Annotated in this window: 103 protein-coding genes and 1 other RNA gene (2 of these 104 cut by a window edge); 44 read left to right on the forward strand and 60 right to left on the reverse strand. The window is 55.5% G+C overall.

The features are described 5' to 3' along the window. From fliD to SIB88_RS00325, 4 genes are all read right to left on the reverse strand, one after another. Nucleotides 1-1,311: the 5' portion of a flagellar filament capping protein FliD gene (gene fliD, locus SIB88_RS00310; protein ID WP_412559044.1), read on the reverse strand. The gene continues 378 nt to the left of window position 1, outside the view; only the first 1,311 of its 1,689 coding nucleotides appear in the window; its start codon is at nt 1,309-1,311; its stop codon lies beyond the left edge, outside the window. A gap of 78 nt (nt 1,312-1,389) precedes the next feature. After that, nucleotides 1,390-2,208, reverse strand: coding sequence for a flagellin (locus SIB88_RS00315; RefSeq protein WP_101246952.1), 819 nt, complete (start codon nt 2,206-2,208; stop codon nt 1,390-1,392). 269 nt (nt 2,209-2,477) lie between these two features. After that, nucleotides 2,478-3,344 carry a flagellin gene (locus SIB88_RS00320; protein ID WP_068517826.1) on the reverse strand — a complete coding sequence of 289 codons (867 nt, stop codon included), beginning with the start codon at nt 3,342-3,344 and terminating at the stop codon, nt 2,478-2,480. Between the two features lie 293 nt (nt 3,345-3,637). Then, nucleotides 3,638-5,251: an EAL domain-containing protein gene (locus SIB88_RS00325; RefSeq protein WP_412565924.1), complete on the reverse strand. Its 1,614-nt coding sequence runs from the start codon at nt 5,249-5,251 to the stop codon at nt 3,638-3,640. Nucleotides 5,252-5,677: 426 nt separating this feature from the next. On the opposite strand from SIB88_RS00325, the gene SIB88_RS00330 reads away from it, so the two are divergent. The 3 genes from SIB88_RS00330 to dapE all read left to right on the forward strand — a co-directional run bounded on the left by SIB88_RS00330 (nt 5,678) and on the right by dapE (nt 8,753). Beyond that, nucleotides 5,678-6,373, forward strand: a complete 696-nt coding sequence (locus tag SIB88_RS00330; protein ID WP_101246950.1) for a pyrimidine 5'-nucleotidase — start codon at nt 5,678-5,680, stop codon at nt 6,371-6,373. Between the two features lie 273 nt (nt 6,374-6,646). Then, nucleotides 6,647-7,492 carry a 2,3,4,5-tetrahydropyridine-2,6-dicarboxylate N-succinyltransferase gene (dapD, locus tag SIB88_RS00335; protein WP_101246949.1) on the forward strand — a complete coding sequence of 282 codons (846 nt, stop codon included), beginning with the start codon at nt 6,647-6,649 and terminating at the stop codon, nt 7,490-7,492. Between the two features lie 121 nt (nt 7,493-7,613). Beyond that, the gene (gene dapE, locus SIB88_RS00340) at nt 7,614-8,753 is read left to right on the forward strand and encodes a succinyl-diaminopimelate desuccinylase (protein ID WP_412559046.1); all 1,140 of its coding nucleotides are present in this window, start codon (nt 7,614-7,616) and stop codon (nt 8,751-8,753) included. Here the strand turns inward: dapE and SIB88_RS00345 are convergent, their stop codons facing one another. Continuing rightward, nucleotides 8,754-9,428: a TetR/AcrR family transcriptional regulator gene (locus tag SIB88_RS00345; RefSeq protein WP_206926314.1), complete on the reverse strand. Its 675-nt coding sequence runs from the start codon at nt 9,426-9,428 to the stop codon at nt 8,754-8,756. Nucleotides 9,429-9,596: 168 nt separating this feature from the next. Here SIB88_RS00345 and SIB88_RS00350 point away from each other — a divergent pair, with 168 nt between their 5' ends. Then, nucleotides 9,597-10,265 (forward strand): glutathione S-transferase family protein, encoded by a 669-nt coding sequence (locus SIB88_RS00350; protein WP_412559047.1) that lies wholly within the window; start codon nt 9,597-9,599, stop codon nt 10,263-10,265. Nucleotides 10,266-10,402: 137 nt separating this feature from the next. On the opposite strand, the gene SIB88_RS00355 is transcribed toward SIB88_RS00350, so the two are convergent. Continuing rightward, on the reverse strand, nt 10,403-11,011 hold the full coding sequence (locus tag SIB88_RS00355; protein ID WP_412559048.1) for a glutathione S-transferase family protein: 609 nt from the start codon (nt 11,009-11,011) through the stop codon (nt 10,403-10,405). Between the two features lie 158 nt (nt 11,012-11,169). Between SIB88_RS00355 and SIB88_RS00360 the strand changes: the two genes are divergently transcribed. Together SIB88_RS00360 and SIB88_RS00365 are read left to right on the forward strand one after the other, a co-directional pair. Further along, a complete protein-coding gene (locus SIB88_RS00360) occupies nt 11,170-12,069 on the forward strand; it encodes a LysR family transcriptional regulator (RefSeq protein ID WP_068517835.1) in 900 nt (299 codons plus the stop codon). Nucleotides 12,070-12,126: 57 nt separating this feature from the next. Further along, on the forward strand, nt 12,127-12,495 hold the full coding sequence (locus tag SIB88_RS00365; RefSeq protein WP_412559049.1) for a DUF1636 family protein: 369 nt from the start codon (nt 12,127-12,129) through the stop codon (nt 12,493-12,495). A gap of 27 nt (nt 12,496-12,522) precedes the next feature. Here the strand turns inward: SIB88_RS00365 and SIB88_RS00370 are convergent, their stop codons facing one another. Together SIB88_RS00370 and nudC are read right to left on the reverse strand one after the other, a co-directional pair. Further along, the gene (locus SIB88_RS00370; protein ID WP_412559050.1) at nt 12,523-13,323 is read right to left on the reverse strand and encodes a hypothetical protein; all 801 of its coding nucleotides are present in this window, start codon (nt 13,321-13,323) and stop codon (nt 12,523-12,525) included. A 105-nt stretch (nt 13,324-13,428) separates the two neighbouring features. After that, a complete protein-coding gene (nudC, locus tag SIB88_RS00375; protein ID WP_412559051.1) occupies nt 13,429-14,355 on the reverse strand; it encodes an NAD(+) diphosphatase in 927 nt (308 codons plus the stop codon). Nucleotides 14,356-14,546: 191 nt separating this feature from the next. Between nudC and ffs the strand changes: the two genes are divergently transcribed. The 4 genes from ffs to recR all read left to right on the forward strand — a co-directional run bounded on the left by ffs (nt 14,547) and on the right by recR (nt 17,738). Beyond that, nucleotides 14,547-14,641: signal recognition particle sRNA small type (gene ffs, locus SIB88_RS00380), an RNA gene on the forward strand. Nucleotides 14,642-14,796: 155 nt separating this feature from the next. Further along, on the forward strand, nt 14,797-16,692 hold the full coding sequence (locus tag SIB88_RS00385) for a DNA polymerase III subunit gamma/tau (RefSeq protein WP_412559052.1): 1,896 nt from the start codon (nt 14,797-14,799) through the stop codon (nt 16,690-16,692). After that, nucleotides 16,689-17,012, forward strand: coding sequence for a YbaB/EbfC family nucleoid-associated protein (locus SIB88_RS00390; RefSeq protein ID WP_101246944.1), 324 nt, complete (start codon nt 16,689-16,691; stop codon nt 17,010-17,012). The genes SIB88_RS00385 and SIB88_RS00390 overlap by 4 nt, the downstream gene beginning before the upstream one ends. 132 nt (nt 17,013-17,144) lie before the next feature. Continuing rightward, on the forward strand, nt 17,145-17,738 hold the full coding sequence (recR, locus tag SIB88_RS00395) for a recombination mediator RecR (protein ID WP_412559053.1): 594 nt from the start codon (nt 17,145-17,147) through the stop codon (nt 17,736-17,738). 159 nt (nt 17,739-17,897) lie between these two features. Here the strand turns inward: recR and aroQ are convergent, their stop codons facing one another. From aroQ to SIB88_RS00430, 7 genes are all read right to left on the reverse strand, one after another. Continuing rightward, a complete protein-coding gene (aroQ, locus tag SIB88_RS00400) occupies nt 17,898-18,344 on the reverse strand; it encodes a type II 3-dehydroquinate dehydratase (protein ID WP_412559054.1) in 447 nt (148 codons plus the stop codon). A gap of 55 nt (nt 18,345-18,399) precedes the next feature. Then, nucleotides 18,400-20,277, reverse strand: coding sequence for a bifunctional sugar phosphate isomerase/epimerase/4-hydroxyphenylpyruvate dioxygenase family protein (locus SIB88_RS00405; RefSeq protein WP_101246941.1), 1,878 nt, complete (start codon nt 20,275-20,277; stop codon nt 18,400-18,402). A gap of 119 nt (nt 20,278-20,396) precedes the next feature. Beyond that, a complete protein-coding gene (locus tag SIB88_RS00410) occupies nt 20,397-21,050 on the reverse strand; it encodes a GntR family transcriptional regulator (protein WP_101246940.1) in 654 nt (217 codons plus the stop codon). 10 nt (nt 21,051-21,060) lie between these two features. Beyond that, complete coding sequence (locus SIB88_RS00415) at nt 21,061-21,909, reverse strand: shikimate dehydrogenase family protein (RefSeq protein WP_287464750.1); 849 nt, start codon at nt 21,907-21,909, stop codon at nt 21,061-21,063. An 11-nt stretch (nt 21,910-21,920) separates the two neighbouring features. After that, nucleotides 21,921-23,189, reverse strand: coding sequence for a TRAP transporter large permease (locus SIB88_RS00420; protein WP_228195055.1), 1,269 nt, complete (start codon nt 23,187-23,189; stop codon nt 21,921-21,923). Continuing rightward, the gene (locus tag SIB88_RS00425; RefSeq protein ID WP_206926321.1) at nt 23,186-23,668 is read right to left on the reverse strand and encodes a TRAP transporter small permease; all 483 of its coding nucleotides are present in this window, start codon (nt 23,666-23,668) and stop codon (nt 23,186-23,188) included. The genes SIB88_RS00420 and SIB88_RS00425 overlap by 4 nt, the downstream gene beginning before the upstream one ends. A gap of 105 nt (nt 23,669-23,773) precedes the next feature. Beyond that, on the reverse strand, nt 23,774-24,799 hold the full coding sequence (locus tag SIB88_RS00430; RefSeq protein WP_101246936.1) for a DctP family TRAP transporter solute-binding subunit: 1,026 nt from the start codon (nt 24,797-24,799) through the stop codon (nt 23,774-23,776). 447 nt (nt 24,800-25,246) lie between these two features. On the opposite strand from SIB88_RS00430, the gene SIB88_RS00435 reads away from it, so the two are divergent. From SIB88_RS00435 to SIB88_RS00450, 4 genes are all read left to right on the forward strand, one after another. Then, complete coding sequence (locus SIB88_RS00435) at nt 25,247-25,981, forward strand: Crp/Fnr family transcriptional regulator (RefSeq protein ID WP_101246934.1); 735 nt, start codon at nt 25,247-25,249, stop codon at nt 25,979-25,981. Next, complete coding sequence (locus tag SIB88_RS00440) at nt 25,965-27,338, forward strand: adenylate/guanylate cyclase domain-containing protein (RefSeq protein ID WP_412559055.1); 1,374 nt, start codon at nt 25,965-25,967, stop codon at nt 27,336-27,338. Before SIB88_RS00435 ends, SIB88_RS00440 begins: the two co-directional genes overlap by 17 nt. Nucleotides 27,339-27,447: 109 nt before the next feature. Beyond that, nucleotides 27,448-27,933: a flagellar assembly protein FliW gene (gene fliW / locus SIB88_RS00445; protein WP_114112292.1), complete on the forward strand. Its 486-nt coding sequence runs from the start codon at nt 27,448-27,450 to the stop codon at nt 27,931-27,933. 234 nt (nt 27,934-28,167) lie between these two features. Continuing rightward, nucleotides 28,168-29,655: a DUF4139 domain-containing protein gene (locus SIB88_RS00450; RefSeq protein ID WP_412559056.1), complete on the forward strand. Its 1,488-nt coding sequence runs from the start codon at nt 28,168-28,170 to the stop codon at nt 29,653-29,655. A gap of 74 nt (nt 29,656-29,729) precedes the next feature. On the opposite strand, the gene SIB88_RS00455 is transcribed toward SIB88_RS00450, so the two are convergent. Further along, nucleotides 29,730-30,344: a hypothetical protein gene (locus tag SIB88_RS00455; protein WP_412559057.1), complete on the reverse strand. Its 615-nt coding sequence runs from the start codon at nt 30,342-30,344 to the stop codon at nt 29,730-29,732. Nucleotides 30,345-30,548: 204 nt separating this feature from the next. Between SIB88_RS00455 and SIB88_RS00460 the strand changes: the two genes are divergently transcribed. Both SIB88_RS00460 and SIB88_RS00465 read left to right on the forward strand, forming a co-directional pair. Next, nucleotides 30,549-31,124 (forward strand): hypothetical protein, encoded by a 576-nt coding sequence (locus SIB88_RS00460; protein WP_412559058.1) that lies wholly within the window; start codon nt 30,549-30,551, stop codon nt 31,122-31,124. 47 nt (nt 31,125-31,171) lie between these two features. Further along, nucleotides 31,172-32,128 (forward strand): 2-hydroxyacid dehydrogenase, encoded by a 957-nt coding sequence (locus SIB88_RS00465; protein ID WP_412559059.1) that lies wholly within the window; start codon nt 31,172-31,174, stop codon nt 32,126-32,128. Nucleotides 32,129-32,222: 94 nt separating this feature from the next. Here SIB88_RS00465 and SIB88_RS00470 read toward each other — a convergent pair whose 3' ends face one another. Then, entirely contained in the window at nt 32,223-34,760 is a 2,538-nt protein-coding gene (locus tag SIB88_RS00470; RefSeq protein ID WP_412559060.1) for a PAS-domain containing protein, read from the reverse strand. A gap of 263 nt (nt 34,761-35,023) precedes the next feature. On the opposite strand from SIB88_RS00470, the gene SIB88_RS00475 reads away from it, so the two are divergent. Further along, nucleotides 35,024-36,280 (forward strand): HD domain-containing protein, encoded by a 1,257-nt coding sequence (locus SIB88_RS00475; RefSeq protein WP_101246926.1) that lies wholly within the window; start codon nt 35,024-35,026, stop codon nt 36,278-36,280. Between the two features lie 10 nt (nt 36,281-36,290). Here the strand turns inward: SIB88_RS00475 and SIB88_RS00480 are convergent, their stop codons facing one another. Further along, nucleotides 36,291-36,620, reverse strand: coding sequence for a DHCW motif cupin fold protein (locus SIB88_RS00480; RefSeq protein ID WP_101247057.1), 330 nt, complete (start codon nt 36,618-36,620; stop codon nt 36,291-36,293). A 195-nt stretch (nt 36,621-36,815) separates the two neighbouring features. On the opposite strand from SIB88_RS00480, the gene SIB88_RS00485 reads away from it, so the two are divergent. After that, a complete protein-coding gene (locus SIB88_RS00485; protein ID WP_286887847.1) occupies nt 36,816-37,751 on the forward strand; it encodes a DUF294 nucleotidyltransferase-like domain-containing protein in 936 nt (311 codons plus the stop codon). Here SIB88_RS00485 and SIB88_RS00490 read toward each other — a convergent pair whose 3' ends face one another. From SIB88_RS00490 to SIB88_RS00530, 9 genes are all read right to left on the reverse strand, one after another. Next, nucleotides 37,752-38,135 (reverse strand): 5-carboxymethyl-2-hydroxymuconate Delta-isomerase, encoded by a 384-nt coding sequence (locus tag SIB88_RS00490; RefSeq protein ID WP_412559061.1) that lies wholly within the window; start codon nt 38,133-38,135, stop codon nt 37,752-37,754. A 233-nt stretch (nt 38,136-38,368) separates the two neighbouring features. Then, nucleotides 38,369-39,664 (reverse strand): adenosylhomocysteinase, encoded by a 1,296-nt coding sequence (ahcY, locus tag SIB88_RS00495; protein WP_101247055.1) that lies wholly within the window; start codon nt 39,662-39,664, stop codon nt 38,369-38,371. A 277-nt stretch (nt 39,665-39,941) separates the two neighbouring features. Then, nucleotides 39,942-41,738 carry a phosphoenolpyruvate--protein phosphotransferase gene (gene ptsP / locus SIB88_RS00500; RefSeq protein WP_242512661.1) on the reverse strand — a complete coding sequence of 599 codons (1,797 nt, stop codon included), beginning with the start codon at nt 41,736-41,738 and terminating at the stop codon, nt 39,942-39,944. An 82-nt stretch (nt 41,739-41,820) separates the two neighbouring features. Beyond that, nucleotides 41,821-42,096 carry an HPr family phosphocarrier protein gene (locus SIB88_RS00505; RefSeq protein WP_101246920.1) on the reverse strand — a complete coding sequence of 92 codons (276 nt, stop codon included), beginning with the start codon at nt 42,094-42,096 and terminating at the stop codon, nt 41,821-41,823. A gap of 64 nt (nt 42,097-42,160) precedes the next feature. Beyond that, nucleotides 42,161-42,565 (reverse strand): PTS sugar transporter subunit IIA, encoded by a 405-nt coding sequence (locus SIB88_RS00510; protein WP_101246919.1) that lies wholly within the window; start codon nt 42,563-42,565, stop codon nt 42,161-42,163. Nucleotides 42,566-42,584: 19 nt separating this feature from the next. After that, entirely contained in the window at nt 42,585-43,517 is a 933-nt protein-coding gene (gene rapZ, locus SIB88_RS00515) for an RNase adapter RapZ (protein ID WP_101246918.1), read from the reverse strand. A gap of 10 nt (nt 43,518-43,527) precedes the next feature. After that, nucleotides 43,528-43,968, reverse strand: coding sequence for an HPr kinase/phosphorylase (locus SIB88_RS00520; RefSeq protein ID WP_412559062.1), 441 nt, complete (start codon nt 43,966-43,968; stop codon nt 43,528-43,530). 110 nt (nt 43,969-44,078) lie between these two features. Further along, nucleotides 44,079-45,728 carry a stimulus-sensing domain-containing protein gene (locus SIB88_RS00525; protein WP_228195039.1) on the reverse strand — a complete coding sequence of 550 codons (1,650 nt, stop codon included), beginning with the start codon at nt 45,726-45,728 and terminating at the stop codon, nt 44,079-44,081. Between the two features lie 89 nt (nt 45,729-45,817). Then, on the reverse strand, nt 45,818-46,534 hold the full coding sequence (locus SIB88_RS00530; protein ID WP_114112282.1) for a response regulator transcription factor: 717 nt from the start codon (nt 46,532-46,534) through the stop codon (nt 45,818-45,820). 256 nt (nt 46,535-46,790) lie between these two features. On the opposite strand from SIB88_RS00530, the gene SIB88_RS00535 reads away from it, so the two are divergent. From SIB88_RS00535 to SIB88_RS00560, 6 genes are all read left to right on the forward strand, one after another. After that, the gene (locus SIB88_RS00535) at nt 46,791-48,578 is read left to right on the forward strand and encodes a sensor histidine kinase (RefSeq protein ID WP_228195038.1); all 1,788 of its coding nucleotides are present in this window, start codon (nt 46,791-46,793) and stop codon (nt 48,576-48,578) included. Then, nucleotides 48,575-49,972 (forward strand): sigma-54-dependent transcriptional regulator, encoded by a 1,398-nt coding sequence (locus tag SIB88_RS00540; RefSeq protein ID WP_114112281.1) that lies wholly within the window; start codon nt 48,575-48,577, stop codon nt 49,970-49,972. The genes SIB88_RS00535 and SIB88_RS00540 overlap by 4 nt, the downstream gene beginning before the upstream one ends. A gap of 463 nt (nt 49,973-50,435) precedes the next feature. Beyond that, a complete protein-coding gene (locus SIB88_RS00545) occupies nt 50,436-51,401 on the forward strand; it encodes a TAXI family TRAP transporter solute-binding subunit (RefSeq protein ID WP_101246915.1) in 966 nt (321 codons plus the stop codon). Continuing rightward, complete coding sequence (locus tag SIB88_RS00550; RefSeq protein ID WP_101246914.1) at nt 51,398-51,907, forward strand: DUF1850 domain-containing protein; 510 nt, start codon at nt 51,398-51,400, stop codon at nt 51,905-51,907. Before SIB88_RS00545 ends, SIB88_RS00550 begins: the two co-directional genes overlap by 4 nt. Nucleotides 51,908-51,912: 5 nt before the next feature. Next, complete coding sequence (locus SIB88_RS00555; protein ID WP_101246913.1) at nt 51,913-53,928, forward strand: TRAP transporter permease; 2,016 nt, start codon at nt 51,913-51,915, stop codon at nt 53,926-53,928. Between the two features lie 178 nt (nt 53,929-54,106). Beyond that, a complete protein-coding gene (locus SIB88_RS00560) occupies nt 54,107-55,411 on the forward strand; it encodes an MFS transporter (protein WP_412559063.1) in 1,305 nt (434 codons plus the stop codon). Between the two features lie 723 nt (nt 55,412-56,134). On the opposite strand, the gene SIB88_RS00565 is transcribed toward SIB88_RS00560, so the two are convergent. Next, nucleotides 56,135-56,317, reverse strand: coding sequence for a hypothetical protein (locus tag SIB88_RS00565; RefSeq protein WP_101246910.1), 183 nt, complete (start codon nt 56,315-56,317; stop codon nt 56,135-56,137). A gap of 140 nt (nt 56,318-56,457) precedes the next feature. Here SIB88_RS00565 and SIB88_RS00570 point away from each other — a divergent pair, with 140 nt between their 5' ends. Then, on the forward strand, nt 56,458-57,447 hold the full coding sequence (locus SIB88_RS00570) for a LysR family transcriptional regulator (protein ID WP_114112277.1): 990 nt from the start codon (nt 56,458-56,460) through the stop codon (nt 57,445-57,447). A gap of 28 nt (nt 57,448-57,475) precedes the next feature. Here SIB88_RS00570 and SIB88_RS00575 read toward each other — a convergent pair whose 3' ends face one another. Further along, on the reverse strand, nt 57,476-57,985 hold the full coding sequence (locus SIB88_RS00575; RefSeq protein WP_412559064.1) for an N-acetyltransferase family protein: 510 nt from the start codon (nt 57,983-57,985) through the stop codon (nt 57,476-57,478). Between the two features lie 50 nt (nt 57,986-58,035). Further along, a complete protein-coding gene (gene fmt, locus SIB88_RS00580; protein WP_412559390.1) occupies nt 58,036-58,962 on the reverse strand; it encodes a methionyl-tRNA formyltransferase in 927 nt (308 codons plus the stop codon). Nucleotides 58,963-59,048: 86 nt separating this feature from the next. On the opposite strand from fmt, the gene SIB88_RS00585 reads away from it, so the two are divergent. Then, on the forward strand, nt 59,049-60,035 hold the full coding sequence (locus tag SIB88_RS00585) for a methyltransferase type 12 (protein WP_412559065.1): 987 nt from the start codon (nt 59,049-59,051) through the stop codon (nt 60,033-60,035). A 59-nt stretch (nt 60,036-60,094) separates the two neighbouring features. Here SIB88_RS00585 and def read toward each other — a convergent pair whose 3' ends face one another. Both def and rmuC read right to left on the reverse strand, forming a co-directional pair. Then, a complete protein-coding gene (def, locus tag SIB88_RS00590) occupies nt 60,095-60,613 on the reverse strand; it encodes a peptide deformylase (RefSeq protein ID WP_101246905.1) in 519 nt (172 codons plus the stop codon). Between the two features lie 154 nt (nt 60,614-60,767). Continuing rightward, entirely contained in the window at nt 60,768-62,285 is a 1,518-nt protein-coding gene (rmuC, locus tag SIB88_RS00595; protein ID WP_114112272.1) for a DNA recombination protein RmuC, read from the reverse strand. A gap of 498 nt (nt 62,286-62,783) precedes the next feature. Here rmuC and acs point away from each other — a divergent pair, with 498 nt between their 5' ends. The 4 genes from acs (at nt 62,784) to SIB88_RS00615 (ending at nt 68,623) form a co-directional block, all read left to right on the forward strand. Next, nucleotides 62,784-64,727 (forward strand): acetate--CoA ligase, encoded by a 1,944-nt coding sequence (gene acs / locus SIB88_RS00600; protein WP_101246903.1) that lies wholly within the window; start codon nt 62,784-62,786, stop codon nt 64,725-64,727. Nucleotides 64,728-65,027: 300 nt separating this feature from the next. Continuing rightward, nucleotides 65,028-66,518 (forward strand): SulP family inorganic anion transporter, encoded by a 1,491-nt coding sequence (locus SIB88_RS00605; protein WP_170310196.1) that lies wholly within the window; start codon nt 65,028-65,030, stop codon nt 66,516-66,518. 31 nt (nt 66,519-66,549) lie between these two features. Continuing rightward, nucleotides 66,550-67,404: a universal stress protein gene (locus SIB88_RS00610; RefSeq protein WP_412559066.1), complete on the forward strand. Its 855-nt coding sequence runs from the start codon at nt 66,550-66,552 to the stop codon at nt 67,402-67,404. 169 nt (nt 67,405-67,573) lie between these two features. Next, nucleotides 67,574-68,623, forward strand: coding sequence for an alpha/beta hydrolase family protein (locus tag SIB88_RS00615; protein ID WP_412559067.1), 1,050 nt, complete (start codon nt 67,574-67,576; stop codon nt 68,621-68,623). A 114-nt stretch (nt 68,624-68,737) separates the two neighbouring features. Here the strand turns inward: SIB88_RS00615 and SIB88_RS00620 are convergent, their stop codons facing one another. From SIB88_RS00620 to SIB88_RS00640, 5 genes are all read right to left on the reverse strand, one after another. Beyond that, nucleotides 68,738-69,334 (reverse strand): hypothetical protein, encoded by a 597-nt coding sequence (locus SIB88_RS00620; RefSeq protein WP_101246900.1) that lies wholly within the window; start codon nt 69,332-69,334, stop codon nt 68,738-68,740. Nucleotides 69,335-69,512: 178 nt separating this feature from the next. After that, entirely contained in the window at nt 69,513-70,514 is a 1,002-nt protein-coding gene (locus SIB88_RS00625) for an Hsp33 family molecular chaperone HslO (protein WP_412559068.1), read from the reverse strand. Between the two features lie 160 nt (nt 70,515-70,674). Further along, a complete protein-coding gene (gene argF, locus SIB88_RS00630; protein ID WP_101246898.1) occupies nt 70,675-71,592 on the reverse strand; it encodes an ornithine carbamoyltransferase in 918 nt (305 codons plus the stop codon). A gap of 23 nt (nt 71,593-71,615) precedes the next feature. Then, entirely contained in the window at nt 71,616-72,773 is a 1,158-nt protein-coding gene (locus SIB88_RS00635) for an aspartate aminotransferase family protein (protein WP_101246897.1), read from the reverse strand. A 268-nt stretch (nt 72,774-73,041) separates the two neighbouring features. After that, complete coding sequence (locus SIB88_RS00640) at nt 73,042-73,836, reverse strand: ABC transporter permease (RefSeq protein ID WP_101246896.1); 795 nt, start codon at nt 73,834-73,836, stop codon at nt 73,042-73,044. A 94-nt stretch (nt 73,837-73,930) separates the two neighbouring features. Here SIB88_RS00640 and SIB88_RS00645 point away from each other — a divergent pair, with 94 nt between their 5' ends. The 5 genes from SIB88_RS00645 to SIB88_RS00665 all read left to right on the forward strand — a co-directional run bounded on the left by SIB88_RS00645 (nt 73,931) and on the right by SIB88_RS00665 (nt 77,224). Continuing rightward, nucleotides 73,931-74,638, forward strand: a complete 708-nt coding sequence (locus SIB88_RS00645; RefSeq protein ID WP_412559069.1) for a regulatory protein RecX — start codon at nt 73,931-73,933, stop codon at nt 74,636-74,638. A gap of 70 nt (nt 74,639-74,708) precedes the next feature. Further along, nucleotides 74,709-75,044, forward strand: coding sequence for an arsenate reductase (glutaredoxin) (arsC, locus tag SIB88_RS00650; RefSeq protein ID WP_412559070.1), 336 nt, complete (start codon nt 74,709-74,711; stop codon nt 75,042-75,044). Nucleotides 75,045-75,194: 150 nt separating this feature from the next. After that, nucleotides 75,195-75,563: a CidA/LrgA family protein gene (locus SIB88_RS00655; RefSeq protein WP_412559071.1), complete on the forward strand. Its 369-nt coding sequence runs from the start codon at nt 75,195-75,197 to the stop codon at nt 75,561-75,563. Then, on the forward strand, nt 75,560-76,285 hold the full coding sequence (locus tag SIB88_RS00660; RefSeq protein ID WP_101246893.1) for an LrgB family protein: 726 nt from the start codon (nt 75,560-75,562) through the stop codon (nt 76,283-76,285). Before SIB88_RS00655 ends, SIB88_RS00660 begins: the two co-directional genes overlap by 4 nt. Nucleotides 76,286-76,462: 177 nt before the next feature. Beyond that, nucleotides 76,463-77,224, forward strand: coding sequence for a hypothetical protein (locus SIB88_RS00665; protein ID WP_412559072.1), 762 nt, complete (start codon nt 76,463-76,465; stop codon nt 77,222-77,224). Between the two features lie 96 nt (nt 77,225-77,320). Here the strand turns inward: SIB88_RS00665 and SIB88_RS00670 are convergent, their stop codons facing one another. The 3 genes from SIB88_RS00670 to SIB88_RS00680 form a co-directional block, all read right to left on the reverse strand. After that, a complete protein-coding gene (locus SIB88_RS00670) occupies nt 77,321-79,024 on the reverse strand; it encodes a methyl-accepting chemotaxis protein (protein WP_101246891.1) in 1,704 nt (567 codons plus the stop codon). A gap of 455 nt (nt 79,025-79,479) precedes the next feature. Continuing rightward, entirely contained in the window at nt 79,480-80,226 is a 747-nt protein-coding gene (gene truA, locus SIB88_RS00675) for a tRNA pseudouridine(38-40) synthase TruA (RefSeq protein WP_412559073.1), read from the reverse strand. Nucleotides 80,227-80,341: 115 nt separating this feature from the next. Next, a complete protein-coding gene (locus SIB88_RS00680; RefSeq protein WP_101246889.1) occupies nt 80,342-81,562 on the reverse strand; it encodes an argininosuccinate synthase in 1,221 nt (406 codons plus the stop codon). Nucleotides 81,563-81,849: 287 nt separating this feature from the next. Here SIB88_RS00680 and SIB88_RS00685 point away from each other — a divergent pair, with 287 nt between their 5' ends. Further along, nucleotides 81,850-82,566 (forward strand): M48 family metallopeptidase, encoded by a 717-nt coding sequence (locus tag SIB88_RS00685; protein ID WP_412559074.1) that lies wholly within the window; start codon nt 81,850-81,852, stop codon nt 82,564-82,566. Between the two features lie 210 nt (nt 82,567-82,776). Continuing rightward, nucleotides 82,777-83,406, forward strand: coding sequence for a LysE family translocator (locus tag SIB88_RS00690; protein WP_228195024.1), 630 nt, complete (start codon nt 82,777-82,779; stop codon nt 83,404-83,406). 151 nt (nt 83,407-83,557) lie between these two features. Here the strand turns inward: SIB88_RS00690 and SIB88_RS00695 are convergent, their stop codons facing one another. Beyond that, nucleotides 83,558-84,463 (reverse strand): LysR family transcriptional regulator, encoded by a 906-nt coding sequence (locus SIB88_RS00695; protein WP_101246886.1) that lies wholly within the window; start codon nt 84,461-84,463, stop codon nt 83,558-83,560. 348 nt (nt 84,464-84,811) lie between these two features. Between SIB88_RS00695 and SIB88_RS00700 the strand changes: the two genes are divergently transcribed. The 4 genes from SIB88_RS00700 to argE are packed head-to-tail and all read left to right on the forward strand — an operon-like array spanning nt 84,812 to nt 89,092. Then, the gene (locus tag SIB88_RS00700; protein ID WP_101247048.1) at nt 84,812-85,801 is read left to right on the forward strand and encodes a Bug family tripartite tricarboxylate transporter substrate binding protein; all 990 of its coding nucleotides are present in this window, start codon (nt 84,812-84,814) and stop codon (nt 85,799-85,801) included. Nucleotides 85,802-85,850: 49 nt separating this feature from the next. After that, nucleotides 85,851-86,351: a tripartite tricarboxylate transporter TctB family protein gene (locus SIB88_RS00705; RefSeq protein WP_412559075.1), complete on the forward strand. Its 501-nt coding sequence runs from the start codon at nt 85,851-85,853 to the stop codon at nt 86,349-86,351. A 37-nt stretch (nt 86,352-86,388) separates the two neighbouring features. Next, a complete protein-coding gene (locus SIB88_RS00710) occupies nt 86,389-87,891 on the forward strand; it encodes a tripartite tricarboxylate transporter permease (protein WP_412559076.1) in 1,503 nt (500 codons plus the stop codon). Nucleotides 87,892-87,913: 22 nt separating this feature from the next. Further along, nucleotides 87,914-89,092: an acetylornithine deacetylase gene (gene argE, locus SIB88_RS00715; protein ID WP_101246882.1), complete on the forward strand. Its 1,179-nt coding sequence runs from the start codon at nt 87,914-87,916 to the stop codon at nt 89,090-89,092. Between the two features lie 274 nt (nt 89,093-89,366). Here argE and SIB88_RS00720 read toward each other — a convergent pair whose 3' ends face one another. The 13 genes from SIB88_RS00720 to SIB88_RS00780 form a co-directional block, all read right to left on the reverse strand. After that, a complete protein-coding gene (locus SIB88_RS00720) occupies nt 89,367-91,370 on the reverse strand; it encodes a transglycosylase domain-containing protein (protein ID WP_101246881.1) in 2,004 nt (667 codons plus the stop codon). A gap of 260 nt (nt 91,371-91,630) precedes the next feature. Then, nucleotides 91,631-93,556: a transglycosylase domain-containing protein gene (locus SIB88_RS00725; protein WP_412559077.1), complete on the reverse strand. Its 1,926-nt coding sequence runs from the start codon at nt 93,554-93,556 to the stop codon at nt 91,631-91,633. Between the two features lie 190 nt (nt 93,557-93,746). Further along, nucleotides 93,747-94,490, reverse strand: coding sequence for a FadR/GntR family transcriptional regulator (locus tag SIB88_RS00730; protein WP_101246879.1), 744 nt, complete (start codon nt 94,488-94,490; stop codon nt 93,747-93,749). Nucleotides 94,491-94,527: 37 nt separating this feature from the next. Then, complete coding sequence (locus SIB88_RS00735; protein ID WP_412559078.1) at nt 94,528-95,379, reverse strand: amidohydrolase family protein; 852 nt, start codon at nt 95,377-95,379, stop codon at nt 94,528-94,530. Further along, a complete protein-coding gene (locus SIB88_RS00740) occupies nt 95,376-96,401 on the reverse strand; it encodes an NAD(P)-dependent oxidoreductase (RefSeq protein WP_412559079.1) in 1,026 nt (341 codons plus the stop codon). Before SIB88_RS00740 ends, SIB88_RS00735 begins: the two co-directional genes overlap by 4 nt. 30 nt (nt 96,402-96,431) lie before the next feature. Further along, on the reverse strand, nt 96,432-97,727 hold the full coding sequence (locus SIB88_RS00745) for a TRAP transporter large permease (RefSeq protein WP_101246877.1): 1,296 nt from the start codon (nt 97,725-97,727) through the stop codon (nt 96,432-96,434). A 3-nt stretch (nt 97,728-97,730) separates the two neighbouring features. Continuing rightward, nucleotides 97,731-98,222 carry a TRAP transporter small permease gene (locus SIB88_RS00750; protein ID WP_101246876.1) on the reverse strand — a complete coding sequence of 164 codons (492 nt, stop codon included), beginning with the start codon at nt 98,220-98,222 and terminating at the stop codon, nt 97,731-97,733. A 78-nt stretch (nt 98,223-98,300) separates the two neighbouring features. Then, the gene (locus SIB88_RS00755) at nt 98,301-99,302 is read right to left on the reverse strand and encodes a TRAP transporter substrate-binding protein (protein ID WP_181848881.1); all 1,002 of its coding nucleotides are present in this window, start codon (nt 99,300-99,302) and stop codon (nt 98,301-98,303) included. A 581-nt stretch (nt 99,303-99,883) separates the two neighbouring features. Further along, the gene (locus SIB88_RS00760; RefSeq protein ID WP_412559080.1) at nt 99,884-100,927 is read right to left on the reverse strand and encodes an L-idonate 5-dehydrogenase; all 1,044 of its coding nucleotides are present in this window, start codon (nt 100,925-100,927) and stop codon (nt 99,884-99,886) included. A gap of 6 nt (nt 100,928-100,933) precedes the next feature. Next, nucleotides 100,934-102,208, reverse strand: coding sequence for a TRAP transporter large permease (locus SIB88_RS00765; protein WP_412559081.1), 1,275 nt, complete (start codon nt 102,206-102,208; stop codon nt 100,934-100,936). After that, nucleotides 102,205-102,714, reverse strand: a complete 510-nt coding sequence (locus SIB88_RS00770) for a TRAP transporter small permease (RefSeq protein WP_101246872.1) — start codon at nt 102,712-102,714, stop codon at nt 102,205-102,207. The genes SIB88_RS00765 and SIB88_RS00770 overlap by 4 nt, the downstream gene beginning before the upstream one ends. A 57-nt stretch (nt 102,715-102,771) precedes the next feature. Next, complete coding sequence (locus SIB88_RS00775) at nt 102,772-103,746, reverse strand: TRAP transporter substrate-binding protein (RefSeq protein WP_412559082.1); 975 nt, start codon at nt 103,744-103,746, stop codon at nt 102,772-102,774. 26 nt (nt 103,747-103,772) lie between these two features. Further along, on the reverse strand, nt 103,773-104,483 hold the full coding sequence (locus SIB88_RS00780) for a GntR family transcriptional regulator (RefSeq protein ID WP_101246870.1): 711 nt from the start codon (nt 104,481-104,483) through the stop codon (nt 103,773-103,775). Between the two features lie 127 nt (nt 104,484-104,610). Between SIB88_RS00780 and uxuA the strand changes: the two genes are divergently transcribed. From uxuA to SIB88_RS00795, 3 genes are read left to right on the forward strand one after another with little or no spacing between them, the layout of a single operon-like run. Further along, the gene (gene uxuA / locus SIB88_RS00785) at nt 104,611-105,828 is read left to right on the forward strand and encodes a mannonate dehydratase (protein WP_412559083.1); all 1,218 of its coding nucleotides are present in this window, start codon (nt 104,611-104,613) and stop codon (nt 105,826-105,828) included. Between the two features lie 27 nt (nt 105,829-105,855). After that, entirely contained in the window at nt 105,856-107,286 is a 1,431-nt protein-coding gene (locus tag SIB88_RS00790) for a mannitol dehydrogenase family protein (RefSeq protein WP_412559084.1), read from the forward strand. After that, entirely contained in the window at nt 107,283-108,188 is a 906-nt protein-coding gene (locus SIB88_RS00795) for a sugar kinase (RefSeq protein WP_412559085.1), read from the forward strand. The genes SIB88_RS00790 and SIB88_RS00795 overlap by 4 nt, the downstream gene beginning before the upstream one ends. 360 nt (nt 108,189-108,548) lie before the next feature. Here the strand turns inward: SIB88_RS00795 and rfbC are convergent, their stop codons facing one another. The 6 genes from rfbC to SIB88_RS00825 form a co-directional block, all read right to left on the reverse strand. After that, nucleotides 108,549-109,190 (reverse strand): dTDP-4-dehydrorhamnose 3,5-epimerase, encoded by a 642-nt coding sequence (rfbC, locus tag SIB88_RS00800; protein WP_206926355.1) that lies wholly within the window; start codon nt 109,188-109,190, stop codon nt 108,549-108,551. A 6-nt stretch (nt 109,191-109,196) separates the two neighbouring features. Next, nucleotides 109,197-110,390 (reverse strand): hypothetical protein, encoded by a 1,194-nt coding sequence (locus SIB88_RS00805; RefSeq protein WP_412559086.1) that lies wholly within the window; start codon nt 110,388-110,390, stop codon nt 109,197-109,199. 86 nt (nt 110,391-110,476) lie between these two features. Further along, complete coding sequence (locus SIB88_RS00810) at nt 110,477-111,682, reverse strand: polysaccharide pyruvyl transferase family protein (protein WP_250280896.1); 1,206 nt, start codon at nt 111,680-111,682, stop codon at nt 110,477-110,479. Nucleotides 111,683-111,771: 89 nt separating this feature from the next. After that, nucleotides 111,772-112,767: a UDP-glucose 4-epimerase GalE gene (galE, locus tag SIB88_RS00815; protein WP_101246865.1), complete on the reverse strand. Its 996-nt coding sequence runs from the start codon at nt 112,765-112,767 to the stop codon at nt 111,772-111,774. Nucleotides 112,768-112,876: 109 nt separating this feature from the next. Further along, nucleotides 112,877-114,067 carry a polysaccharide pyruvyl transferase family protein gene (locus SIB88_RS00820; protein ID WP_101246864.1) on the reverse strand — a complete coding sequence of 397 codons (1,191 nt, stop codon included), beginning with the start codon at nt 114,065-114,067 and terminating at the stop codon, nt 112,877-112,879. A 38-nt stretch (nt 114,068-114,105) separates the two neighbouring features. After that, on the reverse strand, nt 114,106-115,343 hold the 3' portion of the coding sequence (locus SIB88_RS00825) for a glycosyltransferase family 4 protein (RefSeq protein WP_412559087.1). 85 nt of this gene lie beyond the right edge of the window; only the last 1,238 of its 1,323 coding nucleotides appear in the window; its start codon lies off the right edge, out of view — the gene reads right to left on this strand; the stop codon is at nt 114,106-114,108.

Below are 115,343 nucleotides of genomic sequence, written 5' to 3' on the forward strand. Positions count from 1 at the left end.
CACACTGGCGGACGTGATATTGCCATCGGCGTCGGTAACAATATCGACCGTAAAGGTCCCGGTGTATGATCCGTCAGCTTCCGACACCAGAAGGTCGTCAGAATCCGTTGACCCGGAATAGGAAAACAGATCGGCCACCGCGTCAAAGTCCGACACCAGCGCTTCTTCAAGCACTTCTGAATCAATGACCAGATAGTTGCTGTCATCAAGCGTGATGCCGATTGACGCCAATGACGCATATGTATCGCTGTCACTGGTAAAGGACAGGGCATCATAAACGGTCGAGGAAACCGAACTCAGAAGACTGTCACCAAACAGAACCGCATCCTCGTCTGCACCTTCGCCGGCCTCATAGGCCTGGTTGGTAATGACAAAGCTGCGCAGCTCGTTATAGGCATCGACAAAGGCCTCGATGGCGCTATAGGCAGAGCTGGCGTCTTCTTCGATTTCAAGCGTGATTTCCGTGCCTTCTTCCTCGGCATAGAGATAAAGCGTCACACCATCAATCACATCATCAACCGTGTTGCTGCTGCGTGTGACTTCAACGCCATCAATCGAAAAGATCGCCTGATCGGCTTCCACCAGTTCGTTGGCATAGGACCCGTCCGCCACCAAAAGCCCAAGTGACTGCGCGATGGTTGTATCGGCACCATCGCTGTCAAATGTGATTTCCTGTCCGGTATCAACTGCTGACAGAACCAGCATGAATTCATCATCAGAAATCTGCAAAACGCTTGCACTGACACCGGTTGTCGATTTCTGGTCATTGATGGCATCGGCAATATCATCAAGCGACATATCGGCAGTAATTTCGATATCGACCGCCTCGTAATCGTCACCGGCGACAAGACTGATTGTCCCGGTAAGCGACATCGCCGTCGTACTGTCGGTTGTCGTATCCCCGCCCAGTTTGTGCGCGGTGGCAAGTTGTGTGATTTCAAGTGTATAGGTGCCGGTTTCAGCCGTATCGTCAACCAGTACACCGACAACATCGGATGCATCGGTATTGGCATCCGACGATGAAAGATAGGCCGACTTTCCGACCCAGACATCATCACGCGAACTGTCAAGTTCGGTTGCCGCTGTCAGATCCTCGGCAGCATCTTCAAGCGCCTCAAGCAAGGTCTGAAGGTCTTCAAAGGCGGCAATCTCAAGTTCGACTTCATCGATTTCGGCCTCGACATTGTCGGCGACCTCCATCTTGGCGTCATAGGCATCCTGAACCAGCTCGGCAGTATCAAGATCGGTCAGGCCTGAAACATAGGATGAAGAGGCATAACTCGACGACGATGCAGAATTGATGGTCGACATGTGCTCCTCCCTTTCTCATCCGTTAAAAAATTCAGGGCCATCCGGGGGCTCTCAAACACCGGATGGCCCTGTCACGAGTTAGCTCAGCAGTCGCGAGAGCTTCTCGAGATTCTCATTGGAAACTGACAAGGCCTGAATGGCAGAATCCATCTTCACGCCCAGTTCGGTCTGATCCGCACTGAGCTGCGCGATATCGGCGTCCATATAGACGCTCATTGCTGATTCAAGGTTGGTTTTCGCGGTTTCGATGTTGCCTGCGGCATAATCGAAACGCGACATCATCGCACCGACGGATGCACGGCCTGCCGAAACGGTTTCAATTGCCGTCTCGATCAGGGTCAAAGCAGCAGCAGCAGTGGTCGAAGTCGTGACATCAGCCGCGGCAATACCAAGACCGGTTGAGTCATAATCGGTGCCGATCGTGACCGAAATGGCCGTTGCTGACGCGTCTGCGGAAACCGTGAAGTTTTCGTCATACGTCCCGTCAAGCAGCGAGGTATCAAAATAGGTCGTTGATTCAACAATGGAATCAACCTGGCTGATCAGTTCCTGGAATTCATCATCCAGATATGCACGTTCGGTATCGGTCACCGAACCGGACGATGCCTGGGATGCCAGTTCATACATACGTTCAAGGATGTCGGCGATTTCAGAAAGGCCGCCATCTGCAGTTTCAAGAATGGCTGTTGCAACCTCGGCATTGTCACCGGCCTGTTCCCAGGCCGCATAATCAACCGACATTGCGGTATACACAGCAAGACCTGCTGCATCATCAGATGCCGAGTTGATTGCCTTGCCGCTCGACATTGCTGTCAGAACAGAAGTCATCTCGTCGGTGGTCTTGTTCAGGTTCGACACCGCAAGGGTGGCCGACATGTTCGTGTTAATACTCGCCATTGCGCTTCTCCTATTTGGATGTGTTTTGGCCTACCTGCCAACGCGACCCACTTCGGGCCGATATAGGTGTCCACGCAGCGGCGCGAAAAAACTGGCGCGCCAAATGACGATTTTTTCGATTTATTTTTCAAACATCCGCCAAGCCGCCAGAACCCTGGGGAAATCGCGCACAAAAAAGAAAAAGGCAGCCATGAAAAGCTGCCTTCAGAGAGTGTCGGGGGTGTTGTTAATCCTGACCCGTCCCAATCAAAATGGAACAGGCCCGTGCCTTAGCTCAGAAGCTTGGAAAGCTTTTCAAGGTTTTCGTTGGAAACAGACAGCGCCTGAATGGCTGAGTCCATTTTCACACCAAGTTCGGTCTGATCCGCACTTAGTTGCGCAATGTCGGCATCCATATAGACACTCATTGCGGATTCAAGGTTGGTCTGGGCGGTTTCGATATTGCCTGCGGCATAGTCGAACCGCGACATCATCGCACCAACCGATGCACGACCGGCCGAAACGGTTTCGATCTGTGCTTCAATCATCGCCAGCGCCGTGGTTGCGTTTGCCGCCGACGATATAGAAGACGTATTGAACGCCGCAGTCGCAGTGGTGGCAGTCGTACCACTGCCAACAACATAAACAACGTCTTCAGTGGTGGCATAGTTGGTATCAAGCGTCACCGAAATCGGTGTTGCACCTGCATCCGCGGACACGGTGAAGCTTTCATCGTAGTTGCCATCAAGAAGCGACGTATCGAAATAGGTCGTTGATTCAACGATGGAATCAATCTGTTCCATCAATTCACTATATTCGTCATCCAGATAGGCACGTTCGGTATCGGTCACCGAACCGGACGATGCCTGGGATGCAAGTTCGTACATCCGTTCCAGAATATCGGCAATTTCCGACAAACCACCATCAGCGGTTTCAAGAATTGCTGTTGCGACCTCGGCATTGTCACCGGCCTGTTCCCAGGCGGCATAGTCAACCGACATCGCAGTGTAAACCGCAAGACCCGCCGCATCATCGGATGCCGAGTTGATCGCCTTGCCGCTCGACATCGCGGTCAGAACCGATGTCATCTCGTCAGTGGTCTTGTTGAGGTTCGACACCGCAAGGGTGGCCGACATGTTTGTATTGATGCTTGCCATTTCTAACTCTCCTATATGGATGTGTCGTTTGGCCTACCTGCCAAAAGGCCCGCATAAGGGCCGATACAGGTGCACACGCATCACCACAGGGAAAACTGGCGCAGATTTTTGGTCTTTTTTCCAACGGCCGCCAAATGATCCGGTCACATCACTGGATGTCCATCGGGTTCGGGCATGCATACCAACACCCAAAAATGCAACAGGGCCGCCCGAAAGCAGCCCTGCTCAATATCAATTTTATGATCCCTTGGGCATCCCGTCTCGGTGTGGCTCGACCGGACCGCCTTTGGTGATTACGAACGCCGTTCTGCCCGATCACGCCAGTAAAGACTGATATCGGCCTCGGGTTTGCCAAACAGATAGCCTTGGGCAAAATCAAAACCGGCCTTGGTAATCAGATCGCGCATCTGATCGGTTTCAATCATTTCGCCGACCACCTCGACATCAATATCGTGGCACAGCTCGACAAGCGAGCGCATGAAAGCCTGCCCTTTGATGGTCTTCATTGATTGCCGAATTGATTCCCCGTCGACCTTTACATAATCGACATCCATCGCACTCAGATACCGGAAGTTCGACGCCCCGGTCCCGAAATCATCCAGACAGATTTCAATGCCGAATTCCCGGAACCGGGCAATCCATCTGGCAGCATTGTCGATATCGCGGATTTCCGAGGTTTCCGTGATCTCGATCATCAATTGCTGCAATGTTTCGTGATTTCGTTCGAACAACGCGACCGCTGACCGGCAAAAATCCGGATTACTTAGTGAATGACCGGAAATATTCACGGCAACCCGAACAGTTATTCCGGTTTCAAGTTGCGATTTGATCCATTTCAGGCTTCGGCGCAACATCGCAAGATCAAGCCGATGGATCATGTTGACCTGTTCGGCAAAGGCGATCAGTTCCTGTGTCGGGATCAGTTTTCCATCATCGTCATGGAACCTGACCAAGGCTTCGAAATGGTGAATTTCCCCGTTCGGAAGCCGCACGATCGGTTGATACACAACATCAAATTTCAGTCGATCGACCCGCTTGCCGAAATCCTGCATCGCCGAAAAGGTACTGTTGACCAGATTACCTGTCTGCCCCATCAGGCGTGAAAAGGTAAATCCATGCTCCTGATGGTCACAGAAACGACGGATCGAATATAAAACCCCGCGCGCCAGATCCCCTGGCGGAATGACGTCGGTGGTAAAATCGGTGACGGTCGAACTGACTTCAACGCCAATCCCCTTGGGATCGGCATCGCGCACACATTCCTCGATCCGCTTTTCCAGATCGCCAATCGGCACATCCGGGCGGTGCAACATGCCAAATTGTTCGGCCCCAAGACGCCCGGCCGTGTCACCGGCAACTGAATGCGCCCGTAAAAATGCCCCGACACTTGCCATCAATTCGTTGCGTTCGATCTGCTCCATGCGCTTGCACAACGGATCAAAGGCATTCAGCGTCATCAGGGTGAATTTATGTTCCGTTCCGGTTTCGCGCTGGGCGACCAGCCGTTCAGTCACAACCTTGGACAGGCTTTCTTCATCAAGAAGCCCGGTTGAATTATCGCGCTTAATGGATCCGACCACCTCGGGCGGCAGGGCATTGATCGCCACACGCAACGCGACAAAGAAATGATCCCCAAGATCAGGCAGGAAATATCCGCTCATGGAAACAGGGGGGCTCAACAATTCATTGCGCTGGGCAAACCGGACCTGAATATTGTCCATGCGGCCGCGTCTGCGGGCCACATGCAGCATTTCTGTAACCAGCGGCCTGAACTGTTTGGCCAGCAAACCCGTAAAGAGTTTACCTGCAAGATCCTGTGGACGGCGCCCCAAAATGCCGTCCGACGCGCCGGAGGCAAATACAATCCGAAAATCGCCATCCAGTTCCAGAAGGAGATCGCCCCACACAAAGGCCAAAGCCGCAAAACGGTTGCGTTCCTTCCGTAATTCGGTTGTTCGAGCTTTTATAAGTTTGTCCAATGCGCCCTCTCACGCTGCTCGTCACTCCCGATGTTTTTCACTTCCCCCGAACTCGAAAAACATCTCCTTTGCCATTCCGGCTTTCCGCCATGATCAACCGCCTATGCTTAACAAGGGTTTTACAACCACAACTTTTGCTATTGTGGTAAATACGCACATACGCAGTCCGGGCTGGCCGGATTGCCCGCCCGAGTTGACGAGTATGATTGACCACCTGTCTTGTTATGCATGCGATTGAAATTACGATCAAATGCGCAGAAACCATACCCGGCGACTTGAAATCCGCCGGAAACCCCATACAACAAGGGCATCTTTACTGAACATGCCCCATTCACGCATCAAGGCCGCCTGACAATGACCAATTCAGCATCCCGCACCGCCAGTTTGCCGCGTTTGACTTCTGACTCTGTCCTGATTTTTGATCTCGACAACACGCTTTATCCGGCCGCGTGCGATCTGTTTTCACAGGTCTCCGATCTGATCGGGCAGTATGTGCGTGACACCCTTAAGCTCGAACCGGATGCCGCCTATCGGGTGCAAAAGGACTATTTCCATCGCTATGGCACCACGCTGCGCGGCCTGATGACCGAACATGATATTGACCCGGCCGACTATCTTGCCAAGGTTCATGACATTGATCTGTCGGTTGTCGATCCGGCACCCGATCTTGCACAGGCACTTGATGATCTGCCCGGTCGCAAACTGATTTTCACCAATGCGTCACGCGGGCACGCCGAACGGGTGATGGGCCGTTTGGGGATTGCCGACCGGTTCGAAACAATTTTCGACATCGTCGATGCCGACTATATCCCCAAGCCACAGCAGCAACCCTATGACCGTTTGCTGGCACGCGATGGTGTTGACCCGACACGTGCGATCTATTTCGAAGACATGGCCAAAAACCTTTTGCCAGCCAAGGATATGGGCATGACCACGGTCTGGGTAAATACCGACATCGAATGGGCCCAGAACGGCAGCGACGATCCGCGCATTGATCATCACACCACGGATATCGTTGATTTCTTGCGCAACCTTGCCACCACTTCCTGATCTCGATCGGATCACGCGCGCCTGTTGCCGCCCTGCTTATCACCCACCTGTTCATCCACATGTGCCCGGTTTTGTCGCCGGGCGGCCGATTTGTCATGGTTCTAAGATTGAGCTTCGCGGCGTGATCCGCTATGTCTATCGACCAAAGGGATCAGGAACGGAGAATTGCCCGAAAAAGGGCGTTTCTACGCAAACTGGCGGAGTTGACTTCATGGGCTGCATTGACCATTCTCCGCCCGACAGATTTAGGCTGACCGCAAGGACCTTCGTAAAATGAACAGAACTGAACTTGAAGGCGTGATCAACGTCGCTTGGGAAAACCGCGACGAGATCAGCTCCGCCACCCAGGGTGAAATCCGCAAAGCTGTTGAGCAGGCACTTCATGCCATGGATCGCGGCGAACTGCGCGTTGCCGAAAAAACCAATGGCAAGTGGGTTGTCAATCAGTGGGCCAAAAAGGCGGTTCTGCTGTCTTTCCGTCTTAATGACATGGCCACGATTGCAGGTGGCCCGGGCGAAAACACCAACTGGTGGGACAAGGTTCCGTCCAAGTTCGAAGGCTGGGGCGAAGCAGAATTCAAAGAAGCCGGTTTCCGTGCCGTTCCGGGCAGTATCGTGCGCCGTTCGGCTTATGTCGCACCGGGCACCGTCCTGATGCCGAGCTTCGTGAACCTGGGTGCCTATGTTGATACCGGCGTTATGGTTGATACCTGGGCGACTGTCGGTTCCTGTGCACAGATCGGTAAAAACGTTCACCTTTCGGGTGGTGCGGGCATCGGTGGCGTTCTTGAACCGCTTCAGGCCGGTCCGGTCATCATCGAAGACAACGCATTCATCGGTGCACGTTCGGAAATCGTCGAAGGCGTGATTGTCGAAGAAGGTGCCGTGATTTCCATGGGTGTCTTCATCGGTGCATCGACCAAGATCATTGACCGCACCACCGGCGAAACCTTTGTCGGTCGCGTTCCGGCATATTCCGTTGTCGTTCCGGGCAGCATTCCGGGCAAGCCGCTTGCCGATGGCACCCCGGGGCCGAGCCTGTATTGCGCGGTCATCATCAAACGTGTTGATGAAAAAACCCGTTCGAAAACCTCAATCAACGAATTGCTGCGCGACTGATTTCTGTCCCGCGCAGAATGGATGATTTATAAGGGGCAAAACGGCCAATCCGTTTTGCCCTTTCTCACACATGCATGCCGGCAACCAAACCACCGGCATCACACCAACAAGAGATTGCCCGATGTCTGCCGCCCTTGAACTTGCCCAGTCCCTGATCCGTTGCCCATCCGTTACGCCGGCTGATGCCGGAGCACTTGATGTCCTGCAAAAGGCGCTTGAGGCGCGCGGATTTGATTGCACACGCAAGGTCTTTGACGGCGATGACAGCGATGCGATCGATAATCTTTATGCCCGGTTGGGCACCAAGGGCCGCAATTTCTGCTTTGCCGGGCACACCGATGTCGTGCCGGCAGGCGACACCAGCGCCTGGACCGTTGACCCGTTTGGCGGCGAAGTCATCGACGGACGTTTATTCGGGCGGGGCGCTGTTGATATGAAAACCGGTATTGCCTGCTTTGTTGGTGCTGTTGATGCCTTTCTGGCGGCCCGTCCGGATTTTGATGAATCGATTTCGTTCCTGATCACCGGCGACGAAGAGGCCGATGCCATCAACGGCACCGTCAAACTGATTGAATGGTGCGATGGCCAGGGCGAAAAATTCGATTGCTGTCTGGTGGGTGAACCGACCAACCCGAAATATCTGGGCGAAATGATGAAAGTCGGTCGCCGCGGCTCTGTGACCGGTTGGCTGACCGTATTTGGCGCACAAGGTCACGTCGCCTATCCGCATCTGGCCGATAACCCGGTGCCGCGCATGATCAGAACACTGGATGCCCTTAATTCCCGGGAACTTGATCAGGGCACGGACCATTTCCAGCCCAGCAATCTTGAAATCACCACCGTCGATGCGGGAAATGCCGCAACCAACGTGGTTCCGGCCAAGGTCAGTGCGGCATTTAACATCCGCTTTAATGATCAGCATACCGGTGCCGATCTTAAAAAATGGATTGAAGATACCTGTGCCGAACATGCCGGCGCGCACGAACTTAAGGTCAAAATATCGGGCGAGGCATTCCTGTCCAATCCCGGCAAGCTCGCCACCCTGATTGCCGATGCTTCGGAAAAAGTCACCGGCAAACGCCCGGAAATGAGCACCACGGGCGGCACATCCGATGCCCGCTTCATTCAGAAATACACCGAAGTCGCGGAATTCGGTCTGGTCGGCCAATCCATGCACAAGGTCGATGAACATGCCATGGTCGATGACATCGAAAACCTTGTCACGATCTATGCCGAAGTTCTCAGCGGCTTTTTCGACTGATTATCCGGCCTGTTTGGTTTCCCCGGCCGGGATTTTGCCGCGCGATGTCAGAATGCTGTCGCGCGTGTCGGCCAGAATACGATCGGCTGTCTGATCATCAACCGCGCGGCTTAAAACCACCGCACCCACCATCATCGCCAGCATGGTGGTCGATTCCTGCTGATATTCGGGCGGCAGGTTACGGACCTGTTTGTCGGAATCGATATTGATGTGCTGGTCGATGCCCGGCACGTCGTCTTCTTTTGCCAGCTTCCAGGCCAGTTTCTCTGTCGCCTGATTGATCAGTTTTGAAAATGCGGCGCGTGCCTTGTCACCAGATCGCGAAACTTCGGTCGACAAGGTCGGCAAGGCACATCCCATATCGGGGTTTTCAATATGAAGCCGCGACAGATAAAGTTCGGCAAATGCGGTTACCCAGTCATGCCCCCTCATTTCCGCCTTGCGCAATTTGGCCAGTACCGGCGATGACAAAAGTGACATGCCGTTTTCCACACAGGCCACAAACAGGTCTTCCTTGTTTTTGAAATGGGCGTAAAACCCGCCCCGCGTCAGTCCGGCTGCTGCCATGACCTGATCAATCGTCACATTTTCAAACCCGTGCTTTTTGAACTGGGCTGTTGCCGCATTCAAAATGCGAATACGGGTCTTTGGCTTGTGCGCAGCGCTATAGGGCATGGCGACCTCCGTCTTGCGATCCTGATTTTCATCCAGTCGCACGATGACACATAACAATAATATGTTCTTGAACATATTATGTGGAAGGCAATCCTGCCTGCAAGGCACCGCATCACCGATCCCCGATCGGTTGGCAAAACCGCACGTCATGCAGTAAAGGAACCTGCCATGTCAGAACTCATTATCGTCGGAATGCCGCGCAGCAACCTGACGCGCAGTGTTCGCATTGCTTGCCTTGAAAAGGAAATCAGCTTTGATTTCACCAGCCGCGATGTTCAGACACCCGGCCGCCCGCCCACCAATGCCTTATTGGAACGCAATCCGTTTGGCACGGTCCCGGTTCTGATTCACGGCACCTTCACGCTTTATGAGACTGCGGCAATTTGCCGCTATATCGATGATAATTTTTCCGGTCCGCTATTGCGCCCGGTCCGTGCCGACAAAGTGGCGCGCATGAATCAGTGGATCAGTGTTGCCATGACACGGCTTGATCAAAACATCATCCGCAACTTTGTCATCCCGATGGTCTTTGCTGATCATAAAAAGCGCCACGATCCGGGCTTTGCCATTCACATGAACCAGCTTGCCGACGTGATCCGTCGCGATCTGGCCGTTCTTGATGATGCCTATGGCGACGGCTGGTTGTTCGAAGATCGCTTCACGCTTCCCGACATGATGATCATGCCAATGCTGCATTACCTTAATGCAATGCCCGGCGGTCCGGAAATGCTGGCAGATGCCCCCAATGTCAGGGCCGCTTACGACCGGTTCAAGGCCCGCGGTTCTGCGGCCCAAACCGACCCGCTTCTGCCTGAACAAATTTTGAAATCGGCCTGATAACAGCGTTTGCCCGGCCCCGATGGTTCCCTTAATCCTGTCGGGGTCTTTGGCCACCACAGACGGGGGCGTCTTCCTCCCCCTTCCCCCGGAATGGCGGGTTTCCTGTCTGTGGTGGTCTCTTTTTTGTAAAGCCGTCAGGGCGTCCAGGTGATCGGGACATAGCCGCGAAGCATTTCAATCCGTTCCAGCCAGGCACGCACCCCCGGATAGGGCGCAAGACTGATTTTCCCAAGCTCGGCCCGGTGCGTATAGGCATAAAGCGAAATATCGGCAATCGTTACCGTTTCACCCACCAGCCACTCATGCGCAGACAGACGCTTTTCCATCAGATCAAGCGCACGCTTGGCACCGGCCTGCTTCATCGGTTCAAGGATGTCGGCATTGGCCGGAAGCCCCTTGATCTCGTACCAGGAAATCAGAACCGCCACGTTCGGTTCATGATCATACTGTTCAAAGAACAGCCAGCCCATCATCTCAGCCCGTTCAAAGCGGTCTTTGGGGATAAAGTCGGTACCCTCTGCCAGATAGCCGAGAATGGCGTTGCTTTCTGCCAGAACCCGACCGTCATCAAGAACAAGGGCCGGAATTTTGCCGTTCGGATTGATCTTTTCAAGATATTCCGGTGTGCGGGTTTCCCCCTTCATGATGTCGCGTTCGACATACTCAAAGGATTGCCCCAACATGGACAGAAGCAAACGGACTTTATAGCCGTTACCCGACATCAGATAGTCGTTTAATATCATTGTGAAATTCCCTGTGGCACATGCGTTAAAAGCATTCGCGTCAAAGCATTGGCCGGCCAGCTCCGATATTTGCCGCTGGATGATTTTCACACAATCGAATAGTTTTGACCCAATTGTTCAAATTAATTGATCATAAATTCTGATCAAAAGGATGGGCCATGGATTCCGACCTGTTGCGCAGTTTCGTCGCCTTTGCCGAATGTGGCAGTTTCAACCGCGCAGCCGACAGGATCGGGCGCACGCCATCGGCCTTTTCCATGCAGATGAAACGACTTGAGGAACTGGTCGATAACAAGCTGTTTGAACGGGACGGCCGCAATGTTCTTTTGACCAATGATGGCATCACCTTTGTCGGCTATGCCCGGCGCATCCTGTCCCTTCAGGACGAAGCCATGGGCAAGTTGCGCAATCAGGATGCCGCACGCCCGATCCGGATCGGCTGCCCCGATGACTATGCCCAGAAAATTCTGCCCGTCGTCCTGCGAGCGATCCGCAGCATCCTTCCCGATGTGACATTCTTCATTTCGATCAATCCGACTATTCTTTTGCAACGCATGCTTGATCAGGGGGAACTTGATATCTCGCTGGTCAGCCGTTCGGCCATGGGTGAAGAAGGATATTTTTTACGTCACGAACCGGGTGTCTGGGTAACATCCCCGATCCATCGCCAACATGAAATTGATCCGCTTCCGCTGGTTCTTCCGGCCGAAGACTGCAAATTCCATGCTTGGGCAATCGATGCCATTTCGAAATCCGGCCGCCCCTTTAATCTGTTTGCCACCACAAGACAGGCCGCATCGCTTTTGCATCTGGTGCGCGACGGGTTGGGCGTTGCCGCCCTTGCTGCGGCTAGTGTCACCGATGAATTCCAGATCCTGGACAGTCGCGATGGTTTCCCGCCGCTGCCTGCTGTCGGGGTTGCCATCATGCTGGCAGAAGATTCCCACCCGCTGGTCAGCCGCAAACTGGCTGGTGTGATTCAGGATTATGTCAGTCAGAACCTTGATGACACCCCGGCTGATCGTCAAGAAAGCTTGACCATGGCCGGTGCAAACTGATTGGATGCGCGCCCGCGACAAACGACCTGACCAAAAACGCCAACCAAAGTTGATCCGATGACGTCCAAACCACGCCTGAATATTTGCATTACCTGCACCGCATCGAATGCCGATGCCCCGTCCGATCCGCGTGACGGTAAGCAATTGTTTGATCGCATGGCCACACTTTGTGCCGACCACGACCTGCCATTTGACCTGCATCCGGCGGAATGCCTGACCAATTGCAAATCGGGCTGCTCTGTTGCACTGAATGGCGCGGGCAAGTGGGGATATGTTTATGGCAATGTCGATCCCGACACCATGCTTGATGATCTGCGGGATCTTGCCACCCGATATGCCGACAGTGAAAATGGGATTGTTGCCTGGCGCGAACGTCCGGAAACATTGCGGCGCAATGTGATTGCGCGCATTCCGCCACTCGATTAACGGGATAATTTGACCGATATCCGGGCGTCAGCCAGATACACCGGCATGCAATTGACGCCATAATTCTTCAACGTCGCCACCGGCCAGCAACCTGGCCACCAGTGCGTTGAACTCATCAAGCGGAATGGCGGATTCCCTGGTCAGTACCGACACCAGATCATAGGTCGCATCGGGTTTGTCCCCGATGATCAGGCGTTCATGCAATCTGGGGTCACTTGCAAAACGACGGGCTAAAAATCCGGCCGACACGATGCCGATCGGCGCTTCTCCGGCCAGAAGCCCGTTCAGAACTTCGCTTTCGTTATAGCGAAGCTCCACATTGAAGTTTTCGCGTAAATAATCCGGATCGGCATTGAAATCGGCAAAACCGTAATGAAAGCCCAGAACACAAAGCATGGGATGGGCCGAAACATCGGCAAACAGGCTTTTGGCGTCGCTCTGGCTTGCCAAAGTCAGATAGATGTCCTTTTCCCGGACAATCGGATCGGAATAAAGCACGTCAAACGCCGGCCAGTCCCATTTCGCACTTTCAAGCAAAATCAGATCAAGCTCGCCATTCATCAATGCCTGATATCGTCGTCTTGATGACGTTTCGGCCAGTTCGAACCGATAGGTGTCCTGCAACCCGTTCAGCCGATCAATCAGCATCGGGACGATGCCGCGCGGTGATCCGTCCTCAAAATAATATACCACGCCATATTCATACGCCCCGACCTTGACGGGAACAGGGTCGCCGGCCTTGGCCGGAACTGCCCAGACCCACAACAAAAACGCACCCAGCGCCAAAACGGCCCGGACCGCGTGATGATGTGAATGATGCTTTCGCACGATCTCTTTCCCGAACTTTTTTGCCACCGATAAAAAAACGCTGTCGCTGCCAAACCAAAAAGTATCAAAACCGGTCGCGGCATGTTTTGCCGTCGACGACACCTTTTATATGAGTCGGGCGCACCAGTTTTCCAGAAGGTAGCGTGCAATAGAAATCGGACGCGGAAGATTTATGCCCTTTTCCGGCAGTCCCGGGACGTCATCGCGATGAACCCACATGGCAAATTCGATTTCTTCCTGATCGGGGAAAAGTTCGGTGGTTTCTGCTTCGGCAACGAAACCCAGCATCAATGAGCCGGGAAACGGCCATGGCTGGGACGCCACATATTGCGGGCGTTTGATCCGCACGCCGACTTCTTCATAAACCTCGCGGGCCACCGCCTGTTCAAGCGTTTCGCCCGGCTCCACAAACCCCGCCAGAACCGACACCATCCCGGGCAGAAATTGCGGCGATCTTGCCAGCAAAACATGATCCTGATGATGGATCAGCATGATCACAGCCGGGTCTGTTCTTGGAAAATGGGCCTTGCCGCAATCGGGATTGGTACATTGCAACCGGTAACCGGCTTCCTCTATCCGGTTGGGATGCCCGCAATTGCCGCAAAAACGATGACCCCGATGCCAATTGAAAATGGCACGCGCCTGGGCGGCCAATGCCGCCTCGTCACTTGAAAGTGCCGCCATGCGGGTGCGCATATCACCAAATCCGCCCCCCAATGCCCGTACCGCTTCATCCCGGTCGGCAACCACCGGGGCAATATCCACGGCAATGACCGGCCCGTTTTGATCCCGACCGATATAAATCCAGTGCCCGCCATTCAAATCCACATCCAGATGCGGGATCGCCGGACCACCAAGCACCACCAGTTCATGAGCATCCATGTCCTCGGGCCAGGCAAATAGCGGATCACCGGCATGACAAATCAGAATCCGCAACGACTCCTCGGCCAGAAGAATCTGCTGCCAGTCCGCGGTTTTGCGCAATACGGCATCGCGATCAAGATCAATTGATTCATAGAACTGCCTGTTCATGGTGGTGCGTTTCCTTGAATGCTTCTTGCGGGATCACGGGCAGTCAACTTCTTGAGGTTCCCGGTTTTTCCGTGGGGATTGGCAACGACATTAACGCGGACATTCCCGCGCCAAAAGCCACGATTGCGTCATTTCAAAAAAATCCAAGCCAACCCTTGCGTTTTGGCAGCTGTTGGGCGATATAGGGGGCGAGAGGCTGGCAGTGGACGGACCGCTCGCCAACCCGGTCAGGACCGGAAGGTAGCAGCCGTAACGAGTTTTTCCGGGTCGCTGTTCAGTCTCTCACCCTTATCATTCCCCAAACATCCCCTTGTTTTTTGTCATGTGCCTTACATCTTCGGGCATGTGGTTTTTTGTATGGGAAATTTCCCACTTGGCCTTTCCCATCCCCGATGGAAGCTGCTAAAACCAAACTGACTTTCAACATGCCGGACCGGATGAATGAGCGATCAGATCGAGACCGCCAGCCAAGATATGCCCGAAAGTGACGCACCTGCGCCCGAACAAGCCGTTGCCCCCCAATCAAGCAGCGCTGCACCGGCCGCCGCAGACAGCAACACCGCACCCAAAAGCGAATATCAGGTTCTTGCGCGAAAATACCGTCCGAAAACCTTCGAAGAGCTGATTGGTCATGGCCCGATGGTCAAGACCCTGTCAAACGCTCTTGAAAGCGGGCGTCTGGCCCATGCCTTTGTTCTGACCGGGGTGCGCGGTATTGGTAAAACCACAACGGCCCGTATCATTGCACGTGCGCTGAACTGCATCGGTGCGGATGGCAAAGGCGGGGCGACCATTGAACCGTGTGGCGTCTGCGAACATTGCCGGGCAATTGCCGAAGACCGCCATGTCGATGTTCTGGAAATGGATGCCGCGTCCCGTACCGGTGTGGATGACATTCGCGAACTGATCGAAGGCGTGCGTTATCGCCCGACCTCGGCCCGCTACAAGATCTACATCATCGACGAAGTGCACATGCTTTCCAAAAGTGCGTTCAACGCGCTTCTCAAAACGCTTGAAGAGCCGCCGGAACATGTGAAATTCATCTTCGCGACCACCGAAATCCGCAAAATTCCGATCACGGTTCTGTCGCGTTGTCAGCGCTTTGATCTTCGCCGCGTTCAGACCGAAGAACTGGCTGCCCATTACACCCGCATCGCCGGGCTGGAAAATGCCGAAATCGAAGAAGAAGCCGTCACCCTGATCGCCCGTGCCGCCGACGGATCTGTCCGTGACGGCATGAGTTTGCTCGATCAGGCGATTTCCCATGGTGCGGGCAAGGTCACCACCCAGCAAGTCCGTGACATGCTGGGTCTTTCGGACCGGTCTCGCATTTTCGATCTGTTTGATTTCACCATGAAGGGCGAAATCAACGAGGCGCTTGAACTGTTGTCTGCGCAATATGCACTGGGTGGCGATCCCGCCGTGATGTTGCAGGATATGCTGGACCTGACCCATTGGCTGACCCGTGTGAAATTATCACCCGATGCCGCCAATGACCCCGGCGTGTCACAGATCGAACGTGAACGTGGCAAGGAAATTGCCGCCAAGCTGGCGATGCCACAGCTTACCCGTGCCTGGCAGATGCTGCTTAAGGGGCTTGAAGAAACGCGCATTGCGCCATCCCCCATTCAGGCTGCTGAAATGATCCTGATCCGTCTGGCCTATGCCGCAGAAATGCCGTCGCCCGGCGATCTGATCAAAAAACTGCGCCAGGACATGGCCAACGCGGCCAGCGGTCCCGGACCACAAGGTGGCGGCGGCGGTAATGGCGGCCCCGGACCGCGGATGCAGGTGGTCAATGGCGGCGGTGGTGCCGCTGCCGTGGCACAGCGCCGCCCCGACCCGCTCGGCGAACCCGAACAGGTCGAACAGGTCGCCTATGCCAAAATGCCCGAAAGCTTTGCCGAGGTCGCCGAACTTCTGGGCAAGGAACGCGAAACCACCGGTATCGCGATGCAGGTCAAAAACTATATGCATCTGGTGAAATATGAACCGGGGCGGATCGAATTTCGCCCGGCACGCGGTGCACGTTCGGACCTGTCGACCCAACTGATCAAGGCGCTTAACAATCTGACAGGCCATCGCTGGCTGGTCAGCGTGTCAGAGCGCGAAGAAGGGGCACCGACCCTCAAAGAACAGGAACTCGAAGCACTGGAACAGCGCAAGGCTGACGCTTCGCAGGATCCGGTGGTCAAAGCCATCCTTGATGGTTTGCCAAACGCAAAAATCGTGGCCGTTCATCTGCCACCCGGACAGGAACTGTCCGAAGGTGAAGAGGACGAAAGCGGTTCCGTATATGACGACGCATTTTATCTCGAAGGAGACGACGAGCTATGAAGAACCTTGCAGGGATGCTGAAACAGGCCCAGCAAATGCAGACCAAAATGCAGGAAATGCAGGAAAGTCTGGTGGAACTCCAAATCGAAGGCCAGTCCGGTGCCGGCATGGTCAAGGTGATGCTCAATGGCAAAGGCGAAATGCGTGGTCTTTCGCTTGATAAAAGCATCGTTGACCCGAACGACACCGAAGTCCTCGAAGACCTGATCGTTGCCGCCTATAACGACGCCAAGGTCAAAGTCGAGGCCGCCGTTCAGGAAAAGATGAAAGACGTCACCGGTGGCATGAACCTGCCCGAAGGTTTCAAACTGCCGTTCTGATCCGGACCAGATGACAATTTGATTTGCACTTTCGAAGTGCCAGACAAAGGGTGGCATTGCGCCGCCCTTTGTTTTTGATACAAGCTAGGGGTCTGACCCTGACCATCAGGAAACACCACAAACGGGATCACCATGACCGGACGGGAAATCGAAAATCTGATCAAATTGCTGTCGCGCCTGCCCGGCCTTGGTCCGCGTTCTGCACGGCGCGCAGTGTTGCAGATGCTCAAGAAACCCGAAACCCTGATGATCCCGCTGGCCGATGCGCTGCATGAAACGGCCGAGGCCATGACCACCTGCACCAATTGTGGCAATATCGATGTTACCGATCCCTGCCATATCTGTGCTGACACCAATCGTGGTACGGACATGATCTGTGTGGTCGAAGAAGTCCAGGATCTTTGGGCGCTTGAACGGGGTGCAGCGTTTAAGGGGCAGTATCATGTTCTGGGCGGCACGCTGTCACCACTTGATGGTGTTGGTCCCGACGATCTTAAAATCGATCAGCTGGTCAACCGGGTGCGCAACGGCAATGTCAGCGAAGTCATCCTTGCCACCAATGCCACCGTCGATGGCCAGACCACCGCACATTACATCACCGAACGGCTGATCGAAACCGGGGTCAAGGTCACCCGCCTCGCCCACGGCGTCCCGGTCGGCGGCGAACTTGATTATCTTGATGACGGAACCCTGGCCGCTGCCCTGCGATCACGCAGTTCCGTCTGACATCAGAATTTCCGTCTGCCCATCAAATAACAGCTATCAAACATTCAAAAGGGCAGCCAAAGCTGCCCTGTGAACGTTGGCATGTCGCAATTTTTCAAATTGTTTTGAATTGAAATACTGCGTAAAAAGTCAAATGTGACTGACTTATTTTATCGCGATTTATGCCGACTTGATTTTTTCGGCGGCCAAACGCGTTGCCAGTTCATAACCATATGCACCCGCCCCGGCCATCACGGCATCGGCCACCGGACTGATCCAGCTTTTATGGCGGAATTCCTCGCGGGCATGCGGGTTGGAAATGTGCAACTCGATGATATAGCCATCAAAAGTCTTCAGCGCGTCATAGATCGCAATCGAGGTATGGGTATAAGCCCCAGCATTGATAATGATGGCCGCCGATTTCTCGCGGGCCTCGTGAATCAGATCAATGATCGCGCCTTCATGGTTGGACTGGCCGAACCGAACAGCAACACCCAACTCACCCGCCAGTTCAGTACATTTTGCCTCGATCGATTGCAGCGTGTCATAGCCATAGATTTCCGGCTGACGCTGCCCCAGCAGGTTCAGGTTCGGTCCATTAATGACAAGAATTTCCTGCACGCTCATTTCAATATTCCCACCTTTATGCCCCGTATTCTGGCGGAATTCCCACGGGGCCTGTTTATTTCGCTGCTTCGCTGCGACGGTTCATGCGCGTCTGTGATGCCAGACGGATCGGTGCATTGGCTGCGCCAAACCCACGATACGCGCGTCGCTCCACCAGTTCAAAGAAGAAACGATTGGCAAAGGTCCGCGTATAGGCCTGATAATATTCACCTTCGTCGTCACGATCATAGAGAATATTACGCGCACGCAAACGATCAAGCAGTTCCGGCTCCAATCCGAACCGCGCTTCGATATCATCGTAATAGTTTTCCGGGATCGGCAGAATCTCTACCCCGTGCTGCTTGCAATAATCGACAGATGCAAAAATATCGTCGCTCGAAAATGCCAGATGCTGCACGCCGCTTCCGAAAAACTCGTTCAGGAACTGGGAATGCTGGGTATGGGGGCTTTGCGACCCATTGAGGATCAACCGCACCGCATCACTTTGCACCACCTGACTTTGCACAAGCCCGCCGGGATCCGGGATATCAAGGGTCGGCATCTTGCCCAGATCAAAGATCGATGTGAAATACAAAAGCCAGGTCAGCATTTCCTCATACTGCATCGAGTATGAAACATGATCGACCGCACGCAATTTTGCCATGCCCGTCCCGGCATTACCGGCATTTTCCGGCTCGAATTCAACATCCCAGATCCGTGACAATTCACTGTGATCATCCAGAAAATAAACAAGGCTTCCGCCAACACCACGGATGGCCGGCATCTCGATCTCGCCTTCGCCAACTGCCTGACTGAACGGGGCGGCAAGCAATGCCTGCGCGCGATCGAGGGTCGCCTTGGCGTCATCAACCTTAAGGCCGACCGCACAGACCGACGGGCCATGCACGATATTATAGGAATGGGCAAAGCCATCCTTGTCGCAATTGATCACAAGGTTGATGTCACCCTGTTTCCACCATGTCACCGCCTTGGTCTTGTGGCTTCCGCGCTTTTCAAAACCAAGCCCGGCAAACAGGGTTTCAAGCTTGTCTGCGGTTTCTTCCTCGACCGCAAATTCAACAAACCCGACTTCCTGCGCATGCGCCTTGGGCGGCAGAGTCTTGGCCTTTTCACCGACCTTTACCCCCTCAACCCCGTCGCCAAGATAAATCAGCGACCGCAACCCGTCCTTCGCCACGTTCTTGGTCGAACTGGACCGGAACTGGTCATTGAAAATTTCAAGCGACAGCGGACCGTCATACCCGGTCATCGCCAGATTGCGCATGAATTCATCAAGCGGGAAGTCCCCCTGCCCGGGGAAACACCGGAAATGGCGGCTCCAGGAAAGAGCATCCATTTCAAGGATCGGGGCATCAGCCACCTGGACCAGAAAAATCTTGTCGCCGGGGATCGATGAAATCGCATCAAGCGGCACCTTGCGCGCCATGATGTGGAAGGTATCAAGCACCAAGCCGACATTGGGGTGATTGGCGCGCCGAACCACTTCCCAGCTGTCACGATAATCGCTGATATGCTTGCCCCACGAAAGGGCTTCGAACGCGATACGAAGGCCGCGCTTTGCCGCCCGATCGCCAAGCTCTGCCAAATCCTTTGCTGCGCGGTCAAGCCCGCCAAGCGACTGCGGGGAAACGTTCGAACACACCATCAAAAGATCGGTGCCCAGTTCCTCCATCAGGTCGAACTTGCGTTCTGCCCGTTCAAACGCGCGGGTGCGCTGGGGCTCGGGCATGCCCTCGAAATCGCGGAACGGCTGAAAGGTAACAAGCTTAAGGCCAAGGTCCCGGATCGTCTTGCCGACATCGGCCGGTGATCCGTCAAAGGACAAAAGATCGTTTTCAAAAATCTCGACACCGTCAAAGCCGGCTGCGGCAATGGCATCAAGTTTTTCCTGAAGGTCGCCAGACAGTGAAACTGTGGCAATCGAGGTCAGCATTTTATCCCTCCGGACTACGCAAAGAGTGTTCCGGCCCCGTCGGGATACCTGCTGTGACTTGCCAGAATGGTCTGGTCAAATGCGTCGGGCGGCCAGCCAAAAGCGCCACCCGAAACAGGTCAGTCCTGCGAACGATGCCGGTAGGTTTCAATATGATCGGTCAGCCGTGCGATCGCGGCATCTGCATCACGTGCAAGTGCCAGTTCGCAAAGAGCCCGATGCTCATCGATAATTTCCTGACCACGGAATCCGTGGGTTTTCAGTTCGATCACGACATAGCGCCGGAACTGATCGAAAATCTCGCGGTGAAGACGCAGATGAAGGTCCGAACCGCATGCCGAAATCAGGGCCTGATGAAATTCGCGGTCATACTGGCTCCAGCGAACGGTCAGTTCGCGACTGTCCTCGACCATCATCTTCTTTTCAATGGCAGCAAGCTTGTGATGGGCCGCCGCAACCCGGGCTTCCCATTCCACATCGCCATCCTTCATCGATGCACTCAGCCCGTCGCGTTCAAGCAGAAGCCGCATCGCCGTCAATTCCTTGAAATTGGACGGCGATGTTTCGACAACACGAAAACCCTTCTGGCCTTCGACAAAGACAAAGCCCGATGCCACAAGACGGTTAAGAACTTCGCGCAGCGTGTTGACCCCGACGCTATAACGTTCGCGCAGCGCCTCAAGCTTAAGCTTCACGCCCGGCTGCAATTCGCCATACAGAATATCATCGCGAATTTCGTTATAGACTGTCTCGGCAACGGTGCTGCTGCTCATTTCTTGCTCCCTACCCTGTCAATGCCTCGGGATAGGCATTGAAGTATTCTGTTCTTGCAGCATCGGCATCGATTTCTGCCCCGCTGAAAACCTCGAATGCTTCAATACCCTGAAAGAAGAAGAGTTCAAAGCCAGTCATGACTTCAATCCCCGATTTCGCCGCCGAGGTCAGAAACGCCGTCTGCACCGGGGTATAAACCGCATCAAACGCCCATTTCTGTCCCCCAAACAGGGCTGTATCAAACGGACAGCCTGGATATTGGTTCATCCCGACCGGGGTACAGTTGATCAACCCGTCGGCTGACCGCACCATATCGGCAAGATCGGCTTCGCCAACAAATTCGGCCGCGGCATCAGCGGCAACAAGGGTTGCCACAAGTTCTTCACCACGCGCGGCATCCTTGTCATGGATCAGGATTTTGTCCGCCCCGAGACCGCGCAAACCGAATGCGGTTGCAAGCCCGACGCCCCCCGCGCCGAGCTGCAAGACCGTGCCCGGCTTTGCATCGCCAAATTGCTGGCGATAACCGCGCATGAAACCGACGAAATCGGTGTTGTCCCCGCGCCATCCGTCTTCACGAAACACCACGGTATTGACCGACCCCAGCGCTTCGGGAAGGCGCTTGCGCGGGGTGATCAGTTTGCGTGCACTGGTTTTATACGGATGGGTCACATTGACCCCCGCATAACCGGTCTGTGCACATTTGGTCAGTTGTCTGATCAGATCGAAATCGGCGATCTGATCGCTATCAAGATAGTCGTATGTAACATCCATCCCGCACATACGGCCCAGCAAAACGTGCAGTCGGGCTGACTGGCTCCGTGAAATGCCTTTACCGATAAGACCGAGCTTCAACATGGAATGGTATCCTAAAATCCAAACAGGTTAGGCAAGAAGGTGACGATGTCAGGCACAAAGGTGATGAGGATCAGCACCATAAGTTCGACAATAAAGAACGGCATGATCGCGCGGATCATCCTGGCCATCCCGACCCCGGCAATTGCATCGGCGACAAACAGGCAAAGCCCCATCGGCGGTGTGATCAGACCGATCATCAGGTTAAAGATGACAATGATGCCAAAATGGGTCGGATCGATGCCAAGGCTGATTGCGATCGGATGCAGGATCGGCACCAGCACCAGCATCGCCGCAATGCCTTCAAGCACAAGGCCAACCGCCAGCAACATCAGGTTGATCAAAATCAGGAAGGTCGCAGGACTGTCGACATAGCCCAGAACAAACTTGCTGATCGACTGCGGGATACCGGCAAATGTCATGAACCAGTTTGCCGCTGCAACCGTTGCCATAATGATCAGGATGCTTGAAGAATCACGCATCGCCCCGGAAAAAATCCCCGGCAAATCCGATGGTTTGAGTTCGCGAAACACAAACAAGCCAACCACCAGCGCGTAAAACACCGCAAAGCTTGCCGCCTCGGTCGGGGTCACGATCCCCGCCAGGATCGAACCGATCACGAATACTGGCATGAAAAGCGGAATCAACCCGTTCCACACGGCTTTGAGCTTTTCAGCCATATTCATGCGTTCACGCGGTTTGGCGTAATTCTTGACAAAGAACCGCACATAAACCGAAAGCGCAATCGCCAACAGAATGCCTGGCACAATCCCGGCAAGGAACAGGGCCGGAACCGACACATTGGTGGTGATCAGCGCATAGATAATCACCGGAATGCTTGGCGGAATGATCGGACCGATCACCGACGATGCAGCGGTCAGGGCCGCGGCAAAATCACGCGGATAGCCTTCCTTTTCCATCGACGGAATAAAGATGCGCCCGATTGCCGATGTATCGGCCACCGCCGATCCCGAAAGTCCGGCAAAAATCACTGATGACCAGATATTGACCTGTGCCAGACCGGCCTTGGCATGGCCGACCAGCGCATTGGCCAGATTGATAACGCGCGATGTGATGCCGCTGGCATTCATCAATTCGCCGGCCAGAACAAAAAGCGGGATCGCCAGAATGGTAAAGCTGTCCATGCCCGCAAAAATGCGCTGCGGCAGCAAATCAATCCCGAACGTTCCAGTGCTGATATAGGCCACAAGACCAAGTGCGATGGCAAAGGCAACCGGTGCGCCGATCGCCAGCAGAGCCAAAAGGGTAACGCCGGTAATCATGCCTCACCCCCGGTCGAATTCTTGTCAAAAATCGATGCCAGACGCAGCAGTGCCGCAATGACAAGGCAAACCCCGCCAATGGTAATTGCGATCTGCGCCCAGTACATCTGAATGCCGATGCCCGATGCGACAATCCCGCCGCGCTTGGCGGCAAAAATCCATCCGGCATAGGCAAGAACACCGCCCAGCACCAGCGTTGTGGCATCGACCACAACCGCAAGCTTGCGACGCAAACGGGCCGGCACGGTATCAATCACGATGCTGAATGTGATCTGGGTACCCTGGAGATAGGCCAAAGCCACACCAAACATGCAGCCATAGATCATCGCGTATTTCGCGACCTCTTCGCTCCATTGCAGCGGGGAAGAAAATAAATAGCGGCTGACACTGCCAGCAAAAACAACACCAAACACTACGAGGATGCTGATCCCCGAAAGTCCGGCGAGCAAACGCTTGAACGCTTTCTCTGCGCGTTGCATGGGTTCCCCCGGATCGTCGCGGAAAATTCAAATGCCCCTGGGGCACCATGGCGGGAAAAAGGGCAGACCAGGAACAAGGAGGAGTCCCCGGTCTGCCAATGCCGATTACATGGAAGCTTCTGCTTCGGAAACGGCTTTCTGCAGTTTTTCAATCCACTCGGCGTCAATCTGGCCCGACAGCCAGTTGATCACAGCCGGCTGGGCTGCATCACGGAATGCCTTAAGCTGTTCTGCGGTCGGCGTGGTCACTTCCATGCCTTCTGCTGCCAGCTTCGCCACACCTTCGGCGGAATTGAACTGCTGGATTGCGCGACCAACATTGGCGGCAATTCCCGCAGCACGACGCAGAAGCGCCTGATCCGCATCCGACAGGCCCTGATAGGTTGCTTCATTGATCACGATGAAGTCGGTGCCATACACGTGACGGTCCAGCGTCAGGTATTTCTGCATCTCATAGAATTTGTTGGCATAGATCACGCTGATCGGGTTTTCCTGACCGTCAACCGTACCGGTGGTCAGTGCAGTCGGAACTTCCGGCCACGGAATCGGGGTCGGATCACCACCAAGTGCTTTGACCATTTCCACGAACAACGGAACGGTCATGACGCGAATCTTCAAACCTTCCATATCTTTCGGTTCGGCGACTGCACGCTTGGAGTTGGTAAAGTTACGGAACCCGGTTTCACCATATGCCAGCGTCCGAAGACCGGTTTTTTCCAGGCAATGCTCGGCAAGTTCCTTGCCAAAACCACCATCCAGAACATTCCAGGCAACGTTGGCATTCGGGAAGATATAGGGAATATCAAGAACGGCTGCCTCGGGGCAAACCTTGGAGAACGGACCCGATACCATCGACATGGCCAGCGTACCGTCCTGGGTATTCTGCAACAGATCGGTTTCACCGCCCAGCGCACCGGCCGGGAACAGTGCGACCTCAATACGGCCGCCGGATTCTGCTTCGACAATATTTTTAAAGACCTGGGATGCCGCACCCTTCTTCGAGGTGGTCCACTCTGCCGGATCGACATGGGCAAAGTTCAAGGTCACGTCAGCTGCCTGCGCGGAATAACCGAATGACGCGGCAACCATGGAAACGGCGCCAAACAGGGCACCCTTGGAAATCATCTTCATTACTTCCTCCCAATTGAACGAAATCCCGCAGACCGTGGTTGCTTGTGACAATCTTGTTCTTGCGCAGTCTGATTCGGAATTAGGATAATTTAAAAAACATAGGAGATTTTGTCAAACATTCTATATTTTGACGAAACCCGCCATTTACCGGGCCTTTCGGCCCCGTGATCAAAACCGCCCCGCCTGATTTCTGCCACCACATGGGTTCCTTGTTGCCCCGTGATCGCGTCATCGAGTTCACATAGACATTGGGTGCTGTGGGCAAATCGCCAATGTGCACGGTCCGATATTCCCCGCCATCGCGCTGTTTCCCAACGATCATCCCCGGTTTGCCCCAAGGACGGAGAAATCGAAAACGCTTGCTGTAAATCGGGTTATTTGTGCTACTTTGGCTTAGAAACGTGACGATTCGTCCCTTTAAGTAACGCTATTTCCAAAGTGAATTCCGTGAACAGTGTCAACGGCCCAACATCACCGCAGCTTGCAAAAATCGCTTCGCGTATTTTGGCGGGCAGCTTTTTGTTTGAGGATCTCGATCCTGAATTGCTCGAACAACTTTCCGGTCAGGCAACCGTACGCCGACTGGAAGACGGGCAGTTGCTGTTTGAAAAGGGTGCACCGGCCGACGGACTTTATGCGGTCGAGGCCGGCAAGGTCCGCATTTCATCTGTTTCGGAAACCGGCAAGGAAATCGTCCTGAACGTTCTGGCACCCGGTGCCGTCTTTGGCGAGATCGCCCTTCTTGATGGCGAACCGCGCACGGCAACCGCGCGGGCTGTCGGCCCGACCCGAACTCTGTTCATTTCACGTGATGACTTCTTTGAAATCTTTGACCGCGAAGCACCGCTTCGGCGCCATATCACGGCCCTTCTGTGCCGTCGCCTGCGCTGGGTCAGCGATCTTCTTGAAGATGCCAATTTCCTTGATCTGACCGCACGTCTGATCAAACGCATTCTGTGGCTGGCCGAACGTCATGGCGGACCCGATCCCGAAGGCATCCGCATAGCACTTCCGCTGTCGCAACAGGAACTTGGTCTGATGCTTGGCGTGACGCGCGAAGCCGTAAACAAGAAACTGCGTGAACTTGAAAAACAGGGGATGATCACCCGCCGTGACGGCCGACTGATCATCAAGGACAGCGACGGGCTGAAACAACTTCTTGCTGATGCCATCAAAAACTGAACCTTCGGATTCATTGTTTGACCGCCTTGTCGCACGCGAGGAAAAGCGCGGGCTGATCCTTGTCGCGTTTTTGCGCATCTGCATGCTGGCCTTTATCCTGTTGCTGTTCAGCAAACCCGATTCCCCCACCGGCAAACTTTACACCCTGCTCGAAGTACTTGGCTGGTTCATTCCCGGCGTGTTTATCCAGCTGTTTGTCGCCTTTCGTGGCGGCAAGACATACTGGATGATCTATCTGCTTGCGGTGATTGATGCGGCCCTGATCGTCTATGTTTCGGTCGTGCCCGATCCGCTCAATCCGCTGATTGATCACCCGGCATGGCTTTACGGATTTGTTGTTCGTGACCGTGGCGTCGTCTTTTCGATGATCATGATGGCACTGGTCATCATGACCTTTTCGCCGCGTTTGATTTTATGGTTCGGGTTCTGGCTGTTTGTTGCCTGGTACGGGGCGATCTGGTGGCTTGTCACCCGTCCGGGCGTGATTGTATCGCAGCATTTCGGCGATGAATGGAACCCGACCCAGCAGGAACTGATCGATACCTATAACCTGCCGGAATTCGTCGATATCTCGGCACTGGCCGAACAGGTCATTATCGTCATCGTCTTTACGCTGGCCTGTGCGGTGATGGTTTCGCGACTGCGTGTTTTGATCAACCAGTTTGCCGCAGCTGAACGCGCCCATGGCAATCTGGCGCGCTATTTTCCCACCGCCCTTGCCGATCAGCTTGCCGATCGCGATGAACCGGTCCGGGTCGGCGAACGGCGCGAATGTGTCATTCTGTTTGCCGACATCATGGGCTTTTCGCGCTTTGCCGAAAAACGCGACCCACAGGAAGTGATGCGGTTTCTCAATCAGTTTCACCAAATCACCACCAGCCAGATCGGGGCATATGGCGGGATTGTCGAAAAATATATCGGCGATGCCGTAATGGCGAGTTTCGCCGCCTTTGACAATCTTGAACGCCCCGCCGCCAATGCCTTTTGCGCGGCCCAGGCCATCATCAATCAGGTCGCCGAATGGCAGGCCACCGATCCCGCCGATGGTGACGAACCGCTCAGGATCGGGGTCGGTCTGAATTTCGGAGCCGCCGTTGTGGGTGATATCGGCCAGCGCGAAGCCATGACTTCGGCCGTGATCGGCGCCAGTGTCAATCTGGCCGCCCGCCTTGAACAGGCCACCCGCGAACTTGGCAGCGAAATGGTCATCAGTGCCGATTTCGCCAACAAACTCCGAAACGAAGTCCCGGTTTGTGCGCCCGTGCTTCTGGCCCCTTACAGTCAGACCGAAACCATTCAGGTCAAAGGTTTCAGCGAACCGGTCGGCGTCCTTTTCCGGCCTGCCGAACAGGGGTGATCGGAAAATTCCGGCGCATCGGGCAACCCCTTGAAATTCCGGGATACCGGACCAACGTGCTTTGCATTAGGATTGGTTCGATACGCGATCTGATCAGCAGGAGGAAACGATGGTCAAGACGCCTGACGTGAATGCACCGGCTGCGGACGCCGTTCCGACTGCCGTGACGCTAACCACCCTGTTTGGTGAACGGGAATTTGCCTGGGACAAGGCAATCTATTTCCCGGCCGGTCTCAAAGGCTTTCCCGATCATAACGTCTTTGCACTGGCAAGTTTCCCCGGCGACGGGTCCAATGCCTTTATCCTGATGCAATGCCTGACTGAACCGGAACTGGCCTTTATCGTCGCCCCCTACAATCTTGATAGCGACACCATCCGCCCCGAGCATCTTGAACAAGCCTTTAATATTCACGGCATCAAGAAAAATGACGGCGCGGTGTTGCTGATCGTGACCCTGCACAAACCCGAAGACGGCGATATCAGCATGTCGGTCAATCTGCGTGCGCCGATCATCATTGATACCGCACGCCAGTCGGCCTATCAGCACCATCTGCCGGAAATGGGTGGCTATTCGTTCCGCCATGTCGTGAACTGACGCAAGTCCCCTGACTCTTGGCATTTCAGACGCCGTTTGATACCGGCCCCTGTCTGACATGGTCGCTATTGTCGCGACCATGTCAGACAGGACGTATTTTTGCGGCAATGACTTGGCCTTGTCCGACGCTTTTGACGCGGCACTTAAAATCGTCCAGCCCTTTCCTTGATCCTGCCATCTTTTCACGCGATGGTAGCAGTCATTACTTCTTTAAAATCAATCAAGGGACCGGAAATGGCTGGAACTTTGCGTAACCGTTTTGCGCTGGCTGCGATGTTGGGCACGGCGGTATTTTTCGGACAGGATATCGAAGCGGCCAGTGCCCAAAGCACAGTCGAGGAACGCAACAATCTTGGCCCGGCCATCCCGCTTTCGACGGATGCGCGCACCAAGTTGCAGCTGACGGTTTATCCGGGCAATCTGTCGCTGATCGCCGAACAGCGCAAAGCCACCATTCCCGATGGTCAAAGCACGCTGCGCATCAGCGGGCTTCCCACCACCCTGATTGATGATTCATTTCTGATCGGCACTGCGACCGACAGTGATCTGGTCTGGACCTCATTGCGCAATCGCGGCAATGGCTACAACGCGTTTGAAAGCTTGCTGCGCGATCAGATCGGCAAAACCGTCACTATTCGCCGTGGCGATGACGACCTGATCGAAGGCAAACTTGTTGCCCTGACCCATCTTGCACTGGTTCAGACCGATGCCGGGATCGAACAGGTGCCAATGGATCGGATCATAATCAACGACCTGCCGGACGATTTCACCACCGGTCCGTCGATTGATGCCGACATTGCCACCACAGCCCCGCTTGACCATGTCTCGATGGCCTATCTTCTGGGCGGGATTGGCTGGAACACGTCCTATGTTGCGGTTTATGACAGTCAGACAAACCAGCTCAAACTCTCGGCCATTGCGCGTGTCACCAACAATTCGGGCAGCGCCATCGATGGCGCACAGCTTCGCCTTGTTGCCGGCGACATGAACCAGGTCGGCGCATCACCAATGGCCAAGGGTGCGCGCACCGAAATGATGATGTCCGCCATGGCCGACAGTGCCGCACCGGGTGCCGGTGCCCCGGACCGCGAGACATTTGAAAATCTGCATGTCTATGGTCCGTTCAACGATCTTTCGATGAAAAACGGCGACACGGTCATCCTGCCATTGATTGATGCCCAGATTTTACCGGTTGAACGCCGGGCCATTTTCCAGGCATCAAGCAACCCTTATGGCATGGGCCAAAGCAGCCAGACCGATTTTGTCCGTCCCGATCTTGAACTGAAACTGACCAATGATGGCGGCGCGGATGAAAACAGTCCATGGCCTGCCGGCATCACCCGCATCTTTGCCAAGGCCCCGTCGGGTGACACCGGCTTCCTTGCGGAAAATTACATGTCGCTGACCCCGGTCGGACGCGATGCGATCCTGCCGATCGGTCAGGCCAGTGAACTTTCAGGCACCCGGGAAGTTACCACCTTCTCGCGCACGGCGCGCCCGAACCTGCCTGATGCGGTCAAGGCAGATCTGAACTGGACCATCCGTAACACCAGCGACCGCGAAGAAACTGTCACCCTTCGCGAAAATGTACCGTCTGACTGGACGGTCACCAAGGAAAGCCACAAACATGACCGCCCGGATCCCGGCCTGATCACCTGGACGGTCAAGGTCCCGGCAAAATCCGAAATCAAGGTCAGCTGGTCAGTCGAAAGCAGCCGCTAGGTCCCTTTCCACCCACCCTTCCCGACGGCTGCAAGACCCATGGTTTTGCAGCCGTTTTTTATCTGGCCGGGCGGTTACGTGCGGCCTTTTCGTGTGCTGTAGAACGCCTTGGCCAATGGCAACAGCAATGCGGCATCGGGCAGACGCCCGATCACATTGCATAAATCGGCGTAAATGCAGATCAGCTTGGTCAGAAGAACAAACGCTTCCTGATTGTGCATCCCGGCAAACTTGCCCAATACGTGAATTGCCTCGGCCGCGGCATCACAGGCACGATCATTATGCCCGGCTCCGCGCATGGCCAAAACAAGTGCCGCCAGCGAATAACCAAGATCAAGGCGCTCAGTATCATCCTTGCGCCCGACGCAATTGCGCAGCCTGTCGCGTCTGAGTGCCACGGCCTGACTGGCTGCATCAATCGCCCAGTCCCATTCTTCGGCCTCAAGCTCAAGTGCCGCCCGATTATTCAGACTAAGTGCAAGACCCGCAATCGCCGCATCGCGTGATGTCGGAAGATGTTTGGCGAAAATCGCATCGGCCTTGTCAAACAGGCTCAGGGCATATTCACGGTCGCGATAATGCTGGCCGCTTGCCATTTCCAGATACAACCGCGCCACCGCCAGCGAATTGGCATCCGCCTGTTCAAGATAGGACAAACGCAACGCATATTCGTCCGATTTGTCCCCCATCCTGATCCTGCCAGTTTGTTGTTCAACCCTCGTGCTGCACGATGACCGCGCCTCAAAAAGACGTTTTGAACAGGTGTTTTGTGAAGGATCGCACCTCCTGGGGGGATAACCCGCGATAAGCTGTTTCACTGTACTGGGCAGCCTGATAGGCTTGGGGACCTGATTGCATTTCAACTTGCCCCACTGCCCGGAAATCAGTCTTCGATGAGCTTACAAACCGAAACTCTGCGTGCCTTGTTTGGCACATGGCGTATCGCCCGTGGTGATACGGGTGGACTTGCGTTTTTCAATTTCTCGCTCGAAGGATTCTGGCGGTCCTTTCTGGCGGCTGTGATCATCTTTCCGGCATTTGCGTTTCTGCGCTGGCATGATCTTGTTTCCGCCCCGGATGACTTTCCGGTCCTGCGCTATATGACGACCGAAGTCATCGCCTATGTCATCAAATGGGTGGCCTTTCCGCTTTTGATGTTTCACATCACCCCGATGCTGGGCCGTGCCGAACGCTATGTCGCCTTTATGACCGTCTATAACTGGGCAAGTGTCCTTCAGATGGGTGTCTATCTGCTGGCTTTGGCACTCGGTGTGCTGTTTCCGATGCTTGGCACCGGCGGGTTTGTCATGATTGCGGTGATCGCGACACTGGTTTACAGCATCTTTATCACCCGCCTGACCCTGTCCGTACCAATTCCCACTGCCAGCGCCATTGTCATTGCCGATTTCCTGTTATCGATTGTCATCACATCAATCGGTATCCGTTTGGCCGTCGGGCAGTTATTCTGACTTTATAACGATTTGAAAAATCACCTTCATCAGGGAGAAACACAAAAATGAAACCCGTCCTTGCCGCCACCCGTCAATTGCCCGAAGCCGTCGCCAAACGCGCCGCCCAAAGCTATGACATCCGCACACAGGAAGGGGACGACCCGCTGTCGCGCAATGAAATCCTGGCCCTGTGCCACGGCGCAGACGCGGCCCTTGTTTCCGTTGGCGATCCGATTGATGCGACCTTTTTTGAAGAACTGCCCGACAGCGTCAAAATTGTCGCCACCTTCTCGGTCGGCACCGATCATATCGATCTGGCTGCAGCCCGGAAAAAGGGCGTGATTATCGGCAACACACCGGGCGTTCTGACCGATGCGACTGCGGATATCGCGTGGCTTCTGATCCTTGGTGCAGCCCGCCGTGCCAGCGAAGGCGAGGCCGAAGTCCGCAACGCCACCTGGTCAAGCTGGCGTCCGACCCATCTGATGGGCACCCAGGTCACCGGCAAACGTCTTGGCATTGTTGGTATGGGCCGCATCGGTCAGGCCGTTGCCAAACGCGCGCGCGGCTTTGATATGGAAATCCACTATTATAATCGCCGCCGGCTGCCCGCTGATCAGGAACTCGGTGCGACCTATCACGACAGCATTGATGGCCTGCTGCCCCATTGTGACTTTCTGTCGCTGCATTGCCCGTCGACCCCGGAAACCCGCGGCATGGTCAATTCCGACTTCATCGCCAAGCTGCCTGATGGCGCGATCATCGTGAATACCGCACGTGGTGATGTGGTCAATGATGGTGACCTGATTGCGGCCCTGAAATCGGGCAAACTCACGGCGGCCGGCCTTGATGTCTTTGCAGGTGAACCAAACATCGAACCGGCCTATCGCGATCTTAAAAACACGTTCCTTTTGCCGCATCTGGGATCAGCCACGGTTGAAACCCGCAATGCCATGGGCTTCCGTGCGCTTGATAACATCGACGCCTTTGTCGCTGGCAAGGAAGTCCCCTATTCGGTCTGATCGGTATCCCCGAACCCGAAACAGGAAAAGGCGCTGGTACCAGCGCCTTTTTCATTTCCCAAACCTGTTTGCTGTCTGGCGACCCTATCGCCACCTATCCCAGATCGCTTTCTTCGCCAGCAGGCAGGATACAGGCGATCTCGCGGCCATCGCGGCTGATCTTGACGCGACCGCCATGGATTTCGACCACCGCACGAACCATCGCCATGCCAAGCGCACGGCGGGCCGATGGCGATTCGCCATCACGCAACCCTTCAAACAGCATCGGTTGCGGGGCTTCGTCCGACAGCGATATCGAAATTTCGATATCCTCGCCACGGCGGCGTGCCACCACGGAGACCTCGCTGCCTTCGGGGGCGGTGCGCAACACGTTGGTGACCAGAATGAACAATGCCTGTTTCAGGCGGCGTTCATCGGCCACCATCCAGCCGATATTGCGCGAACAATAAAGACGCAGTGACACATTGAGTTCGGCCAGACGGGCCCGTGTCAGGGCCTCCAGCGACCGTAACAGGCGACGCGGATCCACCGTATCAAGTTCAAGTGCAACCTGCCCCGACCCCAATGTCGCCAGATCACGCATATCATCAACAAGGGCCAGCATGCTTTGTGCTTCGGCCCGGATGGTTTCGACCGAACGCGCCACATTGCCGGTCAGATGCGGGATCAAACGATCAGATTCGCCATTGATATGATCAAGCGGCTTGGTCAGTTCGCGCGATACCGTGGAAATGAAATCCGACTTCATCTGATCGGCGGTGCGCAGCGCCTCGTTACGTTCACGAAGCGCACGTTCGACCCGGATGGTATCGGTCACATCAATATAGGACATCATCACCGCCCCGTCAGGCAGCGGCACAATGGCGAAATCAATGATGGTGTTATCGGCCCGTTCAAGTCGTCCATTCATCGGCTCGTGATTGGTGATACGTGCCACCATCCGGCTTTTGAACTTTTCCCAGTCTTCGCGTTCGCGCCAGTAGTCCCGGGATTTTTCAACGACCTCGGCCAGATGCGGCGCCGCATCAAGGAAGGCCGGATCAAGTCCCCACAGATCGGCAAAGCCATGGTTATACAGGCGCAACCGCCCGTCGCCACTGATCACGCCAACCGCTTCATGCAGACTTTCAAGCGTCTCGCGCTGAACCGCAATCAGGGTGTTATAGGAACTTTCAAGCACCAGCTTGTCGGTGACGTCTTCATAGACAAACATCAGACCGCCAAACGGGTGGGGCGATATGAACCGGCGCAATGTCATGCCATTTGGCAGATGCATCAAATCTTCTTCAGGCTTCAGAAGATCTGTAAATCGCTGATTTTCGGCATTGCGGAACTGGGTAAAGTCGGTGACTTCGGGCAGTTTGCGTTCATCGCGCAGGCGGCGCAAAACATCGTCATGGGTCGGCTCCGACCACAGCCATTCGTCATCCAGATCCCAAAGCTTGGTAAAGGCGGTGTTAAAGAAAATAAGTCCCTTGTCCCCACCATAAACTGCAATTGCCGTTCCCAGATTTTCCAGAACTTCGGCATGGGCGCGAATATGGCGCGACAGATCGGACTGCAATTCCTCGACCGGGGTGCAATCAATCGCAAACCCGATCAGCCCGTCCGATCCATTGGCATCGGTGGACGGGGATTCGGTAATGCGCAGCAATTTGCGGTCACCCCGGATCACCACATGATAATCCCGTGTCAGGCTTTCGCCATTGCGCTGAACCGATGCGGCAAGCGACCGCCCGTGATCGGGAATGATCCCCGCACCGATTTCGGCCTGATTGGCCAGCGCATCCTCGATGCTTGGCTGCTCGACCGCATCGGCATAGGCCGCATTGCAATCAATCAGACGCAATTCGCTATCGCGCCGCCATACCGGGAACGGCAAACTGTCAAGCAACACCCGAAGGCCCGATACCTCGTGCTTCAGGGCCTGAAAATCACCAAACTGGCTTTCGCGTTCGCGCGTATGGCGGGTTTCATCGCGGAACCACAATCCATGAGCCAGAACCTCACTTGACCGGTCCTTGCGTGCGGCCATGCCGGTAACGTGGAATTTGCGCTCATCAAGGGTCGTGATCCACAATTCAAACCGGTCATGTCCGGCCTTAAGGTTGCGCACACGCTCCTTCAGGGCCTTGGCATCCTCGTCGCGCAACAGATCAAGCAAATCGGGGAACCGGCCATCCGTGCCCAGCTGAAACGCCCGACGCAAAGACGGGCTTGCGCCTTCGGCAAAGCCCTGCTGGCTCCAGTAATAAACCGGATCGGGCCCGGCAAACAAAAGATGGGTGAAAAGCTCGCTCTCGCCGGCCAGCTCATGTTCGTGATCTTCAACTTCTTCAAGATGGCGGCGCATCCGAAGCGACATCCGCCACCCGATCCAGCCGGCAATCGCCGCCCCGCCAACAGCGGCAAGTGCAACCACCAGCCAGTCACGGTCGCTTAGTCCGGCAAGACTTCCGAAAATTGTAGCACCGATTCCTTCGGGCGCGGCGGTTTGCGCCGGTGCATTCAGGCGAAATTTTTCCTGGGCAACAAGGCTTGCAGCAGGAAACAGCATCGATGCGAACGCCGTTCCGCCCGCAAGAAGGGCAGACAGCCGACATCTGGGCAAGTTGCGCAAAAATGCCCTCACCTGTTTCCTTCCCCCGCTCAGTTTGGAAGCTTGCTCGGATGCGTTCCGTGTCACGTGTTGTTAACCGTTTGTGTTTATGAGCTATTATTATGGTGAAAACAGGGTGCTTTTACCACCGTTTCGCATCATCTCGGCAACAGCCTTGTGCAAAGCCGTGTTTCACGGGGTTCGCCTGTGGAAAAACCGCAATGACATGGGCACTGAATCCGTTTATGTCTGCGGGACCGACATTCGTAACAGATCAAGTGTATCTATAATCTCAGATGAGTCCCAAACCGCAGCTAGATCTTTTTGCTCCACGTGCGGCGGCCAAGCCGGCCGCACCACAAAAGGACTCTGCCGCGCTGAAGGCCGCGCAAAATACCGGCCCTGAAATCGGCGATCTGTTTGACAGCAATTTCAACGCCGATGACATTGCCGAATGGGAACTGCTGTTTCGTGATGTCCCGCAATATAACTACCATTTCAAACGCGCCCAGATCGCCTCGGCCTTTGACCGGCCGCTGCATAAAAAGCTGATCGCATCGCATGCCTTTGAGCGGCTGCGTGAAATCTCGTTTTTGGGCGCAATCGACTATCTGTTCCATCCCAATGGACGCCCGGCCAATATCCGTCATTCGCGCTATGACCACACCATCGGCGTTGCCCTTCTTTCGCAACGCTATTGCCGCCTGATGGGGTTATCGGATGCCGATTGTGATTTGCTCGGTGCTGCGGCACTTTTGCATGATATCGGCCATGGCCCGTTTTCCCATACGCTGGAACCGGAATTTGCCCGGCGGTTCAACCTGAACCACCATCAGTTGACCGAAAAAATCATCACCGGCGAAGTCGAACTTGATCTGTCGGTCAATCATCTGCTGGTCAAACACAATGTTGATCCTGATGAAGTGATCGCGCTTCTGTCCAAGAAATCAAACCACCCGCATGCCAGCCTGTTTTCCGGCCCGGTCAATATCGACACGCTCGAAGGGATCAGCCGCACGAAAACCTATGTGCATCCCAATCACGTTCATTGTCACCCGCGCCTGCTGCTCGAAGCTGCCGTCAAACTTGATGCGGACTCGCTCAAACGCCTCGACAAATTCTGGCAGCTCAAGGAAGACATCTATCGCAATTTCATTTTTGGTCCGATGTGCTTTGCCACCGACCATCTGTGCCGCGAATTTGTCGTTAAAAATGCGCCGGACTTTGCCGCCGATGACTTCCTTCTGACTGAAAAGGCGTTCCTGAACAGCCACCCGGCCTTCAAGAAATTCCTGCACAGCCTGAAAAACCGGATCGAGCTTGATGGCGTTGCCGACGCGGTTGACCACCAGATCAGCGCGTCGGCCAGCACCTTTGACCTGAACGAGGCCAAAGTCCCGCGCCGCGAGTTTCACATCAACAAGGATGTCGAAGTCCGCTGCTTTGCCGATCTGTCAAAACGCTATTACGAGGAAAAGCATTCCTTCCTCAGACGCGTCGGCAGCCTGACCGACCCGGCCCAACAGGCCGCAGCAGCAAGCCTGTTTGACTAAATCCGGAATCCTAGTCGACCACAAACAAGGTCGCACCGCTTTTGGTTGATGAACGGTGGGCTTCGGCATTGTCGGCCACCTGGTAGCTCATACCGGGTTTGAGAATGAAGGTCCGGCCATCGTCAAGTTCGGTCACAAGTTCACCTTCAAGGCACAGCAAAATATGCCCCTTCGAACACCAGTGATCGGCAAGATAGCCCGGTGAATATTGCACCATTCGAACCCGGATCGGACCGAATTGTCGGGTGCGCCAGGTGGCAAATCCGGTCTCGCCGGGATGTCTGGTGGCTTCAACACTTGACCAGTCGGTCGTGCCGAATGGCAAATTTGCGATGTCCATGGCGGGAATCTTTTCTAAAAATCTGTGGGGCGCGGTTTCCGGTGCCGGAACCCGGGCGCCAAGTTTGGGCTTTTTAACCGGACCGTCAATCATCTTAATCCCGCACACCCCATATAAGTTAAACGCGGTATTAATCTTTAACCTTTACGCAGATAGTTGGTAATCAACGAGTCGCACCAAGAGGCTGTCCCGATCTTGTTACCCGCAACCATCGCCACCAATCAGGATTACTCTGCCCGTCGTCTGGCAGAGATGCGTGATGCGTTGGGCAAACGCCTGACGGGTGATAATTTTTGCGTTGTGGTAACCGGTTCCTATGGCCGGCACGAGGCATCCGATCAATCCGATCTTGATTACTTCATCATTGGCCGCGAAGCCGAACGTGATCAGGCACCCCATCAGGACGTCGCCGATATCCTTGGCAAAATGGTGACCCGCAAACCGGCCGTAAACGGCCCGTTTTCATCCTATGTCACCGCCGAGGAACTGGTAAATCGCATCGGTCTGGATGGCGATACCAACTCGATTACCACCCGGCGGCTGCTGTTCCTGCTGGAATGCGAATGGCTTTATAACGAGGCTGGCAAACGCAAATTCTTTGACGATCTGATCGCCAATTACGTCACCACATCGGTCACCCGGGACTCGATTGCGCGATTTCTGGTCAATGATGTGATCCGCTATTACCGGACCATCAGTGTCGATTTTGAAATCAAAACCCGCGAAGGCGACGCCAGCAAGGCCTGGGCACCACGGCGCCTGAAACTCGTCTTTTCACGTAAAATGCTTTATTTCGGCGGCATTATTGCGGCTGCTGAAACTGCGGGGCGTGATTATGCTGGGAAACGTGAAAAACTGTCGGAACTTTTACAGCTTCCGCCTATTACGCGCCTGCAAACCGTGTTTGGTGAAAAAAGCCTGCCTGCGCTTGAACTTTATGACCGGTTCCTGCGCGAATTGTCCGATCCCGATGTACGGGCACGTCTGGACGGGGTCGGCCCGCATGATCGCAATGATGCGGAATTACGGTCGTTGCTTGATGCCGGCAAGGAATTCTCGCGTGAGCTGATCAAGCTTCTCAATGACCGGTACGGGCCAGATCACCCGATCCACGAAGCCCTTCTGATGTAATCAGCCGGGCACCTGTGCAACACCGGTGACATGTTTGTGGTAATTGGCCCGATCAAGGTCATGGACCTCGACGGTAAATTGCACCGCATAATCCCCAACCAGCCATTCCAGCCGGTCGCGCAAGGCCGCAAGGGCCGCTTCGCCGGTGGCAAATTTCGCCCGTTCACTGCGCCCCGACAATAAGCGGATATCAAGATGAACCATGGCATGCCGGTCACTGCCATCGGCAATCACCACATTTTCAAGCGGTGTAATCCGGGTTTTGAAGGACCCAAGATCCGCATCGGCTTCGCGCGCGATAACATAATGAAGATCAACCGCAAGCTTGGACAACTCGTCGGCAATCGGCAGTTTGGCGGAATATTCGATTTCAAGCTGGGGCATGGATCGATTTCTCTGTGGTGGCGGAATGGCGCTGACAAGCCGGAAAGAACCGGCTCACATCAGTTCAGCTTCCCATACAATCATATAAGTCACACCCGATCCTAGAACCTTTTCAATTTGCTGTGCATCGATTTTTGTTTCTGCCCGATCAGGTGTCAATCCCATGGGCATCAAACACAAAAAAGCCGGTCTGAACGAACAGACCGGCTTTGATGCAGATCGGTGATAACCGATTAGTAGCGGTAATGATCCGGCTTGAACGGACCAGCCTGCGGAACGCCGATATAATCAGCCTGTTCCTGGGACAGTTTGGTCAGTTTCACGCCAAGACGATCAAGATGCAGGGCTGCAACTTTCTCATCAAGGTGTTTGGGCAGGACATAAACCTTGTTTTCGTAGTTCGCGTGGTTTTTCCACAGCTCGATCTGTGCCAGCACCTGGTTGGTGAAGGATGCCGACATCACAAAGCTCGGGTGACCGGTTGCGCAACCAAGGTTGACCAGACGACCTTCGGCCAGAACGATCAGACGTTTGCCATCCGGGAATTCGACTTCGTCGACCTGCGGCTTGACGTTGTCCCACTTGTAATTGCGCAGCGAACCGATCTGGATTTCGGAATCGAAGTGACCGATGTTGCAGACAATTGCGCGGTCTTTCATCGCACGCATGTGGTCAAGCGTGATGATGTCGATGTTACCGGTGGTGGTGACAAAGATATCACCAACCGGGGCTGCGTCTTCCATGGTGGTGACTTCGTAACCTTCCATCGCGGCCTGAAGCGCACAGATCGGATCGATTTCGGTTACCAGAACGCGGGCACCCTGGCTGCGCATCGAAGCAGCAGAACCTTTGCCCACGTCGCCAAAGCCGGCAACAACGGCGATCTTGCCCGCAACCATCACGTCGGTTGCGCGCTTGATGCCATCAACAAGCGACTCACGGCAGCCATAAAGGTTGTCGAATTTCGACTTGGTGACCGAGTCATTGACGTTGATCGCCGGAACCTTGAGCGTGCCTTTTTTCGCCATTTCATAAAGGCGATGCACACCGGTGGTGGTTTCTTCCGACAGACCTTTGATGTCTTCGAGAAGTTCCGGATACTTGTCGTGGATCAGCTGGGTAACGTCGCCGCCATCATCAAGAATAAGGTTCGGCTTCCAGCCGTTCGGACCGGAAATGGTCTGCTCGATGCACCACCAGAATTCTTCCTCGGTTTCGCCTTTCCATGCGAAGACCGGAATTTCAGCAGCCGCAATCGCCGCAGCAGCCTGATCCTGGGTCGAGAAGATGTTGCACGACGACCAGCGAACTTCAGCACCAAGTGCCGTCAGCGTCTCGATCAGAACTGCGGTCTGGATGGTCATGTGCAGGCAGCCGACGATGCGTGCGCCAGCAAGCGGTTTTGCATTGCCATACTCTTCGCGCAGCGCCATCAGGCCCGGCATTTCGGTTTCGGCAATCGCGATTTCCTTGCGGCCCCACGAGGCCAGCGAAATGTCCGCGACCTTGTAATCGGTAAAGTTCGACATGTCGTCTCCAATCAAACAGGAATGGCGCATCCGCCAAAGACTTCTGGTCTTGCCGATACGCCGAGAAATTCTGTTGCGATCACTTCCCTGACCGCGATGGGTCACATATAAAGATTTCTTTATATCGTTTTCAAGTCTTTTTTTGCCCAAATACGCAACATGCATCGCGCAAACGGCAACGCGCCGCCGAAATCCGCCGGATCGCCGTGCAAATTGACTTGGGTGTCCCCTATGTCGGGATGATTGTCTGTTTGGGCAAGACCGCCCGGCCGTGCAATCAGGCCAGATCGTTAAAATCGTCAAGCATCATGGCGATCCGCGCCGAATCCCATTGCTCCATGACCCGATTGGCCTGATGGTGGGAATTGCGGGTATCAAGCCGGCGCAGCCGCTGTTTGACCGGCAACAGATTGACCGGCGACATCGAAAGATTGCGCAACCCGAACCCGATGAAAAGCGGTACATAGCGCGGATCACCGGCCATTTCCCCGCAAACACTGACCGGAATGTCGCGTTCGCCCGCCACCCGGATCACATCCCGGATCAGGCGCAGCACAGCTGGGTTAAGCGGATCATAAAGACCCGCGACCTGATCATCGGTCCGATCGATCGCCAGGGTATATTGCGTCAAGTCATTGGTCCCGATCGCAAAGAAATCGCATTCCCGCGACAGGGTATCAATGGCAATCGCCGCGGCGGGAATTTCGATCATTGCGCCCAGTGGTGGCAAGGTTTCGGGGATGGCATGCCCCTCCTTGCGCAGGCGTTTGGCCACAGATTCATATATCTGGCGCGCCCGGGTCATTTCATGCACCCCGACCACCATCGGGATCAGAACCCGCACCGGTCCATGCAGCGACGCCCGCAAGATGGCGGCAAACTGCACTTCAAGAAGTTCCGATTTCCGAAGCGACAACCGGATACCGCGCAAACCAAGGGCCGGGTTTGGCCCCGATGCGATTTCCGACTGCAAGGCGACGGCCAGCTTTTCCCCCCCGATATCAAGGGTGCGGATCGTCACCGGTTTGCCGTCCATCCGCTTTACGATATCGGCCAGTTCTTCGTATTGCTCATCCTCGTCGGGCAGGTAATCCTTGTTCATGAACATGAATTCACTGCGCAAAAGCCCGATGCCCGTCGCCCCGTTTTCAAGGGCGGCCGAAAGTTCGATCGGCAATTCGATATTGGCATGAAGATCAATATCCACCCCGTCGCGCGTCGCCGATGGCACATCACGAAGGGCAGCAAGCTTGTCACGTGCCGCCAGCCAGTCAGCACGACGCTGACTGTAATGTTCGATATCGGCGTCCGTCGGCGACAGAATGACTTCACCGCGCCCGCCATCGACAATGATCTGATCCCCGCCAGATACCCCACGAATGATATCAGCCGCCCCGAGAACCGCCGGAATACCAAGGGATCGCGCCATGATTGCGGTATGCCCCTCGGCCCCGCCAAGGGCCGTGACAAACGCAGTCATTTGTCCCGGTTCAAACCGTGCCATGTCGGCCGGGCTGACATCTTCTGCAATCAGGATCGCCCCCTTGGGGGCCTTGTCCACCGCCCGGTCGGTTTCCCCCATCAGACAGCGCATCAGACGCAGGCCTACCTCGCGGATATCGGTGGCGCGTGCGGCGATATAGCGATCATCCATGCCCGAGAACTGGGTCGCGATGGCGTCGATCACTTCGCTGACCGCATGCACCGCATTAAGGCGGCGCGACACAATCAGTTCTTCTGCCCCGCGTACCAGACGCGACTGGGTCAGCATGTGGATATAGGCATCCAGAAGGAAGCCAAGCTCCTCGGAGGCGGCACTGTCGGCGGTCGATGATTGGGATTTCAGCCGTTTTAGCTGATCGATACTTTCGCCAACACCGTCATGCAGACGTTTGCATTCGGCCTGAATGGCGTCTTCGGCAACCGGTTTGCGGCTGATCTGGATATATTGCCGGTCCAGAACAAAGGCCCGACCAATCACAATTCCGCCCGATGCGCCCAGCCCGGTAATGACGCGGCGTGCGCCGGTTGCGTGATCGTCGGTGATGGTTGTGTCTTTTGGCGGAACTTGCAAACCTGGGGTCAGAACCTGTTCTTGTTGTTTTCCCGAAAGTCAGAAGTCTTGGTTTCAGAAATCTTGGGTATTGCCGGTCGGCTTATTCTTCGTCGAACTTTGCATCGACCAGTTCGTTCAGGGCCTCGATCGCCTTGGTGGCGTCCGGTCCGGTGGCTTCGACTTCGATCTCGGTGCCAATCGATGCCGCAAGCATCATAAGCCCCATGATCGATACGCCCGAAACTTCGGTGCCGCGATTGCGGACCATGATGCTGGATTCAAATTCACCAGCCAGTTTAACAAATTTCGCCGCCGCCCGCGCGTGCAATCCACGCTGGTTGCTGATCGTAAGGATTCGTTTTTCCTTTTGCGCCATCTATGTCCCCGCCAGCCGGATGCGTGATCGCGATACATCCGGCCTTCTTATTTTTGTTGCTGACTTATTCCTCGCCGCTTAGCAGACGCGACGCGACGTTGATATATTTGCGTCCGGCATCCTGGGCCGCATTTACCGTCTCGGCCAGTGTCCCGTCGATGCGAACAGATGCCAGTTTGATCAACAAAGGTAAATTTACCCCTGCGATAACTTCGACATTTGCCTGTTCCATGATGGAAATCGCCAGATTGGACGGAGTCCCGCCAAACATGTCAGTCAAAAGGACAACCCCCTTGCCGCTATCGACCTTTTCGACGCTGGCAAGAATGTCCGAACGGCGTTGTTCCATGTCGTCATCGGGTCCGATACAGACCGCTTCGACATTTTCCTGCTCGCCAACGACGTGCTGCAAGGCAGATACGAACTCTTTCGCGAGATCGCCATGGGTGACCAGCACCATCCCGATCATGCAGTTTTCTCCATTTTAGTCACTCCCCCGATGTCGGTTCATCTGGCTTGTCTCGATGTCCGAGATGTGTGTCATATCCCAGATCGGCAATCCAGTCATTGAGTATCCGCGCGATATAAACCGAACGATGTTGTCCACCCGTACATCCGATCGCAATGGTCAGATAGCTTTTCCCTTCTTGCGCATAGCGCGGCAAAATCGGCTCCAGCATTGCCTTCAAACGGGTGATGAACCCTGCGAAGTCCGGGTCTTCCTCAATATATTTGCCCACCCGGTCATTCATCCCGGTCAAAAGGCGAAGCTCGGGATCATAATGCGGGTTGCGCAGAAAGCGAACGTCAAAAACCAGATCGGCTTCTGCCGGCACGCCCTGACGGAACGAAAAGCTTTTGACAAAAATCGCCATGCCTTCGTTTTCGCCAATGTCGAACTGGTCCTGAAGGATCTTGCGAAGTTCGGCCGATTTCATTCTGGATGTGTCGATCCGCATGTCCGCCGTCGCCGCAATCGGCGCCATCAGGCGTTTTTCATGCTCGATCGCATCCACCAGCGGCCGGTCGTGGCTTAACGGATGGGGACGCCGCGTCTCGGTAAAGCGGCGCTGCAATACCGATGTCTCGGCATCGACATAGATCATCAACGGTTCCATGCCGGTCTGTTTGCGCAAACGTCCGACAATGTCGACAAACTGGTCCACGCCGAAATCACGGGTACGGATATCCAGTCCGATGGCAATCGGGCGGTCGGGGCGGCAATCGCTTGGCACCAGTGCCGACAACATCCGAAGCGGCAGGTTATCCACCGCATCAAACCCGAAATCTTCAAGGATCTTAAGGGTGGTCGTCCGACCGGCCCCCGATACACCGGTGACCAGAACAAGACCGCTTTTGCCATCAAAACTGCCAAGCGCGGTTTGCAGGTCATCAGACGATTTGACAGGCGTTTTCTGCAAAACAGAGTCCTTAAGCTTCAAGTCGCATTTCACCGGTCGCAACTGCCAGCGCGACCCGGATCTTGGCATCAAGTGCCCGATCGGTTGCACATAATGTCCAACGCGGGACAGTTATGCCACAAATCTCTTCGGCAGTGCAGTGCGGCATCCTTTCAACCTGGGTTGCGTCCGTCACCAGATCAATCAGAACCCTGACATCGCCTTCGGTGGCAATCGGCAACCCGCGCACAATGCCGATGCCGCGCACTTCGCACAACCCGGCAATCGTTGATGGCGCTGTTGCGATCAAACGTCCGTCACGCGCAACAAGGTCCGTCCGATCATCCGAAATCAGACAGCCCCCCGCATCAATCAGGCGCAAGGAAATACTGGATTTTCCCGAACCGGACGGCCCGCGCAATAACAGCGCATGGGCACCGATCTGGACACAGTTTGCATGAAGTTGGGACATAATGGGAAAACGATGCGGGGCCGGGCGTTTGTTGTCAAACACCAAACAAGCGGATCGGGCGCAACCTGACCTTCCGCATAAGCGTTTGGCGGCTTCTGACCTGAAAAATCTTATTCCAGCGGCAGGCGAATGGTGAATATCGCGCCCTTGACCGCGTCATCAACCACCCGATTCTGTGCGCTCAGTTCGCCGTTATGGGCGGAAATGATCCGCTTGGAAATCGAAAGACCAAGCCCCGAATGCTGCCCGAATTTCTCGGTCGATGGCCGCTCGGTATAGAAGCGGTCAAAGATCGCCTCTTCCTTGCCCGGCGGGATACCCGGCCCGTCATCTTCGATCGTGATTACCGCCCAATCCTTGTCACGCCATGCCCGCACGCGGACTTCGCCGCCTTCGGGACTGAAGGTGATGGCGTTTGAAATCAGGTTTCTGAACACCTGGGTCAGCCGGCTTTCAAGGGCGGGAACATTCAGATCTTCGGGCACAGATACCCGAATGCGCGGGCCGCTCGGATCGGCATTGTAAAGTTCACCCAGCGTCTGCAACAGAACCCGAAGATCAACCTCTTCGCTTTCGGCACGCGACAATTCGGCATCCATGCGCGAATAGTCGGAAATATCACTGATAAGTCGGTCAAGACGCTGCACGTCTTCGGCAATGATTTCCATCAGACGGCGCTGGCGTTCCGGATCTTTAAGTCGGGTGGCCGTTTCCACCGCACTGCGCAGCGACGTCAACGGGTTTTTGATTTCATGCGCGACATCGGCGGCAAACCGTTCAATCGCATCCATACGATCCCAAAGCGTTTCCGTCATATCACGAAGGGTGGTCGAAAGATCACCGATTTCATCGCGCCGGTCCGAAAGATCGGGGATGGTGAACTGTCGGTTTTTGCTGCGCCGGACACGCTCAGCGGCGCGCGCCAGACGATTAAGCGGACGGGTAATCACCCCGGCCAGATAAATCGACAGCAACACCGTGATGCCAAAGGCAAACACAAAGATTTTCAGGATATCAAGCCGCACAGCATGCAGGGCACTTTCGATCTGCTCGCCGCTTTTGGTCAGCATCACCGATGCCAGCACCTGCTTGAACCGTGCCACCGGCACCGATACGGACAAAATGCGCCGCCCCTGGCTGTCAACCCGGACCACCCCGCGCGAATAGCCGGCAAGGGCTGCGCGCACTTCCGGATAATCGGCCGCACTGGCAACCGGCGGATCAACATAAAGCGGCAAGGGCTGCTCGCCTTCAAACAGGGTCAAAAGACCGTCTGTCAGTTTGCGCATGATTTCGGCAAAGGCATCTTCATCGCCCGGTGCGGGCAATTCTTCGGCCTGAATGGTGCCCGCGCCAAAGGACTGGATATTGCGGCTATCGGCCATCAATTTGCCGTTGGTGGCAAAAAGCCGCGTCCGCGCGCCGGTAATCCCGACCAGACGGCGCACCATTTCGCGTGCGACTTCAAGTTTCACCCGGTTGGTTGCATCATCTTCGGAACTGACGGCCGATGTCGAAAGCGCAGCAGCATACATTTCGGCCTGTACGGCCATCGCTTCAAGCTCGGAATGAATGAGTTCCTGCTTGTAGCGGCCGAGATACAAAATCCCCGCCACCAAGACAAACAGCGCCAGCGCATTCACGGCAAGAATGCGCCAGGTCAACGGGGAAAACAGCCCGTGGCGTTCCTCTATGCGTGCCGTCCGTGTTTCGGACTGGCTTGTCGTCTGGTCCTGATCGCCAGCGCTTTGATCGCTCATTCAAACCTGCGTAACTGGCCCGTCATGGTCGGGCCGGCAAAAATGACAGATGCCGGAACATATTTGTCCCGGCACCATAATTCGTCTTATCAACCTGCAACAGTGGCAGAGTCGCGATACCGGTATCCGACGCCATACAGCGTTTCGATTTCCTTGAATTCCTTGTCGGTTTCGCGGAACTTCTTGCGCAGGCGCTTGATGTGGCTGTCAATGGTGCGGTCATCAACATAGATATACTCGCCATAGGCCGCATCGATCAGCTGGTCACGGTTTTTCACATGGCCCGGATGTTTCGCAAGTGCCTGGATCAACAGGAACTCGGTCACGGTCAGGTTCACATGCTGGCCTTTCCAGCTGCACATGTGACGCGACGGATCAAGAACCAGATCCCCACGCTGTAACACATCATCCGATCCGTTCGGGCGCACACCGCCTGCGCGCATGATTTCCGAACGGCGCAACAATGTGCGGATGCGTTCAATCAGCAGACGCTGGGAAAACGGCTTCTTGATATAATCGTCTGCCCCCATGCGAAGACCGGTCAGCTCATCAACCTCGTCATCTTTCGATGTCAGGAAAATGACCGGCATTTCGGTCTTCTTGCGCAGATGGGTCAGAAGCTCCAATCCGTCCATGCGCGGCATCTTGATATCAAGCACGGCAAGATCCGGTTCTTCCTTGGTCAGGGCATGCAGCGCCTCCGAACCATCCGAATATGTCAGAACCTCATAACCCTCTTCTTCCAGGGCCATGGAAACAGACGTCAGGATATTACGGTCGTCATCAACAAGTGCGATCTTACTCACCTGGACCTCGTCATCTGGACAGATACAATTTGCGGGCCGAAACCCAATTCAGTTTTGCGACTATACAATTTACATTCCAATGTGGCGAAAAAATAACCGCTTGCGGCATAATTAAGGCCTATCGAATACACGTAAAGCAATCACCGCGATTTACCTGTATTTGTTGACTTTACGCCAACCCGCCCAATAACAATCACCATCCTGGGGTCAATTCGCCAATCCATCGGAAACGCGCGACACGGATAATTGATCCCTGATGCTGTCGGAGGCCGCAATTTTTTACTGGTTACGCAATTTCAGCCGCGCAAGCCTGACCTTCGCAGGCACGGTGATTTCGGCCCTGGTGGTGTGGCTTGCCGTCAGTTCGACCGGCAATCTGACGATCCGCGAACTTGAAACCACAGGACAGGCGCGCCTTGCCCTTTATGACAGTTCCCTGCGCGCGGCAATCGACCGGTATCGCTATCTGCCCTATGTCGTGGCCCGCCATCATCAGGTGATTGATGCGATCTCCGATCCGCAATCAGCCCAGATTGCCAATTTCTATCTTGAACGGGTCAATGACCGGTCCGGGGCGGCGGCGCTTTATGTTCTCGACAAAACCGGGATGACCGTTGCCTCAAGCAACTGGAACACGCCCGACAGCTTCGTTGGCGAGGATTATTCTTTCCGGCCCTATTTCAGTCAGGCAATCGCCGGCAACGAGGGATTCTTTTTTGGCATCGGGGTCACCACCGGGCGGGCCGGCCTGTTCATTTCCAATTCCATTCGCCAGAATGGCGCGGTTATCGGGGTTGTTGTCGTCAAACTCGAACTCGATGAACTTGAAATGAACTGGCAGGAAGGCGGCGAAACCGTCTTCGTTGCCGATGCCGATGGCGTCATCACCCTGACCAGTCGTGGCGACTGGAAATACCGGACCCTGTCGCCCCTTTCGGATGCCGATCGCGCGCGCATTGTGCGCAACCGCCAATATTCCGGCCGTGATCTGACATCGCTTAATGTCGGACAGCAACTGGCCAAGGGTTCGGGCATCGTCACCATCAGTTCCCAGCGCTTCCTGTTTGACAGCAAACCGATCCGCGGCAGTGACTGGCGCATCTATTATCTGACCTCGATGGATCAGGTTACCGACCGCCAAGCCGCCGTCATGCTGATTGCCATTATCGGCGGGGGGATGATCGTGCTGGTCATCCTGTTCTTGCGCGAACGCGAACTGAAACTGGCATCCCAGCGCGAAGCCCGCGAATTCGAACGCATTCAGGCACTCAACACCCGGCTGGAAGAAGAAATCAACGAACGCCGCAGGACCGAAGAAGAACTGCGCGGCACCCAGAATGAACTGGTCCAGGCGGGAAAACTGGCCGCCCTGGGTCAGATGTCGGCGGCCATTGCCCATGAAATCAATCAGCCGATTGCCGCCATCCGGACATTCTGCGCCAGTGCCAAACTGATGATCGAACGCGGCAAGACCGACCAGCTTGATCAGAATATCGGCCAGATTTCATCACTGACCGAACGCATGGGGGCAATCACCGGACAGCTCAAGACATTCTCGCGCAAATCAACCGGCGTGCTGGAGGCCGTCGACCTCAAGATCGCGCTGAACAACGCCTTGCAACTTCTCAGCCCGCAACTCGATTCTGAAAACTGCACGCTCGAACGCCACGAACCCGAAACACCGCTTTTTGTCCATGCCGATCTGGTCCGTATCGAACAGATTTGCGTAAACATCATCCGCAATGCGCTCGATGCCATGGAAAACAGTTCGGTCAAACGCATCCGCATTGATCTGAGCAGCAACCGCAACGATGTCGTCATGCGCATTACCGATACCGGACCGGGCATGAATGACGAAACGCTGTCGCTGCTTTTTGATCCGTTCTTCACCACCAAGGACCCGGGCCAAGGTGTGGGATTGGGACTTTCGGTAACTTATGGCATTGTGCGGGACTTTGGCGGCACCATCAAAGCCTATAACACCACCACCGGCGGTGCCTGCTTCGAAGTTCGATTGCCGTTGCTCAGGGACAAGAAAACGTGACGTCATCAGATCAGACCCAGGATCAATTCGCAAAACCGCACATCATTATTGTCGATGATGATGCCGCCATGCGCATGGCGCTGTCGCAATGGCTGGAACTGTCTGATTTCGATGTCACCGTCTATGAGGACGCCCGCGAAGCCCTGCGCGATATCCGCCCGGATTTTGCCGGGGTCATCCTGACCGATGTGAAGATGCCCAAACTCGATGGCATCACCTTTACCCGATCAGTGCTGTCAGCCGATTCCGATATCCCCGTCATCCTGATGACCGGGCATGGCGATGTCCCCATGGCGGTCGAGGCCATGAAAAGCGGCGCCTATGACTTTGTCGAAAAACCGTTCGAACCCAAAGACATTGTCGAAAGCCTCGAACGTGCCATCGAAAAGCGTCGGCTGGTTCTGGAAAACCGCAAGCTGCGCCAACAGATCGCCCAGCGCGGCAGTCTGGACAGTCGCCTGATCGGCAACTCTTTGCCGATGCGCGCCCTTAAGGATGAAATTGCCAATATCGCACCGACCGAAGTCCCGGTCCTGATTTCCGGCGAAACCGGCACCGGCAAGGAACTGGTCGCGCGCGCCATCCATGATCTGAGCGACCGGCGCGACGAAAAATTCGTCGCAGTCAACTGTGCCGCCATTCCCGAAAGCACTGCTGAAAGCGAACTTTTCGGCCATGAAAAGGGTGCCTTTACCGGGGCGGTCAGTCAGCGGGTCGGCTGGATCGAACATGCAATCGGCGGCACGCTTTTCCTTGACGAGATTTCAAGCATGCCGCTTGCCCTTCAGGCCAAATTGCTGCGCGTGATCGAACAGCGCGAAGTCGTTCGCGTCGGCTCAAACGCCCCGGTAAAGGTCGATTTCCGGCTGATCTGTGCCACCAACGAAGATCTGGTCGAAGCCGTCTCAGCACGGAAATTCCGCGAAGATCTGCTGTTTCGCATCAATACTTTTGAACTGGCCATCGCCCCCTTGCGTGATCGCAAGGATGACGTGGCCCTGCTGTTTGATATCTTTGCCGAACGCGCCGCCGAACGGTTTGAACGCCCCTATGAACGTCTGGGGCCGGTCCTGATCGGGCAACTTAAATCCCATGACTGGTCGGGCAATGTCCGCGAATTGAAAAACATGGCCGAACGCTATGTCCTTCTGGTCGGAAGCCCTGAGGAAAGGTTCAAGCGCCTGTTCAAGGCCGGATTTGAGAAAACATCACGCTTGCCCGGTGACCTTGCCCTGGCCGATCAGCTGCGCGATTTCGAAGAACGCGTTATCCGCGATGCCCTTGATCGCCATGACGGCAATATCAAGTCGGTGATGGAAGAACTCGACATCCCCCGCCGGACCCTGAACGAGAAGATGAAAAAGCTCAATATCCGCCGCGAAAAGCCGGTCTGAGCTTCCGGCCCATCGGCAAGAATCCGCCGATTGATTCCGGCATATCGGCAAGATTATGCCGATTTGTCAAAAAACTGCAAAATAAGCATTTGATTTTAAATAGTATTTTTTATTTCTGTTTTGGCATACTCATTGCACATTCGAGTACCAAAATGATAAAATGATCGAAATACAGGGAGGAGACCACTCAACCAGCCCCGTCCGGGGTGACGGAATGGTTGTTTTCAAATCAACTCTCTTGGACGATTTCAGCGGCCCGCATCAAACGCCCTGCCCGCAGGTGGCGTTGACGGAAACCGGAACCCGATCGGGAATCTGCCCGACGGATTTTTGTCCGGCCAGTTCGCGAAATCCAAGAATAACAGGCCATGACAATTGGCCGGTCAAGAACGTGAAGAACCGATTTCTAAAGCGATCTTTGATTAATTGGACGTAAAGAGTGTTAACCCTAGGGAGGACTACCATGAAGCTACGTACTCTGCTTTCAGCAGCAGCCGCAGCCATGATGCTGACCGCTATTCCTGCTTCAGCACAGCAGCTTTCAATTGCAACCGGTGGTACCGGCGGCACCTATTATCCGTATGGCGGTGGTCTCGCAGAACTGATCACCAAATACATCGACGGCACCAGTGCTGTTGCCGAAGTTACCGGCGCATCTGTTGAAAACATGGGTCTGATTGCCCGTGGTGACAGTGATATCGCCATCGGTCTGGCCGACACCGTTTATGCGGGCTACACCGGCACCGGCAAATTCGAAGGCCGTACCCTTGATAACGTTCGTGCCCTGGCATCGATCTATCCGAACGCGGTTCAGATCGTCACCATGGCTGACAGCGGCATCAACGGTCTTGCCGACCTTAAAGGCAAACGCGTTTCTGTTGGCGCACCGGGTTCGGGTACCGAAGTTTCGGCCAAAACCCTGCTCGAAGCCAATGGCATCACCTATGATGACATCGAAGAACAGCGCCTGAACTTCAACGAAACCGCTGACGCCCTTCGTGACGGCGACATCGATGCCGGTTTCTGGAGCGTCGGCCCGCCCACCAGCTCGATCCTGAACCTCGCAACCACCCGCGACATCAAGCTGATCGCTCTGACCGACGAGGAAATCCTCGCTGCTCTTGACGCAGAACCGACCTTTGCACCGTACGCCCTGCGTACCGGCGTTTACGAAGGCGTCACCGCACCGGTCAACACCATCTCGACCCCGAACGTTCTGTTCGTGAATGCCGACATGGATGAAGAACTGGCTTATCAGATCACCAAGACCCTGTTTGAAAAGGTCGACGAACTGATCGCCATTCACCCGGCCGCCAACGACACCACCGTTGACTTTGCTCTGAACTCGACTCCGATTCCGATGCATCCGGGCGCACTGCGTTACTACGAAGAGACCGGCAACCCGATTCCGCCGCAGCTCTATCCATGATTTCCAAAAAGTTCGGGCGGCCTTTACTGGCCGCCCTTCTTCTCTCGATCACGGCCTGTGCTGGTCCCGCCAGCCATCAGGAAGTCAAACCCGGCACAACCGTCGACCATCTTGAAGTCATCGGTGCCGACGGATCGGTTCTTGCGCGGACCGATATTGCCCGTCAAACCGGATGGTGCCTGTACTGGAACCATTCTGTTACCGGTGATGGCGTGATCGACTGTTACGTAGACGATCTTGGCAAGATGGTTCTTCATCGCGCCTATCAACCCGACTTCGCAGCGGGACTGGGACATTTTCCCGGTCGCGGCATTCTGACCAGTGCCGAAGGCGGGGGATACTGGATCGAAGATATTGACGAACCCGTGCCTGGCAATGCCTATGTGCTGCGCGTCGGGTCGCTTGCGGTTAACCATCGTATCGTCACAACCGATGGTGACGAAATCTATCTTTCAAAGATGGCTGAACATACACGTGTCACCATCCGCCTTGATTCCGGGGAATAAGTTTAATGTCTGAACCGGCACCGCTTCCGTCCATGACGGACAAACTGCCACAGCCCAAACTGGTTGTGCTGGCAATTTCGATTGTTGCAGTCGCACTCTCCTTGTTCCAGATGTATGGCGCAGGGATCGAGCCGCTTGGTTTGTTCTACCAACGCAGCATCCATCTTGCCTTCGTCATGTTCCTGGCCTTCCTGATGTTCCCGGTTTTCGGCAGCAACAAGAAGCGCGGCGTACTTGGATGGGCGATTGATCTTGCCTTTCTGGCCGGTGCCTTCACCACAGGCTTCTATCTTTCCTTCTATCTCGACGAAATCATCAACCGCGCCGGTTTCTGGAGCAGCTCGGACCTGATCATTGGTGTGATCGCCACCATCACGGTCCTCGAAGCAAGCCGCCGCGCTGTTGGTCTTGGCATGACGATCATCGGGATTGTCGCCATCGTCTATGCCCTGTCGGGTCCGCGCGGGGCGCTGCCGTGGCTTGGCGAATGGCTGCCGGGCATCCTGTCCCATCGCGGTGCGGATATTGATCGTCTTGTCGGTCAGCTCTATCTCGGTCAGGAAGGCATCTATGGCCTGCCGATGGGGGTTGCCGCGACCTATATCTTCATGTTCGTTCTGTTCGGTGCCTTCCTTGAAGTCACCGGTGCGGGCAAATTCTTTATCGATATGGCCTATGCCGCGACCGGCAAAAAGGCCGGTGGCCCGGCAAAGGCTGCTGTTCTGGCATCGGCCGGCATGGGATCGATCAGCGGATCGGCAATTGCCAACGTGGTCACCACCGGTGCCTTTACCATTCCGCTGATGAAGCGCCTTGGCTATCGCCCGGCACAGGCCGGCGGTGTCGAAGCCGCGGCATCCACAGGCGGTCAGATTACCCCGCCGCTGATGGGTGCGGGTGCGTTCCTGATTTCCGAATATACCCAGGTGCCCTATCTCGATATCGTCATGATCTCGATCTTCCCGGCGATCCTGTATCTTGGCACCGTCTATCTGTTCGTGCACATCGTTGCGCTGAAAAACGGCATGCGCGGCATGCCGGCATCCGAACTGCCCGACTGGCGTCAGGTCCTTAAGGAAGGCTGGCAGTTCATTCTGCCGCTGGGCATCCTGATTTATCTGCTCGTGCTCAATATCTCCCCGATGAGGGTGGGCTTCTGGGCCATTCTGTCGGTCATGGCGGTTGCCGCCCTGCGCTATGTGCTGTGGTACTTCTTTGTTGCTCCGCAAAACGGGGTGAAGCCAAGTCATGACGGCCTGAAACAGGCGATCAAAAAAGGCATCGCAATCACCATTGCCGCCCTTGAACTCGGTGCCAAAAACGCCGTTGCCGTCTCGATGGCCTGCGCAGTTGCCGGCATCATTGTCGGGGTTGTTGGTCTGACCGGCCTTGGCCTGAAATTCTCCTCGATGATGATCGCGTTTTCGGGCGGCAACATCGTTCTGGCACTGGTTCTGGTTCTGATTGCCAGCCTGATCCTCGGGATGGGTCTGCCGGTAACGGCGTCCTATATCGTTCTGATCGTTCTGGTTGGCCCGGCACTTTCGAACGAGTTCGGCATTCCGCTGCTGATCGCCCATCTCGTGGTCTTCTGGTATTCGCAGGACAGTAACGTCACACCGCCCATTGCGCTGGCCGGGTTTGCGGGGGCGGCAATTGCCAATGCCAATCCCATGGAAACCAGTATCCAGGCATGGAAATTCGCCAAGGGTCTCTATCTGATCCCGGCCTTCATGGTCTTCAATCCGGAAATCATCGAAGGCGGCTCGATCCAGATCGTTCTGTGGACCGGCTTTACCGCCATCCTGTGTCTGGTGGCCTTTGCCGCGGCTCTTGAAGGATACCTGTTCGATCATATGGATGTCATTTCACGCATCCTGATCGTTCCGGCCACCGTCGGTGTCTTCTATCCCGATCTCAAGGCCGAGATTGCCGGCACCGTCGTGCTTCTGATCGTCCTTGGCCTGAACTGGTGGAAAGGCAAAAAGAACGGCCCGACACCAAGTGTCGCGGCCAGCTGATCCGGCCTGATCCAAAACACTACAAAAAAGCCCGCAACATCTTGTTGCGGGCTTTTCTTTTGGCATATCCACCCTACCCGACCGGGCAGTAGACCCGGGCAGATTGAATCGATACAGTAATACTCATACAAATAAATCGGTTCCTGAACGCCCCTGTAACTCCGGACACCCGCCTTTCATGCAGTTCATCCTTCTGCTGCGCCAGGCCCCAAGGCAGCTTGCCTTTGGCGCATTGCACAGTTTCGGCTCATCTTTCGGTCAGACCTTTCTGGTGGCCCTTTTCGTTCCGTTCATTTCGGCCAGCCTTGGTCTGAACGAAACCGAATTTGCCAATATCTATGCCGGGATCACGATTGGCAGTGCGCTGTGTCTGCCGGTTGTCGGGCGCTGGATCGACAAGGTCGACATCCTTTCCTACAGCCTTGCGACCATGGCGCTGCTTGCACTTGGCTGTGTGATGATCTCGCTTGCCGGCAATGTCTGGATGCTGATTGCTGCCCTGTTTGTCCTGCGTCTCGCCGGTCAGGGCTTGATGACCCATGTCAGCATGACCGGCATCGCGCGCTATTTCACCAAACATCGCGGCCGGGCGCTTGCGGTTGCCAGTTTCGGCTTTCCCCTGGCCGAGGCCATCCTGCCTGCCACCTTGCTTGGCCTGATTGCGGCTTTTGGCTGGCGCTATACCTATGCCGGGTCGGCGGTATTTATCATCATTGTTCTGGTGCCCGTCGCCTTTTTGCTGATCCGGCGCGATCAGAAATTCCGCGCGGTTCCGACCCGCAGTTCCAAAACCGCTGCAAAACAGGCATCCGACTCCAACGGCCCGACGGATACCACCACCGACAGCACACCCGACCAGTCATCGCCAACTGACCCCGAACATCCCCGGCTGTTCAGATCGCTTTATGTCTGGTTCTGCATGCCGATGCTCGCCGCACCGCCATTGATCATGACCGCCCTGTTTTTCCATCAGGGTGCTATTTCCACCCACAAGGGCATTGAACTTGGCTGGTTTGCTGCGGGCTTTACCGTTTTTGCCGTGACATCGGTTCTGGGCGCTTTTGGCAGCGGACCGCTGATTGACAAACATTCCGCACGCCGTCTGTTTCCATGGCATCTGATCCCGATGATGGCGGGCATCATTGTTCTGGCAATCAGTCACCAGCCCTTTGTCATTCTGATTTATATGGGGCTTGTCGGCATCACGGTCGGCTTTGCCACCACCCTGCGCACCGCCATCATTCCCGAACTGGTGCCACTTGATGAAATCGGGGCTGTGCGCAGCACGCTTACCGCGGTCATGGTACTGGCCTCGGCCATGGGACCGGCGATCTATGGCTGGATGTTTGCCGCCGACATTTCAATCGAAGTGATGCTGACAGCCACCCTGATCGTCATGGCCGTGATCAGTGTGCTGTCATGGCTGTCCGAACGTCCGGGCTTTTACGTGCCGCCGGGCATCAGCCCACAGGATTCGCATTGATGAAAAAAATCCGATGTGACGGTGGGTGCGTTTGGCATCGTAATCTGCACCATAATCGGGATTGTATTTGATGCCACATTCGGCACCGCATTTGACGCCATGTTGAACGTGGCGGGCTACCGGATCCATTGGTATCACAAAGATCGCCTGCAACCAGATACCGACTGCTGATGCCACATGCGCTGCTAGCAAGGCTTTGGCACCGTGTTTACCGGTACTGTGCTTGCTGGTACCACGATTCTCGGATCTCAACGCCTGATCGCGCATTTACCGGCGCCGCGATCTTGATCCCGCGACTTCTCATACCCGGGCCCGCAATCCCAAGCCTTTGATACCAAGCCTTTGATACCAAGCCTTTGATACCAAGCCTTTGATCCCAAGCCTTTTGATACTGAGGCTCCGGTACCGAGATCCTGCTAAAGCCCCCCTGATCCCGCACCCCTGACACCACAAAACGACCGATGCCGACGGCACAGACCACGCAGGCAAGTCCCAAAACCGGGCAAGATCGTTTGATCATCGCCATTTCGCACGGTCGGGCACAAATCGGTCGGATGCCGTTTGGTCAAAAAAATGGCCCGGATCACAAAGGTGACCGGGCCAGTCGGGAAAACAGCGTCAAATAGGGAGGAAGACGCTAGATAGAAATCGGTAGTCCAACAAACGGGAGCACCTCTTGGGGAGGAAACTCAATCGGCGCTCGACCGTTTGTATCTCGTCAGATTAGGCAGCACCGCCAACGGTACCAGCCGGATGCTTGATGTCGGATGCCTTGTCCGAACCTTTGAACAGGTTGCGGAAGAAGGAACCTACGAACTCAGCGCGCAGCTGCTGACCTTTACGTACACCTGCTTCGATTTCGGTGGTGGAGATGTAACGGGTGGTGATTTCTTCGTAAGTGGCCATCTTGACCTCCTAAATATTTCGTTCGTTGCGACGCCGTGTCGCTCTCGATGAACTCAATCTAATTTTCTTTACCGGGAAAGAGAATTAGCTCAATATGCACATTACTTGTGAATGATCGTCATAAATAGGAAGTCCGAGATATGGATCGTGCCGCGGAAATGGAAATTTTTGTCCATGCAGTTGAAGAAGGCAGCTTCTCAGCAGCAGCAAGGACAATGCGTCTGTCACCATCAGCCGTGTCGAAATACATTTCCCGTCTGGAAGACCGGCTGGGCGCACGTCTGTTGATGCGCACCACCCGTCAGCTCAGCCTGACCGAGGAAGGCCGGGCCTTTTATGAACGGGCGCGCACCATCCTTAATGAAATCGAAGAAGCCGAAGAAGTCGTCACCCAGCTTTATGCTGCTCCGCGCGGGACGCTTCGTATCAACGCATCGGTGGCCTTTACCAAGATGCAGGTGGTGCCGCTGATCCCGGAATTTCTGGCCCGCTATCCCGATGTGCGGATCGAACTGACCCTTGATGACAAATTCACCGATCTGGTCAACGATGGCTACGATCTGGCCATTCGCCTGTCCGCGCTGGAAGATTCATCCCTGATCGCGCGCAAATATGCGGTCAACCGCCGCATGATTGTTGCCAGCCCGGAATATCTGGAAAAGAACGGCATCCCGCGCAAACCCCAGGATCTCGAAAACCACAACTGTCTGCATCTGTCATCGCGCGAAAGCTTCAATGACTGGCACTTTGAAACCCCTGACGGTCACGTGGCCTTCCGCGCCCAGGGATCATTTTCGGCCAATGACGGTGACGTGCTCCATGAAGCAGTCCTTGCCGGGCTTGGCATGGCGCGTCTGGCCGAATATCTGGTTCACGAAGATATCCGGGCCGGTCGCCTGACGCCGGTTCTGACCGAATATGTGCATGATCAGGCATGGATTTCCGCGGTGTATCCGCACAAACGTCACCTGTCGCCCAAGGTCCGCGCCTTTGTCGATTTCCTGGCTGAAAAATTCACCCCGGTCCCGCCGTGGGAGCTTGGCTATCGCGATGCCCGTTCGGTGCGACGCAGCCCGGATGCCTCAGACAGCACCGCCGACAACCGCCCGACCGAATCCGCTGATCAGTAACCGCAATGCGCATGTCGGGGATATCACCCTAAAACGACAGCGCCTTCTGATAGGCGCCAAAGTCAAACCGGAACTGATATTCCGAAGATGCGCTCAGATCATCAAGAATGCGGTTTTCGCCTGTGCGCGCAAAGCCGCATTTTTCATAGAACCGATGCCCGGCTTCAAACCGTGTATCGGTCCATAGCATCACGGTCGCGCAATCAGGATGGGTCTGCCCCAACCACGCCAGCGCCTTGGCCATCAGTTTTTGCGCCATGCCCCGACCGCGGGTATCACGATGCAGATAAACCTTGTGAAGTTCGGCTTCTTTTGCCTGCGCGTCATATTTGATCCCGAAACAGCCAAAAATCCGGTTGTCGGGATCAACCGCAACCCAGATACGCCCGTCCGACGCTGTGAAATCATCGGCAATCGCATCAAGTTCCGGGAATTCACGCGCACGGTCATAGACACAGCCGGGATATTCCGCAAACACCCCCTCGATCAGGGCGCCAATCGCGTCACCGTCACTGTTAAAGGCCGGGCGAATCGTCAAATCGCTGGCTGCTGATTGTCCGCCTTGCGGCTTTGTGACATCGCGCCCCATCAGCCCAGAACCACGCCCTTGGCCAGCTTGTCATAACCGCGCAGCACCGCGTCGGTATCCATCGCCGCCTTGCCGGGGCGCTGAATACGTGTCGGGCGCAGGGCCCCGCGGCCACAGCCGATGGTAAGCGCATCATCAAGGATTTCACCCACCGGGCCGGACTGGTCCGTCACCTCGGCAGCCTGCACCTTGATCCGTTCCTTGCCCAGTTCGAAATAGGCCCCCGGCCACGGGGTAAAGGCACGGATTTTCCGTTCCAGACTTGCCGCATCATCGGCAAAATCAAGCTTGGCCTCGGCACGTTCGAGTTTCGCGGCATAGGTCACGCCCTCTTCGGGCTGTTTGGTGGCAACAAGCTCACCTTTCGGAAGCTTTTCAAGCGCCTCAACAATCATTTCCCCGCCAAGGGCGGCCAGATCATCATGCAGCGCATTGGCATAGGTTTCGCCCGTGATCGGAATATCGCGGATCAGCAACATGTCGCCGGTATCAAGCCCGACATCCATCTGCATGATGGTGACACCGGTGGCATCATCGCCCGCCAGAATAGCCCGCTGGATCGGGGCTGCCCCGCGCCAGCGCGGCAACAGGGACGCATGAATGTTCAGGCACCCGTATTTCGGTGCATCCAGAATGGCCTTGGGCAGGATCAGCCCATAGGCCGCCACCACCGCCACATCAAGATCAAGATCGGCAAAGGCCTGCTTTTCCGCATCCGACTTCAGCGATACGGGATGGCGGACTTTAATACCCTGATCCGCCGCCCAGGCATGAACCGGGCTTGGCGTTTCCTTGTGCCCGCGCCCGGCCGGGCGCGGCGGCTGTGAATAGACACAAACAACATCATGTCCCGCCGCCACCAGATCCTTAAGCGCCACAAGGGCAAAGTCCGGGGTTCCCATAAAGGCAATGCGCAGCTTGGTCATATCGTCACGTCCATTCATCACAAGATCGGGTCAAGACCGATGGTCTTTGTACTTCCAAGCCGGCAATTTGGCGCTATCTTGGCAAAATGACAAGCCAAGCCTTACCCGAACCGCACAAATACCCGGTCAATCATATCTGGCATGCTGACTGGAGCATCTCGGCCACGGCCCGCTGGGTCGCCAAGGCCCGCCGGGTCACTGGCGGCTGGCAGATATATGCGATCGAACCGGTCGGGATGTTGAACCAGTTTCTCGGCACCCTTGCCGATCACGGGCATAAGGATGCCCTTTGGCTTGGCCTTGATATGCCCGTCGGCTTTGCAGATTACTGGTATGATGGCGCGAATATTCAAAACTTCAAATCCATATTGAAAAACGGACTGACCGGGTCCCTCGAATATTTTTCATCGGTCTGCGAACGCCCGGATCAAATCACCTATCATCGGCCGTTTTATCCCAGATCATCCGGGCCAAAGGGCAGTGTCAAACGCGACCATCTCGTAAAGGCCCTTGGCCTTTCACGCTTTGATGACCTGCATCGGCGCTGCGAACGCGCCACCAATGATCGTGCTGCCGCCTGCCCGTCCTTCTGGACCCTTGGTGCCAATCAGGTCGGCAAGGGGATGCTCCACGGTCTTGAACATCTGATCATTCCCGGTGCGCATCTTGGTTTCAATATCTGGCCGTTTGACGGTGATCTTGCCACCTGTTGCCAGCATCCCGGCATCACCCTGATGGAAACCTATCCAGGTGAAGTTTATGGTTGGCTTGGTATTAGTGAGTTAACTAAATCAAATCAGAAAAGCCGGGCAAAGGCCGTTGAATTTCTGATCGAACATGCGGCACGTAACGCGGTTGAAATCACCCCGGCGGTCATGGCCGATTGCAAATCGGGCTTTGGCCCGGATCAGGGCAAGGATGATGCCTTTGACGCGCTGGTCGGTGTTTTGGGACTGATCCGGATTGCCGATGGCAAACGCCCCGAATATCTGCCAAATGAGCCCAGCATTCGCGAACGCGAAGGCTGGATCATGGGTCTTGATCCGGCCGATATCAAAACGCCAAACCCATAACCCGCCCAAAATAAAAGGGCCGGAAAACCGGCCCCTTGTCACAGCATATCGCGATCCGTTCAGGCAGATTTCTTCGTCTTCTGAAGCTTCTGGACCTTTTTGATCATCATGTTGCGTTTAAGCGCGCTCAGATAGTCGGTGAACAAAACGCCATCAAGATGATCGATCTCGTGCTGGATACAGGTCGCAAGCAGACCATCCGCCTCGATCTCGTGTTCCTTGCCATTTTCGTCAAGGTAACGCACGCCGACCTCGGCCGGGCGTTCGACATCGGCATATTGTTCGGGGATCGAAAGACAGCCTTCCTGATAAACCGACGTATCTTCCGATTCCCAGATGATTTCCGGGTTGATCAGTTTCATCGGTTCTGGCTTGTCCTTGTCATCGGAAACATCCATGACAACAACGCGCTTCATCACCCCGATCTGCGGCGCCGCAAGGCCGATGCCCGGGGCTGCGTACATGGTTTCAAGCATGTCATCAAGAAGGTCTCTGATCTCATCATTCACCTCGGTGACCGGTTCGCACTCCTTCTTGAGGCGCGGGTCTGGAACGATAAGAATTTCACGCAAGGCCATGGGTCTTTGATCCGGTTTCGAACTTGATTCTGGTCTGTATTATAGCGAATTTCGCGCTTCGAGATAAGGTTTCCCGTCCCCCAAGTCAAGAAAGCTGCGCCAAATAGACCGGGTAACAGCCATGCTTCGCACCGCATGGCCTGGTGATTGCGTCTTACTTTTCCTCTGGCTTGGTATCGGGTTTGTCGTCCGGTCCGGCCAGAAGTTCCATTTTCGTGATGTCCCGCACATGGGTTTCCGACGGTGCCGGTTCCTCGATCATGCGGTCATCGGCAACGATATGCTTTTCCTTAAGCTTGCGCGCCGATACCAGAACAGATCCTTCAAGCGTGCCAAGCGTCTTGTTGTAATTCTTGACCGTACTTTCAAGCGACTTGCCCATGGAACTGAAATTCTTGGCAAGCGTCCCCAGACGATCAAACAATTGCTGGCCGATCTCGCTGATATCGCGCGCACTTTCGGCCAATGCTTCCTGACGCCAGCCATATGCCACCGCCTTGAGTAATCCAAGAAGTGTGGTCGGCGTTGCCAGGATCACCCCGTCGCGGAAACTGTCCTCGATCAGGCGCGGGTCGCGTTCAAGTGCGGCCGAGAAAAAGCTCTCACCCGGAAGGAACAGCACCACGAATTCGGGACTATCGACCGACTTCCAATAGGATTTTTTTGAAAGCTCCGTGATCACCTTGCGCACATTGCCGACATAGGTCGCAAGCAATGCCTCGCGGCGTTCATCGTCATATTTCTCGTCAATTGCTTCCAAATAGGCCGAAGTCGGGGCCTTGGCATCGACCACGATGTTTTTCCCACCGGGCAGGTGAATGACCATGTCGGGCTTCTGGATGCCTTCGTCGGTATTGAAATGAACCTGCTCGTCAAAGTCACAATGTTTGAGCATCCCGGCAAGCTCGACAATGCGCTTGAGCTGCAATTCGCCCCACTTGCCCGATACCGATGAACTGGACCGAAGGGCGGAACTCAGTGTCTGGGTCTCTTTTGAAAGCCGGGTCTGCGATTGCACAAGGGTCCCGACCTGTTCGCGCAACTCGCCGTATGCTTCCTTGCGGCTTTTTTCAAGCTCATTAACCTTATTATCAAAGGCCTCAAGCCGTTCTTTGATGGGTTTTACAAGGCCGTCAATTGCCTGTTGGCGTTTCTCAAGATCGCCCTTGGCACCTTCCTGAAGGCGCGAAAAGTTTTCACGCGCAAGCTTGAGAAACTCGTCATTATTCATCTTGAGCGCATCGGACGACAGCGCCTTGAAACTATCAAGCAGCTTGGTCTTGGCATCTTCAAGCATCGCAAGCTTCTCGGCCGCCGCCTCGCGCTCTTTCTCAAGGGCGGTTTCAAGCTCGGACCCCTTTTCGCGCCACTGATCAAGGGCGGTGCGCAGCTCCTTCATCTCGGCCTCAAGGATCGGCACCCGGTTGGCCGTGGTTTCGGCAATGGCACGTTTTTCAGATACCTCGGCCAGTTTGTCGCGCGTGATTGCCAACTCGCCTGCAAGATCGCGCCGGGTTGCTTCGGTCTGTTCAAGCTGGGATGACAGCAATGCGGTGCGCGACTCTGTCTCGGCATCTGCGGCATCCTTGATGCGTTTGATCATCATCGCGCAAAAAACCAGTGCCAGAACCGACGCGCCAAACGCGCCCGCGGCCAAAGAAATCGGATCCATTGTCCCACCATTCAATTATCGTGTGGATTCTTTGTATCTGTTTTGTTCCATCAAATCCAGAACCGAACAAAACCGGTTTTGACCGTCCGTGATCAAATTTTGTCAAAGCCATTGCTGGCGTGAAACCGAATTTCGACTATATATCAACAAGATATTCAGAAACCAATCACGCCACCCACCAAACCTGTATGTCTTCACATCCCCGGTCTGCACCAGATTGCCGGTTCATCAAAGCCGAATTTAAGCAGGCAATCCGCCAGTTTGGGCAGTCCTAAAGTTGTATTCCCTGAATATCTTCTGCGCACTAGCATAGGGCGCAAGCGACAGGATCATATTGTTTGCCCGTTTTGCGCACTGCACCGAACGGAACCGGCAATACAGAATCTCTGAACCGCACCGAAATACCGCATCGGCACGGACGCCGTTTCCGACACACCGGAAAACAATGGCTGCTACCTGATGCATCAGAGACCACAGGAAACGAACAAGAGGCCACATATGTCTGCGAACGTTTATCCCGTACCCGGCGACATCGCAAAGAACGCCCTGATCGACAAGGCAAAATACGATGCCATGTATAAACAGTCGGTCGAGGACCCGGATGGCTTCTGGGGCGAACATGGCAAACGCATTGACTGGATCAAGCCATACACCAAAGTCAAAAATGTCAGCTATGACGCCAAGGACCTCTATATCAAATGGTACGAAGACGGCACCCTGAACGTCTCGGCCAACTGCCTTGATCGCCATCTTGAAAAACGCGGTGATCAGACCGCCATCATCTTCGAAGGCGATGATCCCAATGTTTCCGAACACATCACCTATCGTGATCTGCATGAACGCACCTGCCGTTTTGCCAATGCTCTGAAATCGATGGGTGTTGGCAAGGGTGATCGCGTTGTCATCTATCTGCCGATGATCCCCGAAGCTGCCGTCTCCATGCTGGCTTGTGCGCGAATCGGTGCGATCCATTCCATCGTCTTTGGCGGTTTCTCGCCTGAAGCACTGGCCGGTCGCGTCGAAGATTGCGGCGCCAAGGTCGTGATCACCTCGGACGAAGGTCTGCGTGGTGGCCGTGCGGTTCCGCTTAAACGCAATGCTGACGAAGCCCTTTCACATCCCGGTGTCAAATCGGTCGAGAAAATGGTCGTCGTCAAACGCACCGGCAAGGATGTCGCATGGAACGACACCCGCGACGTCTGGTATCACGAAGTTTGCGCCGCGGCCTCGACCGATTGCCCGCCGACCGAAGTCAATGCCGAAGACCCGCTGTTTGTTCTGTATACCTCGGGCTCGACCGGCAAGCCGAAGGGCGTTCTGCACACCTCGGGCGGTTACCTTGTCTATGCATCGATGACCCATCAGTATGTCTTTGATTATCACGAGGGCGATATTTACTGGTGTACGGCCGATGTCGGCTGGGTTACCGGTCACAGCTATATCGTCTATGGGCCGCTGGCCAATGGCGCGACCACGCTGATGTTCGAAGGTGTGCCAAGCTATCCGGATGCTTCGCGCTTCTGGCAGGTCTGTGAAAAGCACAAGGTCAATATCTTCTATACCGCACCGACCGCGATCCGTGCCCTGATGCGCGAAGGCGTCGACTGGGTCAACAAGGCCGATCTGTCGAGCTTGCGCATCCTTGGTTCGGTGGGTGAACCGATCAACCCCGAAGCCTGGGAATGGTATCACGAGCATGTCGGCAAACGGAATTGCCCGATTGTCGATACCTGGTGGCAGACCGAAACCGGCGGCATCCTGATCACCCCGCTTCCCGGTGCAACCGATTTGAAACCGGGTTCGGCAACGCTTCCGTTCTTTGGTGTTCAGCCCGCCCTTCTTGATAACGAGGGCAAGGAACTGACCGGTGCCACCGATGGCAACCTTGTCATCAAGGACAGCTGGCCGGGTCAGATGCGCACGGTCTATGGCGACCATGAACGCTTCATCCAGACCTATTTCAGCACCTTTGACAAGGTCTACACCACCGGTGACGGCGCCCGTCGCGACGATGATGGCTATTACTGGATCACGGGCCGCGTTGATGACGTCATCAACGTATCGGGTCACCGCATGGGTACGGCCGAAGTCGAAAGCGCGCTGGTCGCCCACGCCAAGGTTGCCGAAGCCGCCGTGGTCGGCGTTCCGCACGACATCAAGGGTCAGGGCATCTATGCCTATGTGACGCTCAATGCCGGCGAAGAACCGACCGAGGAGCTTCGTCTTGAACTGGTCAAATGGGTCCGCAAGGAAATCGGCCCGATCGCCAGCCCCGACTTCATCCAGTGGTCGCCGGGTCTGCCGAAAACCCGTTCGGGCAAAATCATGCGCCGTATCCTGCGCAAGATTGCCGCCAACGAATATGACCAGCTTGGCGATACCTCGACCCTGGCCGATCCGGGCGTGGTCGACGATCTGATCGAAAACCGTCAGAACCGTTAATCGTCACCTGCAATTATCTTTGATTGGCATCTTGCTCATCACGACATCAAACCCGCCGGGAAACCGGCGGGTTTTTTCGTGTGTCCCGAAACCGGCATGGCCCGATGCGTGCCCTGTGGTTGTGCAAAAACTTAAATTGGTATAGGTACAGCCTGCTGCGACGCAGCAACGAACAGGATGGTTTGGGGACCCCTGTCGCCGCACGGATCGGCTGACGGGAAAAGATGACCGTCCTGATAACTTCCTGCCAGGACGGGGGACAGCCTTGATCGTCCGGGCATACGGATACGGAGACTTTCTGTGAATAGCGATTTTCTTCCGCGTTTGCGGGCTGAGTGGCTTGGCAACATTCGCGGTGATGTGCTTTCGGGCCTTGTGGTGGCACTCGCCCTCATCCCGGAAGCCATTGCCTTTTCGATCATTGCCGGTGTTGATCCCAAGGTCGGGCTTTATGCCTCCTTCTCGATTGCAGTAATCACCGCGATCTTTGGCGGACGTCCGGGCATGATTTCGGCGGCAACGGCGGCAACGGCTGTTCTGATGGGGTCGCTGGTTCGTGAACACGGGCTGGATTATCTGCTGGCCGCCACCATTCTGGCTGGCGTGATCCAGATGTTGGCAGGCGCGCTCAAACTCGGCAATCTGATGCGCTTTGTCTCCAAATCCGTGATGACCGGCTTTGTGAATGCGCTGGCGATCCTGATCTTTATGGCGCAGTTGCCCGAACTGATCGGGGTTTCGAACATGACCTATGTGATGGTGGCCGGTGGTCTTGCCATCATCTATCTGTTCCCGCGCATCACCAAAATCATCCCGTCCCCGCTGATTTGCATCATCGTTCTGACCGGTATTTCGCTGTTTATTGATGCCGATCTGCGCACGGTCGGCGATATGGGCGCGCTTCCCGATGCCTTCCCGGCAATCTATCTGCCCGATGTGCCGCTGAACCTTGATACCTTCCTGATCATTCTGCCCTATTCGGCAGCGGTCGCAGCGGTTGGTCTGCTCGAAAGTCTCATGACCGCCCAGATCGTTGATGATCTGACCGACACCACGTCAAACCGGACCCGTGAATGCTATGGTCAGGGGATCGCCAACTTCTTTACCGGCTTTATCGGTGGCATGGCCGGTTGTGCGATGATTGGCCAATCGGTGATCAACGTCAAATCGGGCGGCCGTTGCCGTCTGTCGACCTTCCTTGCCGGTATCTTTCTGTTGATCCTGATTGTGGTTCTGGGGGATCTGGTCGCGATCATTCCGATGGCGGCACTTGTTGCCATCATGATCATGGTGTCGATCGGGACATTCAGCTGGTCGTCGATCAAGAACCTGCGCGAACATCCGCGCAGCTCGTCGATCGTGATGCTGGCCACCGTGATCACGGTTGTCGGATCGCACAATCTGGCGATTGGTGTTCTGGTCGGGGTTCTGCTGTCGGGCATTTTCTTTGCTTGGAAGATCGCCCAGATTTTCCGTGTCACCAGCACCCTTTCGGCTGACAACACGCATCGCACCTATGAAGTACGCGGTCAGATTTTCTTTGCCTCGGTCGAAGATTTCACCAAGGCATTCGATTTCCGCGAAGCCCTTGATAAGGTGACGATTGATGTCAGCCACGCGCATATCTGGGACATTTCAAGTGTTGCAGCCCTTGATATGGTCGTGCTCAAATTCCGTCGTGAAGGTGCCGAAGTCGAATTGATCGGTCTCAATGAAGCCAGCGAGACAATCGTCGATAAACTGGCCATCCACGACAAGCCCGGCGCACTTGAACGCCTGATGGGCCATTAAGGCCACCGCAAAAGGGAAAAGGAAACGATCAATGACCCATCTGATCGCACTGATTGACGGTTCAGGCTATTCGCAAAGTGTATGTGACCTTACCCGCTGGGTGGCGGAACGCACCAATGCATCCATTGACCTGATGCATGTTCTGGGCCGTCGTTCGGTCGGCTCCGAACCAACCGATCTGAGCGGCAATCTGAAACTCGGTGCGCGCACCGCACTTCTCAAGGAACTGGCCGATCTTGACGAGCAGAAAAACAAGCTCGAACTCAAACGCGGCCGCCTGCTGCTTGAAGAAGCCAAAACGGGTCTCGAAGATGCCGGTCTTGCCAATGTCGGCACCAAGCTGCGCCACGGGGATCTGATCGAAAGCATCGCCGAGTTCGAAAATGACGCCGATCTGATCGTGGTTGGCAAACGCGGCGAAGCCGCCGACTTTGCCAAAATGCATTTGGGGTCGAACCTTGAACGGGTTGTCCGTGCGGCCAAAAAGCCGGTTCTGGTCGCATCACGCGCTTTCAAGCCGATCAACAAATTCCTGATCGCCTTTGATGGCGGCGAAAGTGTCATGAAAGCCGTGCGTCACATCGCAAGCGGCAAGCTGTTCACCGGGCTTCCCTGTGTCTTGCTTTCGGTTGGCAAACCGACCGACACCATGCAGGAAAAACTTGATGAAGCCGCCGCCATCCTGCGCAAGGCGGGATATAGCGTCGATGCCGGTTTTGCATCGGGCGAACCCGAAGACGTGATCAAGGACAAGATCGAAACCGACAAGATCGATCTTCTGGTCATGGGGGCCTATGGCCATTCACGCATTCGCAACCTGATCATTGGCAGCACCACCACCGAAATGGTGCGCTCCTGCCAGGTGCCGGTGATGATGTTCCGCTGATAAGCGTCACCACTCGCACGACCCAAAACCATCTTGATGCCCCTGTCTGATTGCCGACAGGGGCATTAATTTTATCAACATGGTGTCCTAAATCGCGTTTCAGGACGCCAAACCCCGCAAATGCGCGCTTTCCTGACCTTCAAGTCATCGACATGAAAGGTCTGCCACCATGCGCTTTGCGTTATGCACCGTTTTCATTCTTCCTCTACTGATCGCAATACCTTCTGTCGCTTTTGCCAGCGATATCGGATTTGCCAAATTCTCCCTTGTTGCCAACGGACCCGATCAACGCGACCTGTCTGGCGTGATCTGGTATCCGTCACGTGATGACACGCCCGAAGAAACAATCGCCGAAAACATCGTATTCCATGGTGAAAAGGCACGCCCGAGTGCCACACCGCTGCCCGGATCCTATCCACTGGTTGTTCTGTCTCACGGTTTTGGTGGCAACTGGCGCAATCAGGCATGGCTGGCCACCGAACTTGTACGCAACGGGCGAATTGTCGCTGCCCTCAATCACCCGGGCACCACCAGCAAGGACCTGCAAGCCCTCGACGGGCGGATGCTTTGGAAACGCCCACAGGACATCGCGCAGTTAATCACCTATCTCACCGGTCATTCCGACTGGTCGTCCTTGCTCAGGACAAATGATATTGCTGTTATCGGGCATTCACTGGGGGCCTGGACGGCACTTGCAATTGCCGGTGCACGCACCGATGCCAGTCGGATGCTGGCCGATTGCCGTAACCATGCCGATCTTGCCGCATGTGATGTGGTTGCCGATTTCGCCATCGGTCACAGCAAAACCGATCAACAGCTCCTCGCACAATCTCTTCGTATTACCAATGTCTCACGGGTCGTCAGCCTCGATCTCGGGCTGGCACGCGGCTTTACCCCCGAAAGCCTGTCAAAAATAGACATTCCGGTTCTTCTGATCGCAGCAGGAAGCCCGAACCCCGGCATTCCCCATGCCATCGAAACCGGCTATCTGCGGCCATATCTTAATGCCGCCTCGACCGAGTTTCATCTGATCGAACAGGCCGCACATTTCAGCTTTATGCCACGGTGCAAACCGGGTGCGGCCCGCTTGCTCGACGACGAAGTTCCCGGTGACGGGGTGGTTTGCCGCGACGGGGATGGCACCCCGGATGACACACGCCAAATCATCCATCACCAAACCGCCAGGCTGATCATCGACTTCCTGGATCGCACGCACTAGCCACCCACAAGCCATGAATTCCAGGCACAAATCACGGCACGGCCCAATCATCAGACAAATAAAAAGCCCGGCAATTTCCTGCCGGGCTTTTGTCACACCATTTCGATATCCGGCCTAGCGCAGGATGAAACGCCCCAGATTGGAATTGATCTGGCGTTCCAGTTCGCGGTCCAGATCCATCAAAAGGGCGGCTGTCGCGTCGTAAATCGCCTGTTCGCGTTCGGCAACCGACATCGATTCCGAAAGCGTGCGTGACCGCGATGCCATCGCCTGGACTTCGCCTTTCTGCACACCATTGGCATCCATCAGTTCAAGCTTGGCTGCGACCTTGAGTTCGATCTTGTCGGACTGGTCATCGGTAAACACGCCCTTGATGCCTTTGGTGGTCTTGAGCGCGTTTGACGTGATTGATGCTTCGGTCACCGAATAGCGCAGCATATCGCTGGTACCTGCGGTCTGAAGACGGTCATCGGGCCAGTTCATCGCCATTTTGCCAAGGCTGAATGGCAGATCCGACGCAATCGATCCGTCTTCGGTATTGCTCCAGGCGGCAACTTTTTCAATCGGGCCTGCGGCAAATACGATCGGCGTAAGATGGCGCCATGTCACATCGGGGTAATTTGCCACCGGTGCGCTGGTGCAGGCTGCCATCAGGGCAAGTGCCGCACCCGCAACCACGGTACGCAGACCATTGATGGACAATAGCTTCATGACTTCAAACTCCCTTGCCTCTGACTTCGATGCCTAAATTAACCTGTTGGGCGGCCATGTAAAAACGCCACCACAAGCTTTATAGCCATGGTGACGTTGCATGATGATTAAGGCAAGGCTATGACGCGCCCGATACCTGTTATTTCACATGATGGCATGTGTTCGGGCATCTGATCCGTCAGGCAGACGGGCTGTCTTCTGCCGTGCTGTCTTCTGCCTTGGCGTTTGCATTGGCGTCGTCGGCCTTAAGGGCGCGCAAGTCATCCTCGTCAAAGCCATAACGCGTATTGCAGAACTGGCACGAAACACCAACCTCGCCGGTATCTTCCTCGCGCATCGACAGAAGTTCCTCAAGCGGATAGGTAACCAGCGCACCTTCGATCTTTTCGCGCGAACAACGGCATTTGAACCGAAGATCGGACTGCTCATAAACGCGCGGTTCCTCGTCATGGAACAGACGCCAGATCAGGTCATGGGCCGACAGCGAAATATCCACAAGCTCGTTCTCGGTCGCACTCGCCATCAGGATGGTCGAACGGTTCCAGTCCTCGGCAACCTTTTCGGCCTCTTCCGGGGTGGCGGCATCGCCCGATGCACTGACCGGCATTTTCTGCAAGAACAGACCGCCAACCCACCAGTCGGCATCGGTTTCACCCCGATGCACTTCAAGCTTGAAGGCGGTTTCAAGCTGCTCGGACTGGCGGAAATAGGCTTCTGCACATTTGGCAAGGGTCTCGCCCTCAAGCGACACAATCCCCTGATAACGTTCATGTTCATCGCCCTGATCGACGGTAAAGGCAATATGCCCGCGTCCCATCAGTTTAAGAACCTGCCCGCGCAGGGCTTCCTCGCCGCCGTCTTCCTCGGCAATCATCGCCGAAAGGCGTTCTTCATCGACCCGAAGACAGGCACGCACATTGCCGTCACTGTCAACATCGACCACCATCATGCTGATCGGCCCGTCCGAGCTGGTCTGAAGGGTAAAAAGCCCCTCATATTTCAGCGACGACGACAGCAATACCGCAAGCCCGATGATCTCGCCCAGCAGATGATTGGCAAGCGGCGGGTATTTGTGCTGACCGATAATGGTCTGCACCGTCGGTCCAAGGCGCGTAAAGCGGCCGCGAATATTGGAATGATCCAGCGTGAATGGCTGGCAAAAATCGACAGCGATCTGCATGTTCGGCTTCCGCGTGGTTAGGTGTTTGGGGCCGTATAACAAGACAAGCCCCCGATTGTCGAGGCGCGTTAACACAACGCTTTACCCGACCTCTGACAGCATAACAAAGGGCGGCCAAAGCCGCCCTTCAAATTCGATCTGCCTTATTTAGGCGCAAGGATCAGGATGGCAAGCCGTTAAAGCAGTATAACAGAACCCCTTTCTGCGCATGCAGGCGGTTCTCTGCCTCGTCAAACACCACCGATTGCGGCCCGTCAATCACCTCGTCGGTGACTTCCTCGTTGCGGTGTGCCGGCAGGCAATGCATGAAGATCGCATCATCCTTGGCCTGGGCCATGGTTTTAGCATTGATCTGATAGGGTGCCAGGGCTGCCATGCGGGCATCGTAATCTTCATCACCCATCGAGACCCAGCAATCGGTCACGACCACATCGGCCCCTTCAAGCGCACTGTCCATATCAGTCAGACGGACCTGGCCGCCCTGTGCATTGGCATTTTCAATCAGGCCCTGATTGGGGCGATAGCCAACCGGGCAGGCCATATCAAGCGCAAAGCCGAATTTCGGCGCGGCATGGATGAACGATGTCGATACATTGTTGCCATCGCCAACCCAGGCAAATTTAAGGCCTTCAAGCTTGCCCTTGTGTTCCTTGATGGTCATCAGGTCTGCCATGATCTGACACGGGTGGCTCTGATCGGTCAGTCCATTGATCACCGGAACCGTGGCATATTGCGCCAGTTCAAGCAGCTTGGACTCATCAGTGGTCCGGATCATGATCGCATCGACAAAACGCGACAGAACACGTGCGGTATCGGCAATGGTTTCCCCGCGGCCAAGCTGGCTGCTTTCGGCATCAAGGATCACCACATCACCGCCAAGCTGGCGCATGCCGACTTCAAACGAAACACGGGTCCGGGTCGACGGTTTTTCAAAAATCAGCGCCAGCGTCTTGCCGGCAAGCGGCTTGACGCCAAACGGGGCATTGCCGGCCTTTTCGGAATCGCCAAGGGCGAGAATATCTTTCAGTGTTCCCGACGGCAGTTTGTCGAGATCAAGAAAATGACGAATATCAGTCATGGTTAGTCTTCCTTCCTGCGCCCTTATTTCGCCAGGGCTGCGGCCGCTGCTTCAATGGCAGCAAGCGCTTCGTCAACATGGGTTTTGGTGATGTTGAGTGGTGGCAACAGACGCACCACATTATCGCCGGCCGGAACTGTCAGAACATTGAGCTCGCGCAGCTTGGCAACAACATCGACATTGGTCGGGACCGTTTTCATCCCCAACAACAGACCCATGCCACGGATTTCCGCGATAAAGCCCGGATGTTTCCGGGAAATGGCCGCAAGGCCGTCGCGGATCAATTGGCTCATGTCCAGAACATGGTCCATGAAGCCGGGTTTCAAAACTTCGTCCAGCACGGCATTGGCCGCCGCCATGGCAAGCGGATTGCCGCCAAAGGTCGTGCCATGCATACCGGCCGGAAGGGCCGCGGCCGCCTTTTCGCTCGCCAGCAACGCCCCGACCGGGAAACCACCGCCAAGGCCCTTGGCCGAGGAAATGATATCGGGGATCATGTCCGACCATTCATAGGCAAAAAGCTTGCCCGTCCGGCCAACGCCGGTCTGAACTTCGTCAAACATCACCAGCATGCCGAACTCGTCAGCCGCCTTGCGCACACCTTCAAGATAGCCTTCCGGCGCACGGCAAATGCCGCCTTCGCCCTGGATCGGCTCCAGAAGGATCCCGCCGGTATTGGGCGTGATCGCGTTGCGCAATTCATTAAGATTGCCATAAGCAACCCGGTCAAAGCCGTCGGGCATCGGCCCGAAACCTTCGCGGTACTTGTCGCTGTAACCAGCCGTCAGCGTACCAAGGGTACGGCCATGAAACGCATTGGTCGCAACCAGAATACGGTTCTTTTCCGGATGCCCCGACACGTGCTGATAGCGGCGCAGCATCTTGATGCCCGCCTCGTTGGCCTCGGCCCCGGAGTTACAGAAAAACACCGTATCGGCAAAGGTATTGGCCACCAGACGTTCCGCCAGCTTTTCCTGCCCCGGAATACGATACAGGTTCGACGTGTGCCAGACCTTGCCGACCTGCTCGGTCAGCTTGGCAACAAGATGCGGATGCGAATGGCCAAGGGTATTGACCGCAATACCCGACCCGAAATCAAGGAATCGTCGGCCGTCCTGCGCATAGAGATAAGGTCCTTCACCTTTCTCAAAGGCCAGATCGGCCCGCGCATAGGTCGGCATGACGGGAGTAATCACTTCTTTATTCCTCAATTAGGGTAAAAATCGGTTTGTTGACCAGTTGGTCAACTCCGGCAGAATACCGGGAAGCCGGGGAGTATCAAGAGATTCCTTGACCCTGTCAACGCCGCAAAACCCCTTAGAAGCGGGGCCTATCCATTTGCCCGTTCGTTTGTTTGCCAATGCGGCGCGAAATGAAAAAGGACAGCATCCGCTTTCGGAGGCTGTCCCTTTGAAGAAATTTTGCGTTTCCGCGGCTTTTGGCAGGTCTTTATGCCTTGAGCTTGTAGCCGCTTTTGATCATGCGATAGCACAACAACCACAACACCGCATTGACCGCCGCAAGGACAATCACACCGGTCATGATCGTGCCATCCGACATGCCCGTAAAGCCATAGCGGAACCCGTCAATCATGTAGAAGAACGGATTGAAATGCACCAGAATCTGGCCCGCTTCGGGCAGGTTCTCGGCACTGTAAAATGTGCCTGACAGGAACGATAACGGGGTAACGACAAAGTTGGTCACGACCGCGATATGGTCAAATTTCTCGGCCCAGACACCACCGGCAATGCCAAGCAGCGACAGCATCAGCGATGCGGAAATCCCGAAATACAGGATCGCCCAAAGATTATGGATGCTGACATCGACAAAGAATGCCATGGCAATGGCGGTTGCCAGACCAACCACAATCCCGCGGGTCACCGCGCCAAACGCGAAACCGGCAACCATTTCACCGGCCGATAACGGCGGCATCAGCACATCAACGATATTGCCCTGGACCTTCGAGATCATGATCGAACTCGACGTATTGGCAAATGCGTTCTGTGCCATGGTCATCATGATCAGACCCGGCGCAAGGAAGGTGGCAAACGGAATGCCATTGACGGTTTCGACCGCACGACCAAGTGCAAGCAGAAAGACCGCCAAAAACAGCAGACTGGTAATAACCGGCGCACCAACAGTTTGCAGATGAACATTCAGGAACCGGCGGACTTCTTTGGCATAAAGTGTCCAAAGACCAAGCCAGTTGACCGCGCCCATCTGACGTGGGGCTAACTCTTTCATGAAGTTTCCTTCGGAAAAATGCAGACAATTGCGCGTAAAATAGGGAGAGTGGGGGCATCCTTGCAAGGGTGCGTATTCATTCATTTTGTCTGATATGGTCAATAAACAGCATCAAAGCCCGGAAACACTGGCCTCTGACGGCGCATCGCCGTCTGGCGGAAACGCGCGCTTTACCGGAAATAATGGCAAAAATGCCAAAGACAAAAGACGCGAACCCAAACGTCCGCGCCGGGTCACCCGTGACTATTTGATGAATTATGCCACCTGGTATCTCGAACGGTTTGCCGCATCGCGTGCCCGGCTTGAAAAGCTGATGCGCGGTAAAATCCGTCTTTCGGTTGCCGAATATGGCACCGACCCCGAAGAAGCCGTGCAATGGATGAACTCGGTTCTGTCTGCCTGTGAAAAGGCCGGCTTCATCAATGATGATGCCTATGCACGCGGTCGTGCCAGATCGCTACTGCGCAAGGGCAAAGCCATGCGCGTCATTGCCGCTGATTTATCAGCACGCGGTATTGCATCCGAACAGATTGATGACGCCATCCGCGATCTTCGCGCCGAGGCCGATCAGGCCGCCTATGAAGAAGTGCGGGGCACGGACCCCAATATTGCCGCGGCGGCCGCCTATGCCAGACGTCGGCGCCTTGGTCCCTGGCGCCGTCCTGATATCCGCGAGGAAAAGCGCGAAAAGGACATGGCCGCCCTGGCCCGGCAGGGTTTTGGCTATGACACCGCCACCCGCATCATCAATAGCGACCTTGATGAGCTTAATGATCTGCTTTCAATGATCGACGGCATTTGATCGCAACAGCAAAGCTGTTTATGACTGGCTCAAACGCCTCCTAAAACATCATGATACGGAGAACCCACAAATGATGGTCCGCATCTATCACAATCCGCGCTGTTCGAAATCGCGCCAGACCCTGGCCCTGATCGAGGAAAAGGGCATCACGCCAGATGTGATTGCCTATCTCGACACCCCGCCAACCCCACAGGAACTTGCCGGCATTCTTGATATGCTGGGCATGAAACCCGAAGATATCGTCCGCAAGAAAGAGGCAAAGGAAGAAGGCATCGCCGATCTGCGCGGGGAAGAGCTGATCGAAGCCCTTTGCGCCCATCCGCGCGCCATCGAACGTCCGATCGTGGTCAATGGCAACAAGGCCGCACTGGGCCGCCCGCCGGAAAGCGTTCTGGAAATTCTGTAAGACCGCAGCAACGCGGCAAAATTCCGTAATTTCAAACGCCTGTGCCACATCGGCACGGGCGTTTTTCGTAATTAATAAAAGTCCAATACCCTCACAGGCATTATGTCTTGCAGATAACGTCAGATCAAAACACCTGTGGGGAGGTCGTTGATGATTGCTGCATTTGCCCTGATCCTTGTTTGCCAGCTGTTTGGCGAAGTGGTCTCGGAACTGTTTGACCTGCCGGTGCCCGGTCCGGTCATCGGAATGGTTCTTCTGTTCATCGGGCTTCTGGTCAAACGAAAACCGCCCAAGGTTCTGACAGATGCCGCCGACAATCTTCTGATCCATTTTTCATTGCTGTTTGTGCCGGCCGGGGTTGGCGTCGTCACCCAGATTGACCGCCTTAAAGGCGACTGGTTGCCGATTGCCGCCGCCCTGACCATCTCGACCCTTCTGACCATGGTTCTGACCGCTCTTCTGATGTCAAAGCTGTTCCCGAAACAGGATACGGCAGAAAAGGCGGAGGACGCGCAATGAACGAAGCCGATATCACCCAGCTTTGGGTCTATCTGTCGGCCAAGCCGCTGACCGGACTGACCATCACCCTTGTTGCCTATGCTGTTGGCTTCTGGCTCTATCAGAAAAGCAACCGCAACCCGATCTGCAATCCGGTGGTGATCGCCATTGCCTTGATTGCCCTGTTGCTCAATGTCACGGGCACCCCCTATGCCACCTATTTCGAAGGGGCACAGTTCGTCCACTTTCTGCTGGGTCCGGCAACGGTGGCACTTGCCGTGCCGCTGTTCCGTCAGACCGCGACCCTTAAACGTGCATTGCCGGTCATTGTGTTCGGGGTTCTGTTCGGATCACTGGTCGCCAGTGCCAGCACGGTCATTCTGGCCTGGGCATTGGGTGCAAGCCCGGAAACGCTGGCATCACTTGCCCCGAAATCGGTCACGACCCCGGTTGCCATGGGCATTGCCGATGAAATTGGCGGTGTTCCGGCCCTGACGGCTGTCTGTGTGATTGCGACCGGCATTGTCGGGGCGACGCTTGGCCCGATGGTCATGAACAAGGCCCGCCTCAAGGATTGGCGCGCACGCGGATTTGCCATGGGGGTTGCCGCCCACGGGATCGGCACGGCCCGCGCGTTTCAGGTCAATGAAACCGCCGGCGCCTTTTCCGGTCTGGCGATGGGCCTCAATACCATGGCCACCGCCCTGACCATCCCGTTCCTGTGGCACTGGATCTTTGGCTAGGACATCTCGACCAACCCGAACTGCTTCCCCCGGACGGCTTACCCGGACGCCGTCCGGCGATATGCATGGCAAGGCATGGTACGATCACGGGTGTCATTGTTAACCGCTTGCCTCTATCATTGTCGTTCTTGACGTTGCACCGGCTGGTGACAGTCGCGCAAATCACAAGGGAACGCGATGAAAATCAAAGTCTTTGGCGAACGCAATACCGGAACCAACGCCCTGATGACCGTAATCAGGGGCAATTCCAAATCCGTGGTTCTGCCAAGTGTTCTGGCCGAAGTATCCCCGCAAGCCCGGCAGAATTTGGCAATCATGATGCGGATGGGGATTTCGACCAAGGGCAAAGAACAACTTATTGATGCTGCCTTCAAGGGCCGCCCGATTCTGGAACAATGGAAACATGCCGCGACATATTTTGATGTCGCGACGGTCAATGACGACGTCCATTTTGTGTTTACGGTACGCCATCCGCTTTCATGGCTGATCGGTCTGTTTCAGAAACCCTATCATCTGCTTGTTGAAAAGCCGGCCAGCCTGATTGATTTTGCCAAAATGGACTGGGAAACAGTCGGTCGCGACAATTTGCCGAAAAAAACCTATAAGCCGCTGGAACTATATGCGGCAAAGCTGCGATCCTATCGCGACCTGATGGACAAGCTCGACCACAAGGGGATCGGCTATACCGTCATCAAATTCGAAGATTTCGTCACAGATCAGATGCAGGCTTTCCAAACGCTAAGCCCCCATCTTGACGCCCCATCCGGCATGTTTCGGGAACTGACTCGATCCACAAAGGAGGCCCGCAAGGATTCCGCATTCTATCGGAATTATTATGCCAACGAAGTCTGGCGCGATGAATTCCCGGACATCAACAAGGTGCGGCTTCCCGAAGACGGCGATATCTTCACATCCTTCGGCTATGCGCCAGACACCTGATCAGATCAGCCATAAAAAAGGGTGGGACTTGGCCCACCCTTTTTTCGTTTGTCAGATTGATCACGGTCCGAACCGGCACCTGCCGGTGGCCGCAATTTAGCCTGCGCGCAATTGCGACAGGAAGTCCGATACGGTGCCCTGCAAGGTATCGATCTGTTTTGCAAGGGCGGCCACATTGGTATCCAGTTCACCGGCAGCCGCACCGCTATTGGTCGCGGCTTCGTGGATTTCGTCAATATTGGCAACCACTTCTGTCGATCCGGCAGAAGCACTGGTCGCGCTATTGGCGATTTCATTGACTGCGGCGTTCTGTTCATTGACCGCGGATGAGATACCGTTGGCAATTTCGCTGATCGACGAGATCGTCTGTGTGACTTTCTCGATCGCCTCGACCGTTACCTTGGTTTCATCCTGAATGGCACCGACCTGCTGGGCGATGTCATCGGTGGCCTTGGCCGTCTGGTTGGCAAGGTTTTTGACTTCCTGTGCAACCACAGCAAATCCTTTGCCTGCTTCGCCCGCACGGGCCGCCTCGATCGTCGCATTGAGCGCCAGAAGGTTGGTCTGGGCTGCGATGTCGTTGATCAGGCTGACAACCTCGCCGATGCGTTCTGCGGCTTCGGCAAGACCGCCGACCATTTCATTGGCCCGCGATGCTTCACCCACAGCGGTTTCGGCAATTGTCGTCGATTCACGGACCTGCCCGCCAATCTCGCTGATCGATGCCGACAATTCTTCGGTCGCGGCTGCAACGGTCTGAACGTTCCGTGCCGAATCATTGGCCGCATCAGAAACCTTCTGGCTCTGACTGACCGAATGGTTGGCCGATTCCCGCATTCTTGAGGTCGACTGCATCATGCCGCCGGTTGCTTCACGCACCGATGTCACGATCTGGCCAATCGATTGTTCAAGTTCAACGGCCAGACGGTTGCGCTGATCGATACGCTCCTTCTCGGCCCGTTTTTCGGCTTGTGCACGGGCTTCCTCGGCTTCTTCGATCTTCGCGGCCGTTTCACGCCAGCGCACCAGACCGTTGGCAATCGAACCGATTTCGTCCTTGCGATCGACAAAGGAAACTTCCTGGCTGAAATCACGATCAACAAAGCGCGAAATCGTCTGGCTCAGAACCCGAAGCGGGCCAAGCTGCCAGCGCAGCAACAGGAACAGCAAAACCGCCGAGGCCACAGCCACAATCAGACCGACCACCGCGATACGGATGGCGATTTCATCGGAAACCGCAACGACGTCTTCCTTTTTGATCCCGACATACAGGATGCCCAGCACATCCCCGGCCGGGCTCATGATCGGGCTGTATTGCGTGATATATTCAGTCCCGAGAATAAGCGCCTCACCCCGGAAGGTTTTGCCTGACATGATCGGCTCATAGGCAGCACTGCCTTTGCCAAGCATCGTGCCAACTGCACGATTGCCATCAGGCTTGATGATATTGGTCGATACCCGCACGAAGTCCTGTTCTGCCGGTACATAGGCAAAGACTGTCGCGGTTTCGCCGGTAGCGGTACCAATACGATCAATCAGTTCATGGGATGACAGGTCGGGGATTTCATTCATGATCAGGTTGGATGTCTCGCCATCCTTGCTGATCGTCATTTTGAAATCAGGATTGGCATCCTGAAGCAACATCGCGGCAATGCGCAGGTTAAGCTTCTGCGACGCGATGCTGTCGGCTGCGACTTTCTGATCGACGCGTTGCATGATCAGAATACCCAGCAAGATTATCCCGCTCATCAAAATAAGAACGGCGGCAAGCGCAACTTTCAAAACCAGACTTTTGGACATGCTCTCTCACTCTTCACCATCACCGGTAAAAAAGAGGCTGCCAGTGAATGGTTTCTGTTCACATTTCACGAAGGTCTTAGCGCCAGGATTAGATTCCTTATAAAATGTACAATAACACAATTAATATTTATGTATAATTAATTAGACCATTGAATAGTCACATCAATTTGCGACTGCCTTGCATTGTCCCGCACCTTGTTCAACCCGCCGAAAACTGCGTTTTTGACGACCTTGAACAGCTTCTGGCGCACCGCGCAGGCGCGTGGCGAAACCAAAATTGAAACGATACAAAACGAAAAAATTCGACCGACGTGACGCACAAACGAGTCTTGGGGCATGCCCCCGGAGTCAGCTTTTGAGTCAGCCTTTGCGTCAGCTCTTGGGTCGGCTTTCCGGGTTAAATCTGGGGGTAAATTCTTGGGCTCCGTTTTCGGAGCCAGTTTCAGGACCGGGCCCTAGTAATCGACCTTGACGAAATACAGCCCGTCTGCCGGGGCGGTTGGCCCCCCCGCACGGCGATCCTTGGCCTCAAGCGCTGATTTGACGTCAATCGGCTTCCAGCTGCCCTTGCCGACCAGAACAAGGGTGCCGACCATATTGCGCACCTGATGATGCAAAAAGGACCGGCTTTCGGTAAAGACCCGGATTTCAAGCGGGTTTTCCGCACTGCGTTTGATTTCAAGTTTTTCCAGCGTCTTGATCGGGCTTTTGGCCTGACATTCGGTTGCCCGGAACGTCGTGAAATCAAAGGTGCCGATCAGATGTTGGGCGGCTTCGTTCATCGCATCGATATCAAGGGGCTTGTATATCCCCCAGGCCAGCCCGGCCTCAAAGGTCAGTGGCGCACGGCGATTGATGATGCGATACATGTAGTAGCGCTTCTTTGATGAAAAGCGCGCATGGAAGTCTTCTGTGACTTCCTCGCATTCCTTGATCGCGACCGGATCGGGTTTGAGGTGATGGTTGATCGCATTCATCACGGCTTCTGCCGGATAATATTTCGGCAAATCGAAATGCACCACCTGACCAAGGGCATGCACCCCGGCATCGGTCCGGCCCGAAACATAGACGCGCACGAATGTACCGGCGAATTTTTCGATCGCGGTCTCAAAGACCTTCTGAACCGAAATCACTTCGTCCTGGTATTGCCAACCGTGGTACGGGCGGCCGTCATATTCGACGGTACATTTATAGCGTTGCATCACCGATACAATTATCTGAACAAGCCAATCTCCCGGCTTTATAGCCGGGCTTTCAAACGAAAACGAGGGGCAATCATGCCCCTCGCTTGTCTTTCCACAATTGCGTGCGGAAAACTTACTTCACGCTGTCGCGGTCAAAACCAAGACGCAGACGAAGGGCATTCAGTTTGATGAAGCCTTCTGCATCGCGCTGGTTATAGACGGTGTCGGCTTCGAACGTGACATGCTCTTCGGAGTAGATCGAGTTCGGCGACTTGCGGCCGGTGACGGTGACATTACCCTTATAAAGGTCAAGGCGGACAACACCGTTCACGGTTTTCTGGGTTTCGTCGATCAGGCGCTGGATGGCCTGACGTTCCGGCGACCACCAGTAACCGTTATAGATCATCTCGGCATAACGCGGCATCAGCTCGTCCTTGAGGTGACCGGCGTTACGGTCAAGGGTGATGCTTTCCATCGCGCGATGCGCCACCGACAGAATGGTGCCGCCCGGGGTTTCGTAAACGCCGCGCGACTTCATGCCGACATAACGGTTTTCGACCAGATCAAGACGACCAATGCCGTTCTTGCCGGCAACTTCGTTGAGCTTGGTCAGCAAAGTGGCCGGGCTCATGCGTTCGCCATTAATCGCAACCGGGTTGCCCTGTTCGAACTCAACCTCGATCGTGGTGATCGCATCGGGGGCGTTCTGCGGGGACACGGTGCGCTCGAACATGCCTTCGTTCGGCTTGACCCACGGATCTTCCAGCGCCTTGCCTTCATACGAGATGTGCAGAAGGTTGGCATCGGTCGAATAGGGCGGCTCATCGCCACCAAGCTTGTCGGCCGAAATCGGGATCTGATGCTCGCGTGCGAAGTTCAGAAGGGCGGTACGCGAATTGAGGTTCCATTCACGCCACGGCGCGATAACCTTTACGTTCGGCTTAAGGGCATAATAACCCAGCTCGAAACGGACCTGGTCGTTGCCTTTGCCGGTCGCACCATGGGAAACGGCGTCTGCGCCGACTTCTTCGGCGATTTCGATCTGGCGCTTGGCGATCAGCGGACGGGCGATCGAGGTACCGAGCAGGTAAACACCTTCATAAAGGGCGTTGGCACGGAACATCGGGAAAACGTAATCGCGAACGAATTCTTCGCGCAGATCTTCGATAAAGATCTGTTTCACGCCGAACATTTCCGCCTTTTTACGGGCCGGCTCCAGCTCTTCACCCTGGCCGAGATCGGCGGTGAAGGTTACGACTTCGCAGTTATACTGTTCGCGAAGCCATTTCAGGATGATCGAGGTATCCAGACCGCCAGAATAGGCAAGGACGACCTTTTTGACCTTATCGCTCATGGGAGTGACGCCTTTCTTCTTCCGATAAAATCCAGGGCGCGGCTTGATTTGGCCATTCATCCCTGTTGGCTATGCAACATTCTTGTTGCGATCGGCCCCGAACGGTCCATTGGACAGTTCGACGGCTCTTTGCGCAAAATGCAGGGCAGCTTGCGCAAAGAGCCCTAGACCTTGAGCGCGGAGTATAGGAAAACACTACCAGCGGGCAAGACCCAAGATGGGGTTGATGTCAAAAAGGCACAAAAACCCGTAAATTTTCGCCCTGCTTTTGGAAAAAACCGCTCCGAATGCTCAAAGCAACCGAAGAAACCGAGATCGATCTGCCCAAAATCGGACCCCTGCCGGTCCGTTTGCGCCCCAGTGCGCGCGCATCGCGGCTTAAATTGCGCATCGATCCGGCCTTTGACGGGGTGGAAATTGTCGTGCCCAACGGGGTGTCGCGCAAAACCGCGATTTCGATGCTTCATCAGCATGGCGACTGGGTCACCGCCCATATTCAGCGCCTTCCCGAGCGGGTCCAATTTGCGCCGGGCGCGTGGATCCCGTTCCTGGGCCACGATCACGCCATCCGCGCTGTTCCCGATGCCAAACGCGGGGTCTGGGCCGAGGCGGGCGTGATCTGGGTATCGGGCCAGCCGGAATATACCAACCGGCGGGTGACCGACTGGCTCAAAAAGCAGGCCAAGCTTGAAATCGCCCCGCGGGCCCATGCCTATGCCGATCGGATCGGCAAGAAAATCAGTCGCATATCGCTTAAAGACACGCGCACGCGTTGGGGCAGCTGTTCGTCAAACGGCAATCTGTCCTTTAGCTGGCGACTCGTTCTTGCCCCTGAAGATGTGCTCGATTACGTCGTCGCCCACGAAGTTGCCCATCTTCAGGAACTCAACCACTCCGCCCGTTTCTGGGCCGTGGTCGAAGACCTTTATGGCCCGTCCAAAAAACAGCAACACTGGCTCAAACGTCACGGTTCAGGCCTGCATCGCTATGGCGCGGGCGGCTAGATCGCGCTGCGCGGGAAAGCAGGATTGATGTCCGGATAAAGGCTGCAAACAGCGCCAAGCCCGCCAGACCGGCTTCCCCGTGACAAAGGCACACGACCGTAGGCTTTGACATTGACCAAACCTGCAAGAAATCATCACTGCGACGCCTGAAACAGCAACACCCTGAATGGCTTAAACCACCGTAACAGCACAGTTTTTGGAGCCCCACCCATGCTGATCCCGCTTGAAACACTGGCGATTTTTATCCCCACCGCATTGGCACTGAACATGACGCCGGGCAATGACATGCTGTTTTGTCTTGGTCAGGGCATCAAGTCCGGCCCGCGGGCCGGAAATGCCGCAAGCCTGGGGATCGCAACGGGTGCGATGATCCATACGCTTTTGGCCGGTCTTGGACTGGCAGCACTGGTTGCGGCCCATCCGGTGGCACTGGAAGTCTTGCGCTGGCTCGGGATTGCCTATCTGGTGTGGCTGGCCATCGGGGCGTTCCGATCACAGGGGCAGGATCTGACACCGGCAGAAACCAAGCGTTCCAGCGCCTTTTCCGCCTGGCGTGACGGGATTGTGGTGAACCTTTTGAACCCGAAAATCATCGTCTTTGTTCTGGCCTTTATCCCGCAATTTGTTGATGCATCGCGCGGATCAATATTGGTGCAGTTCCTGATTTTCGGACTGATTTTGAATGTCGGCGGAACCATCATCAATTGTCTGGTCGGAAGTTTTGCCGGGAAGCTTGGGCAGCTGTTTGCCCGCTCCGCCCGGATCGCCCGCGGTTTCCAGATTTTTACCGGCTGCGTGTTTTTGGGACTGGCTGCGAAGCTTGCTTTTGATAAGCGCTAACGAATAATCGCGCGAATTATTAGCTTTGAACTAACAATATGCTTTTTCTGCGGCGACCGTCAGCACTGCAACACCGATATTGCTGTAAAGAAAAGTTTACAGCTGCCAGATTGCGTTACCGGTATGTTACCGACATGAAGTCGCGTCGGTCTTAGATCACGCAACCGCTCTCGCGCAGGCGGGGCAGTTCGGCGCGCAGGAAGGCGAGGAAGCTTTTTTCCACGGCACTGAGTTCGCGCGAGGCAGTGAACAGCGCGACGTCCCATTCAATGGCCGGGGTCAGGGTGCGCGCCACCACCTTGCTGTTATCGACCAGAAGGGCTGCGAACGGGTCACTGACTGCAATGCCGACATTGCGTTCGACCAGTCGCGACACGGTGCGGATGGTACGGCCTTCGACCGCGATCTTGCGCGGCCAGCCGGCAATCTGGAAGATATAATCGATCTTGGTGCGCAACGGTGAGCCGATCGACAGTTCGACAAAGTTTTCGCCGCGCAAAAGATCAATATCGATGGTTTCAAACCCGGCCAGCCGATGATCAACCGGCATCAGACAGACCGCACGCGATTGCGCAAGCGGGGTGACCAGAACGTTGGGATCCTGAAGATCAAGCGTAATACCGATCCCGAGATCACATTGCCGGGTCGAGATCATATCAAGCATGCCCTCAAGCCCGGTATCGGTGATGCTGATCGAGACATTGGGATGGGCCTGTTTGAATTTAGCAACCACATCAATCAGATAGGTATCAACATAGATCGGCTGGGCAGCAATGCGGATCGATCCGAGCTGCTCGTTTGCAATCGCACGGGCCTGGGTTTCAACTTCGCGAAAGGCATTGAGCGACCGCAAGACGGTGGCGTGAAACTGCTGGGCCTCGCTCGTTGCGGTCAGCTGATTGCGTTTGCGGCTGAACAGTTCGAACCCGACCGATTTTTCGAAATTGTTGAGCAGGCGACTGACCATCGGCTGACTGATATTCATCGCCTGGGCAGCCTTGGTCACCGAACCATAGGTCATAAAGGCATTGAAACTTTCAAGTTCGCGCAGGTTCATAATTCAGGTTCCGATCATCACGCATAACCGCCCAAAACGGCCGTTCTGGATGCCGGGGCATCCGGTTAAGCATCTGAGAGCAGGCAATTTTCCCGACCCGTCGCAGAACAAACAGCCCTGCCCGTCCCGGAATACCCGCCCGAAACCGCCGGTTCGGGCCATGCATGAGCATTTCCGGGCTCTAGAAACGGCCAGTGTTTGACGCCATCCCGCACTCAGTATGTAAATTAGTTATACTGAAATTAATTTTTTGCGTCACCAGTTATAGTTTGTCTATGGATGAAGCCACAAAAAAACAAAAGACAGAGCTCCGGCAATCCTGCCACCACCACACAGGGAGACATGAAAATGTTTCGACAGCTCAAAAAAGCAGCCGGCCTAGCGGCCGCCATCCTTGCGACGACCACCATGATCTCAACCGCCCAGGCTGATGCCTATCCTGAAAAAGCCATCACCCTTGTCGTACCTTATGGTGCGGGTGGTGCATCGGATCTTGCCGGCCGTGCGCTTGCAGAAACCGCACGCAGCTACACCGACGGCCAGCCGGTTGTTGTGGTCAACAAAACCGGTAATGGCGGCATGAACGGTGCGCGTTTCGTCACCGAACAGAAGCCGGACGGCTATACCCTTTTGCTGTCGCGCGTTGGCATGGCGCTGTATCCGGCAGTTTATGCTGACAGCCCGGTTGGCTGGGACGATTACACCTTCCTGGGTATTCTCGAATCCACCCCGATGATCCTGGCTGTTAACGCCAATTCCGACATCAAAACCGTTGATGAGCTGATCGAGAAAATCAAAGACAGCAACGGTGCAACCACCTATGCCGCATCCGGCCCCACCGCGATTGACGGTTTCTCGGTTCAGGCCCTGCTGTCTGATGTCGATCTTGATCCGCTGACCGCGTCCACCCTCGTGCCATATAAAGGCGGTTCGGCCCTGGCTGCTGCCCTTCTTGGCGGTCACGTTGACTTCCTGGCGATTGCTGCCGGTTCGCTGATGCCCCATATCGAAGCCGGTAAAATGCGCCCGCTGATGGTTTATTCGCCGAAGCGTATGGCTGCCCTTCCGGACGTCCCGACCGCCAAAGAACTGGGTTACGCACAGGCAGGCCAGGTTGGCGGCTGGAGCGGTCTTTATGCTCCGAAAGGTCTTCCGGAAGACGTCGTTGCCAAATGGACCGAAATCCTTGGCAAAGTTGCGACCGACGAACAGTGGCTTGATCTTGCTGCGAAACGCGGTTCGACCTCGGTCATTGGTGACGAAGATCCGTCCGCTTACGTTAAAAGCCAGTTTGAGCTTTACAACGGTATGGCCAAGAAGTTCGGCTACATCCAGTAAGACGTTTTCGAACGTCGTTTAATTCAGACTTTTAATGCGAGACGGAACCATGAACCAAAATCGCGATTTCTATGCAGGGCTGCTTGCCACGGCATTTTTTGCCATCGTCCTGTTCGTTCTGATCCCGATCTATGTGAAGGTTCCGTCTTTCATTCCCGGCTTTGCGCCACCGCCTGACATGTGGCCGCGCGTGGTCGCGATCATCGGGCTAGTGATGGGGGTTCTGGCCGTCATTCTGGCCTTTCCCAAAATGCGCGAAGCCAGCCGCAACCAGGTCACCAGCCTTGGCACCCGGATCATGAGTCACAAGACGCTGATCGTTCGATTTGCCGCTGTTCTGGTTGTGTTTGCCGCCTTTGTCATCGGAATGCCGATCGTCGGATTTGTGCCGGCAACCATTCTGATGCTGGGTGTGCTGTTCATCATGACCGGTAATTTCGAACGCAAGTTCTGGATGATCGGCCTGACCGTCATCTTCCCGGTTCTGCTTAATCTGCTGTTTACCGAAGTCACCCATACGCCCTTCCCCGAAGGTACGCTGTTCTTCTGACCTCGTAACCCTGATCTGATCGAAAGTCCCCATCGTTATGTGGAATGAATTGCTTTATGCCTTTGAGGCGGTCGCGACCCTGCCGAACTTTCTGGCGATGTTTGCCGGGATCTGGGGTGGCGTGATCATTGGTGCCATCCCGGGCATGACCGGTACGATGGCCGTGACCCTTGCCCTGCCCTTTACCTTCTATCTGCCGCCGGTCACCAGTATTCTTCTTCTGGTCGCGCTGTATAAGGGGTCGACCTATGGCGGGTCGATTTCAGCCATCCTGATCAAGACGCCGGGCACCGCATCGGCGGCCTGTACGGTTCTTGACGGCTATCCGCTGGCCCGGGCCGGCAAGGGTGGCAAAGCGCTGAACATGGCGCTGGTTTCAAGCTGTATCGGCGATTTCATTTCGAATATTTCGCTGTTCTTCCTGGCGATGCCGCTGGCGATGTTTGCGCTGCGTGTTGGGCCGCCGGAATTCTTCATGCTGATGGCGTTCTCGTTGACGATTGTTGCGAGTATTTCGGGCCGTTCGCTTGTTCTGGGCATCATTTCGGCCTGTCTTGGCCTGTTGCTGGCAACTGTTGGCGAAGATATTTACGGCTCTTACCGCTTTGCCCTGTCCGAAGACATGAAATCGGGTCTTGGCATGGTGCCGGTTCTGATCGGTCTGTTTGCGCTGCCTGAACTGATCAAGATGGTTGTGTTCCGTCCGGAAGAAAACAACGCAGCCCTGAAACTTGGTGATAACCGCCTAACTCTTTCGGAATTCCGCGGATCGATCAAATCGATCTGCCGCGGGTCACTGATCGGGGTTATTCTGGGTGCCATTCCCGGTATCGGCCCGTCGACTGCTGCGTTCTTTTCCTATAGCGAGGCCCGCCGGACGTCGAAAAACGGAGACAAGTTCGGCGAAGGCGAACTTGAAGGTGTTGCGGCATCCGAATCAGCCAATAACGGCGCCTGTGGCGCAACCATGATCCCGTTGATGGCGCTGGGTGTGCCTGGTGACGTCATTACCGGTGTGATGCTGGGTGCCTTCATGATCCATGGCCTGACCCCCGGCCCGCTTCTGTTCCAGAACAATATCGGCGAGGTCTACGCGCTGTTTATCGGCATTCTGTTCAGTTCGGTCTTCCTGTTTATCGCAGGCAAGGTCACGGCAAATGCCTTTACCAAAATCTCGCGCATTCCGCAGACGCTGCTTTTGCCCTGCATTCTGATCCTGTGCGTTTATGGCATCTATTCGATCGGGGCCAGCCCGTTTGACGTCACGGTTCTTCTGGTGATGGGTGTGGTCGGCTTTATCATGATGCTGCTGAATATCCCGGCAGCCCCGTTCCTGATCGCCTTTATCCTTGGCCCGATGTTTGAAGACAATATGCGCCGGTCGCTGGCGATTTCGCGCGGCGATCTTGGCGTCTTCTTCCAATCGTGGATTTCCTGGGGCTTCTTTGTCCTGACTGTTTTGTTCGTCACTTTGACCATTCGCCGTGAATGGAAGAAATGGCGCGAAAAGCGTGCTGCGGCCACCGTATCCGCTTCCTGATCCGAGAAACGAGAAAGTTAGAATGTCCAAAACCAATATGTCCCGCCTCCATAGTGCCATCGATATGCTTGGCAAGCTGGTTGCGTTCGACACCACGAGCAAAAACTCGAATCTCGGTCTGATCCATTTTGTCCGCGACTATCTGGCGGAATATGGCATTGAATCGACCCTGTTCCATGATGAAACGGGCGAGAAAGCCAACCTGCTTGCGACCATCGGCCCCAAAGGGGTTCCGGGCATTGCGCTTTCGGGTCATACCGATGTTGTGCCCGCCCTTGAAACCACCTGGGTCAGCCCGGCGTTTGAACTGACCGAGCGTGACGGCAAACTGTTTGGCCGCGGTGCGGCCGATATGAAGGGCTTTTCGGCCTGTGTGCTGGCGCTGATCCCCGATCTGGTCAAACGCGACCTGACCATGCCGTTCCATCTGTGCCTGTCCTATGACGAGGAAGTCGGCTGTATCGGTGTCGGATCGATGGTCGATCATCTGGCCGCTATGGATACCCCGCCGCGTCTGGCCGTGATCGGCGAGCCGACCGACATGAAGGTCATCAATGGCCAGAAAGGCAAATATTCGATGCGTGTGGGCGTTACCGGCACGGCCGGGCACAGCTCGTTTGCGCCCAACCATGTCAATGCCATCGAATATGCATCACGTGCGATCAATCTGATTGCCGAGAAAGCCCGCGATTTCGAAGAAAACGGTCCGTTTGACGAAGATTTCACCGTCCCGCACAGCACCATGCTGACCACGACGATCGGCGGCGGCACGGCGACCAACGTCACCCCGGATTATTGTGAATTCACCTTTGAAATCCGCCATCTGCCCGAACATGACGCCGAAGCGGTGATTGCCGAAATTCGCGATACGGTCATGGCGACACTGGATGCGGAAATGAAGGCAAAGGCCCCGGAAACCGGATTTGAATGGGAAAAGATCTTTTCCTATCCGGGGATGGGCGATTGCACCGATGCCCCGGCATTCGAGCTTGTGCGCAACATCATCCCGGAAATTTCGGGCAAGGTGTCATACGGTTCGGAAGGCGGTGTATTTGAAAAACAGGGCAATATCCCGTCAATCATTTGCGGCCCGGGCAGCATCAAGCAGGCCCACAAGCCCAACGAATTTATCGAGATTTCGCAACTTGAGGAATGCCTGGAATTCCTTGAGGCGCTCACTGATCAGGCAGTCGCTGCCTGAGACCCTCACCGCGGCGCTGCGTCACCCTCAGCGCCAATCGGCCGCTGCAAGCGATGAGTTGTCCACTCCGACTCCGAGCGTCGCACACCGACAGGTGAGAAACTCCCTGGTCACACTGCCCCCTATGTGGTGTGACCATGCAAACCAAACTTGAAGACCGGCTCGTTTATCGATGCCGGTCTTTTTTTTGGCTGAAATTTCCGATCAATGCCCCAAACAAAAACAGCGGATCATGCCGCCATGATCCGCTGTCTTAAATGTGCTTCTTTGCGCGCTATTCTTTTTTGCTACTGGCACTGAAGCCTTTTGTAAAATCGCGCCAGCTTTCATCTTCGCCGACCTTTTTGGATCGGGCCAGGGCGGCCTTGCCAAGGGATCGGACCGGGATGTTTTGATGGGCATGAAGCATGAAGTCATGCCACAGCGTCGCGGGCAAACCGCCGCCGGTGACTTCGTCCATCGGGCTGCCATCGTCATTGCCCATCCAGACACCGGCCACCAGATCGGAGCTGTAACCGATGAACCAGGCATCGCGATAATCCGATGTGGTGCCGGTTTTGCCCGCTGTCGGGCGGTCGATGATCGCATTGCGTCCGGTGCCCTTGGCAATCACGGCCGAAAGCATGTTGTTCATTTCACCGGCATGAAGCGGGTTAAGAAGGCGGGCGGGGAAATCGTCACTGCGTTCATAAAGAACTTCGCCACCGCGCCCGACAATCTTGCTGACCGCATGCGGGAAGACCGAAAAACCGCCATTGGCAACGATGGCATAGGCCCCGGTCAGTTCCAGCATCGAGACTTCGCTGGTACCCAGGGCAAGGCTTGGTTCGGCTTTGAGTTCCGATGAAACGCCCATATCGCGGGCCTTCTGGATGACCTTGTCCAGACCGACTTCCATCGCCATCTGGACAGCGATCGAGTTGTTGGAGGTCGCGACTGCATCGCGGATCGACATGGTGCCGTGATGTTTGCGGTCAAAGTTGCGCGGTTCCCAGCCATTGATGGTAATGCCGACATCGCGCATCCAGTCGTTTGAGCCAAGGCCCTTGTCCAGACCGGCCAGATAGACAAACAGCTTGAACACCGATCCCGGCTGACGGCGGGCCTGGGTCACACGGTTATACTGGCTTTCGAAATAGTCGCGTCCACCGACCATTGCGCGCACCGCCCCGTCCGGGGTCATGGCCAGAAGGGCGCCCTGGGTGACGTGTTTGGCCTTCGCACCGTTGCTTTCAAGTGCGCGTTCAAGATTGAATTCGGCGATTTCCTGAAGGCGGGAATCAAGGGTGGTATGGACCAGAAGATCCTGATCGATATAGCCGACATAATCGCGCACCCGATCCAGCACCCAGTCCGAGAAATAGCGCACACCTGGGCCGGTATTGGCCTTGCGCGCGGTGCGAACGCGGAACTGTTTGGCGCGTTCGGCCCGCGCATTGGTCAGTGCGCCGGTCGATGCCATGGCGGCCAGCACGATATTGGCACGTTCGGCGGCCTTGACCGGATCGACCATCGGGTTATAGCGGCTTGGTGCCTTGGGCAGGCCGGCCAGAACAGCCGCGTCATACAGGTTCAGACGTCGCGGGTCGGTGCCGAAATAATAGCGCGCAGCGGCATCAATCCCGTAAAGGCCCGACCCGAAATAGATGCGGTTGAGGTAAAGCGACAGGATTTGCTGTTTGTCGAATTTGAATTCCAGCCAGATCGCCAGAAGGACTTCTTCGATCTTGCGGCCAAAGCTGCGTTCGGGGGACAGGAACAGGTTTTTGGCAAGCTGCTGGGTAATGGTGCTGCCGCCTTCGGCGATGCGGCCCGATGTCAGATTGGTCCAGGCCGCGCGCAGGATGCCGACCACATCAACCCCGAAATGGTCATAGAACCGGCGGTCTTCGATCGAGACAAAGGCCTGACCGACATAATCGGGCAGATCGCGGACTTCAACCGGGGTGCCATAGCGGTTGCCATAGGAGGCAAGGGTGGCGCCATCAATACTGATGACGCGGATTGACGGTTTGCGTTCGCTGGCGACATCGAAGCTGACCTTTTCGGGCAGACCATAGCCGTAATAGGCGATCACGCCCCCGCCCAGCACCATGACCCAGATCGAGCCCAGAACAATGAATTTGGCAATGGCTTCTGGCCCCGGGATCATGTCCCCAAGGCGTGAAAACAGGCTTCCCTTGCGTTTGCCCGCACTGCTGACGCGCTTTTTCTTGCGCTTTGTTCCGGTTGATCCCTTGCGAACGCTGGTTCGCCGTTTGAATTCTCTTTGGGCCACACATGCACCTATCGGTCTGGACCGGAGTCATGACAAACACATCCGCGCGCGCCAAAGTGACGTCAAAAACGATGTCACTTGCCCGTCAGGCGGATGCGCCGTTCAATCCGGCGTATTAGTATCAATATGTCCCAACCGAGGAGGGAGTCCCCCGTCTCCCCGCTTTGCGACCCGGGCCGTACCCGTTCACGATTATTGCAAACTGATCGATCCGAAGACCAATCACCATTTACAATAATATGAAAGAGCCGTGGCCCTGATTAATTATCATTTTTTGCGTTCAGATCCTGTTTCCACAGGTCGGTTATACCATCACCGTCCCGGCGCCGTTGCGAAGACGCACGGATCATCGAACGGATGGGCAAGCCGTCATGGGCATCCAGCATAAATAACCGCCACAAAGACGCAAGTTCTACCTCGCCGCGTACATCCATGCGTTCGCGCGCGTCATTGCCGGCCCAGACCGCCGTGATCAGATCGGACGAGAAGCCGACATACCAGGCATCGGTCCGCCCGCCCGCCACGGTGCCGTATCCGGCAAAGGGCCGGTCAAGGCGCACTTGCGGGTCGGTGACGCTGGCATAAAGCACGTAGGATCCCTGGATCGCCTCATCGGTCAGGCGTTTTTCCGTTTCCGGGTTTTCAACGCGCTGATAGATCGGAATCGATTTCGGATCGTCGGTATAGGACACACTGTTGATCAGGGTGATCATGGGCGGTTTGCCGGAATTCTGCGGCAGGGCATGAATGGCGGCAATGTCGCTTACGGTGACCGGATCAAGACCGACGACGGTTCGGATATCGGTCGAAAGCGGGCTTTTGATGCCGATATTGCGGGCATATTCGCGCACATTGAGCAGCCCGTAATGATCGGCCAAATTGGTCGGCACCGTGTTGACATCGCGCACGAAAGCTTCGCGCAGTGATATTTGCCCCTGATATTCGTGATCGGGGTTGATCGGCCGCCAGCCGCCGACCGCCATGCGGTTATCGCGCACCCATTGCGCCGGGTCGCTGTTTTCATTAAGCGCATAATAATAGGTGGCGATCTTGATCATGCGTCCTGCCGGGTGGCGGACCTCGGTCACGCGGTTGCGCTGGAACGGGGTGTAGTTCGCCCCGCCAATCATCGCACGGATGCGGCCTTCGGGGCTTATTGACAGCAGGCCGACCTGATCGGCACCGCGCGGTTTAAGACGCAGTTCGGAGACCTCGGCAACGATATCGCGGGCCAGGTTTTGCACCTTGAGATCGATGCTTGTGACCACATCGATGTCGCGGCTGCTATAGCCGACCAGATCGGCGACTTCTTCGAGCACCATATCAACGACATAGCCCGACAGGACGTTTTCCTCGATCTGGACATCAAGCTTGGGCATGACCAGGGTCAGGGCGGAAACGCGGTCGGCTTCGATGAATTTGTATTGGCCGAGTTTGGCCAGGATTTCGTTGGCTTCGGCGGCGGTTTCACGCGGATAGAACAGCGGGTTGAATTTTTCTGGATCACTGATGGCCGCGGCAAGGACGGCGGCCTGATGCAGGGACATGCGTTCGGACGGGCTGCCATACCAGATGCGCGATGCCGCGGTGATGCCAAAAATGCCGCGCCCGACATAGCTGCGTTCAAGATAGCTGCGCAGGATGGTTTTTTTGCTGAAGCTCCATTCCAGCCACAGGGCAACCAGCACTTCCTGGAAATGGCGGCCGGCACTGTTGGCCTTGGTTTTGAAGAAGCTGCGCGCGACCTTCATGGTGATGGTCGATCCGGCCCCTTCGCGGCCGCTGAAAATCCGGGCAAAATCCGATCCCGACACCCCGAAATGATCATAGAAACCGGGGTCGGCCGCGGCGACAAACACGTTCTGGACCCGTTCGGGCAGGGTGGTCAGCGAGACATCCTGACTGTAATGGCCCTTGATGGTTTCAAGCAGCGCGCCGTCATAGCCGAGAATACGGATTTCGGGGCTTCTGATCATGTTGCGGCTCAGATCGAGATTGGACTGGATCGAATAGCCGATGCCCAGCACGGCAAAGATCGTTACCGACAGGAAAAACCCGATCAAAAGCATCCTGCGGCGCCGAATGCGCCGACGGATGGTCCGCAATTCGCGTTCGGCGATCTGCTTCATCGCCATCTTGGCTGCTGATTGCCCGCCGCTTTGCTGTTCGTCGTCTTCTTCTGCCACGCCGAAATCCCGATTGTTTGCCCGTGTTTTATATTGTTCCCCGACAGTAAAACGCCAAGCTGTTAAGAAAATACTTTAACCGCTGGTTTTGCAGGCGAAATATGTCCTGTCTGCTGCCGACCATATACGTGGCATTCCGGCAGGCAGCAGACAGGACAGTTACCGACACGAGCGCGTCGGGAGGATGGGCTTATTTCTCGGGAGCATCCTTTGCGGCGGCTTCGATCCGGTTGAGGATATCCTCGCGTCCTTTTTGAACCAGCTGGAGCATGGCCTGACGCGAACGCACCGGGTCGCCAGCGGCAATTGCATCGGCAATCGCCCGGTGATAGGGCAAGGTGATCCGCATGTTTTCAGGCAGCAGGACTTCGGGCGACAGCATCGCGTCAAAGAAGTTATCGAGCATCGGCTGCATGTGCAAAATGAACTGATTGCCCGTGCCTTCCAGAAGGTGACGATGGAACGCAAGATCGGCGACAAACCAGTCACCCTCCCCGTTCAATGCCGCCTCCATGGCGTCACAGCAATCATAAAGCACAGAACAGTCGAAATTCGGATTTGATGCACAGATTTCGACGGCAATCGTTTCAATCGCCGCCCGAAACTGGGTCATGTCATCGACAAAAACCGTGTCACGGTTATAGCGGAAACGCCAGGCCAGAACTTCGGGGTCAAACAGGCTCCAGTCCGACAGGGGACGGACAATCGTACCCGTTTTGCGCCGGACCTGAAGCATTCCCTTGGCAACAAGGGTCCGGGTTGCTTCGCGAACCACCGTGCGCGATATGCCGAGTTCTTCGCCAATTTCCGTCTCGTTTGGCAGGATCGCCCCCACCGGATAGCGCCCGCTCATCAACCATTTCGCGATCACTTCGACTGCTTCGGTATGAAGCGAGCGGATCGGGGTTCGGATTTGCTGGTCTGTCACGTGCATAAAGATATGTCTTCCGGTTTCGATTTAATTTTTGATCTCATGCCGGTGCGGCATCCGCCACAACAGGTTCAAATCCATAAACCTTTTGCGGGTTTTCGCAAAGTATACGGCGTTGCAAGGCCGCATCAGGTGCCCATTTTTTCAATAATTGCAACATCTTGCGATCATCTGGGCGCGGCGTCGTCATGATATGGGGCCAGTTCGACGCCCAAAGCATCCTGTCAGGGGCATGGGCAACAAGCGCACATGCAAGTGCCGAAACATCATTGTATCCCGGTTCTCCGACCCTTGAAACCTCGTACGGGGCGGAAAGCTTGACCCAGACACGGCCCGTATCGACAAGGCGCAACAAACAGCGGAATGCCGGATGATCCGGACCAACGGGATCAAGGAACTTGCCGATATGATCAATGACGATCTGCCCCGGCCAGGACAAAATCTGGGACTCGCGATCGGGCAGGTTGTGCCCATCAAGCTGCAACTGGACGTGCCAGTCGAAACCATGGACCCGCTCGGCGATCCGGTCGAGCTGATCCCACGGGATGATGCCCCCGGCAAGCATCTGAAACCGGGCACCGCAAAATCCCGCATCTGTCAGGGACTGCAATGTAGTGTCGCTTACCTTGTCATCGACAACAGCCACACCGCGCGTTTCGCGCCGCCCCAGCGCCCTGATCCCGTCCGCCGTTACGGAATTGTCCGTGCCATAGGCAGTGGGTTGTACAATCACAGCACGGGTCAGACCAAGATCATCACGCACAGCGCGATAGCAGGCAACGTCGTCTTCTTCGGGGGCGGCGATTGCATTGGGAATGGTTTTCGCACCTTTGCGATAGACATGAACATGCGTGTCGCAGGCACCAAGGGGTACAACAAGGTCGCTGGTCATGTTGTGCTCCTGTCTGAGGGGGTATCGGAGGTCATAAAGCGGGCCTGCAATCTGGTGGCAGCAGCGCGATTGACGGCTTCGTCCGGGATTTCCCGGTTAAGGATTTGCAAGACCTGAGAGACGACATGCATCGCCTGACCTTCGCTTGCTTGCGGGGTCTGTCCGCCAATATGCGGCGTTGCAATGACATCACTGCGACCGGCAAGACGGGTTGCCGGACGCTGATCATGTGCGCTGCCCACATCCATCGCAGCACATGCGATTTGCCCGGCATCAAGGGCCTGTTCAAGTGCGACCTCGTCAACCAGTTCGCCGCGGGCAAGATTGATGAACATTGCATCGGGCTTCATCAGCGAAAATGCCCGGGCACCAAACATGCCATAGGTTTGCGGGGTTGAAGGCGCCAGACAGACGATAAAATCAGCCGACCCGACCAGCGTGTCAAACGGCACATTTTTGATATTCTCGGCCATCGGATGAGGGGCCGGATCGGTAACGATCACGTTCATTCCCAATGCCCGTCCCAAAATTGCCAGCTGACGGCCGATCACCCCGAAACCGCAAATCCCGAGGGTTTTGCCCGACAGTTGCTGACCCATGCCAGGATCGGGCACCTCGCCGTTGCGGTATGCCGCGACAGACCGGCTGATCCCGCGTGCACCATCAATCATGAAACCAAGCGCCAGTTCGGAAACCGAAGTGGCAAAGGTCGGGATGGATCGCGTCACCAGAACGCCGTTTGCCGTGGCGGCATCAACATCGATCGTGCTGATATCCACCGCACAGCGCATGACCGCCAGAACATCGGTTGCGGCCGAGAAGAAGGACTGATCCACAGCCGTTTGCCGATCTGCAATCACAAGATCACATCCGGCGGCCGCCTGAGCAAGAGCCGCACCTTTCAGCACTTTGCCCGTCGGATTGATGACAAGTGTGCAGTGTTTTTCCAGTTCGGCCCGCGCGCGCGGCGGAAACAGCAAGGGCAGACTATCAGGGGTGTGCGTTAGAAAAATACGAAACATCGTCTTCTTTCAGAAAGGCGAACTGCCTGATCATCGGCCAAAAACATAGGACGGTATTGCTACGGTCAGCGGTTCAAAGAAAATGACCAGCAGCAGGGCCGCGACTTCGGCTGCAATGAAACTCCAGGAATAGCGCATGGTTTCGCCATAGGGGCATTTGGCGATGCTTGATGCGACAAACAGCAAAACCGCAACCGGGGGCGTCGTCGACCCGATCTGGGTCGCCATCACCAGTGCGAGGCCGAGCTGCAGGTCATTGATCCCCACCGCGTGACCGATGTGAACGGCAATCGGCACCGTGATGATCAGCACGGCCATGCTGTCGACAAACATGGTCAGGACCAGCATCACGGAAACCAGCAACAGGAAGACCGCTGTTGGATCCTGGGTCGTTGACATGATTGCCGAAAGGATCATCTGATTGAAATTGAGATAGGACAGCAACCAGCCAAAGCCGCTGGCGATGCCGATGATGCCCAGAACCATCGATGTGGTGACCGCGGCCTGCACAAAGATTTGCGGCAGGTCACGCAGCTTGATCGTGCGATAGATGAAGAAGCTGACCAGGAAGGCAAAGATACAGGCGACAACACCTGATTCCGTGGCAGTAAAGACCCCGCCCAGAATACCGGTAATAATGATCAGCGGGGCAACAAGGGCGGCCCAGACATCGACAAGCGAGCGCAAGCAGCGTTTGAACGAGAATTTCTGACCGGATTTCTGCAATTCAGGGTGACGCGAGGGAGAAAGCGAATGCAGATAAACAACCGACATCAAAGCCAGTCCGATCAGAATACCCGGAATAATCCCGGCCAGGAACAAACCGCCGACCGACACACTGGCAAGCGCGCCATAGACAATCATCGTCATGCTGGGCGGGATGATGGCACCGATGGTGCTGCTGGTGGCGGTGATGGCCGCAGCATAACCGGCGGGGTAGCCTTTTTCCTTCATCGCCGGGATCAGGACCGAACCGACCGCAGAGGTATCAGCGGTCGAGGAACCCGACACGCCGGCGAAAATCATCGACGAGACGATATTTGCCTGGGCAAGGCCGCCGCGCATATGACCAACAACGGTTTCGGCAAAATCAACCAGCTTGCGACTGATGCCACCGCGCGACATCAACTCGCCCGCCAGAATGAAATAGGGCATGGCCAGCAAGCTGAAGCTGTCGAGGCTTGAAAACATCTTTTGCGGATACAGCGGCAAGGCGAGTTCCGGCACCATCAGAATCCCCGCCAGGCCAACAAGCCCCAGCGACAGAATGACCGGAATTCCCATGAAGATCATCAGGAGAAGAGCGACAAAAAGACCTATGAGCATTGGTTAATTCCGAATCTGAGAATCAAACTGCGGGCCGTGTTTCAGGAAGGCAAACAACCTGCGCAGGGCGATGATGATCATGTAGCCCGATCCGATCGGAATGGCGGCATAGACAAGATGCATGGGTAACCCCATGCCCGGGCTTTTTTGCAATTGCAGGAACCGCGACAGTTCGACTGTTCCGGAAATGAGCGCGATGGCAAGCACGATCCAAAGCAGATCAACGATGGCGAAAAACACTGCTCTTCCGCGTTCGGACAAAAGATCGGTCAGCGTTTCCATCCCGATATGCGCGCAATATCGATATGCGACCGGAACCCCGAGAAATACAATCCAGATCTGGCCATAACGCTGGAGTTCCTCGCTCCAACTCAGGGACAGGTTCAAAAAGAACCGGTTGCAAACCTGCATTGTCCCGACAATCACAATGCCAAGGAAAATGACAAAAATGGCCATTTCGACCGTACGGTCGATGACCGCCCAAAACCGTGTCATATCGCAGTAGCCTTTTTCCGATCAGTCGTGATGAAACGGTCGGGCCGGCATCCGTTTCGCAATGCCGGCCCGATAGTGTTATTTCGCGTCACGGATCAATTTGAGCAGATCGGTCGCATCAAGATCGGCCGCCAGTTCGTCCTGAAGCGGAACCGCATCTTTCTGGAACTGGGTGGTATCCACATTGGTGATCGTCATCCCGACATCTTCAAGCTGCTGAAGGGCTTTACGTTCACGAACCGGAGCCATGGCACGGTTGACCTCGATCGCGAAATGCGCGGCATCGGTCAGAACTTTCTGGTCTTCTTCGGACAGCTGGTTCCAAAGGGTCAGCGAATAGGTCAGAACCGTCGGACCGAACAGATGACGGGTCAAAGCAACATGGTCGCTGACTTCGTAAAGTTTGCTTGAATAGACCATGGATGCGGCATGTTCAAAGCCGTCAAGAACGCCGGTCTGAAGGGCGGTATAGATTTCACCAAAAGCCATCGGGGTGGCATTTGCCCCCATCGCATTCAGAGCAGCAACATAAACCGGGGACTGGATGGTGCGGATTTTCAAGCCCTTGATGTCTTCGGGTTTTTCAATCGCCTTGCCGTTGGTCACGACATTGCGGTAGCCCCAGCTATATCCCCAGCCCAAAACCTTGAAGCCGGATTCAGCGAATTTTTCTTCGAGTTTGGCGCCAAGTTCGCCATCCAGCGCCCGACCGACATGGTCAAAGTCCTGCCACAGGAAAGGAAGATCGAGCACACCGCCAACCGGTACGATGCTGTTATAAACGGCAGTGCCGCCAACATGCATTGTCGCGCCCGCGCCAAGCTGCATCGCCTGAAGCACGTCCTGATCCCCGCCAAGGGCGCTTGAACCATAGACTTCGAATTTCAGATTGTCAGAGTGGCTGTTGACATAGTTCTGCATGATCCAGGCGGTCATGCCATTGTCATTTTCGAGATCGGCAACAGAAGACATTGCCATCTTGATGGTTGTCTGGGCAAAGGCCGTGCCGGAAAGCGCAAAACTGGCACAGGTCATCAGGCACGCACCGGCAATGCGCCGGGCATTTTTCGAGATTTTCATTGAATTCCTCCCTTCCCCGAACGATGCCGGGGACTTGCTTAATTGGTTCTTTAGAGAAAGCAGGGTCGAAGTCATGGTGACGCAAGGCGGGGACGCCCGGCGGTGGCGACTCATCTTCTGTTTCTGTCCGAATAGTTAATACATATTATGTATGATGTAAACAAAGTTGTTATTTTTATTAACATCTAAAATGACAGGACGACGATCCGTTCCGGTGACAGAGAGTCACAACGGCCGATGATGGCACCCTAATTTATGTACTTAATATCAACATCTTATCGGAATTTTGAATGCCACGGCTCCGGGAACGCATCATGAAAGCGCATATGCTCAAAAGCCAAAACCATTCAGCCGAACCGGATCATCCGGCGGTGCTTTTTGACATCCAAAAGCCGCGCATCATCGCGAGTCTGCACTTCGAGACGGGATAACAATCAAAAAAGGAGGACACCGAAACCGGTATCCTCCTGACGTTGGTGCGGCCGGTCTGAGGCATCATCCAAGGCATTGATGGTGCCATCCACATGAAATGCCGCATGCAAATCCGGGATAGCCGACGCCTGGAACCGATTGCCGCCAGATCAACCGGCAAAAGACAGCTGGACTTTGACCGATTTGCTGCGGTCACGGGCGATGTCGAAGGCTTCTTTGGCGGTTTCAAGCGCGAAGGTCTGGGTGATGATCGGGGTGACGTCGATGGCGCCGCTGTCAATCATTGCCACGGCCTGGGCAAATTCCGTATGGAAGCGGAAGGTGCCGGTGATGGTGATTTCCTTGGCGACCAGCGGGTTGAACGGTACGGGCATTTCACCGGCCACACCGACCTGTACCAGAATGCCTTGCGGGCGGAGGGTGCTGATGGCGGTGCGCAAGGCGGCTGGCGCGGCCGAGCATTCAAGACAGACGTCAAACTGGCCTTTGTCCTGTTCATAGGGGGTCAGTTCATCAGTGGCCTTGGCGATATTGATCGTGCGGGTCGCCCCCATTTTGCGGGCCACATCAAGGGCGAAATCCTGCAAGTCGGTGACGACGATTTCGCTGGCACCTGCGGCCTTGGCCGCCGCCGCACAAAGCGTTCCGATCGGCCCCGCCCCGGTGATCAGGACTTTCTTGCCCGCAAGATCGCCCGCCCGGGCAACCGCATGCAAACAGACCGCAAGCGGTTCGGCACAGGCCGCAGCCCCGATATCGGTGTGATCCCCAACAGCAAGGCACTGGTCCTGGCGCACATTGACCAGATCCCGGAATGCGCCCTGGATATGGGGCATCGGCATGGCCGAGCCGAAGAATTTCATGTTCAGGCAATGCTGTTGCAGGTTTTTCTGGCAATAGGAGCAGGTGCCGCACGGGTGGCTGGGATTGATCGCCACTTTCTGGCCGACCGTCAGGCCGCTTGCATCCGGCCCCAAGGCAACAACCGTCCCGGCGGCTTCGTGACCAAGGATGATCGGCTGGCGCACGCGGATCTGACCGATCCCGCCTTCGAAATAGTAATGCATGTCCGATCCACAGACACCGCCCGCCCCGACACGGACCAGAACTTCGTCCCCGACCGGGTCCGGCGTTGCTTCGGCTTCAATGCGCAGGTCGTCCTGACCGTAAAGGCGGCAAACACGGGTTTGCATAAAGAGTTACTCCATCAGGGACGGCAGCCAGGTTGACAGCGCCGGAATGTAGGAAACAAGAAACAGGATCGCGATATTGGTCAGCAGGAACGGCGCCAGCGCCCGGATCACGGTGGTGACCGGTGCCTTTGCAATATTGGCACAGATGAACATGCAAATACCGACCGGCGGCGTCGTCAGACCGATCATCAGGTTGAGAACCGCAAACACCGCGAAATGGATCGGATCGACGCCAACATTGGTTGCAAGCGTCAGAAGCGGGACAAACAGAATGATCAGGGCCGCGATCGTTTCCATGAACATGCCGACAATCAGCAACACCAGATTGATCAGCAGGATCACGACATATTTGTTGTTGGTCACAGACAGGACCGAATCGGAAATCATTTGCGGGATGCGTTCAGACACCAGAATCCAGCCAAACACATTGGCAAGACCGACCAGCGCAAGAATGGCCGCAGCGGTCACCGCACTGTCGATGATGATTTTGGGCACCTTGCGCAGCGGCAATTCGCGATAGATGAAACAGCCGACAATCAGGGCATAGAGGCTGGCAATCACCGCGGTTTCGGTCGGGGTCACGATGCCACTGAGCAAGCCGCCAACAATCAGTGCCGTCATGGCAAGCGCCCAGAAGGCACCGGCAAAGGACCGCGCCAGTTCACCGAACCCTTGCCAGGGCTGATGGGGGAAATTGCGGCGCACGGCAATGATGTAGCAGGTCACCATCATCGCAAGCCCCATCAGGATGCCCGGAATGGCACCGGCAATGAACATCTTGCCAACCGAAATACCCGACAGCGCGCCAACAATGATCATCGGCATGCTGGGCGGAATGATCGGACCAACGGTCGAGGATGCGGCAGTAACGGCCGCCGAAAATGCCGGGGTATAGCCCGCCCGCACCATGCCCGGGATCATCATCCCACCGATGGAGGCGGCATCGGCAACCGCGGTTCCGGAAATACCGCCAAACAGCATCGATCCGGTAACGTTGGTCAGGCCAAGGCCGCCGCGCATCCAGCCGACCATGGCATTGGCAAATCGCACAATGCGCGGGGTAATGCCGCCGCCATTCATCAGGTTACCGGCCAGAATAAAGCCCGGGATACACAGCAGAACAAACACATCCATCCCGGCAAACAGTTTTTGCGGGATCACGACAAGCGGGATGCCTTCGAGCAGAAGATAGCACAGCGATGACAGGCCCAATGTGACAGCAACCGGAAGACCGATGATCAGACCAAGGGCAAAAACGCCAAATAGAATTGCGAGGCTCATGGGAAGTCCTTTGTCGTATCTTCGGGTTTGCCGTCAGAAACACCGGCAATGATCCGTATCATCCGCAGCACTGCAAACAGACCGAGCACGACAAGCAGAATGAAAACGGTGGCGTGAATGAAATCCATGCGCACACCCAGGGCGGGCGAGGTCTGAAGCACCCCGATTGACACAAACATCCAGGCCGGGGACAGCAAGATCAGACAGAAGGCAGCGGTGATCGCGGCCGATATGAATGTCAGGGCACGCTGGACCCGAAGCGGCAGCATTTCACAGACAATGTCGACATTGACCAGTTCGCCGTTACGGAACGACAACCCCACCCCGAAGGCCGCCAGAAACAGCAATGTGTGGCGTGTCAGTTCTTCGGTCCAGACCGGTGAACTGGGCAGGAAGGTTCGGGAAAAGACCTGTATCAGGACCGTGCAAATCAGAATGCCGAAAGCGGCCCCGGTTCCGATCCGGCACAGGGCAATGATGGATGCGTATAGTCTGGCAAAAAGCACGTTACGTCCCCGTCGAAGAAAGGTCCGGTCGCTTTATGGCGACCGGACCGGCAGCAATCAGTTCGCGAAAAGATTTTCGACGATCGGGCGGATTTCGTCGGAAACATTCGCAAGAACAGCGTCTTTTGCCTTCTGGGCAAAGGCCTGGGTGTCGACATCGACAAAGGTCATGCCCTTGGCCTGAAGTTCCTTGGTCAGGCGTTCTTCATCGGCCGTAAACAGGTCGCGTTCAAAGGCCTGCGCGCGTTTTGCGGCTTCCGTGACTGCGTCCTTGTCGGCATCCGAAAGCTTGTTCCAGGTGATTTCGGAAATGGTCAGATAGATCCAGGACCGCACATGTTCGGTCTTGTTAACAAACTTCTGAACTTCGTTGAAGCTTGCGGAATCGATCAGGGCCAACGGGTTTTCCTGGGCATCGATGGTGCCGGCCTGAAGCGAAGTGAAGACTTCGGAGAATGCCATCGGGGTCGGCTGTGCGCCCAGCGATTTCCAGACATCAACGAAAAGCGGCACGTTCGGCACGCGAAGTTTCAGGCCGTTCAGATCATCCGGGCTTTTGATTTCGCGGTTCGAGGTCAGGTTACGCGGACCACGGGCGAAATAGGCAATCGGGCGGATACGGGCTTTTTCGATGATCTGCTGTTCGATCTGGTCACCGATTTCGCCACTGGCGACGGCGTCCATATCTTCGAGCGTCGGATAGGCATATGGCACGGCAAGAAGGGCGGCCATCGGTGCCCAGTTCTGAAGGCTTTCACCGGTAATGGTCATATCGACCGATCCGAGCTGCATGCCGTTGATCAGGTCGATTTCCTTGCCAAGGGTTTCGTTGGGGAAAACCTGCACATCAATACGACCGTCGGTCAAAGACGACAGTTCTTCACCAAACTTCACGGCGGCCTTGTGCCATGCATTTTGCTCGTTGGCGAGATGACCGAGTTTGAGGGTCATTTCCGCAGCCATTGCGGAACTGCCCATCATCATGGCGGCAACGCCGGCAAGCATCAGTTTCTTGGTCGTTTTTTTAAGCATCGTTTCCTCCCTGTTCGGTTGATGCCTTAGGGCGACAACGCGGTACTGGCGTTGTCAAAAAGCTCCGTTCTGGAGCGGGCAATATCAGGCAGCGTATGCAGAATTTCGCGAAGATGTTCACGCATGGCTGCACTGGCGGCTTCGCAATCCCGTGACTGGATTGCCGAAACAATTCGAACGTGCTGCTCGATGATTTCATTCATCGGGAACTGGAAATAACTGAGGTAGCGCACCCGATCGAGCTGGGCGCGCACATCCTCGACCACCTTCCAGGCATAGGTCTTGCCCGCCGCTTCGGCGAGGCAACGATGGAAATCATGATCGAGTGTCAGAAAAGAGCGCGCATCGCCCTGCATGGCCTTGCGCTGGTCGGCGATCAACTGTTCAAGCCGGGCCAGAAAGGCGTCATCGGGTTCTTTGGCGACGAAACGCGCAATGTCGGCTTCGATGGCTTCGCGGACGAAACGGGCATCAAGAACCGCCGCAACCGAGATTTTGCGAACATAGGTTCCGCGTTGCGGGCGAACTTCCAGAAGTCCTTCGTCGGCGAGCTTGATGAAGGCTTCGCGCACCGGCTGGCGGCTGACATTGAAATGTTTGGCGAGTTCGGCTTCGGAAAGGCGCACGCCGGGCAGCAGGTCGGTACACACGATCCGTTCGCGAATAATGCGATGGATCTGCGGGCCTACCGCCTGATCTTGCGTTATCTCCCAGTCCTTTTGTTCAGGATCACCCATCAATCTCTCCTTGCCTTCCTGATCGTTAATGCATACTACCATACTAGTCAACAAAATTGTAGCGTGATACGCTTCACGTTCTTTATAGTCGGTGTTGATAACACCATGCCAATACAGAGAGAAACAGATGAAACAAACCTGGAGATGGTTCGGACCGCGCGATCTGGTCAGCATTGACGATATATGCCAGGCCGGGGCGCATGGCGTGGTTTCCGCCCTGCACCACATTGCCAGCGGTGCGGTCTGGACACCCGACGAGATTGCCAAACGCCATCGCGAAATCGCGACCATGAAAGATGGCGCACCGTCCGGTCTGACCTGGGATGTTGTTGAAAGTCTTCCGGTTTCCGAATCGATCAAACGCCAGGTCGGCCCGTGGCGCGACCATATCGCGGCCTATAAGGAAAGCCTGCGCAATTTGGCGGCATCGGGCATCAGCATCGTCTGTTACAACTTCATGCCGGTTCTTGACTGGACACGCACCCATCTGAACTGGCGGCTGTCAAATGGCGCGACCTGCATGCGCTTTGACCTGTTTGATTTTGTCGCGTTTGATCTGTTCATCCTGGCGCGTGCCGGCGCCGAAAATGATTATGGTGCCGACATCATTGCCGAGGCAAAGACCCGCTTTGAGGCCATGAGCGACGCGCGCCGCGCCGAACTGGAACGGACCGTTGCCTTTGGCCTGCCCGGATCGGTCGAGAACCTGTCGCTTGATGATCTGCGCGAACTTCTTGCGACCTATGCCGATATTGATGCCGATACCCTGCGTGCCAATCTGGTAGCGTTCCTTGAAGAAGTGGTGCCGGTCGCGCGCGAAGTCGGCATTCGCATGTGCTGCCACCCGGATGATCCGCCCTTTGCGTTGCTGGGTCTTCCGCGCATCATGTCGACCGAAGATGATTATGCCTTTGTCATGAAGGCCGTCGATATTGCGGAAAACGGCATTACCCTGTGTTCCGGGTCGCTTGGCGTCCATCCGGGCAATGATTTGCCGGGCATGATGAAGCGTTGGGGCGAACGGGTTCATTTCATCCATCTGCGCAATACCAAACGCGAAACCGAAGGCCTGCCATGCAGCTTCCATGAAGCCGAACATCTGGATGGCGATACCGACATGGTTGCCCTGATCGAGCAGATCCTGCGTGAAGAGGCATCGCGCAAGGCCGCCGGTCGTGCGGACTGGAACATTCCGATGCGCCCCGATCATGGCCATGACATCCTTGATGATCTTAACCGCAAGGGACAGCCGGGATATCCGGCGATCGGACGCCTGAAAGGCCTGGCTGAATTGCGCGGTGTGATGACCGCCCTGTCGGCACGCTTTGACAAGCTTGGGGGATAAGGGATGACACAGTCCGGCTTGTCGGAGATGACGTTGCAAGTTGCCTTGGCCAAATCAGGCATCGTTCATATCGGTATCGGCGCGTTCCACCGGGCCCATCAGGCGGTTTACACCGATGCCGCCATGGCGGCCAAAGGGGGCGACTGGCACATTATCGGGGTCAGTTTGCGCAGCACCGACATTGTCGATGCGCTGAATGCACAGAATTGCGCATTCACGGTGATTGAACGTCATCCCGATGGACCAAAAGCCCGCCGGATTACCAGCATGTCGCACGCCATTGCGGCGGCGCGCGATGTCATGCCGGTTCTGGCCGCCCTTGCCGACCCGGCGATCCGGATTGTGACCATCACGGTGACCGAAAAGGCCTATGGCATTGATCGGCAATCGGGCCGGATTCAGAACGATCATCCGGCGATCCGTCATGATCTGGACCATCCCGACAGGCCGTCGGGACTGGTCGGGATTCTTGTGGCCGGACTGAAAAGCCGCAAGGATGCCGGCATGCGGCCCTTCACGGTTCTGTCCTGTGACAATCTTCCGGCAAATGGCAAGTTGCTGCGCGCTGGTGTGATTGATTTTGCCAACCGGATCGACCCGGAACTGGGCGACTGGATTTCGCAAAATGTGTCCTTCCCGTCCACCATGGTCGACCGCATCACCCCGGCATCAACCAAGACCACATATGACGATGCCAAGACCCTGACCGGTGTCGAGGACCCGGCCGCGATCGAAACCGAACCTTTTTCGCAATGGGTGATCGAGGATGATTTCCCCGATGGTCGTCCCGCCTGGGAAGAAGCCGGTGCGATTGTTGTTGCCGATGTCGAACCGTTCGAGGACATGAAGCTTCGCATGCTTAATGGCAGTCATTCGCTGATTGCCTATCTTGGGCAGCTTGGCGGATATCGCTATGTCCGTGATGCCATGGCCAATGCCAATTTCGCCGGTCTTGTCGCACGGCATATGGAAAATGCCGCTGCGACCATGGCGCCGCTGGCCGGGATTGATTTTGCCCGCTATGGCGCGGAACTGACCGAGCGATTCCGCAACCCCGAAATCGCCCATGAAACCCGCCAGATCGCCATGGACGGGACCGAAAAACTGCCGCAGCGCATCTTTGCACCGGTATGTGATCTGGCCGCCGACAGCCACCATCGCAATACATTCGCGCTGTGTTTCGCAGCCTGGATTGCCTTTGTGCAAAGCCAGATCAATCCGGCCACACCCGGTGAAAACAGCCGCCTGCCCGACGATCCACGGGCAGACGAAATTGCCGAACGCATCGGCAGTGTGCAGGATGCGGCAGACCTTTATGACCGGCTGGCAGGCCTTCCGGGATGGATGCCCCGACAGCTTTGTGATGATGCGTCCTGGCGCAAGGCGGTGATCAGCCGTCTTGTGATGTTGCTCACCGACGGTGCCGACGCCGCCATCCGCCATGAGCTTGGCCAATGAGTACAAAACGGTTTGTCGCCATTGGCGAATGCATGATCGAAATGTCGGGCGGCGGTGACGGCAACTGGAAAATGGGGATTGCCGGCGATACCCTTAATACCGCCTGGCATTTCCGCAATGCCACCGATCCGAGCGACTGGCAGGTCGGCTATGTCACTGCCCTTGGCGATGACCGATATTCCCGACGCATTGCCGATTTCATTGCCGATGCCGGGATTGATACCAGCGCCATCCAGCGCCTGGCCGGAAATCGTCCGGGTCTTTACCTGATTGATCAGGAAAAGGGGGATCGTGTCTTTACGTATTGGCGGGAAAATTCCGCCGCCCGTAAAATGGCCGATGACATCGCCGCACTTCGCGCCGGATGCGAGGGGGCGGATGTAATCTATCTTTCGGGGATCACGTTGGCGATCCTCGATACGGACAGCCGGGCCGCGCTCATTGAGATCATCAAACAGCAACCGGCACATACCCGCATTGCCTTTGACCCCAATATCCGCCCGGCCCTTTGGGAAGATCGCGATATTTGCAAAACGGTATTGTCAGAGGTCGCGGCCCTTTCAGACATCATTCTGCCAAGCTTTGATGACGAGGCGGCCCTGTTCGGGGATGCATCGCCACAGGAAACAGTGGCGCGATATCGCGACCTTGGCGTGGGCGAGGTCGTGGTCAAAAATGGCAGTGGTCCATGCCATTTCCTGAAAGATGGTCAGGCGACAAGCCTTGATACGCCGGGCGTTTCAAATGTGGTGGATGCGACAGGTGCCGGTGATTCCTTTAACGCCGCATTTCTGGCCGCCCGATTTGGCGGCGCTGAACCAGCCGATGCAGTGCGCCATGGACAGGCCCTGTCAGCCAAGGTCATCCAGACACATGGCGCGTTGCTCAGGAACCAGGGTTAATTCGCTGGGACAAGTCGGCCAAAGCTGGTCGGCAAAGGGGACTGCTTTGGCGTGACGGGTACCGGGGCACTGTTGCGGCCGTGACGCCGGGCTTGAATGCCACGCGGATATTGACACTGTTCTGAAGGCCATCGGATAGCGTGGGTGCGATATCTGCCCATCAACGAAGATGGCAACAAAGACATTACCGGCATTCCTGTCGGCGGGCGCTTGAGATGATTGGCAAGATACCCTGCATCATCTTTCAGACAAAGAAACGGGTCCGATATCGGACCCGTTTCCGGACTGAGGACGCATCAGCCAGGGAGACATGATGTGTAAAACCGTGCGCACCCAATCCAGTCGATCCGGTCAGTCCGTTCACTGTGGCGCGGCACCAAAGCCCGCGCCCTTTGCCCGGCTGAGACTGACGGTTGTGAAATCATGGCCTGGTGGTATTTGACCAAGGGTCTCCGGCCCGACATCGGCCAGTCTTGGATGTTTGCGATCCTTGTCGGAAATGACCGCCTGCTGACCATACAATTGCCAGTCGATGCCAAGATCCGGATCGTTCCACGCAATCCCGCGATCATGTTCCGGACTGTAATAGTTTGACGCCTTGTACATGACGTGGGTGTCGGGTTGCAGGGTTTTGAAGCCGTGTGCAAAGCCATCCGGAATCCAGAGCTGGTACCAGTTTTCCGCGCTGAGTTCGATCTTGATATGCTGACCAAACGTTGGCGATCGTGGTCGAATGTCGACTGCAACGTCAAGAATTGCGCCTTTTGTGACACGGACCAGCTTGCCCTGGGCATAGGGGCTGGTCTGGAAATGCAGACCGCGAATGGTGTTGATCGGAACGCTGATCGACTGATTTTCCTGTACCAGATCGATATCCCCGACAACTTCGCGAAAATCATCATGACGGAAGGTTTCGGCAAAAACACCGCGCTTGTCCCGATGCCGGGTGGGGATAAACAGAACCGGACCTTCGATATCAAATTCGTCAAATTCCACAGTCATTGTTCATTACTCCTTGATCGAGATCGGAACACGGATCAACTGGCGCGGGACACGCCACCGGTCCTTGTAGGGTTTGGGCACAAGACGGACGAAAACAAGGGATGCATTGTCATCAACCGTGCCAAACAAACGGTCTGTGCTGTCTTCATCAATGATGGATGGATAGGCGGCAAAGGGGTCGCCATCGCCAGCATCACGCCTTAGCGGCTGGCGATAGAGCAGCCTGGGCTCGGACCAGTTTTTCAGATCCGTCGAGGTCGAATAGAAGAACCCGGCGATGTCGGGTTCGCCCTTTTTGCGAATACGGTGAAGGTACACCGTGATGAAACTGTTGGTGGCTTCATGGCGAACCAAACCGCGGATCGATGACACACCAACCGGCCCGACTCGCGCGCATTCGGTTTCGCGAACCGACCATCCCTGATCGGTCAGGGTTGCGGCCTGTTCAAAATCCGATCCGTTCCAGACGTCCCATTGCTTGGGATCATCAATCGGCGCCCGTACCAGACAGTTGCGCGATTCTTCCCAGTTATCCGCCCGACGCCAGACAATGGCGTAATAGTAGTTCTGCCAGGAAATGATGTTGGTGACCGTGACATAGCTTGGCGCGCGCGTGCGATCATCGCGATAGGCTTGTGGCGGCGGAAACGGCGCGTGACGGGGCGGATTACCCAGATATTCAAAGGTCTTGCCCCCGTCACCGGATTTCAGTGTAACCAGACCGTTGATCCAGCAATCGGTACGTTTGGTGCCCCCCTTGCAGGGCATATCATGGCGATAGGGCATGAAACTGGCACTGCCCAACGCATAGACATTGCGCCCGTCGCGCGTATAGATCGCCTGAAGCCAGGTTCGGTCATCAAGAAGTTCCGGCACCGCCTTGCCCGCTGCCTTGAACCGGCTGTCGCAATCGGGCTTGAGGCTGTTAAAGCCATATCCGACAAAAGCGCGGTTCTGAAAGTTCGGCGCGAACAGAACCATTTTGCCCTGATCATTGCGAAAGGCACGGGCCGGGGAATCTGGCAGATGATGGTTGTCACACCCGGTGACATCGCTATCAAAAATGACGGTTTCCGGCCCCGAGACGGTTACTTCGGCGGCCCGTAAATACGGGTTCCAGCCAAGCATTCCCCCGACCGACAAACCGATCAGGAATGCCGACAGTCCGGTGATGCGTTTTGATAAGTGCCGCTTTTGCAATGTCTTACCCGTCACGGTTGGTAGTGGAATGTGGAAATTTGGTGCGTGGCGTTACTGGGGGCCGCCACGCACCAGACACAGCAAGGTCACGCCGCTTCTGCGACATATGGGGCCGGGGTACTGCCCAGACGGTGCGCCATGCTGTTTTCTTCAAGGAAGTTTTTCAGATCACCGAAGCGCTTCTGATAGGTCTTTTCGAACAAGTCGAAATCGGCCTTGTCCCAGGCTTCCTCGAACGAGAATTTGTCCATATAGCGACCATCAACGAACGGAATGCCAAGTGTTCTGACAAATTCGCGGGTGCGCGTATCATATGTGACATAAAGAGCCGGAACTTCGTTGGCCAGGGCCAGCAAATTGCCATGCAGACGATATCCGGTCACCGCATCCAGATTTTGTTCGGCACGTTCAAAATCCGCGACACTTTCAAACACCGAAAGCGATGATTTATAAAGTTCGACCAGCGGATCGCTTGGACCGTAAATCCATTTTTCCGCGGTCAGTTTTTTGATCGCGTCGGCCATGACAGATGCGTCATTTTCGACCTGTTTGGAGCGCGCGTAATAGATCTGCTTTTCTTCAAGTTCGCCCGCGCACAGGATTTCGGTGTCATAGCGTTCGGCCAGGGTGCGCAACATATAACGTTGCTGTGTCTGGAAACCGTGTGTCTTGCGGCGCAGGGTAAAGCCAAGCCTGTTGATCGATGATGCATCCACCCGGCGCAATTTCAGTTCCGGTTTGCAATGGCGGAATGCGGTCGGGCAGCCAAAAATGCGAACATTCCTGATGCCGATCGAATTCAGCGCCTTCTTTGACAGATTGCCACGCACGCCGATTGATGCCGAACGGTCTGCGACAAGCTGCAAGAACCGTCTGGTTGAGTCATTTACATATTGGTCGGAATTGTCGGGCACCTGAACGCCAATCCCAAAGGCAATCACCGGCACCTTGGTCTTTTCCAGAACCGTTGTGATCGGGTCCCATTGACCGTTGGTGTTGATATAGTTCGACCCGCGCAAAAAGATGTAATCAAGCTGATTTATCTTTTCGATCTGGGTTTCTGACAGATTGCCGTCTGCGGGCACATAAATCGGGAATAGTTCCGAATAATCAAGGATGCGCAGCGACGAGTCATAGACAAAGCAGTCACCAATATTGGTGAAAAGCGTCTTTGCCTTTTCGGGCGCATTATAGGTGTGGGTGACAACACCCAGATTGCCTTCGACGCGGCCCGCAGGCATCAGCACGCCAATGCGCGGCTTGCGCCCCCCGGTTGGGAGTTTCGGTTCCATCATATGTCTCCTGCTGGTGGTTCGTGTCATTTTTGACGTTGGTTCGAACCGTTGCTCGTGTTTGGTAATGCAGGTCTTGCGATATGTGCCTAAGCCGCGTTGACTTCGCGGGTTTTAAGGCTTTGTTCCCAATCAAGGGCATGGCGGACGATGACTTCGAGATCATCATGAACCGGGACCCAGCCCAGTTTTTCACGAATACGATCGGCACCGGCGACAAGGGATTGCGGATCACCCGGGCGGCGTTCCGCCAGATCAACGCTGAAATCGACACCGGAAACCTTTTTGACCGCACCGATCACTTCACGCACCGAGAAGCCGCGACCATAGCCGCAATTCATCACGTCGCTTTCGCCACCGCGCTCAAGATATTCAAGCGCAAGGACATGGGCATTGGCGAGGTCGGATACATGGATGTAATCGCGAATGCAGGTGCCATCCGGGGTTTGGTAATCCTCGCCATAAATGGCCATTTGCGGGCGGACACCCGTTGCGGTCTGGCTGGCGATCTTGATCAGATGGGTTGCCTTGCGCGATGTTTGGCCCGCACGGCCTTTGGGGTCGGCCCCGGCAACATTGAAATAGCGCAGCGCGACATAATTGAAATCATGGGCAATTGCCGCGTCAGCCAACATCTTTTCGGTCATCATCTTTGAGGTGCCATAAGGCGAGATCGGCTTGAGCGCGAAATCCTCGTTAATCGGGGTGGCATTTGGTTCGCCGTAAACGCCCGCGGTCGAGGAAAAGATGAAATGCCTGATGCCGCTATCGACGGCCGCCTGCAAAAGCGCGCGCGAATTGACCGTGTTGTTGCGGTAATATTCCAGCGGATAGATGACCGAGTCCGGCACAATGATCGACCCGGCGAAATGCATGATCGCTGTTACGTCATGTTCATCGATAATGCGACGCACCAGATCTTCGTCGCCGCAATCACCTTCAACAAAGGCTGCCCCGGCTGGTACTGCCCATCGATGTCCCTGCGTTAGATTATCGAGCACAACCACATCGCGCCCGCCATCGAGAAGGGCCAGTGCTGCGTGACTACCGATATATCCTGCGCCACCTGTTACAAGTACAGTCATTGCCGTGTCTCCTTATTGATGTTGCCTGTTGCTCATCAGGCTGATCTTTGGAAGTAGCTGCGTCTGACCGTTCCGATCCGGAACAGCCAGACGGCAGTACCGGATGTGATCACGCGACCTTTCGTTGCGGCTGCGTGTCAGCTTTCATGACATCGACCATCTTGTGGTCGATATTGTTCTCGGTCAGGAACTGCGCCATTTCGCGATAGGTCTGGAACCAGGCGCGGTTGAACTTGTCGAACAGGTCCTGATTCCAGTAATCCTCAAGCACGAATTCCTTTTTCGAGAACACGTCATAGGACGGGATCTGATAGGTTTCGGCGAATTCGACGGTGCGGCTGTCATAGGTGAAGTAAATCGACGGAACACCGTTTGACAGCGCCATCAGATTGCCGTGCAGGCGATAGCCCAGCACGCAATCCTTGGTGCGCACCAGATCCTCGTAATCGGAAACAACATCGGAATAGAAAAGCTTCTCGCGATAGAGACGTTCCATCGTGTCATCGAGATACCAGTTCTTGACCCAGTCGTTGTTTTTAAGCGCCTGCATCGCTTCTTCACGCTGGATGTTGCTGCCAAAGACCAGTTTCTTTTCTTCGGGTTCGCCCTGCGCCATCAGGGTGATGTCATCAAACCGGCCAGCCAGATGTTTGACCAGATCACGATGGAAGGTCAGGTAACGCTTGATGTCCTGCGCGTAGGCCGGGGAGACTTCGCGGCGCAGGGTAATGCCGACATTTTTCACGCTATCAAGGGATGGCAGTTTGATGCGCATGTCGGGATTGTTTTGCCGGAACGCGGTCGGGCAACCGACAATACGGACATTGGTAATGCCAAGATCCCAAAGAACCTGTGCGGTATAGGCCCCGCGCACACCGATGGATGTGGTGGAATCGGCCATCATGCGCAAAACCGTCTTGGTCTGTTCGGACAGCTCGATCTTGCCTTTGACCGGCGCCTGCGCACCGATACCAAAGCCCAGAACCGGTAATTTCAACCGCTTGAGGACATCAATGGTGTTGCGCCAATCCATGTCGGAATGGATGTAGTTCGAGCCGCGCAGGAAGACATAATCATATTCCTCGCGAAGGCGATCGATGTCTTCCATTTTGGGATCGGCAATCGGCAGAACGCCAAGTTTGTCGTAATTCATCAGCTTGAGCGATGAGTCAAAGACAAAGGCATCACCGATATTGTGGTAGTGATTGATGCTCTTTTGAACATCCTGATAGTTGTACCATCGGACGCAGTCGTGGTCGTAGACTTCGCCTGACGGGATCATTACGAGAACGCGCGCCATGTTGTCTCTCCTTGGTTGATCACGTTTTTGTTCTGAATTCATGCCGTGCTAGCCACGGTTTGCGGGCGCGCAGCCTTTGCAGACATACGGCGCACTTCCAGAACCTCCCGATACTGCGCGAGATGTTGCTCGGCGCATTCCTGATAGGTCGTCACGCTTGGTATTCCCTCGCGCATCCGATCCCAGATCTTGTTGTCGCTAAGGACTTCGATCATCCGATCGGCAAGGTCTTCGGCACTTCCGACCCGGAAATGCAGACCATTCACGCCATCGGTGATTTTTTCGGCCATACCGCCAATGTTTGAGCAAATCATCGGCCGCCCGTGGAAGAAGGCTTCCTGGATCACGACGGGCGAGTTTTCCCACCAGATAGATGGAATGATCGTCCAGTCGGCGAGCTCCATCAGCTTGGGCATTTCGGTATTCTGATAGGCGCCGTAAAAGCGCACGCGCTCGCCGGCCTTTTCAATCAGGTCATGGACCTTGTCCTGATATTCCTTGGGTTGGCGATCAAGGTTGCCGCCAAAGATCATCAGCCGCGCATCATCGCCCCAGATTTCATCAGGCACACGCCCGACCGCATCCAGAAGAATGTCAGCCCCTTTGAACATCGTGAGCTGCCCGAAAAAGGCAAAGCGCGACCGGCGGGGCTGAGTCTTGGAAAGCGGGCGGTCTTTGGCACGCTGATCGATGTCGAGACCATTTTCGATCACCGACATCTTTTCGGCCTTCATGCCCCAGTCAATGAAACGGTTGGCAAGGAATTCACTGGGCGACACATAGTGATCAGCCAGTTCCAGCATGGCCTTGATGAAGCGTTCGCGCCGAAGAAATGATGCGGGCGAGATGTTCGGGAAACAGCCGTTGCAGTCAATCGGGCTTGCACGGTTGCACAGCTTGGTTCCGCCGCTTTTGATCATCTGCCCGTGATTGTGGCAGATCGTCAAAAACTCGTGGAAGGTAAAGAAAATCGCGGTTTCCGGCAGTGCTTCGCGAATGGCATAGATGGTTTCCAGCCCAAGCCCGAGATAGTGATGGAAATGCACCACATCGGGTTCGTAATCCTTCACAAAACGCAGGAAATCCCGGTCGATTTCATCGGTACTGCCATTCGACAGAAGGAAATGATCATAGTTTTCCGCGTGATAAAGGATTTCGTTTTCCTTTTGACGCAGGCTCATCAGGGCCGAAGCCCCGTGACGCGGGACCGGGTTGCCAACGCGGGCCAGATAGAAGCTTTCGACCCCGTCAAGGGCGTTCAGCCCTTTGTGCAGGT

This window comes from Thalassospira sp. MIT121401, from assembly GCF_047125595.1.
Classification (GTDB): Bacteria; Pseudomonadota; Alphaproteobacteria; order Rhodospirillales; family Thalassospiraceae; genus Thalassospira; species Thalassospira povalilytica.

Coding starts and splice junctions, on each gene's coding strand:
- SIB88_RS00315 (WP_101246952.1), bottom strand. CDS start 2,208: ATGGCGAGTATTAACACGAACATGTCGGCCACCCTTGCGGTGTCGAAC.
- SIB88_RS00320 (WP_068517826.1), bottom strand. CDS start 3,344: ATGGCAAGCATCAATACAAACATGTCGGCCACCCTTGCGGTGTCGAAC.
- SIB88_RS00330 (WP_101246950.1), top strand. CDS start 5,678: ATGACCAATTCAGCATCCCGCACCGCCAGTTTGCCGCGTTTGACTTCT.
- dapD (WP_101246949.1), top strand. CDS start 6,647: ATGAACAGAACTGAACTTGAAGGCGTGATCAACGTCGCTTGGGAAAAC.
- dapE (WP_412559046.1), top strand. CDS start 7,614: ATGTCTGCCGCCCTTGAACTTGCCCAGTCCCTGATCCGTTGCCCATCC.
- SIB88_RS00345 (WP_206926314.1), bottom strand. CDS start 9,428: ATGCCCTATAGCGCTGCGCACAAGCCAAAGACCCGTATTCGCATTTTG.
- SIB88_RS00350 (WP_412559047.1), top strand. CDS start 9,597: ATGTCAGAACTCATTATCGTCGGAATGCCGCGCAGCAACCTGACGCGC.
- SIB88_RS00355 (WP_412559048.1), bottom strand. CDS start 11,011: ATGATATTAAACGACTATCTGATGTCGGGTAACGGCTATAAAGTCCGT.
- SIB88_RS00360 (WP_068517835.1), top strand. CDS start 11,170: ATGGATTCCGACCTGTTGCGCAGTTTCGTCGCCTTTGCCGAATGTGGC.
- SIB88_RS00365 (WP_412559049.1), top strand. CDS start 12,127: ATGACGTCCAAACCACGCCTGAATATTTGCATTACCTGCACCGCATCG.
- nudC (WP_412559051.1), bottom strand. CDS start 14,355: ATGAACAGGCAGTTCTATGAATCAATTGATCTTGATCGCGATGCCGTA.
- SIB88_RS00385 (WP_412559052.1), top strand. CDS start 14,797: ATGAGCGATCAGATCGAGACCGCCAGCCAAGATATGCCCGAAAGTGAC.
- SIB88_RS00390 (WP_101246944.1), top strand. CDS start 16,689: ATGAAGAACCTTGCAGGGATGCTGAAACAGGCCCAGCAAATGCAGACC.
- recR (WP_412559053.1), top strand. CDS start 17,145: ATGACCGGACGGGAAATCGAAAATCTGATCAAATTGCTGTCGCGCCTG.
- aroQ (WP_412559054.1), bottom strand. CDS start 18,344: ATGAGCGTGCAGGAAATTCTTGTCATTAATGGACCGAACCTGAACCTG.
- SIB88_RS00405 (WP_101246941.1), bottom strand. CDS start 20,277: ATGCTGACCTCGATTGCCACAGTTTCACTGTCTGGCGACCTTCAGGAA.
- SIB88_RS00410 (WP_101246940.1), bottom strand. CDS start 21,050: ATGAGCAGCAGCACCGTTGCCGAGACAGTCTATAACGAAATTCGCGAT.
- SIB88_RS00415 (WP_287464750.1), bottom strand. CDS start 21,909: ATGTTGAAGCTCGGTCTTATCGGTAAAGGCATTTCACGGAGCCAGTCA.
- SIB88_RS00420 (WP_228195055.1), bottom strand. CDS start 23,189: ATGATTACCGGCGTTACCCTTTTGGCTCTGCTGGCGATCGGCGCACCG.
- SIB88_RS00425 (WP_206926321.1), bottom strand. CDS start 23,668: ATGCAACGCGCAGAGAAAGCGTTCAAGCGTTTGCTCGCCGGACTTTCG.
- SIB88_RS00430 (WP_101246936.1), bottom strand. CDS start 24,799: ATGAAGATGATTTCCAAGGGTGCCCTGTTTGGCGCCGTTTCCATGGTT.
- SIB88_RS00440 (WP_412559055.1), top strand. CDS start 25,965: ATGCCATCAAAAACTGAACCTTCGGATTCATTGTTTGACCGCCTTGTC.
- fliW (WP_114112292.1), top strand. CDS start 27,448: ATGGTCAAGACGCCTGACGTGAATGCACCGGCTGCGGACGCCGTTCCG.
- SIB88_RS00450 (WP_412559056.1), top strand. CDS start 28,168: ATGGCTGGAACTTTGCGTAACCGTTTTGCGCTGGCTGCGATGTTGGGC.
- SIB88_RS00455 (WP_412559057.1), bottom strand. CDS start 30,344: ATGGGGGACAAATCGGACGAATATGCGTTGCGTTTGTCCTATCTTGAA.
- SIB88_RS00460 (WP_412559058.1), top strand. CDS start 30,549: ATGAGCTTACAAACCGAAACTCTGCGTGCCTTGTTTGGCACATGGCGT.
- SIB88_RS00465 (WP_412559059.1), top strand. CDS start 31,172: ATGAAACCCGTCCTTGCCGCCACCCGTCAATTGCCCGAAGCCGTCGCC.
- SIB88_RS00475 (WP_101246926.1), top strand. CDS start 35,024: ATGAGTCCCAAACCGCAGCTAGATCTTTTTGCTCCACGTGCGGCGGCC.
- SIB88_RS00480 (WP_101247057.1), bottom strand. CDS start 36,620: ATGGACATCGCAAATTTGCCATTCGGCACGACCGACTGGTCAAGTGTT.
- SIB88_RS00490 (WP_412559061.1), bottom strand. CDS start 38,135: ATGCCCCAGCTTGAAATCGAATATTCCGCCAAACTGCCGATTGCCGAC.
- ahcY (WP_101247055.1), bottom strand. CDS start 39,664: ATGTCGAACTTTACCGATTACAAGGTCGCGGACATTTCGCTGGCCTCG.
- SIB88_RS00505 (WP_101246920.1), bottom strand. CDS start 42,096: ATGGCGCAAAAGGAAAAACGAATCCTTACGATCAGCAACCAGCGTGGA.
- SIB88_RS00510 (WP_101246919.1), bottom strand. CDS start 42,565: ATGATCGGGATGGTGCTGGTCACCCATGGCGATCTCGCGAAAGAGTTC.
- SIB88_RS00520 (WP_412559062.1), bottom strand. CDS start 43,968: ATGTCCCAACTTCATGCAAACTGTGTCCAGATCGGTGCCCATGCGCTG.
- SIB88_RS00525 (WP_228195039.1), bottom strand. CDS start 45,728: ATGAGCGATCAAAGCGCTGGCGATCAGGACCAGACGACAAGCCAGTCC.
- SIB88_RS00535 (WP_228195038.1), top strand. CDS start 46,791: ATGCTGTCGGAGGCCGCAATTTTTTACTGGTTACGCAATTTCAGCCGC.
- SIB88_RS00545 (WP_101246915.1), top strand. CDS start 50,436: ATGAAGCTACGTACTCTGCTTTCAGCAGCAGCCGCAGCCATGATGCTG.
- SIB88_RS00550 (WP_101246914.1), top strand. CDS start 51,398: ATGATTTCCAAAAAGTTCGGGCGGCCTTTACTGGCCGCCCTTCTTCTC.
- SIB88_RS00555 (WP_101246913.1), top strand. CDS start 51,913: ATGTCTGAACCGGCACCGCTTCCGTCCATGACGGACAAACTGCCACAG.
- SIB88_RS00560 (WP_412559063.1), top strand. CDS start 54,107: ATGCAGTTCATCCTTCTGCTGCGCCAGGCCCCAAGGCAGCTTGCCTTT.
- SIB88_RS00565 (WP_101246910.1), bottom strand. CDS start 56,317: ATGGCCACTTACGAAGAAATCACCACCCGTTACATCTCCACCACCGAA.
- SIB88_RS00570 (WP_114112277.1), top strand. CDS start 56,458: ATGGATCGTGCCGCGGAAATGGAAATTTTTGTCCATGCAGTTGAAGAA.
- fmt (WP_412559390.1), bottom strand. CDS start 58,962: ATGACCAAGCTGCGCATTGCCTTTATGGGAACCCCGGACTTTGCCCTT.
- SIB88_RS00585 (WP_412559065.1), top strand. CDS start 59,049: ATGACAAGCCAAGCCTTACCCGAACCGCACAAATACCCGGTCAATCAT.
- def (WP_101246905.1), bottom strand. CDS start 60,613: ATGGCCTTGCGTGAAATTCTTATCGTTCCAGACCCGCGCCTCAAGAAG.
- rmuC (WP_114112272.1), bottom strand. CDS start 62,285: ATGGATCCGATTTCTTTGGCCGCGGGCGCGTTTGGCGCGTCGGTTCTG.
- acs (WP_101246903.1), top strand. CDS start 62,784: ATGTCTGCGAACGTTTATCCCGTACCCGGCGACATCGCAAAGAACGCC.
- SIB88_RS00610 (WP_412559066.1), top strand. CDS start 66,550: ATGACCCATCTGATCGCACTGATTGACGGTTCAGGCTATTCGCAAAGT.
- SIB88_RS00615 (WP_412559067.1), top strand. CDS start 67,574: ATGCGCTTTGCGTTATGCACCGTTTTCATTCTTCCTCTACTGATCGCA.
- SIB88_RS00620 (WP_101246900.1), bottom strand. CDS start 69,334: ATGAAGCTATTGTCCATCAATGGTCTGCGTACCGTGGTTGCGGGTGCG.
- SIB88_RS00625 (WP_412559068.1), bottom strand. CDS start 70,514: ATGCAGATCGCTGTCGATTTTTGCCAGCCATTCACGCTGGATCATTCC.
- argF (WP_101246898.1), bottom strand. CDS start 71,592: ATGACTGATATTCGTCATTTTCTTGATCTCGACAAACTGCCGTCGGGA.
- SIB88_RS00635 (WP_101246897.1), bottom strand. CDS start 72,773: ATGCCGACCTATGCGCGGGCCGATCTGGCCTTTGAGAAAGGTGAAGGA.
- SIB88_RS00640 (WP_101246896.1), bottom strand. CDS start 73,836: ATGAAAGAGTTAGCCCCACGTCAGATGGGCGCGGTCAACTGGCTTGGT.
- SIB88_RS00645 (WP_412559069.1), top strand. CDS start 73,931: ATGGTCAATAAACAGCATCAAAGCCCGGAAACACTGGCCTCTGACGGC.
- arsC (WP_412559070.1), top strand. CDS start 74,709: ATGATGGTCCGCATCTATCACAATCCGCGCTGTTCGAAATCGCGCCAG.
- SIB88_RS00655 (WP_412559071.1), top strand. CDS start 75,195: ATGATTGCTGCATTTGCCCTGATCCTTGTTTGCCAGCTGTTTGGCGAA.
- SIB88_RS00660 (WP_101246893.1), top strand. CDS start 75,560: ATGAACGAAGCCGATATCACCCAGCTTTGGGTCTATCTGTCGGCCAAG.
- SIB88_RS00665 (WP_412559072.1), top strand. CDS start 76,463: ATGAAAATCAAAGTCTTTGGCGAACGCAATACCGGAACCAACGCCCTG.
- SIB88_RS00670 (WP_101246891.1), bottom strand. CDS start 79,024: ATGTCCAAAAGTCTGGTTTTGAAAGTTGCGCTTGCCGCCGTTCTTATT.
- truA (WP_412559073.1), bottom strand. CDS start 80,226: ATGCAACGCTATAAATGTACCGTCGAATATGACGGCCGCCCGTACCAC.
- SIB88_RS00680 (WP_101246889.1), bottom strand. CDS start 81,562: ATGAGCGATAAGGTCAAAAAGGTCGTCCTTGCCTATTCTGGCGGTCTG.
- SIB88_RS00685 (WP_412559074.1), top strand. CDS start 81,850: ATGCTCAAAGCAACCGAAGAAACCGAGATCGATCTGCCCAAAATCGGA.
- SIB88_RS00690 (WP_228195024.1), top strand. CDS start 82,777: ATGCTGATCCCGCTTGAAACACTGGCGATTTTTATCCCCACCGCATTG.
- SIB88_RS00695 (WP_101246886.1), bottom strand. CDS start 84,463: ATGAACCTGCGCGAACTTGAAAGTTTCAATGCCTTTATGACCTATGGT.
- SIB88_RS00700 (WP_101247048.1), top strand. CDS start 84,812: ATGTTTCGACAGCTCAAAAAAGCAGCCGGCCTAGCGGCCGCCATCCTT.
- SIB88_RS00705 (WP_412559075.1), top strand. CDS start 85,851: ATGAACCAAAATCGCGATTTCTATGCAGGGCTGCTTGCCACGGCATTT.
- SIB88_RS00710 (WP_412559076.1), top strand. CDS start 86,389: ATGTGGAATGAATTGCTTTATGCCTTTGAGGCGGTCGCGACCCTGCCG.
- argE (WP_101246882.1), top strand. CDS start 87,914: ATGTCCAAAACCAATATGTCCCGCCTCCATAGTGCCATCGATATGCTT.
- SIB88_RS00730 (WP_101246879.1), bottom strand. CDS start 94,490: ATGCACGTGACAGACCAGCAAATCCGAACCCCGATCCGCTCGCTTCAT.
- SIB88_RS00735 (WP_412559078.1), bottom strand. CDS start 95,379: ATGACCAGCGACCTTGTTGTACCCCTTGGTGCCTGCGACACGCATGTT.
- SIB88_RS00740 (WP_412559079.1), bottom strand. CDS start 96,401: ATGTTTCGTATTTTTCTAACGCACACCCCTGATAGTCTGCCCTTGCTG.
- SIB88_RS00745 (WP_101246877.1), bottom strand. CDS start 97,727: ATGCTCATAGGTCTTTTTGTCGCTCTTCTCCTGATGATCTTCATGGGA.
- SIB88_RS00750 (WP_101246876.1), bottom strand. CDS start 98,222: ATGACACGGTTTTGGGCGGTCATCGACCGTACGGTCGAAATGGCCATT.
- SIB88_RS00755 (WP_181848881.1), bottom strand. CDS start 99,302: ATGAAAATCTCGAAAAATGCCCGGCGCATTGCCGGTGCGTGCCTGATG.
- SIB88_RS00760 (WP_412559080.1), bottom strand. CDS start 100,927: ATGCAAACCCGTGTTTGCCGCCTTTACGGTCAGGACGACCTGCGCATT.
- SIB88_RS00765 (WP_412559081.1), bottom strand. CDS start 102,208: ATGAGCCTCGCAATTCTATTTGGCGTTTTTGCCCTTGGTCTGATCATC.
- SIB88_RS00775 (WP_412559082.1), bottom strand. CDS start 103,746: ATGCTTAAAAAAACGACCAAGAAACTGATGCTTGCCGGCGTTGCCGCC.
- SIB88_RS00780 (WP_101246870.1), bottom strand. CDS start 104,483: ATGGGTGATCCTGAACAAAAGGACTGGGAGATAACGCAAGATCAGGCG.
- uxuA (WP_412559083.1), top strand. CDS start 104,611: ATGAAACAAACCTGGAGATGGTTCGGACCGCGCGATCTGGTCAGCATT.
- SIB88_RS00790 (WP_412559084.1), top strand. CDS start 105,856: ATGACGTTGCAAGTTGCCTTGGCCAAATCAGGCATCGTTCATATCGGT.
- SIB88_RS00795 (WP_412559085.1), top strand. CDS start 107,283: ATGAGTACAAAACGGTTTGTCGCCATTGGCGAATGCATGATCGAAATG.
- rfbC (WP_206926355.1), bottom strand. CDS start 109,190: ATGACTGTGGAATTTGACGAATTTGATATCGAAGGTCCGGTTCTGTTT.
- SIB88_RS00810 (WP_250280896.1), bottom strand. CDS start 111,682: ATGGAACCGAAACTCCCAACCGGGGGGCGCAAGCCGCGCATTGGCGTG.
- galE (WP_101246865.1), bottom strand. CDS start 112,767: ATGACTGTACTTGTAACAGGTGGCGCAGGATATATCGGTAGTCACGCA.
- SIB88_RS00820 (WP_101246864.1), bottom strand. CDS start 114,067: ATGGCGCGCGTTCTCGTAATGATCCCGTCAGGCGAAGTCTACGACCAC.